Below are 115343 nucleotides of genomic sequence, written 5' to 3' on the forward strand. Positions count from 1 at the left end.
AGCGGGAATGTATATATAGCGGATTATGGTAACCAGCGAATTCGGAAAGTAGATCCGACAGGGGAAATCAGCACGTTGGCGGGTAACGGTATTAGCGGCTATTCAGGAGACGGAGTAGCGGCGACCTCGACCCAATTGAAAAACCCGTATGGAGTGGCCGTAGACGGCAGCGGGAATGTATATATAGCGGATTATGGTAACCAGCGAATTCGGAAAGTAGATCCGACAGGGGAAATCAGCACGTTGGCGGGTAACGGTATTAGTGGATATTCAGGAGACGGGGGAGCGGCGACGTTGGCCCAATTGAACAGCCCGACTGGAGTGGCCGTAGACAGTAGCGGGAATGTGTATATAGCGGATTCTGGCAACAATGGAATTCGGAAAGTAGATAAAGAGGGGAAAATCAGCACCTTTGCGGGCACGGGTACAGCCGGCTATTCAGGAGACGGGGGAGCGGCGACGTCAGCAAAGTTTTTCTTCCCGATTGGAGTAACTGTAGACAGTAGCGGAAATGTATATATAGCAGATTATGGTAACCAGCGAATTCGGAAAGTAGATCCAGCGGGGAAGATCAGCACGTTGGCGGGCACGGGTACTGCTGGCTATACAGGAGACGGGGTAGCAGCGACGTCGGCCCAATTGAACTACCCGCGTGGAGTGGCTGTAGACAGCATCGAGAATGTGTATGTAGCGGATTATTCGAACTATATGGTCCGGAAGCTGGCGGCTCCAATGCCAGCGCAAACAGTCAGCGCGTCCGCATCCACGCCTACTCCCGGAGCCGGTGTGGATGATGCGATCACGCTGACCGTGAAGGACGAGCTGGGGACTACGGATACGACGTTCAGCGGAGCGCATGATGTGACGATATCCGGCTACGTGCAAGCGCCGAACGGTTCGTATGGCAGCTTTAACGGGACGGACTTGACCGCGTCACCGAACACGGTCAGTGTTACGTTTGCGAACGGGGGAGCCACGGCGAATCTGAAGCTGAACAAGGCTGCGGAGCAACCTATCGGCTTGAGCGTGGCAGACGTGGCAACGCCGGGGGCGAATACGCTGAGTATCACGCCAGTAGCGGGAAGTACGGCTACGATGGTGTTGACCACCGATGTTACGGCACCAGCCAGTAACGGAGGTATGTTCGCGCAGCAGCCGGTCGTGACGCTTACGGATGCTTACGGCAATACGAGCGTGAGCGACAATAGCACCATCGTGACGGTATCGAAGAAGGATACGGGAACGTGGACGCTGACGGGAACAGCGACGGCAACAGCGAGCGCGGGTGTTGTAACCTTTACCGACCTTGGCGCAACGAATGCTACGCAGGCGACGGGAGCGCAGCTCGCCTTCGATGCGAGCGGAATGGCACAAATTGCGAGCCAGTCTGTAATACTCCCCTGGCCTGGAGTAGCTGAACCGAGAGTGGAGTCTGCTACAACGGGAGACAGTCACGTACGCTTGACTTGGAGCGAAGTGTATGGATCCGTCAGCTACGCCGTGTATCAGAGGACAGCTTCCGGCACTTATGGAGATGCAGTCGCTACAGTGACCGGATTAACGTATGATGCCACCGGATTAACCAATGGGACAACCTATTATTTTGTCGTGAAAGCAGTGAATCCATCCGGAATAAGCGCAGCTTCTGATGAAGTGAGCGCAACACCGCAAGTCCCGGCGCCTGGAGTACCGGTACTGGGGCCAGCTACACCGGGAGATGCTCGAATAAGTCTAACGTGGGATGCGGTGATCGGTTCCACAGGGTACAAAATATTCAAAAGCACAACCCCCGGTGCTTATAGATCAGAGGAAGCTTCGGTAACAGGTTCGGTATACGGCTATGATGTAATGGGGTTAACGAACGGCACAACGTACTATTTTGTCATCCAAGCGACGAACCCGGGAGGGGACAGCACTTCTTCCAATGAAGTGAGCGCAACGCCGCGAACGGTTCCATCGGCTCCAACGGGCGTAGCCGCAATAGCTGGCGATAGACAAGCAGCGGTAAGCTTCACTCCCCCGGCCAATGGCGGAAGCAACATCACTTACTACGAGGTTACAGCTATGCCAGGAAATATTACCGTAACAGGAGCGGGCAGCCCAATCGCGGTAACCGGGCTATCCAATGGAGTGACGTATACGTTTACGGTGCAAGCTGTCAATAGTGCGGGCAGAAGCGTAGCTTCCGACACCTCTAATGCCGTGACGCCATCGACACCTACTCCGGCACCCGATCGGTTACCGACGCCATCGACACCTACTCTGGCACCCGATCGGTTACCGACACCATCGATACCTACTCCGGCACCTGATTCAGCACCGACACCAGGTTCTCCAGAGCCTACGGTTGATGTATTTAACAGTAACATTGTTAATGAAACCAATTTAGTAAAGACGATTGAATCCAAAGTAGCGGAAGCGAAGGAAGCAAACGCTACAATTGATTTTACTGACACGCAAGGGCACTGGGCTAAAAAAACAATCGATATCTTCGTCCAATTGAAACTGATTAATGGCTATGACGATGGTACGGTTAGGCCAAACAATCCGATCACCCGCGCGGAGTTTACCGCGATGCTGAATCGCGTGTTTAATATCCAAGCGGGCAACAATACGAATGTTGTTTTGAAGGACATCGATCATCACTGGGCAAAAGAAGCGGTTGAGAACCTAGTCGCGGCAGGGGTAATTCATGGCTACACGGACGGTACGTTCAAGCCGAATCAGACGATTACACGAGAAGAAATGGTGGTCATGCTGTCTCGTATCGTAGACCTAAATAACGTGACGAAAGATACCATAAAAGGCAACTTCAATGATTTGAATGGTGCTTATGCAGCTAGCGAGATTATAGCAGCAGCGCAAGCAGGTATTGTTAGCGGTAAAGGGAATGGAATATTCGATCCCAAGAACAATGCCACACGTGCAGAAGCCTTGCAGATCATCTTGAATATGTTGGAGCTTAATCCACAGTTGAAGACGTTGTTGGGTTCGTTTAGCTAGTATAGTGTCGATTCTCTGAATGAAACTCGCCGTTTTAAGCCTATATTTCAATTACGAAGGACGCCCGATTAGGGCGTTCTTCATTTCGCTGTATAGATGATACGGTGAACCATACTACAAGTAACGGCGAAAAATTCTAAGCAGCCACTCGTTCCCAATACTCACTTTTCAGCTTATTTTTTCACTGTGCCAGTCATTAAAGAAAATATTATTTGATGCCCCCCGAAAAAATAGGGTAATTGCAATCTGCCTTTACGTAATGTAAAATTATTTGATGGAAAAAACATGGAAGGAGTGGGAGTATGAGGTGGAAACAGAAGACTTACATTCAGTCGACTTGCGTAATTTCATATTTCCATTCCATTAGAACACTAAAGCATTTATTGCTTTAGTGTTTTTATTTTATGGGGGTGTAAGAATTGTCAAGGTACAAAAGAATTCTCGTTAAGCTAAGTGGTGGAGCAGTAGCAGGAAACTCTGAATTTGGTTTTGAGCCAGAGATGTTAGATCATATTGCAGATGAAATTATGTCAGTTGTAAACTTGGGCGTTGAAGTATCGTTGGTTATAGGTGGGGGCAACATTTTCAGAGGTAATATGGCGGAAAGCTGGGGGATAGAAAGGGCAGAAGCTGATAATATTGGGACACTTGCGACTGTAGTAAATAGTTTAATGCTTCGTGGAGTTCTTAAGGCCAAGACCCAAAAGGAAGTACGAGTAATGACGGCAATACCTATTACTTCAGTTGCAGAACCATACATTCGTCTAAGAGCAGTCCACCATCTAGAAAAAGGCTATATTGTAATTTTTGCAGGGGGGAATGGTCAACCTTACGTTACAACAGACTATCCTTCAGTACAAAGAGCCATCGAGGTTAATTGTGATGCTTTATTAGTTGCAAAGCAAGGTGTTGATGGTGTTCTTAATGCAGACCCTAAATTGGATAAAGATGCAAGGAAATTTCGCTCACTTCATTACAACGATGTATTAAAACAAAACTTAAAGGTAATGGATCAATCAGCTTTCATTTTAGCAAGAGACTACAATCTGCCCATGCATGTGTTTAACTTCGATAAACCAGGATCGATGAAGGAAATTTGTGAAGGTAAGAATAACGGTACGATAATTAGTGGCGAATCAGTCTTAGAGTTGGAATGAAGTATGTTAGAAATGCTACTCCCCTTTATGTAGCGGAATGATAGTTCCATAAAGGAAAAGGTATGAACACAAACCTACTCCACCCAAGGAGTGGGTTTGTGTTTATATTGATATGTATATTTTGTGGTCAGACTGAACGTTGTGTTTAGTTATATTACGGAAGGGTCGTACCACAAGTAGGGTAAAATGGATGATAGTACTTCAACTTTAATTAGTTTACATTAATATATAGTTTATAAATCAGAATAAGATACAAAATTTGGAGGCTTTTACTATGAAAAATAACACAAAAATATTATTGACGGTTCTGATTACCATGGGAATCCTTATTCTCCTGTACATGACTACTACTCATTCAAATACAGAATCGGAAACACCAAATGAGTCCATTAATACTTCTTTACCCACATTAACAGTAATTAGCAATGAAGACCTTGCTGGCACTTCAACTATGAAACAATTTGATATGCCGGATGGATATGGTTATGTAAAGGTGAAGTTTAAAAGCACAGGTTCTAAGCCATTTACTTTCACCATTAACCTAGGATCTGCAGCAGGAACAATGAAGATGTCCGGAACTATTCCAGCGGATGGAAAGGAGCATAACTTCTTTAACGACAAGGTCTGGTCAACTGGAGACTACTTTGTAAACATTTCTTCCTCACAAGGTATGTCTGGTACGTTGAGTATAGATCTGGGAGCTGATATAAATAAAATAAAGAGTTTATGAATTTTTAAACTAACGATATAAGCTAAGCATTTATGAAGGAACAAGAAAACAAATTGGTGTTGTTGATGTAACTGAGAAAGTTGAGGATAACGAGAAGATTTGTATTTAGTTGTTATTTGAAAACCAGAAGATTTTTATTATGAAATTACAGATCACCTCACTACGGACGTTTCTAATTTTAGTAGTGGAACATATAAAAAAAGATCCAGTCACCTAAATTGACTGGACCCTCAATAACAAACTAAATCTCAAGCTCAACATTACCCTTCTCGCTTAATTCAAACGGACCTGGTGTAACATCTGCATCGGGTCTCTTTGTTCCGAAAAAGTCGGAGTCAAAGCGATATGGAGTGCTGTCGGGTTCCTCGTACTTCATATCGGCGTGATATGTCTTTCCGAGCAGGTCGGTGGTAATCGCCATGGCAGAGGTGCCCCGAAGCAATTCGGGCTCATTGATCTGAATATGCACCTTGCCTAGCGAAGGATCAACCTTAATGTTTATAGCCTTCTGTGTGTGTATCTTCGCATCGGATTCGTGACGACTTGGAACGGCATGGTTGAGATATACATTTCCACCCATAGCTACTGGTAGAACGGCGTTTCCTATAAAGAAATCCTTCGCGGCATCGCCAAGCTTCATAAGCTCTTCTTTGGTGTATTCCCACCACTTTTTATCTTTGACATTCGGGTGTTTGTCATAGCCACCAAGTCCCACAGCATGCAGATAACAAATGGAATTGTCCGGCACACCATCCATGACCGTCTTCCCGTCCTCCCCAACGGCATCCCTTGGTTTAAGGGGGAGATGCTCAAAAAAGGTGATTGGAACAGGTTCCTTATCGGCGTCGGCATCGTTATCACCTAAAAAGATATTGTTGTAGTACCTGTCATCTCCTCCAGTGATATTGGAGTATCCCGCCATGGCCGTCTCATGAGGGAAGTGATATGGCGTGATACGCGTGATTTCGGATCGGACGACAAATCGGCCTGCAAATAAATTATGAGCAAATGCTCCGCCTTGGGCCATATTTCTGAAATTCATAGGTGAGAGGAACAGATTATGGTCGACCATATACGGGCCATGGCACACCTCAACGAAGAGGTCTTCTGAAATGTTATCAAAAAATACATTGCGGCTGATCCGAGTTCCTTGTGCCTGCCAGTCAAGCCAAAGCGCACGGTAACAGCTATAGATCGTATTTTCGTTAATTTGAGTGTCTAGTGCAGCATGCAGTTTAATTCCCGCGACTTCGGCACCATGTCTGAGCCGTTTGTGATGAATGTTGTAGATGCGGTTCTGGTATATGTGGCTGAAGGCTGCTCCCATATGACCGACAATACCTGCCTGCTCACAATCATGAATTACATTCCCTCGAACGATGTGACTGCCGATGTGATCTTTATGCCAGCCGGAGCGTAATGCGCGTAAAATAACTTCCTGCTCCCGTTGAGTCCCGCCTTTACTACGCTTTTCCAAAGAGTTGGAATGACCTGTGCCGATTTCGGTACCCAGGCTAATACCAACACATTTGGATTCACTGATTATATTGTTCTCAATAATCCAGCCCTTGCTCCAGTGGGGTCCAATCAAACCTTCCTGGTAGTCGGTAGGCGGTGCCCATTGAGGAGAGGCTTGACGAAGTGTAAACCCACTTACGGTGATATAATTGAGTCCTGGTTTCTCAGGCCAGAAGCAATAAGGACGTACATTAATTTCTACATTTTCCTTACGAGGGTCTTTTCCGCCAAAATTAGCCCAGATTTTTGTTGTTGTAGAGCCCACTTTCGCATACCATTTCAACAGTGAATCCTTGGGATACTTCGCATCAGGCCATAACTCAGGATTGTTAACGCTTTCAATACTATCGCATTCATACAATGATTTCCCATCCAAGTAGACGTCGCCAAGATGAATCGGGAAGGGCCCGTCAAACAACCAGTCTCCACTAAGCTCTACCTCAAAGGGATTACGAACGGAAAAGATAGAATTCAGCACTTCGGTACTCCAAACGTTCTCTCCTTCGGACTTCCAGTTAGTAATCCGTTCAGCTCCTGTAATGACGACTTCGCCGTCTCCTGCGGATCGATAGACGATTCGATGCTCTTCGGTTCCTCCGTTCGCCGGGTTAACCCACTCTCTGTATACTCCCGCATGAACGATAACTGTATCACCAGCCAGGGCATGAGCCGCGGCGCGTGATATGGTACGAAGGGGTTGATCCGCTGTTCCTTTTCCTTGATCACTCCCATGTATGGATACATGATATTCCATAACAGCTCTCCTTCTTCCTACCTTATATAACTCGTAAGCGTTCCTTACAAGCTGAAGGCAGACTCATTTTAAAATTATTGTTGTATCCCGTTATTATACTAGAAAATAAATGTAATGGGAGAGACAGGAAGATGGATGTTTTATGAACAGCTGCTCTGGTGACATTGATCTGATGGAGATGACCCTGAAAAAACAGAGAAGCCACTCCAACGTTTGAAGTGGCTTTTTTACTCGGCTATTATTTCGCACTCGGCTATTCATACCGGTGATCGGAGGCTATCTTCTGCTTAGTGTCTCCCAAATTCCATGAAGCCAGGAGTCGAACTCAGCATCTTTGTCGCCCTCGTAAGTATCATAGATATCCAGACGTGTCTTTTGCAATTTTTCCTTAAATTCCTCAAATGTGTGACCTTCGGGAAGGCTTTTTTTGATCCGCAGCAAAATTTTGTTGGTACCTTTAAACAGCTCGCCTTTGTTTTTGGCAGGCATCTGTACATCTTCATCCAACTGCTTAAGCTTGAGATATGCGGCTTCGCGCACTTGAAACACTTGATCATTTTTCAAAACATTCTGCAGCAACTTAATGGTAGGTTCTGTATCCCAGTTCCCCAATTCGTTCACCGCATTCAGTCTGTCTCTCCAGCTTGACGTCCGATTAGCCGCCCGTTTGAGCTCTTCAAAGTTTTCTGGTAGCTCGTTAACTGCTCCAATTTCATGGTTGTTCGTCAAAATTCAATCTCCTTAATCATCGCCATCTCGGCAAATGATGAATGTTATTTATGTGATCACTATTATAGCACGAACCTGACTAAACTACTCCTATGAAGCTGATGGGCTAGCCTAAAACCACTTTCACCCAATTCATAAAGATGTACCAACCCATCTATTCTCCTTGCCAATCTTTTTCCCCTGGTTAGAGTCTACCATGTACACCCAACCAATCAGTCCACATAAAACAAAACCAAATGCGTGTAGAGCTCCGTAAATAGGAATAAAGTCGAGTATGGTTAAGGAGTACATATTTTTCAGTAACGGATAGAAGATGGAAATGACAACAACCGTGTAAAAGGCTAGGCTAGAAAGGCCTAAGAAGAAGGATACCTTCATATTAAAAGCATTTTTCCTCAAGTAAGCCAGGAGATAAGCAGTATAAACCACAATATTACATGCGAATAAAGCGACACCAACGTACTCGATCGGCTTGGAGAAAATCATACCAAAAGCAATCAATAGCGGTCCGATAATATCGATGGCAACGACCCAGGGATACCAGCTTTTTTTTGCCATAATCCGTCCCAGTGCACCAATGAAAATCGGAACGATCGCAGATGAGAAATGAAAGTGAACCGAGCTTAACGCGTGTGTCGCCACATTAGCATTGAAGAGCTCCACTTGATATTGATATAACGTAAACCACATGCCCCCGATAAAAAAGTAAACAAGTCCCGCACCAATCGCTATTTCCGCTGCTTTTCCTTTAGCAATCACAATCGTGGTCAAGCCATAGACACCAAGCAGTAGTGTGAACAGTAGCCAGCCTAGGGAGAGCATGCCTGGTATTGCCGTGCCTTCGAATCCCCACATCTTATTGCTCATGACGGAAAATAGGGTAAGAAGCGCTGCCGGATATTGAAACCATTGCATAAGAACATAAACCACTCGTTGCTGTGTATTCTTTGCATCATATCTCAAAAGCAAAATGACAAGAGGTACGATGAGGAATGCCGCGAACAATAAAAACTTTTCAACAAGTTCGAAGTGAAAGTAATCCAAATAAAATATAAGAATCGTCATGATTCCACCGGGAATCACAGGTACGAAAATGGATTTCATCGGTTGCTTGAGAGAGCGATTCATGGCGGTTCCTTTCTAACTATATTTGTTGTATAAACGGCCTGCATTCAGTTATGTAGCATCCTTTAGGATAGATAGGCAATGCTTATTTAAGTTTAACACATTTAATTTTCAAAATATGGCCTATTTGATCTACACTGGTATTTATTTAGTAGATGGAATTTCACTATGCCTAGCCTATAAAGCGAGCCCCTAGACAACATGGTGAAGCGCACCCCCCCCCAAGTATTGGCAATTTTTTTGAGAAACCCCTTATAACTGAAAAAGTAATTGGAAAAATGTTGTTCTTGGATTTCTTTCCCGATGTACTGCTGTGTATGAGATCGTGGTATCTTATATCCGTCAAAAGAATTAAACGGTTCAACGAAAAGGGGAGATTCCCGTCGAACAGCAATTTTTGAATACAATCGCGACCGAATTTAAGAACAACCAGAAGGTACTGAATGCAATTGGAGACGAGACTCGGCAGGCGATCTTAATGGCTTTGATTCAAGGGCCGCAGAAAACGGGAATGCGTGTGGGTGAGATCAGATTACAAACACACCTCTCCCGGCCTGCTGTATCGCACCATCTGAAAATACTGAAAGAAGCGCAGATTATCAGCGTTCACAAAGAAGGAACTCGTAACTTTTATCGGCTGGACGCCGGAAGCAAGCTGAAGTCGTTGAAAAACTTGGCGAGTGAAATTGATAAGCTATTTGAACAATGTGAGGAGCCAGCCACGGAATCACGATCCCGAACCAATGAAAGGGACGATCTTTGATGAAACGTACAATGCAAGCATCAAACGGAGTCGAGATTCCGCAACTCGGATTCGGCTTATATAAGATTAAGCAGGGGGAATCTTTCGAAAAAACGGTTGAAGAGGCGATTCGATACGGGTATCGCCATTTCGATACAGCGAAAATTTATGGGAATGAAGCAGCGCTAGGGCGAGTCGTACAAAAAAGTGACATTCCTCGAGAGGAGTTCTTTATTACCTCAAAAGTATGGACGACAGATCTCGGATATCATGCGACGAGAAAATCATTCGAGCAAACTTGCCAAAGACTGAACGTAACCTATCTTGATATGTATTTAATTCATTTTGCCGGTGCCCATTATGTAGACGCCTGGAAAGCGATGGAAGAGTTATACGATGAAGGCCGGATCAAAATCATAGGTGTAGCTAATTTCGAGATAGAACATCTGGAGCATCTGAAGAAACATGCCCGGATTTTGCCGATGGTGAATCAAATCGAAACACACCCGGAGTTCCAGCAGCGCGAATTACATGATTATATGGTAAAAAATCAGATTCTGCACGAGGCATGGGGCCCACTAGGACAGGGGAGCAAAGAACTGCTGGAGCACCCCGAACTGCTTGCAATCGCTAGTCATCATAAGAAATCAGTGGCACAAGTCATTTTGCGCTGGCATATGGAGCGGGGCATTATTGCGATCCCGAAATCATCAAATCCTCTAAGAATACGAGAGAACAGTGATCTATTCGACTTTGAGTTGAATGCAGAGGAAATGGAACATATTCGCCGCTTGGATACGGGAAAAAGATACTCCGTAAGCCCGACAGGTCTTATGGTCCATCCGATTTACATCAAACTTATGAAGCTATTCAGTCGTCCATAATAACGTATAACGAAAGGGCCATCCGACAAAGGATGGCCCTAAACGTGCTGTTACAGACAACCAGAGAAATGTACCACTAACACAGATAATATCGGAGCCGTAAAGCTCTTGAAAAGAAAAACACCCTAAGTTTGTATTTTTACCGATTTTTGAATCTAAAAATGGCGGAGACAACTCCATGTAACACTGCACCTAAGAAACAAAACAATAGTACAACTAGTTTGTTGTCTATCTCATTGTTGAGGAAAATAATAATAGAAGCAAATGAAATACATATTGCCAAGGCATAAGTAATAACTAAGCCTAAGTAGAATTGTACTCCTCTTGTTTGCATCTTTAATTTATCAAATACAACAGAACAAATGTATCCTAATACAAAATATAAAGGAAAGCTGTATAAGAAAAACAATAAGTAAGTGTCACTAAATGATGAATAGGACGAATTAGGAAGTCTTTTCTCTAGCGGTACATAAGAGCAGATGGCCAAAAGTAAATTAAATAATAGAGCTGAAATTAGATTAATAAGTGCTCTTTTCATTTGTATATACCTCCTGATAACAAAACAAACTTTTCTTGAGGGTCCTCAATTTGAAATATATTATGGAATGCCAGAGTATACGCAGGATGTGATATGGATATCGGTCAATTAAAGAATGATTTCCTAAGGTACGTCGTTGAGCAAGGCGAAAGGGCCTTTCGACAAAGGATGACCCTAAACTTGTTACTCCAGATAGCACGGAGAATCGTATCACAGAATACCTAATCAACATAGCCAAACTTTGGTTCAGGCCTAGTAATACAAATCAATTGTACTTGCCGCCAATCAGTGTTACGCTGAGAATCGACAACCTCAGGCTTATTCGAATTTACGTTTTGCAACAATCCCACAAAATAATCACACTATTTTAGATACCAAGAAAGGTAACACCATGATCAAAGTCCAAAATCTATCCTTTTCTTTTCCACAAAAAGAACTCTACAAAGACATTTCATTTACCCTCGAAGAGGGCCAACACTGCGCTTTTATCGGCACAAGTGGTAGTGGCAAAAGTACGTTGATTGAAATCCTGATGGACCCGGAAAAGCATCTGTTCGAGGGAAAGCTGGAGATCGATCCTGATTGCACCATCGGGTATATGAGTCAGTTCTCACAGGTAGACCCAACGACAGAAATGACCGTTTTTGAATATATCGGAGAAGAGTTTATCAAGCTTCAGGATGAAATCACAGCGATGTATGCGGAAATGGCCAACACATCGGATATGGATTCGTTGCTGGAAAAAGTCCAATTGGCTTTGGACGCACTGGAGGCCATGGGTGGAGATGATTATGAAAACATCATTCATAAACAGTTGAACCTGGCCAACCTCTTGAAGCTAAAGGATGCAAGCATATCGTCCTTAAGCGGCGGGGAATTCAAGCTTATTCAAGTGATGAAGGAAATGCTACACAGTCCGGATCTGATGATCATGGATGAGCCGGATGTATTTCTGGATTTCGAAAATCTCAATGCGCTTAAAAAATTGATTAATTCCCATAAAGGCATGCTACTGGTCGTTACGCATAACCGTTATCTGTTGAATCATTGTTTCAACAAAATCATCCATCTTGAAAACATGGAACTCCAGGAATTCGATGGACGATATATCGAGTACAACTTCTCCTTGCTTCAGACGAAGATTGAACTGCAGGAAATCGCAGTTGCTGAAGCGGAAGAGATCGAAAGATACGACGGTGTTATCGAAAATCTCAGAGCAATCGCAACGATTAATTCGGAAGCTTCCAGAGGAAGAGCATTAAAAGCGAGAGTGAAATTTCAAGAACGCTTGGAAGCGCGTAGAATCAAAGCGCCGTTTGTGGATATTAAGCAGCCGAATATTCAGTTTGGTCTGGATCATCAAGTCGAAGACAGCATCGCTATCAAGGTCAATAACTATAGTGTTTCCTTTGACGAGCTAGTTCTGCAAGATGTGAACTTCGAGATCAAATCGACAGATAAAGTGGCCATCATCGGCCCCAATGGTACCGGAAAAACAACGTTGCTCCGGGATATTTTCAAAAATAATCAGCCATCTATTGAAATCAATGACGATATCAACGTGGCTTATCTATCACAGCTTCAAGGCGAAACGCTCAAAGATTCGAATACGATCCTCCACGAATTCATCGATGCCGGGTTCGAAACGTATGATGAGATCCGGGCCTATCTTGTGAACTACGGCTTTGAAGGCGAAATCCTGGATCAAAAGATCGAATCACTGTCCGGCGGCGAAAAAAACATGCTTCAACTGGCTAAAGCTGCCGGGGTGCAAGCTGACCTGTTGCTTCTTGACGAACCGACAAGCCATCTGGATATCTATTCGCAGATTGCACTGGAGAGAGCCATCGAAGAATATCAAGGCGCGATTCTTATGGTTTCGCATGATTTCTATTCGGTCGTCAACGGTATGGATTATGTACTCATCATTGAGAATAAGACGATCAGAAAAATGAGTATGCGCAAGTTCAGACAGATGATTTACGCCAGCCATTTCAATAAAGACTATTTGCAAAATGAACAAAATAAAAAGGCTGTTGAAATGCAGATTGAATTGGCTTTGAAAAATACCGATTTTGAACGTGCAAAAGGCTTGGTTGATGAGCTGGAAGGCATCATTAAGCAGCTATAATCATCAAATAACGTCGCTCCATTCTATAAATCCACTACCCGATGAGGTTGTGGATTTTTTGCTTATTGAGGGCTTTTTGTTATTGCTAAAAGCTATGACCAGTCATGCTTTTTTCATATTACGGGTAATCATTTTGATCGTGCTATACTCAGGAAACTAAAAGTTAGAAGGAGATTTTTCTATGATACCATTTCGTAACGATCATGTTGGAAGCTTCCTACGTCCTGCGAACTTGAGTCAGGCACGTGAACAATATAAAGCTGGCACGATTACATATGGGGAACTAAGGGATGTCGAGGATCAAGAGATTATCCGATTGATTGAGAAACAAAAAGAAAATGGCGTACTCGCTATTACGGATGGTGAATTCCGCAGAAGCTGGTGGCATTTTGATTTTCTGGGCGGCTTGGATGGCGTAGAGCTGTATGAGGAAATTGATGGACCTCAGTTCCATAACATGCAGACTCGCAAGGGTGGAATTCGGGTTGTAGACAAAGTCGATTTTTCTAAGCATCCCTTTGTGGAGCACTTTAAATTCGTGAAAAAACATGCAGGTGACGCTGTCGCAAAACAAACCATTCCAAGTCCGAATATGCTTCTTTATCGATTGGAAAACGGCGCCAACAGCTATACGGATCGGGAGCGATTCCTTCAGGATACGATTGCGGCCTATCAAAAGGCCATTCAAGCCTTCTATGATGCAGGATGTCGTTATCTGCAATTAGACGATACAGCTTGGGCAGACCTATTTTCAGAGGCTGGTCATGATAAACTGCGCGCTAAAGGTTTGGAACCGGCGGAAGAGTTGAAAACGATGCAGCGTATGATTAATGAAACCTTGGCTCATAAACCGGCAGATTTAGTTGTGACGATGCATATTTGTCGGGGGAACTATAAATCCAACTATTTCTCAACGGGTGGTTACGATTATGCTTCTGAAGTTATTTTTGGAGGCTTAAATGTAGATGGGTTATTTTTAGAATTTGACGATGAGCGCTCAGGTAGTTTCGAGCCATTAAAATATGTGAATCGAACAGATTTGAAAATCGTGCTTGGTTTAATCACATCGAAAAACGGCGAATTAGAAAATAAAGAACAGATCAAAGCCAGGATTGCAGAAGCGGCAACCTTTGTTCCTCTTGATCAGCTTTGTTTGAGCCCGCAATGCGGCTTTTCTTCCACCGAAGAAGGCAATATTTTAACAGAAGAACAACAATGGCGCAAACTTCGTTACGTTAAGGAAATTGCAGAGGAAGTATGGAGTTAACGGAGGGATTTCATATGACTATTCAAGCAGATCAAGAGACAGTTACCGTTGAAGCCTTTATTAACGGTCAACATGTAAAATCCCTTTCGCAGTTAGCAAAAGAGAATCCGGCTAATCCAACTGAAATCGTAGGATATTTTCCTGTCACGACCAAAGAACAAGCGGTCATCGCTATTGAAGCCGCGTCAGGCGCTTTCAAAACATGGAAGCAGACCTCCATTGACGAACGCATAATTCGGATGCGCAAGGCAATAGAGAAAATTAGAGCGGCGGAGAATGATATTGTTCATTTGCTGTCCAGAGAGCATGGCAAACCGCTGTATGATGCACACGGTGAAATTTTTGTTTCGCTGATGTGGATGGAGTTTGCTTGTAATGAAGCTACATCCGTTCTGGCGGAAGAGATCCAGGAGCATGACCATGGTAAAACCATTATATCCAACGATCCAATTGGTGTTGTGGCAGCGATTAGTCCATGGAACTACCCGATTGCTCTATCTACGATCAAGATCGCTCCTGCATTACTTGCGGGCAACACGATCGTGCTTAAACCGAGTCCATATGCACCACTGGCGGCGGCGAGGGTGGCAGAGATCATTGCGAGTGAGTTCCCGGCTGGTGTAATCAATGTTGTATACGGTGATGCAGATGTGGGCGTTGAACTGACGAGTCATCCTCTTGTGACGAAAATCGCCTTTACAGGTGGAACTGCAACAGCGAAGCATATTATCAAAGCCGCTTCCGAAACAATTAAAGATATGACGCTGGAGCTTGGCGGGAATGACGCGGCAATCTTCTTGGAAAGCTTTGATGTTCAAGACGAACGAGCCATGCGCCGGATTGTCATCTCTAACTTTTTGACAACAGGCCAAATCTGTATGATTGCCAAACGCGTATATGTACACCGTTCGATTTATAATGAATTTGTGGAAAAATATATAGAGGCAGCCAATCGCTGGATTCGAATTGGTGATCCTTTTGATCCAAACACGACCGTGGGGCCCGTTAATAACCTGAAGCAGAGAGAGTACGTGCATGGTTTGGTTGAAGATGCGCAGAAACGCGGGGCCAAGGCCATCCCTCTCGGCCAAATCCTCGATCAAAAGCGGTTTGAACAAGGCTACTACCTGCAACCTACACTTGTTTTGGATTGCGATGTTCATGATCCGATTGTCGTGGAGGAACAGTTTGGTCCGACGGTTCCAGTTCTGCCATTTGACGATGAAGAGCAGGTCATTAAACTGCACAATGAGAGCATATATGGACTTACGAGTTCTGTGTGGGGAAAAGAAGAGGATGCCATCTCTTTGGCACGTCAACTCGAAGCTGGAACAACCATGATCAATACAGCTGCTGTGCAGGGGCTTGATGTTCGGTTCCCTTTTGGTGGCTTCAAGCAATCGGGTATTGGCCGTGAATACGGCGCAGAGGGTATTCTCACGTATACGGAAAGGCATGTGATCAACGTTCCGAAGATGCTGGATCTTCCATATATACCCGAATAGATTTTAATCGAATAGCACACCACTTTGACATCGTGCAGGGAATAAATATGATGTGAAATTAGAATTAAAAATTAAATTTAGGCTCTCCATGAATTGCGCTTTGTTTACTGATTGTCAAATCAGTAGACAGGGTGCTTTTTTGCTTTGATATAAGATTCGCAACCCATAATTTATAGCTTAAAATGCACCACATATCTAATGGACACAATTCAGTACGAATCATGTCCAAAGGGCAAATATACCTATGGTCAGAATTTGGTTAGACCCCTAATTTATAATGGTCAGGTATGCCATATATATTTGATGGGATTTTTCATCAATTTCCTGTTGTAAGGAGAAGAGCGGGTAAGGGGAGAGAAAAAGTTTCCGGGTTCCGCCCAAAATTTATGAAATGGAGGAGATTCTCGTATTGAAGCAAAGACGCAATGTAGGTAAACCGTTATTGTCCTTATTTCTGGCAATTATGCTTGTTTTGCAGACAGTGATGTTCTCCACTGCTGCATATGCGGAGAGTGTACCTAACGATACTGGAATGGAAGCAGTTAGCGGATCTGACTCGCAGAGTATGGACAAACCGTCTTCGGTATCTGAGGCAGTGTACGATGTACCAGACAATTCCATAATGATGGCAGCAGCTGTCCCAATGGACAAAACAGCAGTATTTATGGAATCTAATGTATCCTTCCCACTGGAGTTGAAGCAAGGGAATGTGGTTATTGATCTGAACGGTATTATTCAGGGACGAAAACCATTTACGCTCAAATCGGAAGGGCTCAAGGTACCTGTCAATGGGGATGATTCCAATCCAACGAATGCAGATCCTGAGAAATACATTCAAAAGGGTGACTGGATTGAGCTGAAAAGAGAGGATTACTTCAAGGAAGTCGTGCTTCCGACAGCGACGAGACCCCTGTATGCACAGACCGACTCAGGCACCAAACAGCTGGGTACGACCTACTTTACTCCAAATAGCATTCGAGTTGTCTTCGACGGTGATGATAACTTTTTCAATGGTGTAGGACGAGGTATTACTTTCAGTTTCGAAACGACAGCTGATGCAGATGTAACAGGATTGAATTACGGTGATAAAAAGCCTGTTAACATCTTTGGTAGTACATATCAGCTAGAGAATCCAAATGTTACAGCAGAGTATGGTATCACGTTAACCTCGCCTGGAATGATCAGGTGGGATCAGTATAGTTATCGTGGAATTCAACCGGCTCAATTTGTTGAAGGCGCGATTACTTGGCAGTCAACCGTATCCGCGTCCGACCAGTTTGATAAAACGATCAAATTGCCATTAGACGGGAAGACATTTTATACCAATCCCTCAGCATATAATACGGGATCTGGAAATTCACGCGGTATTTATGTGGAGGGTTCCTTCAAAGTTAACGATCAGAACGTATCCCCAGTCGTTGGGGCAGACGGATCGCTGACTTACATTTTCCCATCAGGAACAGGTCCAGAGCCAAAAGTGGAATATAAAACCTGGATTCCCAAGGATTCGTATTATTTCGAGTATCGGAACCCACCAAGCAATCTGGGGCGTAGCCACCGGGATATGAATGGTAAAGTGGAACTGAGACAAGACAATAGCATGCTTGTACAGGCTGGGCTGGAGATGACCTTTGCTCCCGACTGGATTCAATCCAGTGCCTCATACGATCATGCGAGTGAGACCATTACCTGGAAAGTCACGGTTAACCAATATAACAAAAGAGGGTTAAAGGACTTTACGATTACCAATGGTTTACCCGCCGGGCTGAACTTTTTATCGGCTGAATGGCAAGAGGATGGCACCGAATCTGGATTAACACCCATTACACCAGATGCAAACGGCGTGTATTCTTTTGGAAATATTAACGGTAAAGTGGATTTATTTATTAAAAGCAAAGTAATAAGTGGTTCCAGTTTCAGAATCGATCCTCGTGCCAACTGGAATCTGGATACACCGGCTGATATACAGAACAACGATGTGAAGGCGGGTACGAGGCCCACAGCTGTAACGGATGAGGCCATCGTTAACATCGGCGCGCATAATTTCACAAAGTCAGGCGCTGTATCTATAGAGGATTATAACCAAGGTAGCATCACGTGGACGGTTAACCTTGCTCCACAATATGCTCTGCCGAATGCGGCAGTATATGATGTCTTGGTACATGGCGGTAATTTGGACGTCTTGGACAATGCCGTAGATGTAAGTGGTGAAGTGAGTGTAGAAACCATTGCGAAGATCAAAGCAAATGTAACTTCCGCGCAGCTTTGGAAGCAGTATAAGGCAGGAACGCTGAAGACGAGTGCAGACAATCTGACGATGAAGGCGATCCCTTTAACGGTGGATGGTAAAGTGGTGGCGGACTTGATTAAGGTGACTGGATATACGGAAAATTCCGCATCTTTCAGCTTCCGTGCACTGGAGACCAACCCGGACATCCTTTTTAGACAGGACATCAACGTAGGGAAAACAAGTTCGAATCGTGCTTTGCTCATTGATGGCGAAAGCGTAAGACAAGCGCAAAACAGCGCCAATCTTCACCTTCGAATGCTGAACAAGGATATGCTCTTTGCTTCGAGACCATTGAAAGTAGATGGCACACTTGAAAATGTTAGCCCAAATAACGTTAACAGTTACATTAGAAACGATAGTAATGATGCATGGACGATTTCTGCTTATGACCGGACAACCAAGACAGTCACCTTCCGTCTAGGAGTAAACATGCCTGGATATAACACAGAGGAAATGGCTAAAGATGGCGGTAATCGAGTCATTAGCAATATGAAGTTAGTGGATACATTGCCTGAAGGCTGGGAGTTTGTTCCTTTTTCTGAGGGTAAAGATTATGAGCTTTGGAAAGGATTTTCCGACAACGGTGCAGGTACAGAATACGGTACGAGAAACGATGCCAAAACGATTATTGAACCAGGCACTGATGCTCATGTCGTAAGCTCCTTCACCCATAATGGCAACGTAGGAACGTTCACTTTTTCTAAATTGGAAAGTCCTTATGTTATCTTGGTGAAGGCAAGACCTTCTAACGAAGCTTTAGAGGAATATTTGAACGAATACACGACGAGTGGCACGGACAAGCAGGTGTTATATAACAAAGCTGACCTCCATATGTCTTGGGGTGGAGTAGAAAAGATTGTCTCTGAACAGCGTAAGATTATCGTACCGATCCAGACTTTGGGCAAGTCGGTAACTAAACCTGTTCCAGGTGTGTTGGAATGGACAGTAAACTATACTCCGCCGTTTAACATGAAGCAGGGCGTTTATCTGGAGGATACCCTGGGTGCAGGCATGAACCTACGTTATGAAGTTAACGGAAAGCTTGTGTTGACATCACCTAGTATGGCAGTCTATCCTGCTAAGCTAACAGCTAGTGGTACTCTGGAACGAGGTGAATCTCTCGACCTGAGCGACCCTAATAGCGAAGTTCAAGTAGAGGTTGCACCAGGTGCAGAAGGGACTACCGTTCTCAAATTCAAAATGAACAACCCGAATAAGTTTTACCAGTTTGTATACCAAACTGAAGTTGATCCTTCGAAAGCGAAAGCCGGAGATAAAATGGGCAACGAGGTGAAACTGAAGGGCGATGACAGTCTGAGTGCTGTCAGTGCCAGAAGTGAAAGTACACTGGACAGTTCAGACGTAGCAGGTAGTTCAAGCTCGAATGCTTTACTGCCTCTGAGAAAAGTAGATCCCAATGGAAATCCGCTTAAGGACGTAGAATTTACACTCTATAAAAAAGACAACGGAGCTACAGTTACCAAAGGGAAAACCGATAGTTTAGGGAAACTTAATCTGCTATTCCCTGACCCAGGCTACTATGAGCTGAAGGAAACGTATATTGACACAAATACCTGGTTGCCAACGACAAGGGTTTATCAAGTATATGTAGGAAATACACCAGGGAAACCACTCTGGGTAGACGGAGTAAAAGTAACCTCGGATCAACCGCTGATTGTGCCTACACCTGCCCAAGGCAAGCTGACCATTACCAACAAGGTAGAAGGCAACGGTAGTGATCCGAACAAAGGATTTGTATACACCGTGACCTTCGCTGGTGAAGGTAAGGACGGAGACTATATCTATAAGAAATCGGATAATACGTCTGGAACGCTCAAAAATGGAGACAAGATCGTCCTCAAGCACGGGGAATCCGTATTGCTTCCTGCTTTGCCTGCGAATCTGGTCTATACCGTGACCGAGGACGATTATACGACCGCTGATGGCTATACAACTACACCTGATACGAGAGAACTGTCCGGCTCCATTGTGAACAAAGGTGATCATAAAGCGGACTTCATCAACGAACGAATCGTCAACAAGCTGACCATCAGTAATACGGTCATGGGCAACGGTGGCGATAAGACGAAGGAATTCGAGTATACCATCCACTTTGAGGATACAGGCAAAGATGAAAGTTACTCCTACATGAAGTCGGATAATAGTACAGGCACGATCAAGTCAGGCGACACTTTCCGCCTCAAGGACGGAGAGACACTGGATATTTCAGGCCTGCCTAAACATCTGAAATACACAGTTAGCCAAAAAGATTACACAACCGATGAATACATGACTACTCCTGAGGAACGGTATTATTCCGAAGTGATGAAAGGCATGGATGAAGAAGCTCCATTCACGAACGTGCGCGTCTTGAAGGGCGGACTACTCATCAGCAACACAGTGAAAGGCAAAGACGAAGATAAGAGCAAGCCGTTTAAGTACACAGTCACCTTCACAGGTGAGGGATCAGATGAGTCCTACGCCTACGAGAAGTCAGATGGCAGCAAGGGCATGATCAAGAACGGCGATAGCTTCGAGCTTACCGATGGCCAGACACTTATTGTGCAAGGACTGCCGTCATCTCTCGAGTATACGGTAACGCAGGACGATTATACGAAAGATGGTTATGTGACAGACCCTGAACGTTTTGTTCGCACGGGTGTGATTCCGGAGAAAAAAGCGGCGGAGGCTAAATTTAAGAATACTCGCCCTTATCTGGAAGGTGTACTGCGTGACAACAATACAGGAGAAGTCATTCCGAATGCATCCATCACAGTGACCGATCTGAAGACAGGCGAAGAGCTTCAGATTGAGACAAATGAGAAGGGTGAATATGCGGTCCCAGCCGTAGCCGATACGGACTACACGATCACATATACGAAGTTGTACCGAGTAGGCGGGAGAGATGTACCTGTTAAGTTTACGCAAAAAGCAAATGTAAACAGCAGTGTTACAGACGAGACCATTCCAGCGGATATCACGGCTGTAGGTATCATTATGCTCAAACAAATGGACGGAACAACAGAGCTATTTAACAGCTTGCATACCAGCCATATGTATATCTACCTGAAAGACAGAGACGGTAATTATATTACGGAAAATGGTCACCCTAAGGCTTTTCCAATGGCTTCGAACGGAACTTTCTCCGTGGAAGGGTTAAGCGAACAGAAGTATACCATGGAAGTTCGTTATCAAGTGGAGACTGGTGAGGAGTTACTCCTCAAAGTGACGCAACTCGACGTGAAAGCTAACGGAGAGCTGAATATTTCTGAGGAATTAGTTGACCCTTACGGTACGGTCTATGATGAAACTACAGGAACTGCGAGCACGGGCAAGAAAATTGAGGGAGCCATAGTTACACTGTATTATGCGGATACACAGCGGAATAGAGATAAAGGCCGCATTCCGGGTACAAAAGTAACCCTACCAGCGGTTCCGAATTTCCCGCCGCACGACAACAAGAGTCCAGAGCAGGATAGCGATGTCAATGGATTCTATGCGTACATGGTATTTCCTGAAGCAGATTACTATCTGGTCGTAACGAAGGATGGATACGAAACGCACACTAGCGGTACGATTTCTGTAGATTTTGACATTGTCAAATACGACGTGCCAATGAAGCCGATCCGTTCAGGTGGTGGCTCCGGCGGCAACAGCGGAGGCAACAATGGCAACAGTGGAACCAATAACGGTACTCCAGGAACGAACACCGGCAACAGTGGAACCGACCCTGGTATCCCAGGAATCAACAACGGTACTCCAGGAACGAACAATGGGAACGGTGGGACCGATAATGGTATTCCAGGAACCAACAACGGTACTCCAGGAACGAACAATGGGAACAGTGGAACAGATAATGGTGTTCCAGGAACCGATAACAGTATCCCAGGAACTGACACTGGCAACAGCGGAACCAATAACGGTACTCCGGGAACGAACACCGGCAACAGTGGAACCAATAACGGTACTCCAGGAACAAACACTGGCAACACCGGAACCAATAATGGCAACAGTGGAGCGAGCAAAGGTGACCATGTTACGGATGACGTTAGCAACGAGTTGGACGATGCTCCGAAAACAGGAGACAACAGTATATCGCCAATGTTCTATATGATTTTGGCACTGATGTCCTTGATCACGATCGCTTTCTGTCTGCTCGGTAACAAGAAGAAAAAGCACATTTAATGACCGGAAAGGCGGTAAGAACATGAACAAAACCAAAAAAATTCTTATCGCCATTTCCTCCTTTGTGTTGGTATTTTCCCTCATCGGTGTTTCGAGAACGCTGCTGCGAGATTATGCTGAGCAACAGAAAATAGATGAGTTGGCGAACATGTGGGAGAAAGGGTCGAATAAAAACGGAGGGGATGCAATCCCCTCTTTTTTGTTCAATAAGAAGAAAAATCCAGTTATGCTCCCTGAATTTCGAGCCCTTTACGAACGGAACTCGGACATTGTGGGCTGGCTAAAGATTGGCGGCACTCGAATTGAGTACCCGGTTATGCAAAATCCACAGGATGTGGAGTATTATCTCAATCATGATTTCGATAAGAGGGAAACCCAAGGTGGCCTTCCTTTTTTGGACAGGCATAGCCAGATCAGGGGTTCAGATATTTTGCTGATTCATGGACATCATATGAAAAGTGGCTGGATGTTTAAAGATCTAATGAAATACAAAAGTGAAAGCTTTTATAAAGAGCACGTTACATTCGAGTTTAGCACGCTTTACGAAAAGGAAGAGTACGAGATTGTTGCTGTGATTCTATCCAAAGTGTATCGTAAATCAGATGACGTGTTTAAATACTATCAAATTGGGGATGTACAGACATCCACCGAGTTTGATTCATATGTTCAAAATATCAAAAAACTCGCTCTTTACGACACAGGTGTAAACGCTCAGTATGGTGATAAGCTTGTTGTACTGTCCACATGTGAATATTCGACTGAGAATGGCCGGCTAGCGGTAGTTGCTAGAAAGCGTTAAGGTCGATGACAAAACACGAAATTTTTGGGTTTCATCTCGCGTGCTCTCTTTTAGAGCACGCGATTTTTTTGTTTTATCCCCTAGCTCTTAATAAAGTTCCAGGAATGAGTTTAAACGTAGGTGGATTAGAGAAAAGAAAAGTCTTCTTTATAATGGTGATGAGGGCTATTTACGAATAAACAAGTGAATATCAGATTCTGGAGAGGGAGTTGTAATGTGACGATAGAGAATCATGCGAATATTTTGACTACTAGAGTAGAATCTATTCTTTATTATGCCAAACCGTTCTTAACCAATGAACATAGAGCAGGCTGGATCGGCGGCAATGCACCCGATTTTTTTGACGACCAATCAGAGCTCATCCATGAAGGTAACCAAAAATATGCTTTTTATCTGAGCCTTAACCACCCCTTCAAACCCGATAGCATGATTTCGATCTTTATCCCTGAAAATCGTGAAACCTATCTGGAAAATAACATCTATCCTGATTGCTCAGTCAAGGTGATTGAACATCCTGTTTCGACGGAAAGCACCCAGGAATCCTTTACTCACAAGGATCTGATAAAACACTCTATCTTATTCGGAGAACGAAGCAAGGACGAAGACTCAATGGAGCAGCCCTTTTTGATTAAGGCGGGCGGTAATCCGAGACTGATTCAGGATGAAGACTATTATTTCGCAAAACTCAAGAAAGAGTCACTGTCGTTCTTCTTCCAAGTTGATGAAGATGGTTATCCCGATACATTGATTCGAGAGGATGGCGATTATCCATTTGGTTTCGGTTCGCTATACATTTTCGCTAAAATAGGTACAGAAATACAGCATCCCGTAGCAGGTTTCTGTCAGTTTTCTTAAGTGAAATAGACGAATTTCTTAAGCGCAATAGACGAAAATCGCAAGTCATGAAGTCCTCGGTCGTCCTGTCCTCTGCAGCGGTTATTTGGGGAGAGGGGAATTGGATACCTCGTTGCTTCGAGATATGTAAGTCTTGAGAATGCCTATAAACGCTACTGACATAACGTTGTCAGTGGCGTTTTTTTATAATCAGATCAGTACAGCAAAGAAGAGAGGCAAGGAACAAGATTTAGGGAGAAATAATGAAGAAGACGAGGAAGGATGATCTATTGTGAATTTTGCTTCTGTACGCATGATTACTGAAGATGTAGATAGCCTGGTGGCGTTCTATGAGCACGTCCTTAGGGTATCGGCGGAGCGCTCTGCACCTGTATTTGCAGAGTTTGTTTTACCATCATGTACGCTTGCTATCGGGCACACCCAGACCACAGCATTATTTGGAGTCGACGCTGCAAATGCATCCAGGGCCATGAATCATCCGGTCATTTTGGAGTTTCATGTTGCTGATATCGAAGCGGAATATGAGCGCCTGAGAACATTCATTCATGATTGGGTGCAACAACCAACCACAATGCCGTGGGGAAACCGCTCGATGCTATTCCGTGATCCGGAGGGCAACTTGGTAAACTTTTTTGAACCGATAAGCAAAGAAGCGATCCAAAGATTTAATAAGAGACATTGACCCGTAAATATACGCATAAAAATCAGCTCACGTCTTGCTACGGTTTCAATAAACCAGTATACAGGGCGTTTTTTTCCTGTTTTTAGAGGGGAAAAGCAACTGATAACTACTGGCGGCAATTCAGCTCCTAAGTATTTCCTTCTTGTGGTAATATAAGTGAGTCAGTACATATTCTGCGCTTAGCGAATGAAAAGATCAGCTTGAGTACGAGACATCTATGGATAGGGAGTGATTTGGAGTGAGTCAGTTTCTTCAGATGGGGGCAAATACAACTTTAAGTTCAGCAAAAGGGAGTATCAAGATTAGCCACGAGATTTCGAATTCTATCGATGTTTCATTAACGGCCTTCCTTTTAACGGATTCTGACAAGGTACAAGGCGATAGCGGGATCATTTTTTACAATCAACCAACAAGTTCCACAGGTGTAGCCACTCTTTTACCATCCGAGCAAGTGGGCAATACAAAAGTACATAGAATTAATTTTGATATGGATAAAGTACCTGAAGGGATAACCAAAATAGCGATAACACTGACAGAGGATCAGAACACTGGATTTTCGAATGTGAAAAATCTGACAGCCGAAATATGTACTGACAGTACAATTATTCAGTTATCACCCTCTGTTTTCACAAACGAAAATGGAATCGTAGTTCTGGAATTATATCTAAGGAATGGGCAAACCAAGGCAAAATCAATCTGGCGCGGATTTAATTCCGGGCTTGAAGGATTATGTAAAAACTATGGTGTTGAGGTTGAAGCGGACGAGCCGAGCAAGCCTGCCGAACCTCAGAATACTTCCGATCAATCATCAAAAACCCCTGATTCAACAAGTGTTGCTGCTGCTGATCATAAAAATACGCAACCATCCAAGTCATCATTAAACCTTCAAAAGGTGACGGGTAAGATTAACCTCGAAAAAGGGCAAAAGTCAGTACTCATTGATAAAACACCAGAAATTACAGCTACAGTATCATGGGAGACTGGAACGGATTATGATATCTACGCTTTGGTCTACAATAAGGATGGGAAGCAGATTGATGTAGCTATGTTCGGTGCAAAGGGCGTACCTCCTCTTCAAAGCTTTGGTAACGGGGCCGTGGAACATATGGGCGATGTGGGAAGAAGCAACCAAGCCATTAAGACAGAGGTTATCAAATTAAGATTAAGAGATGATATTCTTGCCGTTGTTCCTGTCGTTTATTCAGCTCAGTCCAATGGCACCGGTTCTTTTTACCGCTATAAGGTTTCGATGAGCATTGATAATCATGAGGGGACCTCTGTTACGATCTCGGCCAATCATGCCAATAATAATGATAAGATTTATACCTGTGTTCCCGGAATACTTTATAACACGCCAGACGGCGTAATAATCAGTCCATTGGAGCTATACAGTAAACCGAATTCGGAGTTCAGGCCCAAGCTCAAGATGGGCTCTTCCAAAATGGTAGAAGTGATCATGGATAAAGGGCCGATGAATGACTATAAGTAGTAACTGGTCAGTCGAATAGAAGAAATCATTAAGCATCTACTGGTAAAAGTGATTTTAAAGCGATTTTTGATAGGATTGAAGCAGCAACGTCCCGCTTACGGTTTTAATAAACCAGTAGGTGACAGTATCACAAATGAGGGAAAAATCAGATTGATCGCAGGCACATTTAATGATGCAGTGCTTGCGGTAAACAGTGCCAAACTGTACATCGATCCTAGCGAATCAAAGATGGCGGGTGTTTCTTCTCACAATGATCGTTTTGCTGAAAAGAACGACGATTTGCGCCAGAAGAACAAAAACAGTAAAGGGGATACCTGTACAATAGGAGAAAGTGCAAGGATCGAAACAGAAAGCATGACATAGCACAACATAGTTGAACAGTTCAGACGTAAAAGCCGAATGCACCTTTGGCGGGCATTCGGCTTTTTGGTGTGCTCAGGCACAGAATAAGGACAGCTGCTTCCTCTATCCTCTGCGATCAATTCACCCCGAAGCAAAAAAATTAGATGTGAAGGTTCTCAGGGCGCTAGACGTTCTTGATCTGCAAGTTTTTGCGATAGGAACGCGGGGTTATGCCGGTCTCTCTTTTAAACATGTTGCAGAACTGAGCATCGTTCACGAATCCAGCGTCGGCAGAGACATCCGAGATGGACATCTGTGTGCCGGCAAGCAGATGCTTCGCGTAGTCCAGGCGTTTGATCAAAATATATCGAGAAGGGGAGGCTCCGTATTTCTCTTTGAACAGATGCCGGAAGCGATCATAGCTATATCCGGACATGTCGGCTAACATCTCGATGGAGAGGCGTTGTGTGAAGTGTTCATTCATATAAGCAAGCACATGCTGGAGCCGATCTCCCGAGAACAGAGGATACATGCTGTTACCTCCGCGATGAAGCAAGTGCAGTAGCATGTGGTGCAAACGGTCGTTCAGGTAGTCCTGAGCTTTTTCACCTCGCCGTGTATATTCCGTGTTCAACTGCAGCATGTAGTTATGGATGCTATACTCCCTATCATCTTGATGCATGCCTTGCAGCTCGGCAATTTCAGACATATCCGTCTGAAATCCAACGAAAAGCACCTCAGCGTCACCGCGGTGATCCTCATCATGCTGTTGATGTGGCGGGATGAGCGCATAGGTTCCAGCTTGAAAATGGTAGTTATGCTCTCCAATCATGGATGTCCCGTTCCCTTTAAAATAATAAACCAACTCATAACATTCATGGTGATGAGGGATGATATGTGTGAACCGGGCATGTTCGGCTCTGACAACATATAGAACTTGATCCATTATTGTTTTCCCCCTAATTTCGACAATTAGCCGAATCGTACAAAAAAGCGACCGAAATCATATAAATATAATGGCTTGATTTTGTTATGATCATACTCATAAACGAATGTTAAACAGAAGTGATAGTTTATACGTTCGGTTATAGCTGTAAAGAAAACGCATTACAATTCAGAATTAGGCTGTAAATCACCTGATTTATAAAGCTGGGCTGTAAGCACTACAGATTATCCATGATTTTAACAACAAACAGGGGTGTGAGTAAAGAAGATGAAGAAGAATGCGTTGGTGATTTGTATGGTAGCGTTGTTGTTGCTTCTGTCTGCATGTGGGGGTACGAAGGGAACAACAGGTGAAACGGGTCCAGCAGGAACGGACAATGGCGGCGAGCAGACCGATCAATTGAAAGTCGTATTGCTGATTCCAGGCACACTGGGAGATAAATCCTTCTTCGACGCTGCTAATCATGGTCTGGAGTTAGTTAAGTCCGAACTGGGTGCTAAGACCAAGGTCATTGAAATGGGTACAGACAAAACGAAGTGGGAACCAACATTTAACGATATTTCTGCTGAGGACTGGGACATCGTCATTTCTGGTGGCTCTGAAATTACAGAAATGTTTAATGCGGCTGCGGAGCAGCATGCTGACAAAACGTTCATCAACTATGATACGGATATCGAAGACGCCCCGGCTAATGTATATAATATGTCCTATTCTACAAATGAAGTATCTTTCCTGGCAGGAGCGGTTGCGGCGCTCGCGACCAAGTCGGACATGCCAAACGCGAACAAGGACAACCTGATCGGCTTCCTGGGTGGTATGGATATTCCGGGAATCAATGCTTTTCTCGTGGGTTACATCGAGGGAGCCAAATACGTAGATCCGAATATTAAGGTCGCTGTATCCTATGCAGGAGATTTCGTTAATCCAGCCAAAGGAAAAGAGCTTTCGCTTATTCAATATAACTCGGGAGTTGACGTGATTTTCAACGTTGCAGGTGGAACTGGGCTGGGCATTTTTGATGCAGCTAAGGAAAAATCCAAGTACGCCATCGGCGTGGACTCTGACCAGGCTGCGTTGCTCAAAGAGACAGACCCTGCCAAAGCTAACCTTATCATTACCTCTGCGATCAAAAAGATCGACACTTCGATTTTGGAAGCCGTGACCCGGGCGAAAGAGGGCAAGCTGGAGACAGGAAAGCGCCAGGTGATGGGCTTCGTAGAGAACGGTGTTGGCATTGCGGAGAATGACATCTATACAAGTGTATTCCCTGTTGATCTGCAAGCGAAGGTAGAAGAGATCAAGAAAAAACTCGAAAATAAAGAGATTAAGGTATCCAATGCAATGGGCATGGAGACATCGGAGATTGAAGCGATCCGTAATAGCGTGAAGCCATAAGTATAAGCTTTCGTTTCCTAGATAGGATCATCGGAGAGAAATAATCGAGTTAAATGTTGTACAGCTGGAGATGTAGTCATGATTATTGATGCATTTTCGGCTGTATATTTTTTGTGCAAACTGCTAGTAGAGAGGAGCAACCTTCATGTCCGGCGCACTGTTGGAAATGCGTAATATTTCAAAGGTTTACCCCAATGGGGTGGTCGCTAACAAGAATGTTCAGTTCTCCTTGCAGGAGGGAGAAATTCATGCCATAGCCGGGGAGAACGGGGCAGGCAAGTCTACATTGATGAAGATGATGTTTGGCATGGAAGAGCCGAGCGAAGGCGAGATTTTGTTAAAAGGAAAACAGATCAAGCTTGGCAACCCGCAGGATGCTATTGCGCTTGGAATCGGTATGGTGCATCAACACTTCATGCTCGTTCCTTCCTTCACCGTGGCTGAGAATATGGTGCTCGGCATGGAGCCGAGACGCGGTGTTGGCATTCATTATGCAGAAGCTGTCCGTATGACGGAGGAAACGGCGCGCAAGTACAATCTGTCCGTGAATCCAAGAGCCAAGGTTGAGGATTTGAGTGTAGGGATGAAGCAAAAGGTAGAGATTTTGAAAGCTCTGCTACGCGGTGCAGAAATACTCATTCTGGATGAGCCTACAGCTGTACTAACTCCACAGGAGACAGAAGAATTGTTCCGAGAGTTGAAACTGCTGAAAGAGAAAGGACATACGATTGTGTTTATCTCGCACAAGCTGAAAGAAGTGAAAGCGATCTGCGATAGAATTACCATTTTGCGTGGCGGACGTACAGAGGGTGTGTTTAACATTGCAGATGTTACAGAACAGGAAATATCACGGCTAATGGTTGGACGGGATGTTGTGCTCAAGTATGACAAGACGCAGAAGAGTTATGGTAAGCCTGTACTGTCTGTGCAGAACTTAGGGGCAATTGATCCCGAGGGCAAGGCACTGTTGTCGGATATCAGCTTTCATGTTCGAGCAGGGGAAATCGTCGGAATCGCTGGTGTGGAAGGCAACGGGCAAAGTCAACTTGTTGAAGCACTGACCGGAAGTTTAGGGAACCGCTATGCAGGCGGCAAGGTCGAAATGAAGGGAAGGGATATTCGTTCACTCGGTATCCAAGAGATTCGTGGTCTGGGTGTCTCCTACATTCCGGAAGACCGGATGCGTCAGGGGTCAGCTGGTGAGGCGAGTATTGCAGACAATCTGATCTCTACCCGTTATCGTTCGAAATCGCTGAATAGAGGGCCACTTCTTAGCAAGTCCTCCATTCAAAAGCTGGCAAGTTCTCTGGTGGAGGAGTTCAAGGTCCGGTGCTCAGGCCCATCACAGCCAATCGGTATGTTGTCAGGGGGGAATATGCAAAAGGTGGTCGTTGCCCGTGAATGCTCGACCGACCCGGATCTGCTCATTGCAGAGCAGCCTACGCGGGGGGTGGACATTGGAGCGGCGCAGTTTATCCATCAGAAGTTGCTGGAGCTACGGGATGCGGGCTCTGCGATTGTGCTTGTGTCGGCTGATCTGAATGAAATTCTGGAAATGAGTGACACACTGCTTGTGTTATATGACGGCAAGATTGCCGCCCGGTTGGACTCGCCGTCAAGTGTCAGCGAAGAGGAGCTGGGTCTCTACATGCTTGGGATTCGTGAGCAACAGGAGCAGTATGAGGAGGAGGCTTCCCCATGATCCGATTAAAATATTTTGAAGTATACCGCACGGCAGCAGTCATTCTTATTTCTTTAGCTATTGCATTTATTATTATCTCTCTGGTGAGCAGCCAGCCTGTAGAGACCATTCGCGTCTTCCTGTTTGAGCCGCTGTCCACCTTAAGCCGAATGGGCAATGTTGTGGAAATGGCAATCCCGCTCATGTTTACAGGGCTGTCGGTGTCACTCCTGTTTAAGACGAACATGTTTAATTTGGGTGCTGAAGGTATCTTCTATATCTCGGGCATTGTTGCAGCTATTCTGGCTATTCATCTAAGTATGAATGGTATATTGCACCCGATTGTGGCGATTGGAGCGGGTTCGATTGTGGGTGCACTGCTCTCAGCTATTCCCGGTTATCTAAAGGCTAAATGGAATGCCAATGAACTGGTCACATCACTGATGTTTAATAGCATCTTTTTTGGAATTGGCTTGTATCTGTTGAACTATCACCTGCGGGATGCCAAAGCGTTCTCGAATGTATCTTATAAATTTGCGGAAACTGCACAACTGGATAAAATATTGCCAGGCACACGGCTGCATACCGGACTGATCATTGTGCTGGTGTTGATTGTTCTTGCTCACTATTTCATGTATCGCACGAAGTGGGGATATGAGCTGCGCATGACGGGAGCCAACCGCGAATTTGCTGGGTACTCCGGTATGAAGACAGCAAAAGTCATCATTCTGGTGCATTTAATTGCAGGTTTTATCGCCGGTATGGGTGGATCGGTCGAGGTGCTGGGCATGTATAATCGCTTCCAATGGACGGCATTGCCGGGATATGGACTGGATGGTGCACTTGTGGCGATGCTTGCAAAGAACAATCCTCTTTCCGTCATTGGTGCTGCACTCTTCCTGGCCTATATTCGTATCGGTGCGGATCTGATGGCGCGTTTGTCAGATGTGCCTTCCGAGATGATCTCCATTATTCAAGCAGTCATTATTTTGCTGATCTCTGCGGAGCAGTTCTTGAAGTTCTGGAAGAATCGGATGCTGCTGAAGGAGGCCAAACTGCATGAATAGCTTGCTGAACATCATTTTAACGACGGATTTTGCCTTCTCTGTATTACGGGTTACTACTCCGATTTTGTTCGCGGCTTTAGGTGCATTGATCTCCAATCGAGCGGGGATCATCAATATCGGTATGGAGGGCATTATGCTAGTATCTGCGCTTGCTGGAGTTGTGGTCAGTTCCTACACAGCTAGCGCCTGGATTGGATTGCTCGGTGCTGTCCTCTCGGGTACGGCAATTGCCGGAATGCTTGCTTTTTTCACCCTGAAGTTCAAGACACATATTATTCTGGGCGGCGTTGCCATTAATATGTTTGCATCAGGGGGGACGGTATTTTTACTGTACTTGCTTAGTGGAGACAAAGGTTCATCCACGTCTTTGCCGAGCAAGGTGCTACCTAGTATAGACATTCCGCTGTTGCAACAAATTCCGGTGCTTGGCCCGATTCTGTCAGGGCATCATATTTTGACGTATGCTTCCATTCTAGCCGTTATTGCCGTCTATTATTTATTAAAACGTACGCCACTAGGTCTGCAAATTCGTTCCGTCGGCGAGAATCCGCATGCGGCACAGTCGGTTGGTGTCAGTGTCGTGAAGATTCAGTATATGGCTTTGCTACTAAGTGGATTCTTCGCCAGTTTGGGCGGGGCCTACATGTCGATGGGATATTTGTCTCTGTTCACCAGAGATATGATTGCTGGACGGGGCTGGATTGCCATCGCAGCGGAGTCCATGGGACGCAGTACAACGGTAGGTACAGCCTTGACTTCACTGCTCTTCGGTGGAGCGGAGGCGCTGGCCAATGCACTGCAAGTGCTCAAGATACCAGCTGAGCTGATCGGTACATTGCCTTATGTGGCTACTGTGATCGGACTAATTGTTTATGCGATTGCTGAGACACGCAAGAAGAGACGTAAACTCGCACAAAAAACGAACTGAGGAGATAACGATGACGAAACCTATTATTATTGACTGTGACCCAGGACACGACGATGCAATTGCCATTTTGCTGGCGCTGGCTCACCCTGAGCAGCTGGAGATTAAGGGCATCACAACGGTGGGTGGTAACCAGACCTTAGAGAAGATTACGAATAATGCACTCAAAATTCTCAGTTTTGTCGGGGCTAACGTCCCGGTAGCGAAAGGTGCGAAAGGGCCGTTGTTGGGTGCCTTGGTGACCGGAGAGGAAGCTCATGGCGAATCGGGAATGGATGGCCCTGTACTGCCGCCAAGTCGTTTTCGTGCCATCGAGGTAGGTGCTGTAGAGTTTATACGTCATCAGTTGCTGTCTTCGGATGAGCCGATCACCCTTGTGCCAATTGGACCGTTGACCAATATTGCTACCCTGATTCGGGCGTATCCTGAACTGAAATCACGGATTGCTGGCATTTCCATGATGGGTGGAGGCATTGCCTATGGAAATGTGACACGTACAGCAGAGTTTAACATCTACGTTGATCCGGAAGCAGCCCAAATTGTATTTGAATCAGGGATTCCGATCACGATGAGTGGACTGGATGTGACGGATAAAGCGGCTATTTTTGACGAAGAGATTGAAGCTTTGAAAATACGCGGCCCTGTATCAGTTATGGTTGGAGAACTACTGGACTTCTACTCGATTTACGGCAAAAAGATGGGTTACCATGGCAATGCCCTGCATGATCCGTGTGCCATTGCATGGCTGCTACAGCCCGAGTTGTTCCACAGCAAAATGCTGGATGTGACGATTGAAACACAGGGAACATACACACGCGGAATGACCGTGGGCGACTTGCGCACGAAGACAGATCGTGAGCCTAACGTGAATGTGCTGCTGGATGTTAACCGTGATGCGTTCATTCGTCTCATCTATGATGCACTTGCTATTCTGGACGCTCGTGTACAGCAATCTCCACAAGGGGATTCGTAATATGGCAGGGTGGACTGACCTGCGGGAGACGGTGCGACTTGAACTGCTTCAACGTGGTGAGGAAGGCTGTGACACTCAGGGATTTATGCAAAAGTGGGGCGAGGCCGCTGATGATGAGAGCAAGCTGTTGCAACTCTACCAAGAACTGATGGAACTCCAGGTGTCCGCTGATTTTCCTTTTGCAGAACCCTCGGGTCTCGAAGATATTCGTGCCTTGCGCCCAGAGGGGCCACGTGAGCTTCAAGCCGACTGGAGTGAGCAAGTATGGCGGGATAAATTCTACGGGGCTTGGCTCGGGCGGAGTGTCGGATGTGCACTAGGGAAGCCACTGGAGCACCCGGATTATCTCTACGGTAAGGATGGACGCCCAGGCTGGGAAAATATTGAGCTTTGGTTCAAGGGAGCTGATGCCTGGCCGATTCGAGGGTATACTCCTGAACATTCCCGTGCGGAGAACGAGTATGGCTTGAGTTTGACAGAACTGGGGCCTTTAAGTGTCCGAGAGAAAATTCGGTTTATGGAGAGCGATGATGATATTCGTTACACGATACTAGGCTTGCTGTTGCTGGAGGAAAAAGGCCTGGACTGGGATTCGTGGGATATCGGAAAACTGTGGCATCACCGTCTCACATACAGTCAGGTATGTACAGCGGAGACACAAGCATACATGAACTTTGCCCAGGAGACTTCGCACCTGAAGTCGGATAAACCTGCGGATTGGACACTACGCCAGGAACGTGTACGTATGCATCTCAATCCATACCGCGAGTGGATCGGAGCTGCAATCCGCGCTGACGGATTGGCATATGGTGTAGCCGGACGACCTGAACTGGCAGCCGAACTTGGCTGGAGAGATGCCTCTTTTTCTCATGCCAAGAATGGTATTTATGGTGAGATGTTGAATGCAGCGATGATCGCTGCGGCGTTTGTGGAAAATAATAGCGAGCGCATTGTGGAAATCGGACTCAGCGAGATTCCACACACAAGCCGACTGGCCGCCGATGTGCTTCAAGGCATGGAGATCGGACTCTCGGCTCGCAGTGAGCGGGAACTGGTAAGCCGGATCTGGGATACGTTCAGTCATTATGATGCGGTGCATACCAATAACAATGCTGCACTGGTAGCAGCATCGCTGGTGTATGCTGGCAATGATTTTGAGAAGGCGGTTGTCACGTCTGTTTATGGTGGGCTCGACACCGATTGTAATGGAGCTACGGTTGGCTCGATCATGGGTGCGCGCCTTGGTGCGGCACAGTTGCCCGAATCATGGACAGCTCCACTAAACGACACGCTGTACGCCGATCTGGTTGGATTCGATCCGGTGTTGATCTCTTCCTGTGCTGAACGCAGCTATCAGGTGTTTTTGAAGCTTCGCAATCAAGCGCGTAACTAAGGCAACGATGATTTATCCCATCATAAAATAGAACTCGAATGACCTCACTTAAAACTGTGTAGCCTTAGGATGTTTCCTAAGGCTTTTTTGTTGTTCAGTATTTGTTTAGAGTCAGGGGTTATACTAAATCTCGCTAATCATCTTTGATATAGAAAGTAGGTCATAAACAATAATAGATTCAGTAGATTGCTTTGTTGAGTCACGTTTGTAGATCAGACACAAGAATTCCCTATAGCACGTTAACTGGGTTGCATATATGAAAGGGGATTCAGAATTATCTACAGCAAAGAAACCAGTTACATTTTAATTTTATATGGAGGCAAAAAGGATATGACCAAAGGCATCAACAAAATCATTTCTATTGTGCTTACGGTATGCTTAATCCTGGGAGGGAGTAGCCTATCTGCATTATTAGGTTCCGTAGCCTATGCAGATAACGCTCCAACCACAGCAGAGGCGAACTACAAACAATACCGTGTGAAGTTAACGGCCGATCCGGTCACAGATACAGCACCTGCTGGTTTCGGTACAGCTGCCTCAGATGGACGGATCTGGACAGACAAGAGTGTTACGGCAGAGAATGATGGTACATTCAACATCCAGTTATCTGCACTAGCACAAGAATATATGACATCTAGCTCGACCAATCCAGGTGTCGGGGGCAATAGTAACGCAAACGGCTCAGCGGCAGATGTGACTTTTATTATGGATATGAGTTCTTCAATGGGTAGCCGCAGTGGTAGAGAAATTGCTGCAAAAGCGGGGGATCCAGGAATCTATTATCGCGTCGAAGCCATGGCTAATGCTGCAAATGAAGCCATTCGTACAGTTATGAACGCGAATCCCAACAACCGTGTTGCGGTATATTGGTTCGGCGGGTCCGCTTCCTCCAGTCATCTGGGTACGTTTATGGAACTGGGACATTACGAGTTTAGTTCGGGTCACGGAACGGAAGATTATCTGAAATATACCGATAGCAACCAAACGGTCACTCTGAATAGTAATTTAACCAGGGATGGCAGTGCCGTTGGAGCACAAACCGCAGTTCCTCTGGGAGGAGGAACGCCAACGCAGGATGGCATCATGTACGGGGTCTCGAAGACAATGGGGAAAGTGGGAACGAAGGGATCAGGCCCAAAGCGGCAGCCATACTTATTCCTTTTATCTGACGGGGCAGCAATTCATGCCAAAAAAGCATGGTTTTCTTCGCCAAAAGGCAAATCATTTGAGACTGACTTTGCCAATGCGGTAACGGATGCTACAACGATTGCTAATTACAATCAGAGTGGAACGGATGGTAGCAAGTATGTGCCAGCTACAGCCGGTACTAGTTTGGCAAATACAGGTGATCCGGAAATTGCTGCGTTAACCATTCTTACCGGTGCATATATGAAGGATCTTATGGATCGTAAATACACCGAATACAATGGGGGAGAAGCCACTCAGGCCAAAGTGTATACTGTAGGGTTGGGTTCCACAACGGCGATCAATGGACCGTATAACGGTAACGAACCTGTGTATGCGTGGGCAGGACTTGACCCGAAACGAGTCAACGAGAATAAGGAAGATAGTAGTTATAATTATGGTACCGCCAAGAACACATATGACAAATTGAGGGCATATGCATCTCAGGCGCCTAATGGATTTAACTATGCAAATTCATTTGTATACAGTAGTTATTACACATTTGCCCCAACGTATGACATTGTGAAATCAGCTTTCTCTGGTTTAACCAATGATGTTGAGGCTACCACAACGATACTTCCGCTTCTCAACATACCGGAAACCACGGATCTGGGGAACGGTTCGGAAACGGCGGATATCGCCAGTGCTATCGTTGTTGCAGATGAAATCAGCAATGATTTTGCTGTGGATCTGTCCACGTTAAAAATCGGGGATGCTGTTGCGACAGCGGACACAAGTACGACCATAAACGGTGGTACAGCGTATGCATTCGCGGGGTATGGAAGTAAGGCGGTCATTAAAACAGTCGCAGGCGTTAGCAGTCTTACATGGTATATTGACGCAGATGATATGCAATCGCATATTTACCGCTTCAAAAACCGGACAAGTCCGCAGCCTGGAGATTATAGCGCGCCAGCAGGCGGTTCTTTTAAAATCAGCTATAAAGTAAAACCGACATTTCAGGTAGCACCTGATCAGGTGGGGGACATATCCCGTTACGTCAATTCCGGTAGTGCGAGTGATGGAGCCAAGACGGCAGCGTACTTCCTCCCACCTGCGGACAGTCCCTATTATCAGGCTTTAACAAGTAAGCAGACCATTTCCAAAACGGGTGGAATTGGCGCAACGTATGTAACCGAGGAATCACTGAATAATGGCAAGGCCATCATGAGACTTGGAAACAACGGGAAGCTTGATTTGCAGATGGGGATTATGAAGACAGGCCCGGTAACCGTTCCAATTAACGGGAATATAGTTTATAAAGTGACCATTTATAACTATACAAATACAGCTATTACAGGGCTCAGCGTCACTAGCGATGGCCAAACCCAAACAGGGATTGATGTTCCGGCCAATGACAGCAAGGTGCTTACTTTTACGAAAACTGCACCTGGTACGCCACAGACGTTGGATAGCGATACTGCTGTCATTTCGGGAATTAACCTTGTATCCAATACGGTATCTACAGATGTAACCAATGTGACCACAGCTGTAATCAACACGCATGTTATTGGAGCTGTTGGGGGTACATCTGTAGGCGATGCCACCTATAACATTGGTGATTCTGCAACAATCACAGCTACTCCAAATCAGGGCTATACATTCGTAGGATGGTATGACAACCAATTAGGAACAGGGACTCCTGTAAGTGCGGATGCAGCTTATCAGTTCAATGTCCAGACGAATCAGGATTACTATGCAAAGTTCACATCGCTACCAGTAGCTCATGACGATACTTATAGCGTTGTGAAAGGAGAAACACTCAGTGTTCCAGTGGAAGAGGGCATATTGCTTAACGATACAGATGGCGATGGGCGCACACTTACCGCTGTAAGTATCAGTTCAATCAGTGATGAAGGCAAGGGTACACTGAATGTATATTCAAATGGATCCTTCACCTTCGTGGCGGAAGCAGAAGCATCGGGTAGTGTGACGTTCACCTACAAAGCTAGTAATGGTTCTGCCCTATCGAATGAAGCGACGGTAACGATTAACATTACACCACCTGCGCATAAGCCAACCGCGAAAAACGACAGCTACAACGTTAATAGCGGGGACACGCTGGACGTTCCGGCGGAGACGGGCTTGCTCTCTAACGATACCGATGATGAGCTTCATCCGCTCACAGTGGACCATGTCAGTTCGCTTACCGAATCGGGCAAAGGTACACTGCATGTGAACCCGGACGGATCGTTCACCTTCGTTGCGGAGGCAAATGCTTCTGGTAATGTAACGTTTACTTACCAGGCTTATGATGGAACGGCTTATTCAAACACAGCTACGGTTACAATCACTATTAAAGTGCCGATCACGACTCATGTCATTGGTAATGTTGGGGGCACAACAGACGGTGACGGTGTCTACGCGCTTGGTGAAACGGCAACGGTTACGGCAATTCCAGCTTCCGGTTATGCCTTTGCAGGATGGTATGACAACGAGGAAGGTACAGGTACACCTGTAAGTACCGATAAAGTTTATCCCTTGACGGTTTCCTCAGCTGGAGACTATTATGCAAAATTCAGTAAGCTGTCTACAGCTGAGAATGACAGCTATCAGGTAGTGAAGGGCCGTACGCTGAACGTTCCTGCGGCAACCGGCATTCTATCGAATGATAACGTTGTAGGGAACGGTACACTTACTGCCGTGAACATCAGCTCCCTGAGTGATACAAGCAAGGGCACACTGAATGTTAACACCGATGGGTCATTTACGTTCGTGCCAGCTGGAGAAATATCTGGCAGTGTGACGTTCACTTATCAGGCCTTTGATGGAGTAGGTAATTCCAACGAAGCCACGGTGACAATCACATGTATCAACCCTAGTATTGATGGAACAATCAGAGATAAAGAGACCCAGAATCCGGTATCTGGTGCTACCGTAATTTTGCGTGACCTTGCAGGTAAAGAGAAGGGGCGTATTACGACCGATGCTAATGGGAAGTACAATTTTGAAGACGTCGTCATCAATAATTATATTTTGGAAGTTGTACGTGATGGATATAGCCCAGCGCATAGAGAAGTCTCTGTGTCTACAGCAAATGTTAATGGAAACGGACATATCACCGAAGATTTTGAACTTGTGGATTACGACATAACATTAACAGCCAACCCCTCATCCATACTTGGTAATGGTACGGCTACATCCGTATTTAAGACGGTGATAACCGATAAAGAGGGGCGTCCTCAGGCAGGCGTTGAGGTTTTATTTGAAGTACCGAATACAACGTACGGTCATTTTACTGGGAATACCAATACGATAAAGGTTCTGACGGATGCACAAGGCGTTGCAAAAACAACCTTTACTGCAGCGGTTCTTGGGGGTGCGGGATCGGTATCCATACCACTGACGGCAACAGTTGATGATAGCCAAAAGGGTATCCAGGTTAGCGACACAATCTATATTACAATTACTCCTGGGGTTATTACAGGTGTTGTCACAGACCAGGCAGGACATCCGCTAGCAGGTTCCACGATCAAAGTAAGTAAAGATTTTAACGGAGATGGCATTGCTGATTTTCATGCCGTTGCCATTACAGGAGTTGACGGGGCATACACCATTGCTATACCGCAGGGGAATGTGACGTATGATGTATCGATTACAAAGCTGGTTGAATTCAGCGGTCAGAAGAAATCTGTCACGTTTAATCAGAATGTCCCCGTAAACGGAAGTGTGGATGGCCATTCCTTTGATGCGAATAAAACGGTATCAGGTGTTGTACTGGTTGGTAAAACACAAGGTGCATCCGCAATGCTCGATGGGACTGTGGGCGGTGGATACAACGTATTGATCAATGATGGCAATGGCGATCATACAGGTCAAGTTAACCAGAACGGAACTTTTAATATCGACAGTGTACTCAAGGGCAACTATACGGCAAAAGTCATCTATAACATTCCGCTTCCAGGAGGCGGGACACAACCTATTGTTGTTGGTCATATAAATACCGAGATTAATTCGGACGGACAGATCAGCATCAGTGAAGTGCTTATTGACCCGTACGGTACAATTACGGATTCCGTGACAGGTCAGCCGATAACCGGTGCTGTTGTTACACTTCATTACAGTAACGGAACGGTTGTTAACTTGCCACCGGTGAATAGCTTCCCACCAGCGGATAATGCCAACCCGCAGACAAGTGATGCGACAGGGCAGTATGCCTTTATGGTATTTCCGCATACGGACTATTATTTAACTGCGAAGAAGGCAGGATATAAAGATTTCGATAGCAGAGCTGTTGATCCAAGCCAACCGCTGATTCATGTGGGTACGGATATTGTGCTGTATAACTTTAGCATGATACCTCTGCCACCATCTGGAGGAACAGGAACAGGAACAGGAACGAGTCCGGGTGCACCCAACTCACCGACAACTTCTACTCCACCAGCAACTGTTCCAACAACTACGATGCCTACGGAATCTATCGATCTCGCTACAGCGATCCTAGTTGACAAAATGAAGGGTGGGGAAGGAGATACCCTTACCTTCACCGTGATCTATGCCAATAAAACCTCGGTCGATGCCGATGGTGTGTATATCAAAGCTAAGATCCCTTCAGGGCTAAGTTTGGTTGATGCGAACGGCGGTACTTTGACAGATCAGGAACTCAATTGGAATGTTGGTAAGCTGGCGGGAGGAACGCAAGGTAAGCTAACGTTCAAACTAAAGGTTAACGAAATGAGCGAAGGCGAAGATTTCGGGACCATAACGGCTAGTATAGGCACGGATCACAAGCTTACGCTTACGAATACACAAGATGATGCATCCTTGATCAAGGTGATGTTGTATTCTAACCGTTATGAACATAAGCATGCCCGTTACATTATGGGATATCCAGATGGCAACGTTAAACCTGGACGACTCATTACCCGTGCAGAGATTGCTGCCATCTTTGCCCGGACACTGCAATTGCAAGATGAGGTTCACCACGTTCAGTTATTTAGCGATGTTGCTACAAGTTACTGGGGAGCCGATTATATCGAAGCAGTTGTAAACAAAGAGATATTTAAAGGTTATGCGGATAACACGTTCAAGCCGGATCAACCTATCACACGGGCAGAACTGGCAACAGCCATTGCTCGTTATCTGGGAGTTGCAAGAGAGCTGAAGATGAACAATATATTGAGAATCAGCTCGTTCACCGATATTGAGGTAAGCTGGGCGGAGCAGTCTATCGATGAGGTTTACCGTTTTGGCTTCCTATCAGGTTACCAAAATGGCTCTTTCCAACCAAACAGTCAGCTTACCCGAGAGGAAGCTGTCAAAATGATCAATGGGATGCTGTACAGAGGCCCACTGACCGGGGCCCAAGCTTCTTATCCAGATAATCTTTTGGGCAGATGGTCATTCGGACATCTTGAGGAAGCGACAAGAACGCATACGTATAAAATCAATCCAGATGGCTCCGAAACCATGTTAAAATACATTCCGGAAGATCTGTGGTAAATTTCGCTTCAATAACATGGTCAAGCAGATGAAGTGTATCTTTTAGGAATGCTTCATTACAGGGAAAAACGAAAAGAAGCCGAGGAAGGGTGAATCCCTTCTTCGGCTTTTTTACATAACATCGTAATGATTGATCATAGCCCTGTAGCCCCGAGTATCAATCCTCTTAGCGACCGCCCGTATTGGAAGCCCAGACAGGAATCCCGCTATTCGGATAATTTGCGTTGGTCAAGGTAGTGTTGTAGAGTACCAAGTTACCATCATTTTGCATGATAAGAGTATCACCCGCTGTATCAACTGGCAGCGTGTTGCCATGGTGGCCGGGAATCCACGCTTCCTTATTCATAGACCAGACAGCTACTAGTTTGGATGTATCAGGTACCAGAACTTTATCCCATCCTGGGCTCCACACATAATCATATCTGAATGTGACAGGATTATAAACGTAGCGATAAGCGTACTGATAAACGTCTTTATACACCCATCCATACCCGTAAATTATAGGTTTACCATACTGTTGATTAAATTGGAAAGTTTGAGCCATGCTATTGCTTGTTCCACTGGCCCAGATCGAAGAACCATTCTGGTAGATTACAAAATTTCCGTCATTTTGCCAGATCGCTGAAAACCTACCATCCTGCGAGGTGAGGTAGTCCCCCTTTTGCATGTTCTGGCCGACCAGCAGTTTATCTCCAAGGTAGCCTGCGGAAGCCGTTGTAGGTACAGCAAAGGCTAGGATCAACAAACACGCGATCAAAATGCGGAACGATTTAGGGAAAAATAGCTTTTTCATTGGACACTCTCCTATATTCCTTAGAATGGTTGATGCAAATTGCGTAGTACAACAAACGCTTACGGGTATTGCCGTAATGCAACATAGCGTTCGGTCAGAAGTGGTGAAAGAGCAATCAACACATCCCCCAGTGGTAATTCATGGGACAGCCATATGTACAGTGCTCTCAGGGTCACCTCCTTTAATGGAAATCAAAGCGCTATAATAGATGGTTTATATCGTTATGAGCTTAAACATGATTTGTAGAAGTTGCAGGAAGGCGTAGTGGTAGTGAAAGAGGATGATTCATTCATGTAACAGAGTCGGAAAGTGATTACAAAGTGAATATATAACATTTTATTCCTCTAAAGCAAGAAAAAAATATAAAATACAACATTTTCAATATAAAGCGTTCTATCTTTTTTATAAAGTTTTTTTACATAAATTTAATAGAATCAACCACTTTTATGAATTGAACTGTGGTAAAATATCTCAGGATATGAAATTGGAGAGGGGTTTTGTTTACTCATGTCTTGGAAAAAAGTGTTGGGGAAAAGCACTATTCGTGTGGCTGCTGCTACATTATTACTCACTCAGCTGTTCGGCGCGGCTGGTTCCGTTTCTGCCGCAGGCAAAGATGTAGAAGTACATTTGATAGGAATCAATGATTTCCACGGCCAACTGGATACAACATCTATGGTTGGTGATAAGAAGGCAGGTTCGGCTCCGATTCTAGCAACCTATCTCAAAGAAGCTCAAGCCAAGTATGAGCATTCCTTGCTGTTCCATAACGGCGATTCGGTTGGTGCATCTGCTCCAGTCTCATCCCTTGATCGTGATGAGCCGACGATGGAATGGATGAATATGATGGAATTTGATGTGGGTTCCCTAGGTAACCATGAATTTGACCAAGGGATTGCCGCATTGAAGGCTCAAATTTTTGGCGGTCTGGATCCAAAAGAAGGTAAAGTAACTCATGCCGGCGCAAAATTTGATTATGTGAATGCAAATGTGATTGAAAACGCTACTGGTAAACCTCTGATTAAACCATATGTGATTAAAGAAGTAGGCGGCGTAAAAATCGGATTCATCGGACTCGTGACAAAATCAACGCCGAACAAAGTATCTCCAGCAGGTACAGCAGGTGTACGTTTCCTGAGCGCTGAAGAAGAGGTTGAAGCCGTTAATAAATATGCAAAAGAATTGCAAGGCCAAGGCGTAGAAACGATCATCGTCCTGGCACATGACCCAGCATCGACCAAAGAAGGGGTAACAACTGGAGAAGCGGCTGATCTGGCAAAAGCTTTGCCTGCAGATTCTCCTGTTGATGTCATTGTTGCGGGTGACAATCACGCTCTGGCGAACGGTGTCGTGAATGGCAAACTGATCGTGCAAGCGTACTCTTATGGTACGGCATTTGAAGATATCAAACTTATGATTGACCCTGTTACGGGGGATGTAACTGAAAAATCAGCTACGGTGACAACCACTTTCCAAGAAGGTGTAAAAGAAGATCCTGAAACACTAGCGATTATTAAAAAGTCTCTGGACAAGCACCCTGAGCTGACGAAGCCAGTAGGTACAACAGATGGTACAGTTTTGCGTACAGATGCTTACAATAACGAAGCTCCGCTGGGCAACCTGATTGCAGATGCGATGCGTCAAGCAGACTTTGGCGATAAAGCAAGCAAAGCTGACTTTGCGTTCATGAATCCAGGTGGTATCCGTGCAGACCTGCCCAAAGGGGATGTGATCTTTGCAGATCTGGCTAAAATCCAGCCTTTCGGCAATACACTCGTAAAGCTGGAGCTGACAGGTGAGCAAGTAAAAACGTTGCTGCAACAGCAATGGGGCACCAATGCTGACGGCACACCAAATACAAAAACTTTGCAAATTGCTGGTTTGAAATACACAGCAGACTTCAGCAAGCCGGTTGCTGAACGTGTGACGGCTCTTACACTAGAAGACGGCACACCGGTTGATCCTAAAAAATCATACACCGCTGTGGTGAACAATTTCATGGCTGCAGGTGGAGATAACTATAAAGTGCTGCTGGATGCGAAATCATCCTTGGCTGGCCCAATTGATCTGGATGTGTTCTACAAATACATCACAGATACATTCAAGGGCGGCGATATTCAAGCTAAAAAAGAAGCCCGCATTACAAACATTGGTGTCGCTACAGAGCCAGCAGAAACTCCAGCACCAGTGAACAATGAACCTATTTCTCGTGCTGAATTTGTCACTACGCTCGTGGATATGCTGAAGCTTAACGCGGTATCTACAGCACCTGAATTCAAAGATGTTGCTGCGAATGCTGCATATGCAGATGCTATTGCAGAAGCTTCTAAAGCCGGATTTATTCAAGGCTATGGCGGTAACTTCTATCCTGAGCGCGATATTACTCGGGAAGAGGCAGCAACCATTTTGGCAAAATTGGTGAACAGCCCGGCATCCGAAGCGAAGGCAGCAACGATCATCGCTGGCTTCGAGGATGGAAAATCCGTTTCTGCTTACGCAGTAAAGCCACTGGCGAAGTTGATTGATAAAGGTATTTTCAGTGCAACAGACAAAAAAATGCTGGAGCCTAAGCAAGGCCTTTCGATGAATGATGCTAAAGCAATCATTGAAAAAGCAGCTGCGGCGAAAGCTTCTTAATTCTAACTTGTAAAGCACTGATGGCTCTTACGGATCAGGAAGTTTTTATCATGTGACGAGCTTTCTACATGGCTACAACAGCTGCAAACCACTCGCTAATCCAGCGGGTGGTTTTTTTTGTAAGGCAAATACACTTTTTCAACCTTGTCCACGTCTATCCCTCACCAAAATCGCTCTATTGCATCTAATAAACTATCAACAATAAGGAGGTTTTGAGAATGGGAAATCGTAGACCTACAGGTGGTTATGATCCGGTTCGAATTTATAACTCTACTTCGTATAATGCGTTTGGGGCTGTCGAGTATGCATCTATCTTTTGCAGTAATGATCAATACAGTGTGCAGCGTGATGAGACATGGCAAGCTTCTGGACGTGGAGTTTGTCTGGTCACTCGCATCACTGCAACGGTTAGAACACCAAGTGGCGATATCGCAGCTGAACCATACACGTCATCAGGAACATCCTACAGCCAATTCGCTATCATCCAGGTTGGTCCGAACCAGTTCCGTGTAACACGTGTCGTAAGTGCGGCTAGACGTCGCCGGAAATGTTGACGATATCGGCAATAGGTTGAACAAAGAGAAGGGTGTTTTACAAACGTGCAGTAAATGGATTCTCACAGTTATAAGACAAGAAGCGGCTCTCCCAATAAATCTATGGAGAGTCGCTTCTTGCGTCGTAAAGATTGGAATTAATGCTTCTGATACCACAAGATTCGGCGATACATCGAAGAGTCTTTCAAGCGCCGAAAAGGGCGAAGGTCAGGGCGATAATTGCCTTCAATAATCCAGATTCGGCCTTTCTTATCGATGCCGATATCAAAACCGATTTGTCTCAGATCAGGGTAGTGCACTTCGAGGCTCTTGGCAGCCAGCAGAGCAGTATGCTCCACTTGAAGGAGCAGTTTCCGTCCACCAACACGTGCTAATTGCAGTGCTTTGAACACAGACATGGTACGGTTGGTCACATTGGTCACCAGATATCCGCGTGAAGCGATCTTGGCGTAGGAACCGGTTACCTTCCAAGCGGACGAGTTTGCTTTTTGACGTTGAACCATGATACGAAGATCGAACGGCCTTTGTTGAATGCGAGCTAAATATATACGTTGCTGGATGATATACTCACGATCCATGTTGATTTGATTAAGCCAATCCTGTAAATCACTCTTGTTTTGCATCGTAATGATATTATTCTCGTTTTGGATTTGGTAGGTACCCGTTTTCAGACACCGGATGAACACAATATCTCTCCCATAACGTCCGTCGCAGGGTTTCAGCACGACACTTGAATGTTGTAACAACATATCGTGCAGTGATTCTTTTCCTAACAACTTTGTTTCCGGAAGTCGCCTGGCGAGTAAAGGTACACTGTTAAATGCACGATATTGCAGCCATTTATCCCGTTGAAATAACATTAACATCACAGCCTTTAGTCAGGGTCTACACAAGGTCTACGAATCTCCTTTCATCATAGTCGAAACTTATCTCTGGCATAAGCCGCCATTCGTCTAAAATTGTGACTCTCCGCCCTTATCAGCTACTACAAAAATCCTTTATAAAGCTATACGTGTTGTCATAGATGGATATAAAAAGCTGTGCTACACTTTATCGCATGAGTTAGTGAATTATTTCACAATAAAATCATGAGGAGAAAAGATCTCAGTGGAACTGACAAAAAAGAGATGGATTATTCTGATTGCAAGCTGTTTTATCAACCTATGTATTGGCTCCATTTATGCATGGAGTGTGTTTGCTGCCCCAATGGCAGCTTATCTAAGTGGTCTCACAGGACGTACATTGACACCAGGGGATTTGGCCATTGCGTTTACAATCTGCAATTCAGTCGGACCCATTACGATGATATCGGGTGGATGGATTAATGACAGGTTCGGACCCAAGAAGGTCATTCTGGTTGGAGGGATCCTATTTGGGGGCGGAATGATTTTATCCAGCTTTGCCACATCTGTAGGTTTTCTGGTATTTGCTTATGGGATTGTGCTTGGTTTGGGAACGGGAATGGTTTACGGTTGCACGATCAGCAACTCCATCAAATTTTTTCCGGACAAACGCGGATTGGTTGGGGGCGTAACAACGGCTGCTTATGGTTTAAGTTCGGTGATTATACCTCCGGTCGCCAATGTTTTGATCAGCAACTCGGGGGTAACCTCTGCATTCATGATAATAGGGATTGCCTTTCTCCTTATTATTTGCGTAGCTTCGTTCTTTATTGAGAAATGTCCGGCTGATTTTACTCCGTCAGGATGGACACCGAGTGCTGTCCAACTTGCCCGTTCTCCGCGAGAAGATAAGAATTGGAAAGGCATGCTTGCCAGCCCGATCTTCTACGTGATGATCTTGCTGTTGATCAGCGGAGCTTTTGCTGGACTGATGTGCACCTCTCAAGCTTCACCTATCGCTCAGAAAATGGTTGGTTTGTCCGCTGCTGCGGCAACAACAGTTGTATCGATCCTGGCGCTGTTTAATACAGGTGGCCGGATTCTGGCCGGGTATATCTCAGACAAAATTGGCCGAATCAATACACTTGCCATTACGTCTCTCTTATCTGTCGCTGGCCTGATTATGCTTTATTTTTCAGGAGAGAACAATGTAGGTACATTTTATATGGGAATTTCCATGATTGGTTTAAGCTTTGGTTCCTTAATGGGGGTATTCCCAGGCTTCACGGCAGATCAGTTTGGGGCCAAAAACAACAGTGTGAATTACGGGATTATGTTTATCGGATTTGCACTGGCCGGCTATTTCGGACCCTCAATTATGAGGAATGTGTATAGTGCAGACGGCAGTTATCAGAGAGCCTTTGTTATTGCAGCAGTCTGTGGTCTGACCGGATTTATTCTGACCTTCGTATATAAGTGGGCTGTCAAATATCAGAATAAAAGTGTGAATAACAACCATAAAGTGACAGTCTGAGATGAAAGTATCTCAATAGCATGTTTGATCATGGTGGAAAGTCATTTCAACAGGCTGATGATTAAGTCATATAAATCATTCGATATAACCCGAACCGCCCGTTTAATAAACGGGCGGTTCTTTATTATTTATAAGGTACCAGAATGATTAATATGTCAGAGGGATATAGTCTGTTACGACTAACATATGTACATAAAAATGTAAAACTTTTTTACCATTAGATTACAAAAATTCTCGTTTACGACCCACCTTTTCGATGGTATACTCTCCTATATTCAAGGAAGATATTAACACTAATATACACCAAGTTTTCATGAAAATATGTCGAATTGGGGCTCATTTCGGATGATTATAGCAAAAGAAAAGGACGAAACGATCATCCTCATTCCTTCGCTGGAACCAGATGATAGACTTTTATCCTATGTACGTCAGTTGCGAGACTATGGTTTTACGAAATTGGTCATTGTAGATGATGGTTCTGGTGAGAAATACCAGCACATTTTCAAGGAATTAGAAGATAATGGATGCTTCTTGTTGCGGCACGCGCAGAATCAGGGGAAAGGTGAGGCGCTGAAGACCGGATTTCGTTACATAGCACAGCATTATGGGCAGGCTCACTATGTTGTTACTGCGGATTCAGATGGGCAACACGCTGCCGAGGATGTCTATCGGATTGCTCAGGAAGCCAAACGTCGTCCGAATGACTTACTGCTCGGCGTTCGGGATTTCAGTGAGGGCGATATTCCACCTAAATCTTTGTTTGGTAATCGAATGACGTCGTTTATTTTTGCGCTGTTATATGGAAAAAAACTGTCCGATACCCAGACGGGACTTCGTGCCTTCGGTACAGGGTTATTGTCATTTATGCTGGATGTACGGGGCAAGCGATTTGAATATGAACTGCAGATGCTGATCTCCTGTATTCAGTCAGGTATTGCCATTCATACGGTGCCCATTCAGGTCATCTATGAGAATGGCAATGCGGGTACACATTTCAAAGCCATTCAGGATAGTGCCCGCGTTATGGGTGTGCTGTTCTCAAATTTCTTTCGTTTTATATCATCGTCGGTTGCCAGTTCTGTCGTTGATTTGGGAATTGCTTGGTTTTTGATCGATTTCCTGCGTCCCATGATGGGAGATCAGCATTATTTAAGAATTTTGCTCGCGACTGTTATTGCCCGTGTCATCTCTATTGTTGTGAATTATGTTCTGAATCGATATTTTGTGTTCCGCAAGGAGGGCAGCAGGGGTAGCCTGTGGCGTTACTTAACATTGTGTGGCTTGGTGATTTTGTTGTCGAGTACAGGCGTGTATTTATTCCATACCCTATTCCTCGTGGATGAGAAGGCAGCAAAATTCGTCTGTGATGCCATCCTGTTCCTGCTAAGTTTCCAACTGCAGCGGAGGTGGGTATTTGCAGCAAGGAGGAAGCAGCTGTAGTGCAAAACGAGAAAAGGCAAAATGTATTTTTTATCATCACCATGATTCTCATGACCATCTATTTGATCTGGCGTATGTTCTTTACGCTGCCATGGGGAGAAGGGGTGCTGAATGTCATATTTGGCATGTTGCTCATTATAGCGGAGATGGTTACTGTAGGGACGACTTTTGAGTTGTTTTTTCAAAAGATGCAAAAGAAACGGGCACAGCTCGATTTTCCGGTGATCCCGGATGAATATTATCCGCACGTCGATGTATTTATCGCCACCCATAATGAACCCGTTGACCTTTTGTATAAAACGGTAAATGCCTGTACGTTTATGGATTACCCGGACAAGTCCAAGGTACATATCTATCTGTGCGATGATGGGGCCAGACCTGCGGTTGAAGAGCTGGCGAAGCAGTTCGGCGTAGGATATCTGGGTTTCCCCGGCAACAAAGATGCCAAATCCGGTAATCTGAACAATGCGTTGAGCAAGACATCTTCTCCGCTAATTGCGACCTTTGATGCAGATATGATTCCGCAGCATACGTTTCTGATGAAAACCGTACCCTATTTCATGCTCTCCACGTTTATCGAAGAAAATGGAGAATGGCGCCTTCGCCGTGAAGAGGAGATGGACCCAACCTTTAAGCTGGGGCTGGTGCAGACCCCGCAAAGCTTTTACAACCCGGATCTGTTCCAGTTCAACCTTTATGCGGAGCAGGGTATTCCGAACGAGCAGGACTTTTTCTCGCGTGAGGTTAACATTCTGCGCAATGCGTCCAATGCCGTTGCCTATACGGGCAGTAATACGGTGATTGCCCGACAAGGTATGGTGGATATCGGTGGATTTCCGCTGAACACCATTACGGAGGATTTTGAGACGAGCATTCGGTTACAGCAGGAAGGATATATTACGTATGCTACTCAGGAGGTACAGGCAGCAGGGCAGACCACGACCACAATTCCAAGCATGATCAAGCAGCGGATACGATGGGCGAGGGGTATCATTCAGAGTTTGCAAAATACGCGTGCACCGCTCTCCAGAAAGCTGCCTTTCTGGACTAGAGTGACCTATGTGAGCAGTTTTTTATACTGGTGGTCTTTTTTCAATCGGCTGATCTTTATCCTGTCTCCAATTCTGTTTGCTTTATTTGATTTCCAGATTGTAAATACGACGTTCTGGCAGATTCTGATCTTCTGGTTGCCATCGTATTTCTTTTACAGCCTGTCGATGCGTTATCTGTCCAGTAATATACGGAATCAGCGCTGGAGTCAGGTCATTGATACGATCTTCATGCCGTATCTGATCTGGCCGGTGATTCTGGAGACGGTAGGCATCCGTGAACGCAAGTTCAAGGTGACGAATAAAAATCGTTCAACCGGACGTGAGTGGATCGCATCAATGAAGTATGCACTGCCGCATATTATTCTGCTGATCCTGTCCATCGCTGCGATTATCCGGTATGTGAATGGCAAGTACGGCATTGCTTTGTTTTTCAGCAGTATTATCATCTTCTGGCTCGTTCACAATATGATTGCCTTGTTCTATGCACTCTTCTTTATGATCGGACGCCGAGCATACCGGGAGAATGAGCGGATCAGGGCACAAGAGGACGTTATTATCCGTTATCCGGACAGCACACTGCGTTACGAGGCCAAAACCGTGGATCTCTCGGAAAATGGCATTGCATTTTATGTGCCGTACCCGATTTATCTACCAGAGCAGAAGACCATCTCTTTGGTCGTCAAATCGAGTCGATATGAGGCCAATCTTGATGCGGTTATCGTATATGTCAAAGCAGATGGCGAGGGCTGGCGTTATTCCGCAACGGTTAAGCCGCTCAGTGAGACAGATAAACGGCAATACATGCAGCTCATCTATGACCGGAAGCACTCGCTGCCGGAGCAAATGAACCTATGGGATACTGCATATGACGACATGCTGCGTAATGTGAAAAAACGGATTGTGCAGCCCAAATCAGATCAGCGGAAGATGCCAAGGCTTTCCCTTCATCTTCCCGTAACGTTTACGAATCATGCGAGTTGTACACTGCTCAGCTTTAATTATCGTTTCTTCTCTGCCACGAATCTGCAAGGTAAGATAGCAGAAGGGTCAGAGGTTACTTTTTACACCGAAAGCAATATTGAAGTGGTCTTAAAACATACGGGAAAAACAACGGCAAACAAACGTGAAGTGCTTCTCTCCGTAGAGAATATCGATGAGATCTTGGGGCGTGGTTTGATTGATCAGTTGCTGAGTGATTTGATTCATCCACAAGCTGAGCGGTTCACCAAAGAGGGTTAGGAGAGATAGACATGCTGTTTTTGCTTCAACTTGTGATGGGCATTTTACTCATAATATCGATGATCGGTTATATGCAGTTTGTCCGTAAGGTGATGTCCATCCGGTGGGAGTTCATTCCGATATTTGTGTTCTCGGCTATCGCGTGTATCGTCTATTTTGCCGGATTAGCAGGGCAGCTCTTCACGGGTAGCATTGTTGTGCTGGTCACAGGCTTACTGTTATTTAGAGGCAGAGTGATACAAGCTTTGTACCAGAGTAAACGGGGCACATGGTCTTTTTCATTTTCGTTATTTCAATTGAGTTTTCTGAGCGTGGTTTTCGTATTTTTGCTCATTCTGTTCCACACGGAGCTGACTCACTACGATAATTTCTCACATTGGGCGATTGTAGTGAAGGAGATGCTGAGCACCAATGCGTTTCCAACACCGAATTCGGACCTGATTGAGTTTAAAAATTATCCGCTCGGCACGTCGTCGTTTATCTACTACATCTGCCGATTTATGGGACATGCTGAGCCGATCATGTTGCTGGCGCAGGGGCTGCTGATCTTTTCTTGTTTTTATGCCATGTTTGGCATCGTGTCAGAGAAAAAAAGGTTTCTATTATATGCTTTTCTTGGGTTAGGTTTATCGACATTGTCCTTTTTCAACCTGACGATTCGCATCACCAACCTGTTGGTGGACTTCCTGCTTCCAATCTATGCACTCGCCATTGTGGCAGCGATATACCAGTATCGTCAGGATCTTAAGCGAGCTTGCATCATTATTCTGCCGCTGGCGGGTCTGCTGACGATAATCAAAAGCACAGGCATCATTTTTGCTGCCGTGGGGCTGATCTTTCTCGTATACATCTGGCTTACGAATAAGCAACGTGCGAGCTGGAAGATTGGACTCGCTGTGCTCGGTACCATTGCAGGGGCATTACTGCCGTATTTCAGCTGGAGCTGGCGTATGGCAACGGTATTCCACGGTGTGAATAACAAGTTCGAGGGAGCTGCCGCAGCCTTAAAGTCGGGTAAAACAGCAGAACAAAAGTGGGAAATTCTTGTGCTTTTCCTGAAATCCAGCGTGGACATTACCTCCAGACCTGTGCTGGGTATTGTTATTTTTGAAGTTGCTGCGATTGCTGCTTCGATTGTGGCCTATGTGGTGCTCAAGAAGAAATGGAACCTATGGAAAGTGCTGATTGCACTGAATGTGGTCGTTGTACTGTACTATGCCGGTATTCTGGCACTATATCTGTTCTCCATGCCTGTGGATGAGGCTGTTCGACTGGCTGGGTTCGAGCGTTACGCATCAAGTATCGTGGTGTTGTTCGCTGGTGGACTGGTACTCTGTGCAGCTGTGGACATTGAGCGTACGTTCCATTACCGCATCGGTGAAGTTCCCGATTATCAATCATTCAAGACGGTACAGACGAAGAAGCATTATCAACAGGGAATCATCGCCTGTATGGCACTCGCGGCAACAACCCTCTTGTCCGAATATAATGGTATGATCTCGATCACCAAAACGTATGACAAGACCCTGCCCTACGAAGTTCATAAGGTGACAGGGGATCGGTGGTATACGGGCGGCAAGGAAGATCGAAATAAGTATCTGTTCTATGGCTCTGACCGGGATCAGCAGGTCACCAGTTATTACATGCAATACGTAGGCAGATACTTCTTATATGCTCCCAATGTGGACGGTATCGTGCTGTTCTACGAAGATAACATGGACAATCTGTTAAGTAACTATGACTACCTTGTGGTGATTGAGACGGATCTTAATGCGAAAATGCTACTGAAAAAGCACTACGGCGTTGATATGCAAAAAGGGATCTATAAGATCACCCGATCCGGTGATAAGATTATGCTGACTTTAACCTCAGTTTAAATGAAGCCTACCACGCAGTGATCCAAGACACGCGTCCTTCAAAAAAAGAAGTGGCTTCCGTCTTATCCTCACGCTGCGGTAGTAACAAGGACAGACTAAACAAAAGCTCCACTCCCATGAAACCGGTGAGTGGAGCTTTTTAATATGCTTGATGTAGAACTTCTGCTTAGGCAGTATTACCCTCGGGTTTAAGCTTGCGTATAAAGGCTTCGATATTATCGATCAGCAGTTTGTTGTATGGCGAAACGGTCCGGGTAATGGTCTCTTTCACCGAATGGACAAATGAGCTCGGGTTGGTCATGTCAGCCCTTTCAAATCGGTTCGGGATGGGCAGGTTACCCGCAGCGCGGGCCGCATCCTCATGGTATTCTTTGATCCATGCTTGATTCTTAGATGCCTGTTTCGCAAAGTTCTGTAGAATGCTGCTCCAGTCTTTGTTGTTTACGATGGCGTCCTGCAACTTATCATAGGTCTGGGGCTGGAATTTACGCATCATATAATGAAGATCAACGTAATCCTCTGGCGCACCGACCGGTCGTTGCGGTGGTGTATCATACTGAATTTGTTTCGTTTCAGGGTTAATCGTTCTGGTTGTGGAGATGGCTCCAATCTGGCGAATCGTATTCATGAACTCGGTAGCCTGATCACCCTTCATGTAGTTGTTCGCTATGTATTGTGCTTGTGTCAGACCGAGTTCGAGTAGAGCGGATCGACCATCCCCTTCCGTCACGTCCGTAATCAGATTGGATTGAATAATACCATACACCGTTTCTTTGACCTCAGAAGATTGGCCCTTGAGCAGGCGTTCCAGTGACTCGTTAATCTGAACGGTGCCGAAGTAAACGGCTGAATGGTTCACGATATCCAAGGAGGCGAGCTGTCTGGAAGCGTTACTGATCTCCACGGTATCTGTGTCATGAGACAAATCGAACTTCCCTGTAATCATCGTTGGCTGATTCGCTTGTCCTGTGCGTTGTTGTGAATGAGTGTAGGCATTGAGGTCAAACGGCGTCGTGCTTTGAACCTTCATTCGTAAACACCCCTATTCTGCAAAAGAATAAATGCTCTAATTTCCATATCAGACATGTCTCTCCTTTTTATCGGAATAATATTCCATATTTTTAATATAAATGGACAAAAAAGAGCAACGAACGGGTGTCTTCCACCGCTCGTTGCTCTCCTTGATTCAATCAGCCGCCATAAATACTGTAGGCGAAGTGATACACAATATCGGTCGTGTTTACACTTGGATGACTCGTTACTCTGGCCACCACAGCACACAGATCATAATAATGGGTAAAGCTTATGGCTCCCGGCAAGTACTGACTGAGGCTACCGGCGGAAGGAGGCAGGGACAACGTTGCCGTGAACTGCCCACTGCTGTTGGTCATGACTTTGGCACTGCGATAACGATTGTTGCTGCTTTCAGACCAGGCATCATTCGCCCAGATGACCTCGACTTCCGCATTAGCAACGGCATAGTTATCGGAAGTAGCCGCAACCCCTGTCACCGTGAAGCTTGATCCGGTGATTCGGTAGTAGCGTCCATATGAGTAGGAGGGGTAATCATTGGGGCCGCCGTTTGAGTTGTAGCCCGTAATGACAATTTTGTCTGCACGTAATACGGGTTGCAAATGCAGTGAATAGTTGGTATCGGAATACGTGTTGGTCGTATAAACCTTCAAATAATAAGTGCCCGTACCTAACGACACATTACCGTTCGTGGTTGGCATCAAGGCCATTCGGTTGTTACTTAAAGCCCCGTACAATTCAGCTTTGTAACCATTCGCCGTTGAAGCCTGATCCAGCGTGATGCGCATCGCATCATAGTTTCTGCTCTCAGGAACGGTGATTTTGTACCAATCCTGATCGATCTCCGAATTCAATGAACGGGTTGCGAGTGTAGAGCCGCCAACAGCAACGGTAAGCGGATAGGCACGCAGCGCATTCTCGTCTGTCTCGAAGGCATCATATGTCGAGCTTGTGGAGACCGTCAGGGTAAACGGCTCGTTGATGCTGGCACCAACCTTGCCGTAGGCTTCAATTAAGTAGGCTTTGGCGCCGGAAGTGATATTTTTCGTGCCTACATTTTCAGATAACGTTCTGGACCCATTCCCGTAATTGTTCAAGTATGTCCCGTAGATGGAGTAATCAATAGGATTCGGATTCACTTCCCCGGTGGACATATCGAATTCATAGAGATATAGATCGTAATCAAGCTGCGCAGATGCGGGGTTATCCATCTGTACTTGCAGAATGTGCCCGGGCTGTACATAGATCGGGTATAAATAGCTGGAGGTACCTTGCTCCTGGATGTAGCCAGTGTATGTAGTGGTCTCAGCTGCGGCCGATGTGTTATCTGTATCCTCCGATTGCGGAGTAATCAGCAGACTTTGTTGCTTATGTGTTTTGGAAGTGGCAGAAGCTTCATTCAGGTTCATGTTTTCCTTGAGCCGATGTTCCTTCAATGGAGAAGAATCCAACTCAGTAGGGGCTTTGGTCAGCTCAGTGACGATCTCTTTTTCCGGCTGTATGACCTGTTCCGTAATGCGTGCATCCGGTAGTTCCTTTCCCTCAATATCACTGTTAGCCGAAGCGCTGAAACTAAAAGCAAATGTAAGAACCAAATTCATGACGATAAGCATGGAGAGTGTCTTTTTCAAAGTAGTAAACTCCTCTCTTATTATAATTATTTGCTACAATTCTATAATATACCAATAATGTAGGTTTGTTAAGTGTTGAATATTACAGTTCTGTGGCTATCCGCTTTATCGACAAACCAAGGTTTCTATGATAGGCTGGAAGCATCCCAAGGGCATTCTACTTTTCCAAGTAGAGTGCCTTGCTGTATATTGTGGGAGTTTACATTTAATGGTTGTAAAATGAAGCCATGTGGAGGTGGTGATGCTATGTTTCTCTCTTTAGCCCCCGTAGGGGAATGTTGGATGATGGAAAGTGAACGTGTACAGAAAATCATAGAATACAGAGGAGCGAACATAGCATGACTACTCATATACAAGCGGAGACCCGCGTCAAATTAAAGCCATCCCGACTTCGGGATTTGCGCCAATCTGGCCGCCTGCCAGGTGTTGTTTTTGGCAGAAATACAGAGAATGAGATGATTCATATCCCGGCAGTACATTTCCAAAAATGGTTGAACCAAGGTGCGTCCGGATTCATCGAACTGCAATTCGAAGAAAAGCCTTCACTTACCGTATTGCTGGAAGATCTGCAGCGTGATCCGGTTACACGAGATTTGATTCACGTCGATTTTCAGCAGGTGCAGAACGATGAGGTGCTACGTACCAAAATTCCGGTCAAGTTCAACGGAACCCCAGCGGATGCGAAGTACGGTGGTGTTGTGCAGATTCAGTTAGCCGCTATTGAAGTGGAGGCGCTGCCTCGTCATTTGCCAACCGTGGTCGAGTTTGATATTAGTGCAATGAAAATTGGTCAAACCCTGCATGTTGAGGATGCCGAGTTCGCACCGGAAGTAACGGTGATCTCGGAGGGCAACGAGTCACTTCTCTCTGTCATTAAACCTTAATGATGTCTTGGTGTTTTAAAAGTGTTTGAAAAGCTGCATGGGCTAAATGTCCATGCAGCTTATTTTGGTAGGGCCCAAAATAAATTATTTCTCATCCATGGAAGGTGATACAGGAAATAAGATACAATACTATATATAGGAATTCACGAACAAGGTGGTGAATATATGAAGGAATTGCATAGTCCAGTGAACCGGAAGACCTATTATGTATCGATGATTTTAATGATCCTTCTAATGGCAGCCGGCTTAGTAGTATCTACCGCAGAACTTCAGGGCATTACCATCGGATATGTCATTCATTTGTTATGTGTGGTGACGATACCTGTATGTCTGCTCATTTACCCCAGATATGAAACGTTTGCATTTCGATTGAGCATTATTTTACTTGGGTTTGTCTATTTCTACACGCTAGCTTTGATCTACCCTCAGACGTGGACGACTTACATTATGATCTGTTTGCTTCCGGCACTCGCGATCTTGTTCTATGACTTCAAGTTGTTTTACATTTCGCTCAGCTTGAATACAGTCATGCTGGTGATTGTGACGACGTATATTCACAAGCAAGATAACGTTTACAAATATATACATATAGATCTAGCTGGCAATCTGATTAACATCATTGCGAGTCAACTGCTCCTGTTTCTCATTTTCTATTTAACCTTTGATCGGATTCGAAAGCAGGAACTATATCTGGAACAGGTACAACAATCTGAACGTCTCAAAATGATTGCACATCTAACGGCAGCGGTTGCGCACGAAATCCGTAATCCGGTAACGGTGGTACGGGGATTCCTGCAGTTGTATCAACAAAATCAGGCCTTCGACGCTGCAGATCGATCCAAGTTTGCGCTGATGATCGATGAGCTGAATACGGTGGAACAAGTAACCTCTCAATTTTTGTCCATTGCGAAACCGAACCGAGAAATATTGGTTGATGAGAAGGTAGATGTGCAAGAGATGCTTGAGGGGGTAGCTAGCTTATTGGGCTCCTACGCCATGTTATCGAATAAACATATCAATATCGAGATTGAAGAGGGCTGCACGATCCTCATGAATGCCGTTGAGTTTAAGCAGGTGATCATTAATCTGATCAAGAACGCTCTCGAAGCCTCGGATACGGGAGCCATGGTTCACGTAACAGCAAGACTTGTGAAGCAGAAGGTGGAGATCAAGATTGTGGATCAGGGGTGCGGGATGACGGAGGAGGAGGTGAAAGCTTTGGGTACGCCGTTTTACTCGCTGAAAACGAATGGTACGGGACTCGGGCTGATGATCTGCTTCAACATCGTGGAGAAGGTTAACGGCACGATCAAATATGTGAGTGAAAAGGGAGTGGGTACGACGGTGATCCTGACGTTTCCGGTAACAGACCGCATCTAAAGGGCACGGAGAGTAGTAGATTCCCTGTTAAGAGGAATAAATAAAAGAAGAGTATGAGATAAGAAGATTTAAAAAGTGAGTTAAGAAAGGCTGCCGAGTGGCAGCCTTTTTCCTGTTCTTACTCTTAGTCAACTCTGATTCAGGAAAACGAAGGGTAACGCTCGCCGGCTGCAAACCCTTTTGGCGAGATGTGTTCGATCTCAGCCAGTTCTTCCGGTGTGATCGTGACCTGCAATGAACCAAGGTTCTCCTGCAACCGATCTAGACGTTTCGTACCAGGTATAGGTACAATTTGCTCCCCTTGCGCTAGCAGCCAGGCTAAAGCCAGCTGAGGCGTAGTGCAGTTTTTTCGTGCGGCAAGCTGCTCAATCAGTCGAACGACTTCCAGATTTTTATTGAAATTATCGCCTTGAAAACGAGGGAAGAAACGGCGGTAATCATCCGCAGGCAGATCATCAAACGTCTGAATCTGTCCAGTCAGGAATCCGCGCCCCAAGGGGCTATAGGGTACAAAACCGATACCCAGTTCATCCAGCACAGGCAGTACCTCATCCTCTATTTCGCGGCTCCATAGCGAGTATTCTGTTTCTACTGCTGTGATGGGATGAATGGCATGTGCCCGCCGGATCTGATCCGCCGTTGCTTCTGAAAGACCAAGGAAGCGGACTTTACCCTCCTGCACAAGTTGAGCCATAGCACCGACGGTCTCTTCAATGGGGATGTCCGGATCAACGCGATGCTGATAGTACAGGTCGATGTAATCTGTGCCCAGTTGAAGCAGGCTGGAATCGATTGATTTTTTGACATACGCTGGGTGTCCGAGTACTTTCATGGTTGGAGATACGATGCCAAATTTAGTCGCCAAAATGGCTTGATCACGACGGCCTTTCAGAGCTCGACCCACCAGTTGCTCGTTACCTCCGAACAGTCCTTGTTGCATGAAATGTTCCCCATATATATCAGCTGTGTCGAAAAAGTTAACTCCTTGATCCAGTGCGCCATGGATCGTGCGTATAGAATCCTCGTTGTCAGGCATCATCATGGTACCCAGTCCCAGCGCGGATACCTCAAGTCCAAGTGAACCTAACTTCCTTTTCACCACTCCATGAGTAAACTCCATCATATTGTCCCTCTTTTCCGCAAATTAGAGAATATAGACCTTTCATTGTTACGCTAAGGTATGATCCTATTTTAATTCGCAGTTACTACCCCAACCACAGCATGCTTATGCTAGTAACGGCAGTACCAGGATGAGGTATTATTTCAGTTGTCTTGTATAGAACTACGGTAGTAAATGAAGTGTAGATCAATCGGTTTGTGAAAGAAGAGGGACAAGCGAGTTTAAGATTCCTGTTCCTTGACTGGAGAATAGATGCACAGATGCAGATCTGGATGGTCGAGGGTGAAGGATAGAGATTTAATATCGTATACATTTACTTGATCCTGGCCTGGAGGTTGGTAGAACACGCGCGTAACCCGCTTTGCCTCTACTCGGTGCAACTCCCATAACGATGCAAATTCAGGGCTTTCTTTGGAAAGATCTTCTACAAACCGGGGGAACCACGGATCATGTGCATATTTATCATAAGAGGTGCGGAATATGGCAACGGAATGTGCCGCCATCTCCTCCCAATTGATGATGCGAGCGCGCATTTCAGGATCTGTAAACAGGCTGGACATCATATTGCGTTGCGCTGGAGTACGTGAAGTGTAGTCCAACAGGTATTTGTCGACAGATATGTTCCAGGCAAGCAGCTCGGCACGATCATTCGTGATGAACGCCGGAAATGCCATCTGATTTACAATATCCCGCCAAGGTTGAGAGAGTTCCGAGGTAATTGGCGGCGCCATCTCAGGTTCATTGCCATTCCATAGGCCGAGCAGATGGGTGTGCTCGTCGGGAGACAACTGGAGTGCCCGACCGATACTCTCGATAACTTCTCGGGAAACGGCTACCTCTCGCCCCTGTTCCAGAAACGTATAATAGGTTGCGCTAACCCCTGCCAGTATGGCAACCTCTTCTCGGCGCAACCCAGGTGTTCGGCGTTGCCCATGAGTCTTGGCGAATCCTGCTTGCTCTGGTTGAAGCCGTGCGCGTCGTGATTTCAGATAATCTCCCAAGGTTTTGGCACGCATGCTGTTCAAGTCCACAGGTGACAGATGGGCTGGTTGTGATAGGCCGTTCATATCAACCATGACGAAATCACCTCCTGAGTTTTTTTATCCTAAATTGTATTGCTTGTGATAAACGTAAATCTTTACGGAACTTACCGTATCCGTACGATATATGTTACTCCGTGTTCCATCTATTATATCACTACTGTATCCATTGCTACTGGCTCACGGCGTTTTCTGTGTTTACAGAATAAAGTAAGCATAAGGGCTAGAATGTGAGAAAAATATGAGTGAGAGCATGGGGATGTTTATTCAATCTCCATCTCCTTCACAGTCTCGCCTTCCACCAGCTCAGGCTGATAGTAGGTTTGATTGGGGAGGTCTTTCTTCCCCTGCAGCTTGCGGATGACCCAATCGGCAGCGTCACGTCCCATCTGCTCTTGAGGATGCGTGAGTGTGGCGAGTCTGATGTTTGCATTTTTGGCGATATAGGAATTGTCCTGACCAATAATGGACAACTCATCCGGGATTGAAATGCCGAGCTGGCGGCAAGCATGCACTACCTCCAATCCAACTTCGTCGTTGTAACAAACAATTGCGGTGAGTGCATCCCTATTTTCTTGCAGATAGGCTGTCACGTTCGCAGACAGATCAGCCTTTGATGCAGTGTCAAACGAGAGCACATGCTCGGGATGGAACCTCAGTTTTGCTTCTCCTAGTGCCTTGATGTATCCCTTCATCCGGTACTTGCCCTGTAGATCATCCATTTTGGCAATGATCCCAATCTGGGTATGGCCTTTGGAGATTAATTCCTTAGTCGCCAGATAACTGGACTGCACATCATCCAGACAGAAGAAAGGCACTTCTAATTCCTCATAAAACGCATTGATCATTGCAAACGGCACATCCTGCTCCTTAAAGGACAGATAGTACGCAATATTTGGGTTGTACAGATTGCTTTTCGTCGGTTCAACAATCAGACCATCTACGCCGTAAGAGAGCATCATCTCAAGTGCCTTTTTCTCTTGTGCCACATCATTATTTGTACTGGCGAGCAGCAACGAGTAGTTGTCCTCATTCAGACGACGTTCGATACCGCGAATAATGGATGGGAAAATATAATCCGAGATATAGGTGGTGATGACCCCAATCGTCTTTTTGGAAGTGTTACCACCTGCTCGCGATCGGTACAGATTGCTGACATAGGTGCCCGAACCTTTTTCGCTGCGTAAAAATCCCTCGTTGGATAATTCCAAAATGGCCTTACGAACGGTCTGACGGCTCACGTTATAACTCTCCTGCAAGGCCGATTCGGTGGGAATCTGCTCGCCGATGCTGTACGTTCCCGACAGGATATGGCTCTTTATATCATCAATAATGACTTGGTATTTAGGTTTCAATTCGTCCACTTCTTTCGTTGTAACTTCTATATAAATTGAATTATAGGTTCTTGCAATGTACTTCGGTGACAGAATAACCTTGTATTAATATTATTTCGATCAATAAGTTATTCAATCATCGCTTAAGTTGTACGTACATATTCTAGCATGAATCGCTTTAGTTTCAAGATAAACCGTACATTTCTCGGAATGATACGTACAACTGGCAATCTATTTGTCGAATTGAACCCTACATATATACTAGGAAAATGAATAAAAATTCGTTGGTATTATTGGATTTTTGGCAAAATAGTTCTTTGTGAGTATAACTTTGATATCTCATTGACAAATGTACGTACAAAAAATATACTAAGGCTGTCAGAACAGGAAAGCGCATTCTTGGAATGCTGGAATAGAATTATAGCCATAAGCGGAAGTGGAGCTGCACTAATTGTGCGTGCACCTGAATAGATGCCATTCCTCGGACGTAGATGGCAACGAGAGAGGGGAAATGCGGAAGTGACGAGTCATGTGGATGTGAAAGAAGCTATTGCCAAGGGCGCAACCTCACTAGGGATTGAGCTTGGATCAACACGCATTAAAGCAGTATTGATTGATGAGCATTTTGAGACGATTGCCTCCGGCAGTTATGAATGGGAGAACCTGCTGAAAGACGGCTATTGGACGTACAATCAGGAGGATATCATCACGGGTTTGCAGATAGCTTACCGCGAGTTGAAGCAGGATGTGCAGCAGAAGTATGGTGTACCGCTGACGACCGTAGGTTCAATCGGCTTCTCGGCAATGATGCATGGATACATCGCGCTGGATCAAGCGGGGGAAATGCTCGTACCGTTCCGTACGTGGCGTAACTCAACGACGGGTGCGGCTGCACGCGAGCTGACAGAACTGTTGCAATTCAACATCCCTGAACGCTGGAGCATTGCCCATCTGTATCAGGCAATTCTGAACGGAGAGCAGCATGTGCCTCAGATTGATTACCTGACCACATTGGCGGGTTACATCCACTGGTTGCTGACAGGGAATAAAGCGATTGGGATCGGTGATGCATCAGGTATGTTCCCGATTGACGAGACAACGCATAATTATCATCCGGCAATGATCAACCAGTTCAATGAGCACATCACTGGCAAAGGTTACCCGTGGAAGGTTGAGGATTTGCTTCCTAAAGTGTACCTCGCAGGAGAACATGCAGGTGCATTGACGGAAGCCGGAGCGAAGCTGCTTGACCCGTCAGGAGAGCTGGCAGCGGGCATTCCACTGTGCGCACCTGAAGGTGATGCAGGAACTGGTATGGTGGCCACAAACAGTGTGCGCAAACGGACGGGGAATATCTCGGTGGGCACGTCGGTCTTTGCGATGATCGTTCTGGAGAAAGAATTGTCCAGCGTGTATCCTGAGATTGATATGGTGACTACGCCAGATGGAAGTCCAGTCGGCATGGTACATGCGAACAACTGCTCCAGTGATCTGAACGCATGGATCGGATTGTTCCGCGAGTTTGCTCAAGCGATGGGCATCGAGGCCGATTCCGGCAAGTTGTTCAGCGTATTGTTTAACAAGGCACTTGAAGCCGACCCGGATGGGGGCGGACTGCTCAGCTACGGGTACTACTCCGGTGAAAATATTACAGGACTGGAGCACGGACGTCCGTTGTTCGTGCGCTCTCCAGAAAGCAAGTTTAATCTGGCGAATTTCATGCGCACGCATCTGTTCAGTGCCTTCGGCGCGCTCAAGCTGGGCATGGATATTCTAACCGAGAAGGAGCAGGTAGCCATCGACAGCATTTTGGCACATGGCGGTCTGTTTAAGACACCTGTGGTGGGACAGCGGATCGTGGCAGCGGCGATGAATGTTCCGGTATCCGTAATGTCTACAGCTGGTGAAGGCGGCGCGTGGGGGATGGCTCTGTTGGCTTCGTACCTGATTAATCAGGGTGAGCAAGAAACGCTGGATGTTTTCCTGGAGCAAAAGGTGTTCAAGGATGTAGAAGGGGTCGAAGTGGCACCGGAAGCCGCCGATGTGAAGGGATTTGAAGCATTTATTGAACGCTACCGGAGCGGACTTGCCATTGAGCACGCCGCTGTAGAGCATCTGGTAGAGAACGGAGGAAACTAAACATGTTGGAGCAGTTAAAACAAGAGGTATTCGAGGCCAATCTGGAGCTGCCGAAGCACGGACTGGTGAAGTTCACTTGGGGTAATGTCAGCGCGATCGATCGGGAAAGCGGTCTGTTCGTCATTAAACCAAGCGGGGTCGATTACGAAAAAATGAAAGCCAGCGACATGGTTGTCGTCGATCTCGACGGTAACGTGGTAGAAGGGGAGATGAGACCTTCCTCGGACACCGCTACGCATGCGGTTCTATACAAACACTACAAGGAAATTGGCGGCATCGTGCACACGCACTCCACATGGGCAACCATCTGGGCGCAAGCAGGCCTGGACGTGCCTGTCATGGGAACGACTCACGCCGATACGTTCTACGGAGCCGTGCCATGTGCACGTTTCCTGAACCAGGATGAGATTGATCGCGGATACGAAGCGGAGACAGGCCGTGTAATCATTGAAACGTTCGAACAACGTGGGCTGGATGTGATGGCGATTCCGGCAGTCCTTCTGCATGGACACGCACCGTTTACATGGGGCAAAGACGCCAAGTCGGCTGTGGTGAACAGCGTTGTGCTGGAGGAAGTGTGCAAAATGAACCTGTACGCGCGCCAGCTGAACAACTTTGCCAAAGAACTTCCGCAAGGCATTCTGGATAAACACTACCTGCGCAAACACGGCAAGGACGCATACTACGGCCAGAAATAATTCTTAATCTTATCGACGAAAGATGGGTACTGCAATCGCAGTGACCCGGTGTAACTACTTTGCTCAACCCGAAGTTGAATAAGCCTTTTTACACCACTAACGAAGAATGCAGAACCAATCTGTAGAAGCGGAGCTAAAAGCTTTCGGCACGAAAGCTACATCGGAAGGATATGCTTGGCGTTTATCATCGGATTTCCCCCCTTAAGAGGGGAAGGAGAAGAAATCCGAGGATAACCAGCGATCGGAAGATGGTACTGCAATCGGAGTGTCCAGGTGTAAACCCATCTTATCCAACTATAAACTAATGAAATGAGGATGATTCCATGTCAGCAACAGCAGCAAAAGAATTTTGGTTCGTTGTCGGTTCACAACATTTGTACGGTGAAGAAGCACTCGGTGAAGTTAAAGCAAACGCACAGAAAATTACGGATGCCCTGAACGCTAGCGGCGTACTTCCTTACCCGCTTGTACTGCAAGATCTGGCTGTAACCGCAGACAAAATCACCAGCATCATGAAAGAAGTGAACTACCGCGACGAAGTAGCGGGTGTAATCACTTGGATGCATACGTTCTCTCCAGCAAAAATGTGGATTCGCGGTACAAAATTGCTGCAAAAGCCACTTCTTCACCTCGCAACGCAATATAATGAGAGCATTCCATGGGCAACCATCGACATGGACTTCATGAACCTGAACCAAGCGGCACACGGTGACCGTGAGTACGGCTTCATCAATGCTCGTCTGAGAAAACAAAATAAAATTGTTGTGGGTTACTGGGAGCGTCCGGAAGTGCAACAGCAGGTTGCGGACTGGATGGACGTAGCGGTGGCGTACAACGAGAGCTTTAACATCAAAGTTGCTCGTTTCGGCGATAACATGCGTAACGTAGGAGTAACCGAAGGTGATAAAGTCGAGGCTCAAATCCAGTTTGGCTGGACAGTAGACTACTACGGCATTGGCGACCTTGTAGAGTACGTGAACGCAGTAACTGAGCAAGAGATTGATGAATTAATCACACAATATGCGGATCTGTATGAATTCGATTATGGTACCAACAGCAAAGAAGCATGGGAAGCTAGTGTACGTGTGCAAGCAAGCTATGAAATTGCGATCAAAAAGTTCCTGGATAACGGTGGTTACACGGCCTTCACAACGAACTTTGAAGACCTGCACGGCATGAAGCAACTCCCGGGTCTGGCAGTACAACGTCTGATGGCTCAAGGCTACGGATTTGCGGGTGAAGGCGATTGGAAAACAGCCGCACTGGATCGTTTGCTCAAAATTATGGCTCACAACGAAAACACAGGCTTCATGGAAGATTACACGTATGAGATGGCATCTGGCCAAGAAGCCATTCTGCAATCGCACATGCTTGAGGTTGATCCGACACTGGCGAGCACTAAACCAAGAATCATCGTATCTCCACTGGGGATTGGCGATCGTGAAGACCCCGCTCGTCTCGTATTTGACGGCAAAGCTGGCGAAGGTGTCGTCGTATCCATGGCCGACTTCGGTACGCACTATAAATTGCTGATCAACGAAGTGTCTGCCTTCGAACCAACGGTTCCGGCACCAAATCTGCCAGTAGCACGTGTACTGTGGACAGTAAAACCAAACTTCCAGGACGGAGTTAAAGCTTGGATTGAGAACGGTGGCGGACACCACACGGTGGTATCACTGAACCTGACTACAGATCAGATCATCACGTATGCGAAGCTGGTGAACTTGGAATACGTGGTAATTAAATAGTCATACTCACTCACAACATGGAATCATCATTTTATAGTTCATTGATTATTAACGTAATTCCAACTGCAACCAATGAATCTCAGTTGTACTCTGTTCATGTCTGAAGTATGATCAGAGTATCAGAGATCAAGTTTATAAGCATATTCAACGTTAAAGTGAGCATCTGCTTGCCGTATAAAAGTGTAATTACAGAGGCCGAGAACATATCTCGGCTCTTTGTTTTATTTTTCGATACATCATTCGATCCCAAGGAGGTTACCAAGATGACACATACATACGACAGTCTTATCGCGCAGCTAGAGGAATTAGGCATAGATCGTCACGGCACCTTGCTGATGCATTCTTCCATGAAGAGTATGGGGGAAGTAGAAGGCGGGGCAGATACCGTGCTGGATGCGCTGATTGAATATATGAAGGATGGATTGCTCGTTTTGCCTACGCATACGTGGTCTACCATTAACAAAAGCAATCCATTGTTCCACGTGGAAACGTCTTCCTGTTGTGTGGGCATTCTCCCGGAATTGTTCCGCAAACGTCCTAACGTTGTCCGTTCCTGGCATCCTACACACTCTGTAGCAGCATTAGGTAAGGACGCACGGGCGTTCACACAGGACGATCATCTCTTTGATACGCCATGTGCACGTGGTTCTGCATGGGGCAAGCTACTTGATCACAAAGCGACAATCCTGCTGGTGGGGGTGGACTTGAAGCGAAACACGTTTATTCATGGGATCGAGGAATGGGTGGATATTCCAGGCAGAATGACCGATGGACATGAGATGCTCTATACCGTTTTGCCAGATGGAACTAAAATTTCCGTGCCTTCACGCAGACATTGCGGATTATCTTGGTCAGAGCATTTCTGGAAGGTCGATGAGGTGCTGGTTCAAGCAGGTGCGATGCACAAAGGCAGCTTCGGGGATGCCGTCACAAGTGTCTGTGATGCCGCGAGAACAACCGAGGTGCTTACGGAGATGTTGAAGGAAAACCCGGATCTATTTTCGGACAATGAGCCGTTGGCAGATGTGAAATAAGTGGAGTTGAAGCGTTGATATCAGGTACGAAAAGGGAGTCTGATTTTTTATGGAAAGCAAGCGGTCTTCTAATCAATTGGATGGAAACCACCGACTAGCTGAGGCGAGAAACGAGCTTCAACTTCGTTTAATCGTTGCGGAGAAGCAGACTGTCGTTAAAGAACCTTTAATGGATCATGAGCAAGTTATGGACAGATTAAAAAGAAACATAGAAGCCGAACGGAAGTAAGGAAGTTCCCAGTAGGGAAGTTTTCTATTCAATAAAATAGATCACTTATCCCGTTACGGGCTGGATGACGCTCAGTTGAAAGCTGGGCGTTTTTTGACGTGGAGTCTTCAAAAAAACGTTCACAAAAATGCAAAAAATGATTGCGATTTCAATCAGAGGTTGGTCGGAATTCCAGTGAATGGGCTACTCAGCGTATCAGGGGTGTGGTACGATATGGGTAATTTAACCAGCGTAAAATCAAAGCATCGCAGATGTTGTATCTCATCATAGTTTTAGAATGTTCAGAAGCAAAATCAAAGTTCAACGTTTGGTAACGTATCAGAGTTATCCCTGATAACCATGGAATCAGTGTCACATCCAAGAAGGAGAAGATTCGTGAACCCATTAGTGTGGTATGATCTTTCGTTATTCGTGCTATTGTTTGGTGTGGGCGTGTATGTGTTTGCTACCGTTAGAATTACGAATTTACATAAGGTGTATTTTTTGTTTCACGGTTTGATGATGATGTGGCCTTTCTGTCAATTTGCGAGTACACTCACGGATGATCCGGGCCTGCAATTATTCTATGTTTTGCTGTCCTTTGTAGCGGTCTCGCTGCTGGGGAGTGGGTGGCTGCTGCTGACGCTATTTATTACGGGTTATGCGGAACGACTCAGCCAAAGGCGGCTGGTGTTGCTGTTTGTACCCGCTGTGATCGGAGCGATTGGGGTTGTTGCGAACCCTTGGCATGATTTTGTCATGCCTCTGGAGGGCGGTTATATCGAGCGTGCCTACGGCCCGTGGTTCTGGGTAGTCATGTTCATATTGGTGAGCTACTTCGTTACTTCTCTCGTCATTATGTTTCGTGCGGTATTTTCCTCCAAGACACCAGCCATGATTCAAAAACAGGTCAAAATCACCCTTTGGGGTATTTTTGTGCTGGCCATGTTCGCAACGCTGGATGCGGTCCTCAATGTGCTACTGAGCCGCTGGTTGCCGATTATTCCGGGCCTGACCTCTCTGGGAATCTTCGTGTCGGACTTGTTCTTCGTATATGTGATCAAAAGGTACAACGTGTTCAACCTGGTCTCCATCGCCCATGAGGACGTCATTAATACGATCCCGTATGGCATTCTGGTGCTGGATGAGAACGAAGTGATTGTGGAGGTGAACAAAGCCTCTCGTTTTTTCATAGAACAACATGTAGGGGATATCTGGGACATGGAGGGATTTCTCGCCGGTGTTTCAGTGGAGGGTGATGCTCGGACGTTTCTGAATAAGTATCTTTTGAAAAAAATGGAGCTGTGCCAGATCGAAGTGGTCGTAGAGAAAGACGGCCAGCTCTGCCACTATATTCTGCAATCTTCTCCGATTGTAGACTCGGCGCTTGCACCGCTAGGGCACCTGCTGACGTTCCAGGATGTCTCGCAGGAGCGCTTCTATGCCAAGGCGATGAACCAGCAGAATAAGATACTGCATGAGCGTAATGAGGCGCTGGATCTGATCCGTCAGGAGTTGTCCGAGGCCAATCGGAAGCTTGAAGAATTGGTGCTGACGGATAGTCTGACGCACTGTTATAACCGTCGTTACCTGACGCAACATCTGAATCATGAAGTACTCACGAACCTGCAATATAAAATGCCGTTTTCCCTCATGCTGCTCGATATCGACCACTTCAAAGCCATCAATGACCACTATGGTCATGTTGTTGGGGACGAAGTGCTGGTGCGCACAGCGGAGGCACTTCGGCAGTCTGTGCGCAGTACTGACATTTTGACCCGCTATGGTGGAGAGGAATTTATGATCTACCTGCCGCATACGGAGCATGATCTAGCGATTGATATGGCGGAGCGTGTAAGACAGACCGTGGAGTCCAACCGTATTGCATTGAATTATGGGTTGGGGGAAATAGCAATTACAATTAGCGTCGGTATTCTATCGATTGATGATTTTGCGTATGAGGATGAAGATGTGCCGGAGGATGGCGAGCGCTATTTAATTCAGCTATTTGATGCAGTGGACAAGGCACTGTATCAGGCGAAGCAAAAAGGCCGGAACCGGGTGGAGTATGGGGTGTTGGCGCGGGGCGTGGTGTGAGAAGGGTAATGTGTAAAAAAGAGTGGAGACAATGGCTCCACTCTTGGAAAGAATATGTATGATATACGTGCACAAATTAACGTTCATCTGAGCGTTTTTTTGCATTTTCAATGGAGATCAAAATTTCCTTGTTAATTCTGGTTAAAGATTCGATTTGTTCCGCATGTTGACCGCTAACTAAAGTCATATGTTCATTCAAGGCTCTTTTGTAGGAAGAGTCTTCTTCAAATTTAAAGATTTCCTCGGCAGGAACCTGAAAGCCATTCATGATCTTCTCGAGCGTCTCCAAGGAAATGTTGCGATCTCCTCGTTCAACTCCGCCAATATAACTATAATGAAGACCCGCGGCTTCAGCCAGTTGCTCCTGAGTCCAGCCTTTGGCCTTTCTTAATTCACGAATTCGATTACCAACAGCTTCTGGTAAACTCATTTGATCACCTCTACTTAAGGTTAGAAGAGGATATAAAGTCATGACAGACTAACGGATGTGAAATTAAATGAGTTATAATAGTACTTATTAGTACATTTTATATTGATCTTCTTTTTATTTATCTATACAATAATTTCAGAATAGCTAAAGGAGGCTTCCTTTTTTGCGATCATCTATCCTGAAATCCCTCAAACCGGACATTATCGTTGAGATGCTCGATATGGCTGTGGCTTTTGAAAATTGGAACAAGGTGCTGGAGACGGCGGGTGTGTTGTACCAGTGCGCGCAGTGTATATATGAAGAACGAGTGGAGTGTCAGGAGAAAGGTGGGTCCAAACTTTATACTCATACGGAACGTCCATTGGTTTATTACATGGGATGGAGTCATATGATGCGAGGTATGGCTTATCAGAAGCAGGGCAGATCGATCAGGCGCGAGCTTGTATCCGGCAGTATGCAACATTGGGGTGTATGGAAGGAATGGATGAGGCAGAGCTACAAGTTGTGCAGGAGTTCAAACGTAAAGCTGAAATCCATCGCTATGCACTTGAGATTGAAGCCGGGCAGGTTGAGTTGCTGGAAGGGTACGTGAACCTGTTGCTAGAGTATCCGGAGGAACGTCTGTCAGGGTTGAAGGTGATCACAGAGGCCGCGGTGCGGCATGGGTGGCGGATTGATTTAATCATACAGATGATTGAGGAGAAGGTTGATGGGTCAGGAGTGGATATGGATTCGTTAAACAACGATGATATGTACTATTATTGTTACCAAAGGGCTTTATATGAACAGTGGATGGGAAGGCCGCAGGAGGCGGTGGAGTTTATTTTGAAGGCGATGTGTGTAGCGGACAGACTGGGGATGGAAAGGCATATTATCAAGTGTACAGCGGTTTTGGAATCATTGCGGGAAATGGCGACGGAGGAGCAGATTGAGCGGTATCGGATGTTTTTAACAGGGATAAAATAGGGAGTCGTTGCGTTTACTGAAAATGGTAGGATGTGCTTGGATGTGGGTATATGCATATAGGACTATAGCACCGATGAGTGGTATATCAGATGTCGGGTTATAGGTAAATTCAGGATGTTAGCCGGATGGTTTTACATATTACACTTCTGCTAACATAGGATAATCCTATTTCAAATGAGCGGAGAAAGCGTATGAGTACAATCAAAGTGACCCCTGAACAATTACATCACGTATCGAATCAAGTGGATCAGGCGAGACAACAGTTGGAGCATATCCAGGATAACCTTTCAAGGCAGATCATGTTTCTTCAGGCCGTATGGCTGGGTGTGACGCAGGAGCGTTTTTATGGTGATTTTGCACGGTCACGTCCTGTATTACAGAAAGCACTGGAGAGCATGTTGTATACTTCGAAAGAATTAACGGATATTGCTACGAGGTTTGAGCAGGCAGATGCCGAGAAGGGCAGTCTGGGTGGTGTTATTGGTGCTGTGCGTGCGGTATCGATGGTGAAGAGCTCGGGGAGTGATGCGGGTTCGGAGGATAAAGGCTACCGGATGGCACAAGTGAATATGTACGGCAGGCTGATGTGGATGCCAGTGAACGAGAATGGTGTTCCAGATCAAGCTTCTTTGCAGGCGTATCAGAAGGATCAAGGACATGTGGATATCAATCGGATGCAAGCAGGTCATGCAGAAGATCCGGGGGAAGATCTTGATGCCTTGCAGATTGAAGCCTTTGAAAATGGAGTTCATCCCTTCACAGGCGAGCCAGTGAATGATCGATATGCACAGATGATGGTAACTTCTCTGAAGTTCAGTCAGATTTTTATGGCTTTTCAGATGGTTCGCGGAAGTATGCCTGGGCGCAAAGGCCCGTTTCGCTTGCCTTCTTCTCATCCGGCGGTGGCGAAGTTGAAGAAGAATTTGGAGGATCATAAGGCTAGGAAAGAGAACAAGTCTGATGCAAGATCAACTGGGGGAAATAGTGTAGATTTAAAAGTAAGTCCGAAAGTAATAGAACATTCTTCTAAAGGTGACTTCACTGTTAACCCGAAGAATGGAAAGATATCTAAGATGAGAGGTGGAGGACATGGACAGTCCAATATTGATTTTCTTAGAACTAACGGATTTGAATATAATATTGAAAAAACATATCCTAATGGCGTAAGAGTAGGTAATGTGCCTGAGCATAAAACTCCAGCAAAAAGAGAAGGGAGTAATCAGGCTTGGTTTCCAAAAAACTGGTCAGAGTCAGATATTGTTGAGGCAGGAAAGAGTGTCGTAGATATACCACAAAATGCATCTAAGCCAGATGGTGTAGTTATTTATGGTGAATACAAAGGTGTTAGAGTAGGAGTTATAAAGACGAATGGAGAGATTGGAACTATCTTTCCTGATGCTGAAAAACAACCATAATCATAGGAGGAATTTATAGATGTTCAAAGAAGCCAAGGAAGTAATACGGAAAAGAGCAGATCTTCATATGAATGATCCCGCAATAGAGCATTACAGAGAGGAATTAATTAATCTCTTAAGTCAAAATGAAAACGAAACAATCGCATTTCTAAAAAAGTGTAGTAAAGAAGAAATTCTTTGGATCAGTGAGGTGTTCGAAGAAATTTCTTATAATCTTCAAAGTGTTGAATATATTAACACGCTCAAGGATATTAACAAAAAATACCCCGAATTAAAATTGACTAATGTTATTAACACAGCTGTTTCTTACATGGATTAGAGGACGAGGGACGGATGAGAAACGATATGTATAACAGATTCGAACTTCATACAAAATGGGTTGATACTAGCGGTCAAGAAGGTGAGCAACTTCGATTGCAGGATGTTGATTTTCGAGAATTTGATATTTCTAATATTTATTTAGAACAGTCATTTATAGCTAGTTGTACTTTTGAGGGTCTGAGTCTTAACAATATAGATTTTCATGCCTCTGTTTTAAGTTCGTCATTATATAAAAATAGCAACTTGATCCATTGTGATTTTTACAAATCAGACTTGTCATATGCAGAATTCTCCAACTCTAATTTGGATACAGTTCGATTTTCAAGAGGAGATCTATGGGAAACACTATTTAATAATGCGACAATTAAAAACTGTAATTTCTCAACCTGCAACCTCTCTTTAACTGATTTTAGCTATGCTTCATTAACAGATGTAGACATAAGTGAAGCGAGGCTTGAAGGGGTTTTGTTTTATGGAGTAACGCTAAGAAACATCAAAGGAATAGAAGAGGCCAATTTCCACAGTATTAATATTGGCTCAGCCGATAAACCTCAAATTCTCAAAGGGCAGGAAGCAAGGGACTGGCTTCGCATGAAGGCCGAAGAAAGAAAGTAATCTATCAGGTTTTAAATTTCTCTGGAATCATGAAAAGAGGCAATAAAATAACATGGGAACAACAGCTTTTTTTCTAACGGAGCGTGAAAAGTATTCACCAGAGAAGTTTTTATCTGACACTATAATTGCTGTGTTTCAATCAGATCATAGGCTAATTTTTGATAATCATAAAAATATTGAAAATGGGAGATTTTCTTCAACAACCTTGAATGTTCTAAGTCATTCGTACAATAGTGGAGAGAATAACCACCAATTTATTCTATATGTAAAGGCAAAAGAAAATAAAAGTGTTTTATTTCATGATTATGAGGATCTAAATCTAGACCCTAAACAGGATCTCATTCGGGTAGGTACAATAGAAGAGGTATTTGGTGCAGAAGAGGTAATTTTTCAATTTGTTTATGAATATTTGAAGCTTAACCAATCGGACTACTTTTGGGTAGCAGATTACGATTGGGTCTACACTTGGGAAGATATTAATAAACTACACTCCATGTCCTATGATTCCGACTGGTGTTACAAAAATCCTAAGATGATGGGATAAGAAACGAAATGTACAAAGAACTTGATAATCTTTTATCCGCCGAGACAACAGTTGATTCCTGGTACGATGACGGTTGTGTTATAGCGATAGAAATTCTGGGGGATTTTAATCCAGATGATTGGGACTTTTTATCTAGAGCAGCATGGAGCAAACCCCTCAACTGGCAGAAGAAGCTTGCGTACTGCTTGGATAGTACTCAACAGATACATGGATTTGAATTATTGATATCTTTACTGACTGTTGGGGATAGAGAGTTATTTGAAATATGTATAGACACACTAAGGAGCTACACATCTCCTGAGTATAAACAAAGATTAATACATGAACCTCTGTTACTAGAGCGTGTGGCTACTGCACTGTCTGGGGCAGGTATTGCGGAACGAAGGGTACTGGAGGATTTTCTCAGAGGCTTATTAATCTCACCGGATTCGGAGGGGTACACCTGAGTAAACGGATTATGGACATTTACTGTATAGATTATGATAGCCAGATGGACAACGGTAATCCTGTGGCTTTGGAGCAGTGGTACGGTAGGCTGCTTAACAAAAAAGTAGATGATCTAAACTTAGAAGATGTAAGCCGAATGCTGGGTCAGCGTGTGTTTTTGGAACTGGGCATAGAAAAGGCGATGGAAATTTTGTCCGAGGATCCTCTTGCTGGGGAGATGTATGACGGTCATTTGCTAGAGCTCTTGTATGGTATCGAACTGGATGAATTTCAGAATTTGGAACAGTTGGAAATATTGATCCAGCATATTCATGCTAGTCTTTCACAATTCGGATGGACTCATCAAGAGGAAAAAGAAGAGTACGCTGACTTAGTGCAACGGTTTATAGCAAAATTTTGAGAAGAGATTACTATCTGGGCTGTCAGAAATAAGGTCAGTATTTTTACATCAGACAAACCCCGAGGGGATGAAAAAATGTACGAATACCATGGATGGGCAACGATAAGAGAAAGCGCGTCGTTTGAAGAAGATGAGGATCAATATGATGAAGCTATTCAGGAGTTACAGAAGTACATTGAGAAGTTGAATTGGCCTTCAAGTGTACTAGATCTGAGGGCTGTTAATGGTGACTATCAGCTTTGGATTGCTGGCCTTGATAACCACAAACCTGAAACCAAATACAATCCGATTGAAGTGTTCAGAAAAGCAGGTGAAATAGCTCCGGGTTCCTACGGCATTCTTTACGTAAGAGATAGTGATGATACGGCATCATCTAATCAGTTCAAGGTGTATACGTTAATACGAGGTGAGATTGCAGAGCAAGAAGATCCATTTCTTTCCCCTTTTGTGCCTAAATTAGAGGATGAGTGCTAATAAAAAGACAGGGCAGTATTACTTTTGGAAAGGAGAGTTTGCTTGTGGATGCATGGCTGAGCAATGAGAACCGCGCATATGTTGGTCTGGAGCCTGTTGAATCGCACTGGGATAGGGTAGACATCAAGAAGGGCTACTATGTTTATTTTGATGGAGACGTTATTCGTAAACGAATATCGAGCCTGCCGGAGAGTTATGTGGAAGAGGACGTGTATATTGAGGTGCGAGATCGGCAATTTGTTGTGCCTAAGACGAGCAGAGGCAAGGAGAAAAATTTGACCTACACAACGGTATCCGGCTTCAAGGCAGAAGGTGTTACGTTCTCCGCCGGAATCAGTCCGTATGATGGCAAGAGTTACGTTACAGCTTATAATAAACGTAACAGCGTGAGTCTACCGATTTCGGACTGTTCCCACATGACATCCAAAGCAGAGATCATCTCCTGGCTGGAGCATTTTCCGGGCACCGTGCCGGATGACTATGGCCGCAAGCTGGATCGATTAAAAAATATGCCAAACCAACGTTATCAGGCGGTGCCAGGTGATATTTTCAGAGTAGAGCTGGATCTGCATACCGATGGGTATGTGCTTGTGATTGGCAACCTTCGTCAGATGGAAAAGGATCATTTATTTTCCGAGCAAAGCATCTGGAGATCGGTCATGACCATGCCGCTGTTTGTGAGGCCCTTCTTATGGAAGACAACGGAGCGTTCCCCTTCGCTAGAGGACATTTTGGCGGCCCCGATGTCGGAGACAACGAGGATTGTGATGGATGACTTCTTTTTTCGTGGAGGATATGAGTTTGTGTATCATAAACCATTGGAGGAAGAGGATATCCTGTTTCCTATAGGGTACGGACCGACAACCAGCGTTACGAATGAGCGTGTAGTCCGTTTGAGTTGGGGCTTGGGCACGTTACATAAACCTGAGGAGCAAACGCCATTTAGGCTGGAACGGAATTTCATGAATCACGGAGCCTGCTCGGGTCTGACCACCGAATGCTTTGGCCCGCCATCTGAGCGTATGCATGAGAAGGACCTGGCCCATCCGCAGTATGCGAAGGAGCGTAAACAGGCGTTGGCGGAATTCGGATTATCGGAGGACATTACATATGATGAATTTTGCCAGAAGACGGGGGCTATGACGCGCTTGCAGTATATCGATTATGTAAAAAGAAAGTATCGCATCCCTACAGATGGAGAGAATTAATCCTGCGCATCTCATATAAAAAACATCCCAAATCCGCTCTCATTCGAGAGACGGATTTTTTTGCGTTCAACCCACCAAAAATATCTTGTCAAAACGTAATCATTACGATAAGATAATATTCATTGTTTAAATAGTAATTGTTACGATTAATATTGAGGTTGATATTTATATGAAGAGAGAGGGGCATGACCTTGTTTACGAAAAAGAAGCCTTTGCTGGCGCTAATCTCCTTGGCCCTAAGTGCGGTGGTGTTACTTACCGCTTGCGGAGCATCCACATCTAGTCCGGCGGCGCAAGGCGATACCAATACCCAAGCGAATAAGAATGTTCACTTCCTGTATAACTTCTCGACCAGTTCACTTGATCCGCATGTGGATTCAAGTTATGTGCCGCTGCGTGCGGGCGTTACAGAAACGCTACTTCGTCTGGATGAGGACAATCTGACCGTTGCGCCGTGGCTGGCCGAGAACTGGGAGAGTAAAGATGGTAAGCACTGGACGATTAACTTGCGCGACAATGTGACTTTCCAGAACGGCAAACCGATGACGGGGGAAGCCGTTAAAGCATCTCTGGAGCGGGCGTTGAAAGAGAACGTAGCCATCCAAAATACTTTGAAGGTGGATACAATCAAAGCCGAGGGGAACAAACTGGAGATCACAACGACCGAGCCGTTCCCGGAGTTTGCATCCGAGCTGGTGAATCCAAACACGGCGATTATTGACGTTAGTGAGCCGGATATTGTGAACAAACCTGTCGGTACAGGCCCGTTCAAGCTGACTTCCTTCACGGCAGGCAGCAAGCTGGAGCTGAGCCGCTACGATGCTTACTGGGACGGGGCTTCGCCGCTGGATTCCGTGACATTTTCGTTCAATGAAGATGCTAACGCACGTTCGCTTGCACTGAAGTCCGGTCAAGTAGACATTGTCTACCGCCCGGAAGTGGAAAGTCTGGAATCCCTCAAAGCCATCGATGGGTTGAAAGTCGAATCCACATCCACGTTCCGCGTGCACCAGTTGACGATGAATATGCAGCGGGAGAGCATCAAGGATGTGAATGTCCGCCGTGCGCTGGATGCGCTGATTGACCGGAAAGGCATTGTTGATACAATCCTGCTTGGCTACGGCGAGCCTGCCATTGGCCCATTCCTGCCATCGCTGCCATTTGCACCTAAATATACACATGCAGTAACGGAGACTGGCCCGGATGTGGCTGTAAAATATCTTGGAGATGCTGGCTACACCCAGCAAAACGGTGTAATGACCAAAGACGGCAAACCATTGAAGCTGACGCTGCTCACCTATTCGTCACGCGCCGATCTGCCACTCATTGCACAAGTGTTCCAGTCGGATGCGAAAAAGATCGGAATCGATGTGCAGATTCGTCAGATTGATGCACCGGAAGAATACATGGCTTCCAACCGGGATTGGGACATCGCTACATACAGTAATCTGACCGCTCCGCGCGGTGATGCGGGTTATTATCTGAATGCGACATACCATCCGAAGGGTGCGCTGAACTTCAGTGGATCGGAAGACCCGGCGCTGACCAAGATCATCGACGAGCTCAATCTTACGGTTGAACCGAAGAAACGCGCAGAGCTGGCAGAGAAAGCAGCCAATTATGTACACGATAACGTGCTGAACTCTTTTGTACTGCATCCAGCAACGATTGTGGCCTACAACAGCAAAAAGGTGAAGAACTGGGTTACCACGCGCAGTGAATACTACATGATTACAAACAAGCTGGATGTGATGTAATGTTTCGCATTTTGCTTCGCAAGTTTCTGGAGGTTTTTGTATTTCTGCTCTTCATTATGTTCGTGAGTTTCCTGTTCATCCGACTTGCTCCCGGCGATCCGGTATTAACCATCCTGAATGTTGAGGAATTATCGGTGAGTAAAGAACAAGTCGAAGCACTGCGCGAGGAGATGGGCTTTAATGACTCGCTTCCCGTGCAGTTTGGCCGATGGCTGCTTGATTTTGTACGGATGGACTTTGGTGTGTCCTATTCAACAGGTCAGCCGGTAATGCAGACACTGATGCGCGCACTCCCGGCAACAGCCGAGCTTACAATCGGGTCACTGCTGGTCATGCTATTCGTGGCTATCCCGCTGGGCTCCCTGTCTGCACTATATCGGGGCAGCTGGATTGATCAGGGGAGCCGTATCTTGTCTATTCTGGGTGCAGCTGTGCCCAGCTTCTGGCTGGGACTCATCCTGATTGACCTGTTCGGCGTGCGATTCGGCAGTCTGCCCACGATGGGACGGGACGGATTCAACTCACTTATTCTGCCATCACTGACGCTGGGACTTGCCATCTCCAGCGTTTATGTGCGTCTTTTACGTTCCAGCTTGCTGGACTCTCTGAGCCAGGAGTTTGTGCGATCTGCCCGGGCCAGAGGGCTTTCGGAGGGGCGGATCTTCTTCCTGCATGCATTCAGACACAGTCTGCCCCCGGTGATCACCGTATTTGGAGTTAGTCTGGGCAGTCTGATTGGCGGCGTTGTGGTAATTGAAGTGCTATTTGCTTATCCGGGGATCGGCAAGCTGGTTGTGGATGCCATTCGCCAGCGCGATTATCCATTGATTCAGGGATATATCCTGATTATGGCGGTTGTCGTGTTCCTGGTGAATACGGCGGTAGATCTGTCTTACCGTTATTTAAATCCAGAGATGAAATTGAAGGAAAGGGAGGCCCACCGATGAAAACGATGCCCCTGCGCATGCCGTCAACCAAAACCAAAAAGCACAGCTGGCAGGCTATCATCGGCATGCTGTTTGCACTGCTCGTTATCGCGGCCTCCCTGTATGCCTTTCTATACCTTAAACATGATCACACCCTCACCGACCTGCGCAGCAGGTTGCAAGGGATGAGCGCGCTTCATCCGCTTGGCACCGATCATCTGGGCCGTGATGTGCTGACACGTCTGCTTCTCGGGGGCGGTCAGACGCTCGGTTACAGCCTGCTGGCACTCGGCGCAGCACTGATTATCGGCATTCCGTTTGGCCTGATCGCAGGTTACAAACGCGGCTGGATCGACAAGCTGTTCATGCGTATCGCGGATGCGTTTCTGGCTTTTCCGGACACCATCGTGGCGATTGTACTGAGCGGTCTGCTTGGTGCAGGCATCGGCAATCTGGTGCTGGCGATTGTTATCGTGAAATGGGTGAGTTACGCGCGTCTGGTTCGAAGCACTGTCCTATCCGAGTCACAAAAGGATTACATCCGTGTAGCCCGAACCAACGGTCTGTCCGATGCACGAATCATGACCAAACATCTGCTACCGCATATTGCGGGTCATGTGCTGGTACTGGCTAGTCTGGATCTCGGCAAAATCATCCTGCTGATCTCATCCTTATCCTACATCGGACTAGGCGCACAGCCGCCGACACCTGAATGGGGAGCGATGCTGAATGACTCGCGTCCTTATTTCCAATCCAGACCTGAGCTAATGGTCTTTCCGGGCCTGGCAATTGTCTCGGTTGTGCTACTGGCGAATATGCTGGGAGACTACTTGCGAGATCAGTTTGATGTGAAAAAGGAGGTGCAGTCATGATTCTCTCTATGGAGGAGCTGAGTATCTTCAGCCGGGAGCGGACGATTGTGGACAGTGTATCCCTTGCCGTCCGCGAAGGGGAATTCATGGCGCTCGTGGGACAGAGCGGCAGCGGCAAAAGCCTGCTCTCGCAGGCGATCGGACAGCTACTGCCGACCAACCTGCGTGCATCTGGGCGTGTTCTGTTCGAAGGTAGCAATCTGCTCGAACGGAAGCCGAAGGAGATGCGTGCGCTGCGTGGACGCGATATCTCGTATATTTTTCAGGACTATCAGGGAGCGTTCACACCTTTTCGCAGCATTGGCGGACACTTTGATGAATATCAGAAGGTGCATGGAGAGAAGTCTGCTGTTATCCGCAAAAAGCGTGCCGCAGAAGCGCTGGAGTCCGTTGGACTGAGCCCGGAGCTGCTTCGCCGTTATCCGTTTCAGCTGAGCGGGGGTCAGCTACAGCGAGCATCTATTGCTACGTCGCTCATGCTTTCGCCGCGGCTACTCATTGCCGATGAAGCAACGACCGCGCTGGATAGCATGTCCGCGCATCGCGTACTGGAACTGCTCGCACGCAAGCAAGCCGAGACGGGCTGTGCGATCCTGTTCATTACGCATGATTGGCGGCATGTGCGCCGATATGCGAACCGTTTGTCTGTCATGAAAGAAGGGCAGATCGTGGAATCAGGCGGCAAACACCGTATTCTGGATCATCCCCAGCATGAATATACACGCCAATTGATTGAAGCAGCGCCTGTGTTGAGTCATGAATTGAAGTCTGGTTTGAAGGAGGTGGGCGCGGAGTGAGAAGCACAGTAAATGACAAGAGTGACCAATTAAGCCCATCAGATCCGTTTGATACGGCTTCATCACCCAATCCATCATCAGATCGCCAAGTCGTGTTACGTGTGGAACAGCTCACCCGCACCTATGCTGGTGCGGAACGTCCTGCCGTCAGCGATATCTCGTTCACCCTGAATCGCGGCGAGTGTCTGGGCCTTGTCGGAGAGAGCGGCTGTGGCAAAAGCACACTAGCCCGCTGCCTACTTCGTATTGAGGATGCAGATCATGGCTCGATCCAGCTTGGCGGGCAGGATATTGCCCGGCTGGATGGACGCCGTTTGCGTCCGCACCGTCGCAAGATTCAGATTGTTTTCCAGAACCCTTCGGCTGCACTGAATCCGAAACTTACCATTGGATCATCCTTGATCGACCCCTATGAGCAACTAGGCCGGGATGCCAAGCTCACACACTTCACCTATACATCGAAGGAAGCCTACATCCGCCAGCTGCTAGAGGCGGTGGAACTTCCAAGCGAACTGGCGAACCGCTACCCTCATGAGCTGAGTGGCGGCCAGCGGCAACGCGTGACCATTGCAAGGGCCATCGGCATTGAGCCCGATGTCGTTGTCCTGGATGAGCCAACGGCCAGTCTCGATGTCATTTCACAGGGAGCCATCCTGCAACTGCTCACGGATTTACGGACATCGCTTGGCCTGTCCTACGTGTTCATCTCACATGATCTGGCGGCGGTGCACCGAATGAGCCAGCGAATTATCGTGATGCAATCCGGGCAGATCGTAGACCGATTTGGCGCGGATGCGTTGTTCGCCGAGGAACGCCACCCGTATACGAAGGAACTGATTTCGATATTCTGAGGTCACAGTACGTAGAAGCATGTGAACTGACTTCTTTCTATAATAAGAGCCGTTATGCGAAGGTTATGATGCATGCGGCTCTTTATGCACTCTTTTTCACAGCGAATCATAAACTTTAAAAATAGGCCTTATGCCTAGCGAATGCAAAGTTCCTTCTTTGCTTTGAACAAATAAATCTTTCAGGCCTATAACCGGGCTAACGAACCGCGGCAAACTAGCGTATACTGAGGGAATAGCAAATATCTTGAAATTGCATATTTAAATTGCTCCATATTATTGATACACTAGTTCAAGGTTATATTCATTCAGACAAGGCGTGAACCCTCGAAGAGTGGGCTTGCAGCCAATGCCAAATCGATAACGCTTACATCCTTTTGGCAAATATAGGATATAAGGACGGTAGACATGAGCCAGGGACAAACGAGTACAGATGTAATCTTGATCGGTGCCGGAATTATGAGTGCAACTTTGGGAACTTTGCTGAAAGAATTGGCACCAGACTGGAATATTAAGGTTTTTGAGAAGCTTGCCACGGCAGGAGAAGAAAGCTCGAATGAGTGGAATAATGCCGGAACCGGGCATGCTGCGCTGTGCGAACTTAACTATACTGTTGAACGACCAGACAAAACCGTAGATATTAGTAAAGCCATTAAGGTGAATGAGCAATTCCAGGTTTCCAAGCAATTTTGGTCCTATCTGGTGAACAGTCGTCTGATTCGGAATCCGAGGGACTTCATTATGCCGATTCCTCACCTCAGTTACGTGCATGGCGAGAGTAATGTGCAGTTTCTGAAAAGACGGTATGACACATTGTCAAACCATCCGCTGTTCGCAGGCATGGATTTCTCGGACAACCGGGAGGAGCTGGCGAAGTGGATGCCGCTGATGATGAAAGACCGTACAAGCAGCGAGCCGGTTGCGGCGACCAAAATTGACTCCGGTACGGACGTTAACTTTGGTGCTTTAACGCGCATGCTATTGAAACATCTGCAGGAACAAAAGGTGGAAGTCCACTATAAACATAGCGTGAAGAACATTAAACGCAAGAGTGATAAGTCATGGGAATTGACTGTGAAAAATCTGACGAGTGGAGCCGTTGAACGCCATCGGGCAAAATTTGTCTTCATTGGTGCGGGCGGCGGAAGTCTGCACCTGCTCCAGAAGTCCGGTATTCCGGAAGGCAAACATATCGGGGGCTTCCCGGTAAGCGGGATCTTCATGGTATGCAAAAATCCAAAAGTCGTAGAACAGCATCATGCCAAAGTATATGGCAAAGCTTCCGTAGGCGCTCCACCGATGTCCGTGCCGCATCTGGATACACGTTACATCGACAACCAGAAGTCACTGCTGTTTGGGCCATTCGCCGGTTTCTCGCCGAAGTTCTTGAAGACCGGATCAAACGCCGATCTCATTGCTTCGGTAAAACTGCATAACCTCTTAACGATGCTTGCGGCGGGTGTGAAGGAGCTCTCACTCACCAAATACCTTATTCAACAGCTCATGTTAACGAAAGAACAGCGCATGAAGGAACTGCGTGATTTCGTGCCGAGCGCGAAGAGTGAGGATTGGGATATGGTGCTGGCAGGTCAGCGTGTTCAGGTCATCAAGGACACGGTTCAGGGGGGCAAAGGCACGCTGCAGTTCGGAACCGAAGTCGTGACTGCGGCAGATGGCTCCATTGCAGCACTGCTAGGCGCTTCGCCGGGTGCTTCGACAGCGGTTCAAGTTATGCTGGAGATTCTGGAGCGTTGTTTCCCGCAGCATATGAAGGAATGGGAACCAAAGATCAAAGAGATGATCCCGTCTTATGGCATCTCACTTGCAGAGAATCTCGATTTATTACGCGAGGTGAATCTGTCTACCGCGAAATCGCTGGGATTGTCGGATGAGAAGCAAGCATTGCATGTGTAATGGATTTAGTGCGTCATGAAGCAAGAAAATGAATCAAGAAATTTAATGAAGTAGACAATAAAAAAATAAAAGTAAAAAAGCTGAGTCCGGATCAAGTCCAGGCTCAGCTTTTTGTGGTTTAGTTTTCCCGAAAAGTAAATTAAAACGAATCCATATCCGTCTGATCGGGAATAAAAAAGGAAACCTTCGTTCCTTGCCCAGGAGAGCTGACGATCGTCAAACCCTGCCCATAGAGCTGATTCAAGCGCCGATGGGTATTGGTCAACCCAATGCCTCCAGGCTTTAACGGATTCGGTTTAGGCCATGCGAGCGCTCGTTCAATCTGTTCCGGATGCATGCCTGAGCCGTTATCTTCGATCTCGATCAGCGTGCCGGCAGTTTGGGTAACGATGCGAATCCATACCGTCCCACCGTCTACTTGGCTGAGGACACCATGGCGAACGGCATTTTCAATCAGCGGCTGGATTGTGAGCGGAGGAAGAATCACATCAATGTCTTCTGGAATGTCCCAGACTACGGTGAGCCGTTCCGCGAACCGTTCCTTCTCGATGTAGAGATAGGCTTTCGAAAGGTCTATCTCATGGGTGATCTCTACCATTTTCTCTGAATTTACAAAATGGAAGCTGGTCTGCAAATATTCGATAAAAGCATCCCCCAGACGCTGCATTCGATCCGTATCGATCTCGCTGAGCATCATTATGGAATTGAGTGTGTTAAACAGGAAGTGAGGCTGGATCTGTGCCTGCAAATAAGCGGCTTCCATCCGCAATCTCTCATCAATGGAATGTTTCAACACAATTAATGAACCAATGCGATGTCTCAACTCTACAGCGTCAACAGGCTTGGTCACATAATCGGTAGCACCTGCCATGAATCCGGCATAAATATCAGCAGGTTCGTTTCTGGCCGTTAACAACAGAATAGGAAGCTCCGATACGGAATAACGTTTACGCACGCTCTCTGTCAGTTCATAACCGGACATATGAGGCATCATCACATCCGCAATTAATAAATCCCATGACTGTGTATTCAGAAGTTCAAGTGCTTCTAACGCTGAAGTGGCAGGTTGTATATCATAGGGTTCATTCGACAGCATCGAGATGAGCACGCGTAAGTTGACCGGATCATCATCGACAGCAAGGATACGAGCAGTCGTCTTCCCAGGTATGACGGGGTTCACAGGATGCTGATTTTCATCTAGGCTCACAGCAACTTCACTCAAATGCTGGACATCCCATCGTGACTGCTCCGTCTGATCGGTCTGGTCGGTTAAGGCCGATGTATCTCCTCGCGGCAGCGAAACTTGGAAAACAGATCCGTGTCCAAGCACGGACTGCACAGTAAGTTCACCACCATGAAGTTCTGTTAGCTGTTTGCTGATGCTTAACCCGAGCCCAATCCCCCCACTCAAACGTGCTTGAGCAGTACCTTGCTCGTAAGCTTCAAATATTCGTTCTTGTAGCTCCTCGCTGATTCCCGTGCCCGTATCCGAAACTTGCATAATGACGCTATTTTCATCCGCTCTGACCGATACCGTAATAGTGCCCTCATCCGTGAATTTGAGCGCATTATGCAGCAGATTGTACAGGACCTGAACAAGCCGTCTCTCATCCGCCTGAACAAGCGGTAATCCTTCGGGAGTATCCACAATGATCTGGACTCGCTTGCCTTCAGCCATAAAACGGAACATACCAATGACGCCGGATATGACAGAGGCGAGGGATAATGGTTTTTTCTGCAATGTGATGCGTTTTTCTCTCAGACGTATGACATCCAGAAGGTCATCAATTAGTTGCGACATCTGTCTCCCGATATTGACAAGCAGTTTCATGTCCTCTGTATGCTGTCCTCTGGATTGACGCTGTTCGCGTACCGCAATACTTTCGGCAATGTTAATAATCCCATGCAGGGGAGTCCGCAGTTCATGCGCTGTGTTCACTAGGAATTGATCTTTCTGCTGATCCTCGACTTTGAGCTGTTCATACAGTTTTTCAATTTCAGTGGCATTGCGGAAATATTTCCTGAACCAGTAGGCTGCGAAGCCAAATATGGCTGCAATGACATCAATCGGATAATACACATTGGTGATTTCGTTATGTGAGTTCACAATTCCCCACAGCACACTGGACAAGCTGCTCATTGCTGCAAAGAGCAAAAAGCTTGCGTCGCTTTGTTTGGCTGCGGCCATTTTGAAGAACAGGAACACAGACCAGCCAATGGCGAACAAATACAGGAAATCAGGAATTTGAGTATGAAGTGCTTGGTACACAAGCGTTACGGGAGCAATGAGCAAAAATAATAGATATCCTCCTACAACGCTGGCATATGCAAGAAAGAGCTTGCGCCCATGATTCGGATTCGCAAAGCTTCTGGCTAGCATGAGAAGGAAAAGCGCGAATGAAGCATATGAAATAGCCTTGGCTTTTACCATCCAAGTGAAGTTTAATGGAAACCAGTTTAATAACAGGCCATCATGGTCAGAGACAACCGTTAAGGCTGTGGCCAGTATTAACAAAGAAAACGTGAGCAACGCCCGCTGCTTCCGGATAAACAGAAACATCACAAAAGCATACAGGCTGTGCAGAAGCAGTATGGCAAACGTGATTTTCTGCAAATCAATCGATAACCCCCGCTCACTTCCAATGGCTGCGGGAGAACCCAAATACAGAGAACGTGTAATTCCTCCACTGAATGGGTCGTCGAAATTGGCTGTCTGCACAAGTAGAGTGAGTTCACTCGTCTTGTCTAGTGCATAGGAAGTTACGAATGCAGTCCTTTCTGGTTTATAGCTTTGGGCATTGCTGGCAGGTTGACCAAACTTGGCAACTACCGTTCCGTTGATCTCGATGATAGATGAGGTTTGAATTTTCTGAGCCCAGAGGGATATTTTCTTCACCGAAGGGTCTAGCAGTATGCGAAGCTGGTACGTTCCATATCCGAACGACGATGCAGGTTGTGATTGTAACGCATTACGCCAATCGCCCGGGACGTGGACCCAGGTGGAAGGCATGTCCGCCCCCATGTCCGAATCCGTATTTGTATCCTCTCCACCAGAAATCAATGTATGGGGTGTGAAACCCCATTCTCCATCCAGAGAGATCGGGGAAGTGTCAGCAAGATCCCAACCGCGAAGATCCAGCACGCCTCGAACAGGTTCTGGATGATCCGGTATTGCAAAAGAGACAGACCATATCCAGCGAAAGCTAAGTAAAATGGTTAAAAATACAAGGGACAATACAACATAGCTAGGTATTTTCATATTCGTTATTGGTTTCATGGCAGATTTTAATTTCGACACGTTTCGTCTAACTCCTGCATCGTCGTGTTCGATCAGAGTGCTTTTTTATTTGGAATTTTAGACGTATTAACAAATTGATAGCGTTCGCAATCCAAAGTTTATGGTAAAATTATTGATTAATGGATCATCAAGCGAGTCGGAGGGCTGTGCATATGAGAGTGATTTTGGTAGATGATGAAAATCTCGCTCTGAGCAGGTTAAATAAATTGTTAGTCGAGAGAGAGGATTGCGAGGTCATTGGTACTTTTTTGAAGGCGGAAGAAGCGATAGAACAAATTAAGCAACATCTGCCTGACCTCGTTTTTATGGACATTGAAATGCCGGGGATGAATGGAATCGTAGCAACTGAACGAATTCATGAGGTATCTCCCAGAACGGAAGTTATTTTCACAACTGCCTATAACGAACATGCCCTAACGGCTTATGGCCTTGAAGTGTTGGATTATATTATGAAACCCGTAACACGGAATCGTTTGGATAAAACGATGAAGATGTATCAGCGCAGAGCTGTACCTGCACCAATGGAAGTGATCGAAGACACAACAGAGCAAGGAATGTTAATCCGCTGCTTGGGAATGCTTCAGGTGCAGTTGCATCCGAATGAAGCACCCAAACATCTGAAGTTTAGAACGACCAAAATTAGAGAACTATTCGCGTATTTGCTCCATCATCGCAATAAACCGATCAAGCGTGACACCTTGCTTGAGCTGTTATGGCCGGAGCTCGATGAGAGGAGAGGCATAACGAACCTGCACAGTGGCATTCATCGCTTACGTGGAATGCTGAACGAATTCGTGGGTGAGGACCGGATTTCGGTACGTTATCAACAATTCGGTTATATATTGGAGACGGGTGAACTCCGGATTGATGCGGAAGAGTGGGAGAGCCGTCTTAACCGATTACCTTCATTATCGCACTCTACAGTTGCCGAGTATCGGTATGTTTCGGATCAATATGAGGGCAAGTATTTCGGTGAGGATGATTACGCATGGGCGGAGCTGGAACGTCAACGATTGCATGCGCTCTGGCAGAATCATGCGCTGAAGCTTGCGCAATACTACATTGAATCGGGACACCCCAATGAAGCCCTGATGTTGTACCACCAGATACAGCAATTTGATCCGATGATGGAGGGGGTCAGCCTTTCTCTCATGAAGTTGTATGATCGATTAGGCAACAAAGACCCGGTGGCTGCTCAATATCATCAGTTGGCATCAGCATTACAACAAGAGGCAGGAGTAGCTCCTGGTCCCGAAGTGGAGTCATGGTATAAGGAATGGAAAACAAGGAATGTGTGAGCATCTGCTCACTGGGATATTTGGCGTATGGAAAAATAAACGTGTGGTACCTTGTGACAGCCTCATGAATGAGGCTGTTTTTTTTATACCAATAACACTGCCAAGAGCATTTGTTACTTATTGTTACTCGTTGCAGGGGTACTACAGAAACCACTCCCTAGCCTGTTCGTTAAAAAATGGGGTCACCTCGGGATACTCGTTCAGATCAATATTTTGCTGGCGTATGATCTTCTGTAGAAAGATGGTATCTGTGAATAATTTGCTGATGATGAAACTGCATTCCTTAGGGTTATCTTGGAAAGCGTCTGTGAGCACCCGAATCTCGTTAAAATCAAAGAACAGGATATATGAAGCGTAATTTTGAAGCAGTACAGTAAAACAGTAATCACGATATGATCTGAAGTTCTCCGAAGCACTCTCGGTAACATCTCGAAGGGAATCCGTATTGGCAGTGGTATCGGTATGCGCATCAGCATCAGCGTTTGTATCAAACGTCACATCCATCATGACATCAGCGAGCAAATCTCTAATGATCTGGCAAAACGCCGCAGGATCATCCTTGTATAGCTTGAGCATTCCATCGACGTCGTTAATGAGTTGAATGGCGGGCTCCAAACTTTTAATAGAAGGTATGATTAACTTAGGGGAACGGCCCTCAATGACCTGTAACAGCTCCAGAGTTAACGCTTTGCAGGCTTGAATCTCTTCTGCTGAGATCACGATGTGTTCCGCGAATTCGTCGCGATGTGTGGTGTAGTGATTATAATGAGCAATGAAATAATCCTTGAGTGGAATCCCCGTTTTGGTATGAATCAAACGTTGTTGATCAAATGAACAGGCATATAAAGTCTCATCATTCACCGGATGAGCGTAGAGATAGATAAAGAAGAAAAAGTCGCGTAGCGAATGCTTCTGCGCAGCGTTTAAACAAGTTATGTCATGCAGATGGGACAGCTGGAGGAAGCTATATTTTTTCATCACATCATTCATCTCGCTGTAGGTGTTGTGTGTGTTGATGGACAGCGTGCTATTGATCGTGAACAGCAGGTAGTACAGAATCATCTCATCATATACATTAAGTTGCTCAAATGTTTCAGCTAATACGGGCTTCCAGTCTGGCTTGGACCCATAGTAGGGGTCTTTCGGGCGTAATCGGACGATCCAGCCTGAGAAGGTTTCCTCGGGGTGATCAGCAAAGAATAACGCTGCACTGTCATCCTCATATTGATCAAATGCCATCATCATATCACCGTCTACGGGTTCCAAGGGGAGAGAGAACTTCATACGATTATAATCATTATATAAAGTGTGGAGTTTCATTTTCAGATAACCTCATTTCAAATGTAAGTATTGAACCCTATTCGACACCTATTCGGGCACTCCTTCCATATAAATCATGTCGTAATACTTTCGCCCTGCTCATGAATGCCAAAATCTGAGATGATGAGTTCACCAAAGGCTCGGGTGACGAACTTCGGAACTTCGAACTCTTGGCCTTCAGGCTATGGCGATCCTTCCTTCTACACATCATTGGAGATTCTAGGGTCGCCGCTCTCCTGAAGATTTCAAATCAGAGAGGAGGCGTCCAGGCTATCATATTCCTTCCTTCTAAACCTAACCACCAAATGTTATATAGGGATATGGCTTTCCTGGACTCTTTGATCATGAACGATAAAAATGTAGATTACAGCAATATAAAAATGAACAGTATCTATGTGCGCAGAGCCGGCAAACTTATGATTCAACCGAGCGAACAGCGACAGCATCCATTGCCCAAAAAAGTTCTGGCGACAGCACTCAAAAATATAGAATCTCTCGGTTTCACCTTCTCGAATGAGCTGATGCAGGCACTGCGAACGCTGTCCGAGGAACAATTTTCAGCATTGATTGGGCAACTGGTGAGAGACCTCAAAGTGATGGTCGGTGCCCACGTGCAGTACAAACCGATGTATGCGGGATTCCCGGAGCAGGTGATGGAAGAGGATGAAGCGGAGCTGTACTTGAACGCCGTTTTTCATTACCTGACGCATCTTACGCTTGACGATTTCGAGCCTTCGGCTATGGCTGCAGGCGTGCGGTCTCCTCTAGTGGAGCAAACGAAGTTGAAAATCATTGATCTGGGGAGCAAGCAATCGTTCCAGAAGCTGATCCGTCAGTTAATCGAAGCGAAGGGCTCCATCTCGGATACGGACAAGAAAGATATCAAACAAGCGTTGAAACACGCTGATCCGAGTGAGGTCGAAACCATACTGCCTGCGGAGATTCCGTTTAAGGAAAATATAGGCTTTGTCGTTGCGGTGCTATTGAAATATGAACTGGCAAGCATGGAACGTATCGGGCCTTATTTTAAAACGGCAAGCGATGTGCTCCGACTGGCAGTATCCTGGTCGGAGGGGGACGTCAGTCTGGCGACCGCCACGCCTTTTCGTAAATTCAAACGCCGTGAGCGCCGCCTGCTCCTCAGCTTGCTGGAGCAATGCGGCTCCATCACAGAGGATATGCTGCGCTACAGGGATCGCTGGATTCGGCTGGGGGAAATTCTGCATCCATCCGAATACAAGCTGCGGTATCCGCGTAGCCAGACCGCCTTTGATATTCTGCGAAATCACAAGCCGTTCTCAACCTTTAACGGCAGCGTGGAGCTCGCGTTCCAGTATCGGAATATCTGGAGCCTGATCGACTTGCTGTCCCAGCGTCCGGGTGAATTCGCGCGGAAGCTGGATCATATGCTGCGGATCACAGAAGATGAAGAATATGTGTTACTCGCTTTTGGAGAGGTGGCTGCTCAGGTGTCCACGCCGGTGTTATTGCAGGTGAGACAGCATTTCGCACAGCGGAATGAAGCGTCAAAAATGCGGGTGTTTTTTCCGAAAGGCAATGTGGCCAAGGCGGTTGGCATCCCGAATGAGCTGCCGGAGCTGAATGAAGCAGTCTGTCAGGAAGTGGTGCAATTATGCGAGCAGGCTCTAATCGCACGATTCGCTGAATTCCCTTCGCTCGGGAAGACGTATGTCGATGAGCGGCTGCAGCATTATCTGGTGCCTTTTTCACAGCGTTCCGCGAGCAAAGCCTTACGAACGATTGTGAGAGGAAGCCGTATTCCTATGGGGGAGGGCGACACGATTCGTTTCTTCAGCTGGTGGAAAGAGGGCGAGGTCGATGGCACGCCTACAGGGCGTGTGGATATTGACCTGTCTGCGATTATGTATGACAAGGACTGGAACTATGTTGAACATATCTCATATACGAATCTGAAGTCTGTGAAATATAAGGCTGTCCATAGCGGGGACATTGTGACTGCACCTTATGGGGCGAGTGAGTTTATTGATCTGCATATCCCTTCGATTGTGAATTATGGCGGAAGGTATGTGGTGACCACACTTCACTCCTTCACCAGCCATCCATACTGTAACTTGCCGGAGTGTTTTGCAGGCTGGATGATGCGCAAGAAACCCGGCTCGGGCGAAATTTATGAACCATCCACGGTGGAGAACAAGATCGATATTACGGCTGATACGCAGATTGCAATTCCCGTCATTCTGGATCTGGTCGACCGTACAATCATCTGGACGGATCTGGCGCTGACAAGGTACCCGGACTATTACAACAATGTGGAAGGCAATCGGGGAGGCATCGTGCTGATGGGGAAAGCGATGACTTCATTACGCAAACCTCACCTGTATGACTTGTTCATGCTGCATGCCAAGGCAAGAGGTGAACTGGTGGATACGAAGGAGCAGGCCGATACCATCTATGCGGTCGATGAAGGTGTGACACCGTATGATATTGAGCAGATTATGGCGGAGTATCTGGCTTGATCGCAGACCCGGCATGGGCTGGAGTGAAATGAAATGAAATGGTACTTTAATAAGATGTGTTGTGTTGGAAGTCCATGAGTATGTATGTGCGAGCACAACTGGTGAAGAAGAACATGAGAACCATGTTAAGCGGAAAAAAAGGATACTCAGCCCTTATTTTTACTATCGCTATGGTACAAAGGCACAATTTGAACAGGCGAGACAGCGATACGTTGCGAGTCTAAGTGAAGTGCAGAAACAGCAGTATGACGAGGCGGTCATCAAGTTTCAAGAAGATGTAAACAGTCCGATCAAGCGTGGAAAAGATTGGGCATATTTGACGGTGGTTAAGAAGGACGGCTGTTTAACCGATAGACATAGCCTGTTTTAAAGTTTAATTATGATGAAGCAAGACCCGCTTCCTATACATGGACATGGACACAGTCTGATTTTCTAAAATGAGAGGATTTGAAATATGACACTCACACCTTTGATTCTAGCTATAGTTGCTGTATTTAGTTATTTATTTATTCATTTTTTCTCGAAAGTTATTAATCCTCAGGCTTCAGCAAAAAATATTATTTGGGCTAGTGTCAGTTTTGCAATTATTGTTGTTCTGTTATTTGTTATGTTGCTGCTTATTCTAACGCAACACAAATAAAACTATGAATATAGTTTATTTGATGGAGATGTAACGAGCCTATGACGCGCTATATGCGCGTTTTTGGCGTTTCGGCAGTGTCAGTATATCTGTGGAACGTTTTAATTTTGACTGTGCTAATGCTTCCACGCATTCGCTTCCTTCACCACTTCTGTACCGCCTGCGGACATGAACTCCTGTACAAACTCATCAAATTCACGGAGTGGTCGCTCACCTGTAATAAATGAAATGTAGGCTTTGTTCTTCAACCGGATCAATGAATCGCTGTATTTAGCCAGAGCGGGGGTAGCGACCTCCAGTACGTTATAAATGCCGTTCTGATCGAGGTGTAGCGTTGAAGCCCATTGTTCGCGTTCTCCCGTCTCTTTCAGCGGAACCGTCATGCCGATATTGGCGCCAATCGTATTCTGATACCCGAACATGGTGTCATACGGCGGCATAATAACGATGTTCCGTGGCTCGGTAGGTGTCCAGACCCAATGTTTATTTTGCACGCCGTAGACCATACTTGCTGCTTTATCTGAATCAGGGTTTGCACTCACCTCATCCAAAATACGCAGGATCATCTCCAGCTTGCCCGGCTCCTTGACCGCATCCGCTCCGATCGCGTTGAAGCTCATTAACATGTCATTGCCTTTCGAACCGCGTTGTCCATGAGGCCCAATGAAGGGTTGGCCTAATGTAACCTGAGCTTCAGGGAACTTGGCCGTTAATTCTTTTACATTAAATGTTGCTTGGACTGGACTTTTTACCACTTTACCGCCACGTTCAATATGCCAATCCTCATAATCGCCATCCTGAATCCAGTGGTAGTAGTTCCCCATCGAGGTCATCCCGATTTTACCGTTAATAAACGCATGGGACAGATGTTTGTAACCACCTTTATTCTCGCCAGTAACAAACTCGGGATCGATTACACCGTCCTTGTACCACTTCCGCAGGTAGGTCAGTGCCTCCTTCATTTCGGGCTGTAACGCACCAATAACTTTTTTCCCGTCCTTCGTACCGAAATACAGCTGGTCTGCAAAAACAATCTGACCGAAGGCTCCGAATACCACATTCATGCCTTCGCTGGATAAACCATAGGTGTCCTGGATGCCATTGCCGTCTGGATCATCAAAGGTCAATGCATAGATAACCTTCTCGAATTCCGCCAGCGTCTGCGGAACGGACAAACCCAGCTTGTGAAGCCAATCCTGTCGATATACCACCGGTGTACGATAGATGTTCGTTGGATTGATGACAGGGATGCCGTAATACTTGCCGTCTATAACTCCTGCATTTTCATAGGCCGGGGCTTGTTCATGGATGATACGCATGAGATTCGGAGCATACTGCTTCAGCATCTCTACCGGGATCTCGGCTAGCACTCCTTGCTGCTGGTATTTCAATAGATCCTGCGGCTGACGGATACGAAATAGGTCGGGAATGTTACCTTGGGCCAGCTTCATATCGAGAAGCGACTCGTATTTGTTGTTTTCCATATTCCAGATGTCCAGATTTACGCCAAATTGCTCTTCTACCTGTTTCAATATTTCGGCATCTTGCGGAACGGGCAGATTTTGATGCAACGTCCACGAGATGTGATATTTGGCTTTGCCCGAAGGAGTGGATGACGTGCCGGCGGGCTCTGATTCGACCACGGCACTGGGTCCGTTCAGCAGATTACAGCCGCCAACAATAACGCCCATCAACGTCAGCAGTGCCGTAGTCAGAAACACCCGATAGCGATAAGGAACTTTCGCTCCTGCCTTCTGTTCCTTCACTTTCATCCGATCCATCCTCCTCATCCTTATGATCTGGCCTCGGATATTGCTGCCGAAGAGAGATTGCGCACATAATTGCCTGGCGTACAGCCGTACATTTCTTTGAATCGTTTAATGAAATATGCGGTTGTACCGTAACCAACCGAGCTTGCAACACGGTCAATGGTCATGTTGTTGTTTTCAATCAACAGTCTGGCCTGTTCCATCCGCCTTGATGTGACATAGTCGGTGTAGGTGACACCCATTTCTTCTTTAAAAAGCTTGCTCAGATACTTGGGACTAAGGAATACTTTGCTTCCAACAGCCTCAAGTGAGAGGTCGTCCGAAAGATTGGCTTCAATATATTGCTTTGCTAGTTCGATGGTGGAGACAGCTCGATCACTGTTACGATTCTCGGTTTCTTCTATAAATGTGGTGATCGATGCTGTCAGCCAGTTACGGTATGCCAATATATCATGCAGATTTGTATATTCGTGATACAGATCAGGGTGTCCGAACTGCAACGGGTGCTTATAACGCACGTTTTTGGCTGCATCCGAGTAGATAAACACCATATTTGACAGGATAAAATGGCAATAATCCGCAGGGAACTGTCCTTCCCGCATATGTTCAACCACTTGTTCGATAGTGCCTACAGCCTCATCTAGTTGCCTGCTCTGAAGCTTGTCTCTGAACTTGGCCAGCAAAGTCTGCGGAATCTCGTTCAGGCTGTGCTCGCGCTGAAGCAGAGAATGGTCTTTCAGAATGTGCAGCTCTGGCAAAAGATAAGCATATTTCATCAAGGCTTGCGCTTCGTTGAAGCTCAGATGAATATTACGGAGATCCTTGACCCAACAGCCTGTAGACAGCTGAATGTCTGGTTGCAACTGCTGACGTGTCTCTGCGAGCAGCAGCTCGGCGAACTTGTCCAGTAATGCTTCTGAAGCCACATCGGTACATAGAATGACGGCAAGTCGCTTATCCGGCAGTTCTTCGGCAATGAGACGGCTATCTTGCAGGGACAAGCATTCCAGCCCGTGCATCAGTTTGGCAATGGTCTCAGGCTGTTTGGATGAGCCACTTGGAGCAATCCCTGCACCGGTATTCATCAGCATACAGCAGTATTCCTTGTATTGTCTTGCGATACCTAGAGCGGCACGTTCCTCTTTCCATGGCCTGTGTTCCGGATTACCTTGCAAAAGGTTAAGCACAGCTTTGTGCCTTACAGCCGCACTGTTCGCATGTACAGTCTCTTCAAGATGATTTACTTGCTCTTTGAGATGAAGAAAGGCGTTGTCGATCAGGCGAAATTCATTGGTAACTGGATGAGATGCGGTCCCCGAAAGATCTTTAATGCGGCCTACCAGTCGTTTGATCGGACTGTAATTAGCACGTACAAACACAGCGGATAAAATCAACCCGATCAACAGTGCAATGAGACAGATCCCAAGAATAAGTTTCTGGATCATGATGGACTGTTCATAGTAATAGCTGGATGGCGTGGCACTGTAGATCATCCAGTGAGTTGATGGTAGCGTTTGATAGGAAACCACATAAGGCGCACCCCCAATCTTTTCGTCGAAGCTGCCTTTGGTGTGGCCTAGCTCAAGAGCCTTTTTGAGACTTGCCGCGTACATATCAGACTGCTCGGAACTTTGTTCTTGCAATCGACTCACTGCATTCCCGGCAGCATTGACGATGACGGTATGTTGATATTGGGAAGGCATCATATTCTCGATGATGGTATTTACAGCCTCTTCTTTTACATCTATGGCGATAATGACATCACTGGTTTCCCCTGTTGAGCGAAAAGGATAGCTGTGCGCATACGTAAACAAACCATTGGTATTCTCGTTTGTCTGACTGGAGAAAATATCCTTTGGAATATGACGTGCCGGCGTCCATAGACTGTTATGTTTACTGGTACGCATCTCCTGAAGCCAGTCCGCATAATACACAGACCCTTCGCTCTGATCTGCGTTATAGCGAAGTCCATAGAGGGAGGAGAGCATAACGTTACGTGCAGGATAATAGAGATGAACGCCTTGCACAATATCGGTATTGGCGGCAACCTTGGCTTTGAGCAGTTCTTGCAGGTCAACCACCTGATTTAATCCGTTTCGATCCTCCTGATCGGCAAAGAGACGAATGTTGGCTGATTTATTAAGAGAAAGGTCAACATACATCTGCTGCACCCGCTTGAGTACGGTTCCTTCAATAGTACGTGCTGTATTTTCAAGAATCAGCTGATTCTTATTTCTTAATTCTTCATTGTAACTGCGTGAGAAATAGATATAGAAAAATGAGCAGATCAGCAGCACAATAACGATGACGATTGAACCATAAGACAGGGCTAGTCCCGCCCATGCAGAGCTCCACTTTTTCATCAAACATTCCTCCCGGCCCAAATTATACACTACCCGAATTCAGTAAGGTTCACGATTTATATTAACTTCATGTAAAATGTTGAGGATTTATGATATTGCGTCGAAATTGATACAATGACGAAATTGTTTTATTGCTGGTTTTGCGGCCCCAATGCTACATTGAGACCGTACCGAGACCAACTATTAAACGATGGGAGTCGACAAATTTGAAAACGAAAGTGATCAAACGCAACAAGAAGAGATTGTTCGCCGCAGCGATGGGAGTCGTTCTTTTATCCAACACCTTTGCCGCAAGCAACGTGCTCGCTGCATCGGATGAGACAACCATTCCATTGCCACCTCAACCAGAGTGGGGATATTTTGTAGACAAATACAAAAATAACACGGGTGCAGGCATGACTCTTGATGGCAATCCGGCAATAGGTACTCTCTCGGAGTTTCTTAAACTATGGACACCGGGATCTGCTTGGGATAACGGTACCAAGCTGAATGAACAGGTATTGAACTACAATATTGATTACGTGGAAAACCTTTCTAAAACGCGTACCGCAAAAGATGAAGAGGAAGCTTATTATACCGATCGAAGAAACCAGACATATGGAGCAGTTGAAGGGCTTGGTGCATTAACAGACGTATATCGTGAGATGTCCGGAACGGTCACTTCTATTACGTATATTCCGCAAGAAGCACTGACAACGAAGTTTACAGATACGAATGATTCCAACAAAGGAGGAAACTCCGATTCTGAGCTTGGGAAAATGGTGGATTTGGTTGGCAAAGTGCGGGGGGACTATGCCTCAACACAACAAGCCAAGAAATTCTACCAATATATGAGACCTTTCCGTTGGAAAGATGATTTATCCATTATTGTACCTACACTTAAAGCTGTGAGAAGCAGCACTCCAGAATCTGATGGCGGATTCCCAAGTGGGCACACCAATGCCTCTTACCTTGCAGCAATTGCACTGGCTTATTCTGTTCCTGAGCGCTTTCAGGAATTAATGACACGTGCATCTGAAATGGGAGATGACCGGATTGTGGCCGGCATGCACTCCCCGCTTGATGTTATGGGAGGTCGTGTACTGGCGACGGCATTTGCAGCTTCGGCTTTGAATGATCCAGACAATCAACAGTTGAAACAAGATGCGTACAAGCAGGCACATGATGTCCTGTTGAAACAAAATGGAACAGCAGAAGATCGTTTCACGGATTATCAAAAAAATAAAGAAGAATACACTCAACGTTTAACATATGGATTTCCGCAGATCGGTTCAACGAACGAACCTGTTGCTGTCCCTAAAGGCGCAGAAGTACTGCTTGAAACCAGACAGCCTTACTTGTCCGATCAGCAACGTCGTGCAGTACTGGCGACAACAGCTATTGCTTCCGGTTATCCGGTATTGGATGATCCAGAAGGCTGGGGACGTCTTAACTTGTTTGCTGCTGCAGATGGATACGGCGCGTTCAATCATGACGTGAAAGTAATGATGGATGCGGCTAAAGGCGGATTCAATGCACAGGATGTGTGGAGAAACGATATTTCCGGTACAGGTAAATTGACTAAAGATGGCAGCGGTACCCTGAAATTAAGAGGCAACAACACGTATTCCGGTGGTACAGAGATCAACGGAGGTACATTGGAAGGCGATACGGCTTCGGCATTTGGTACAGGTAACGTTACAAACAACAGCGGTACAGTGACCGAAAGTGTATACGGAAAATGGAACATTGAAGGAAACTTCACTCAAGGATCAACAGGGGTGCTGGAGCTGAATGTAGCGACAGCTTCAGATGTACTTGATGTGAAGGGTGCGATTCAGGCAGCTGGAGAGTTGGATGTGAATTTTGGTAACGGTTATGTACCGGGTGCGGGAACGTTCACACTAGTTACTCATGGTACGAACCAAAGAACGGGTCAATTCTCCTCGGTTAAAGTCCAAGGATTACCGTCAAAATACAGCACACAAGTTGTATATGAAAGCAATCGTATTGCTTTAGTTATCACAGATACAACCAACACAGGTACTACACCGGGAAATGGTGGCGGCGGTTCTTCGACTGCACCTTCAACAGGCACACAGCCTAGCCCAGGTACAACGACACCATCAACAGGAACGCAGCCTAACCCTGGCACAACGACGCCATCGACGGGAACACAGCCTAATCCAGGCACAACGACAAGTCCGTTCAATTCCGGAGTTGTTAACCCGGAAAGTTTACTGAAAACAGTAAGCGATGCTATTGCGGCAACCCAAAATCAACAATTCGCCGTTCGTGATATCACGAGTCACTGGGCTAACGAAAATATTAACATTGCCCTGAAACTGCGTGTCGTTAACGGTTATGAGAATGGATCGTTTAAGCCGAATGCTCCTGTAACACGGGCTGAATTCACAGCAATGATTGCACGTGCTTTTGGACTTAGTGAAAATAAAGCAGCAAATAGCTTCAAAGATGCAGGTTCTAACTGGGCTGCTGGATATATCGGAGCTCTGGCAGATAAGGGTGTAATCGGTGGATACACAGATGGCTCCTTCAAGCCGAATGCAACGATCTCTCGTGCCGAGATGATTGCTATCATTTCCCGTGTTATCAATCTGAACGCGCTGGCTACGGATGCTCCAACTAAATTCAGTGATGTAAAAGCCGGAAACTGGGCTGCTGAAGCGATTGAACTTGCTTCATCCGCCAAGCTGGTTAATGGATTGACGGCTTCCGAGTTCGCGCCTAACGGCAAATCAACTCGCGCTGAAGCAGTAACGATCATCATCCGTGCGCTGGAAAGTGACAGCACAATCAAATCATTGATTGCAGGTCTGTAAAATTAGAATCTCATAACAACTCATTGTATCTGAGTAGATCAAGATGGCCGGAGCGGTTCGTACACACGAGCCGCTTCGTTTTTTTTTGTTGTGAATGATGCTGTAGACATCTATGTCATCTGAGTTTGTAGTAAAATATGGATGATTACCTGTACGAATCTAACTTACGTAAAGGGCGGGGAGAAGATGAGTCGACTGACTAATAGCGGATTCTACAAAATCAGGTTTTGGATCACACCGGAAGAATGGGGTGAGATCCTGGAACTGTTTAAGGAGCGAGGAGCTTCATTTATTTCAACGAATTATGCCAAGACCCCATATGACAAACAACAGGTGCTTCAGGCATATAAGCAATTTTATGATTACTATGCAGCTACTGAGAAGGCAACAGATTACTTCCCGCACTTTGTATATTCGATCGTACTTACTGTGGATCAGGGAATGGCTGGGTTTTTCGTCAGAAATGAAGGTATCAGTTTTCCCTATCGTGAACAATGGGCGGTGGATGAGCTGCCTAGCATTATGATTTCGCTCCCCAAAGATATCCGAATTCAAGCCGAAAGTGGAGAAGGAACAGATTATACGTATGAGGATATCAGGGAACATCGGCCTTTCACTTATAAGTTGTACGAAGAACTGGTGAGTGAGATTAAAAACAGAACACAACTGCTGCGGTTTTCGGTACTCGAACCAGATGGTTTACAGGTGCGAAAACCTTCGGTGCGTATTAGCAAGAAGGCTGCCGAGCAGATCAGGAGTGGCTGGATTTTTAATCAATACGAGCTTGTAATGGACACCAAATAAGAAAGAGAAGTATTCAAACAAGATAGGGACGAGAGGCTTACCATTGTGTAAATATGTAATATAATGGTATTATAATAATGAAATTGTAAGAAAATTATATCACAAGGTGTTTTGGGAAAGGGGGTTAATACGCAACGAAGTATTGCAACTATGAGGTACACATCAAACGATGTGGCACTTCAAAATACACCGAAGAAGGTTGAGCATACATTTAAATGTAAGCGCTTCATATTTGGGGGATAGATCAGGAGGGATATTTACATGACTCAACGTTTGGTAAAAAAATGGACGAGTATGCTGCTGTTCATCGCCATGGTTGCTTCCGTTTTTGCTTTTCCTGCTTCAAAGAGCCATGCAGCCACCATTCAGGTGACAGACAATGGTTCCCGAATCGAGGTAAATACCGGGTCGGGACTTGTGTATGTGGTCAATAAAACGAATGGAGATATCATCTCGGCCAAGATGAACGGAACGGAGCTGAACAGCAATAGAGGATCACACATTGGTTCAGGTTTAGGGTCATCCGCGAATGTGACGTGGAATAGATCACCTTCGGGTTCAACGGTATTAATCACCGTTTCTACCAGTACATTAACCCATTATTATGCTTCGCGCGGCGGCGAAAACATCATCTATATGGCCACCCATATTACGGCACAGCCGTCTATTGGGGAACTGCGTTATATTTTCCGCGGCAATGGGAGTGTGCTGACCGGTGTGCCAGTGAACTCGAATAACCGGGGTAATACGGGGGCGATTGAAAGTCAGGATGTATTCGGATTTGCGAATGGACAGTCAGCCTCCAAATATTATGGTAATGATCAGGCGAAAGACCTGTCTGTCCGAGGGGTAACGGGTAACGGAGTAGGTGTATTCATGGCGTACGGCAACCGAGAGAAGAGCTCAGGCGGGCCTTTCTTCCGTGATATTCAGTTCCAAAGCGGCTCTGAAACCGAAGTCTATAATTATATGAACTCGGGACATGCCCAGACGGAGAACTGGCGTCTCGGCCTGCATGGTCCCTATGCACTTATTTTTACAACTGGAGGAACACCTGCGGTACCTGATTTCAGCTGGATGTCGGGATTAAATCTGCAAGGATGGGTGACCAGCCGAGGTAATGTGGTGTTGAATGGACTTTCTGGCATGGAGGCAGGTTATGCCTATACGATTGGGTTCGCGAACAGCAACGCTCAGTATTGGGCAAATGCCTCTTCGAGCGGTGCCGCTACCAAGTACGGCATGATTCCGGGAACGTATACCATGACGGTATATAAAGGTGAGCTTGCTGTGTACACGGAAAATGTAAACGTTACCGCAGGGCAAACCACAACCGTAAATACCCGCACCATTACCAATGATCCGAGTAAAGCCTCCAGTATCTGGCGGATTGGGAACTGGGACGGGACACCACGGGAATTCTTGAACGGTCAGACGATTCCGATTCGTCATCCTTCGGACAGCCGAAACCCAAGCTGGGGGCCGGTGACGTATACTCCAGGCAGTGCAACGAATCGTTTTCCGGCTATTCAATTCCGGGGCCAGAACTCGCCTACAACGGTGAATTTTAACTTGAATGCAGCACAAGCATCTTCCTCACATGTGCTGAACATCGGTATTACGGCTGCATACATTAATGGGCGACCAAGTGTAACTATTAATGGACGCACATTAAGTAATCCAGCCCCTTCCGCTCAGCCTAATTCACGCAGTTTCACCATCGGCACGTACCGGGGCAACAATACCACCTTTAGCTGGAATATTCCCGCGTCACACTTTGTTAACGGTGCAAATACGATCAGCATTACACCGATCAGCGGCTCCAGCGACTTGGGGAATTGGTTAAGTGCAGGTTGGGTGTACGATTGTGTGGAACTGCTGAATTAACGAAGAAAGCTATAGCTTGAGTGGCCTGACTGAATGGATAACATGAGGTTGGGCTGCTTTTTTATGATTTTCAGGTTAAAATGTGCTTCTTACTCGGTCGGGTTCCCTCTTCGCTGGAGAAGCGGTTCCGTATAGTGGTATAATTTTCAATACATAATGATGAGAAGAAGGAACGGAGGCACGATGATGAACGAAGAGTTACTGGAACAACTGGAAACTTGGCATGAGCAAGACGAGTACGAGAAGATTGTAGAAGCCGTGCAGGAGATTCCTGCGGAAGAGAGAGACTACGAGCTAGTGAATCACTTGGGCAGGGCCTTAAACAATCTGGAGCGATATGAAGAAGCCGTGCAACAATTCCTGACCGTGGCCGAAGAGGGAGCAAATGACCCGCTCTGGCAGTATCGGATTGGACTGGCTTATTACTATCTGGAACAATATGATAAGGCGGAGCAAGCTTTCGAACGCTCCGACGAGCTGGAGCCCGGAGATGAGGATACACTGGAGTTTCTGGAATGGATTCGAAACCGGGACGATGAAGATGAGTACGAAGAAAATGATGAGGACGTTACGGGTGAAGAGAATGAAGATCGCACGTTGGAAAAGACAGCTGCCGAAGAGTCACCTGCGGTAATCTCATCTATATCTGTAGTTCATGTTGATCCACCCGTCCCGGTATCGGGTGAGTTCTGGAATGACAGCGAGCTGGCTCTGGAGCAGTATGTGTCCGATCCACCAAGTGATGGCTTGATCGAATCGGTGGAGGAGCAGTTGGTATTCCGCTTGCCTGTCTCTTATATTGAGATGATGAAGGAACATAACGGTGGCATTCCGTATAACCGCTTCTTCCCGGTGACGAATGAAGGTTCGGGAGAGACCGGGTATGTCGAGATTGAGGGGATATTAGGTATCGGCCGTGAAAAGCGCCATTCCCTATGCGGTGGAGAAGGCAGCTGGACCGTAATTGAACGTGATGGTTATCCCGAGATTGGTGTGGTTATTGCCAAAGCCCCTTCTGAAGCAGGCGTTGTTATGTTGGACTACCGTTCTTTCGGGAATGATGGTGAGCCAGAGGTCGTGTACGTAGATAAAGAACAGCGTGTAATTACTCCCCTCGCACCGAACTTTGAGACGTTTATTCAAGGGTTAATGCGACCAGAGGTTTAATGCTTTTTATGCAATAATGTTATATAGAAGATAAGCCGCAGGGGCTTGACCCTTGCGGCTTATCTTTTGTAATGAAGAATAGCTCGACATAAATCTGCGCTGCACTTTTAAACTACTATGCTGGGAATCCGCCGCCTGGAGGTGGCCATGCGCCATAGAAACGGCGGAGCAATACAATTTCGCCCAGATGATATGAGTTGTGTGAAGCGATATTACGTAATAATCCGCCCTTTGTTTCTCCTGGGAAATAGAGCAGTGGATCATTCAACTGGGCCGTTTCTGCGATGGATACCGCTTGATCAATACCGCTCAGGAATGCCTGAATATCCTCTTTCCACGTTGCTTCATCCTGTGGGGCTGTCTCCACTGGCCAGCTTTCGCTTACGCTTGCTGGCATCTGCGGCTTGCGCCCTTCCACATGCTCCAGCATGAAATTCTGCCAGTAGTGCATATGTTTGACCAATTGGTAGATGGTATAAGGCATGGCCTCGTGTGTACGTCCTGCAAGTTCGACATCAATATCCGGTAGTGCTTTGGCGATACGAATATGTCCGCGCTCTCCGACCAGGGATTTCACCAGAGCTTGTCCAAAACTTTGATTAACATCTGACATGTGCAATCTTCCTCTCTGAAGAACAGGTCTCTGACCTGCCACTTTATATATTATACAATTAAATTGTGAGAAATTAAAATCGGTTAAACACTCCATCTTTTTTTTAGGTTACCTAGGATCAAAGATCATGTATTCCCCAAATTTTAATTATTCCTAATGTTTCTTTCGTATGTTAGTATATTTAACATCAGAAGCGCGAGTCCCAGCAGTGTGGGCTTGTGAACGTTGCGATAGTAGGTGGAAAAGGGATGCGCAATTGGTTCAAAAACGAGAATGTGCAAATGGTTGCCGTTGCCGTGGCTACGTCCGTAGGTGCTCAGTTCAAAATTAATCCCTTTCGGGAAGATTATTTCCGGATTGGCCTCGGGGTCAGCATTCTTTTATTTTTGCTGATGATTATGCCCCATTTATCTTATATAAAAACAGGGATTCTGACGGGTCTCGCGAGCATAGCTTTTCAATCTGCTGACCTGATTCGCCATGTACACACCTTATCCATGCTGGAAAGCATGCGGGATAACCTGGGAGCGGGTTTGTATTATGTGGTCTTTGCCTATGGGCTGAGTAAAATCAAGCGCCGTTTTCATGAGATTCCTCCGCTGCTGCTCGGCGGCATCATCACAGGTATTGATTTTTCCTCCAACCTGGCCGAGTTATTCGTGCGAGGTGTGCTAAGCGGGACGAATATTTTTTATATGCGTGAATGGTTGTATCTGCTGATTGTGGGCGGTCTGCGAAGTTACTTTGTCATCGGGCTGTATAACAGTTTTGCGGTCAGACAGATCAGGCTCCTGCATGCAGAACAGGAAAAGCGGATCGAACAGATGTTAAGTGTGAATTCGGGACTGTACGGTGAGGTTTTTTACCTAAAAAAAGCGATGAATACCATTGAAGGTATTACGGCTAACAGTTATGAGCTATATCGCGATCTGCGTGAGCAGGACATGAACGAATACAGCCAGCGAACACTGGGCATTGCTCAACAGATTCATGAAGTGAAAAAGGATTCCCAGCGCATATTGGCCGGATTGTTGAAGCTGTATGATAACGAGAAGACGGTCAATATGAGTCTGTCGGAAGTAGTGCATTTTGCAGGTAAAGCCAATCGGAAATACAGTGAGATGCTGAACAAACAGGTCAAGATCGAGATTGAACAACAGTGTGAAGGGGAGTCTCCGTACTACGTCCCACTACTTACGGTCATGAATAACTTGCTGGCTAATGCGGTTGAGGCGATTGAGCAGGAGGGCATGATTCGAGTAAGGGTTTTTGAACAGGATGCGGATGTACATTTTGTAGTGACGGATTCGGGAAAAGGTGTACCTGATGCGAAGCGCGGGGTTATTTTTGAACCCGGTTATACGACCAAGTTTAATGAAGTTGGCATTGCTGCCACAGGGATCGGCCTGTCCCATGTACGTGATATCGTTCAGTCGCTGGAAGGACAGATTCAGGTAGAAGATGCTCCGTCCGGACGGGGTACTGTGTTCACAGTCATGATCCCCAGAGTCAATCTAATGAAGGAGGCCGATGCCCATGACACTTTCGATCGTGATCGTGGATGATGATGTGGTGAGCCGCAGCATGCTGCAGGATATCATTGAGAATTGCGGAACCTTAGAGCTGTCAGGCATGGCCGAGGGCGGTCTGGAAGGAGAGCGTGTGATTCTGGATCTCAAGCCCGATGTCGTATTGATTGACCTGTTGATGCCAGATCAAGACGGGATTGAAACCGTGGCGAACCTGAAGCAGAGCGGCTATAGCGGGAAATTTATTATGATCTCACAGGTGGTCAACAAAGAGATGGTGGGAGCGGCCTACCAGAAGGGGATTGAGTTCTTCATTCACAAACCGATCAACTGGGTGGAAGTAGAGCATGTACTCAATAAAGTGAATGAGCAATGGAAGTATGAGCGTTATGTACAGGAGATCAAACAGTCCATGGCTCGGCTGAATCTGGTAGAGGCTCCTACCCCGGCTCCTGCTCAGACCCGAACAGTGCGAGACACGGCGCGAAGCATATTAATGGACCTGGGCATCATTGGTGAGAGTGGGAGCAAAGATATTGTAGCTTTGATGGAGTACGCTATTGAGCAAAAGCAGGCTTCCGAGCTACCGCCGCTGAAGGAATCCTATGAAGCTGTGGCTCAAAAGTACAAGCTAACGCCCAAGGAAGTGGAGAAGGAGTGCAAGGCAATGGAGCAGCGCATCCGCAGAACAGTTCTGACGGCACTGACAAATCTCGCCTCCATTGGACTTACAGATTACAGCAATCCTAAATTTGAGCATTATGCGCCGCTTTATTTTGATTTTCAGGACGTGCGTATGAAGATGAGGGCGATGGAAGAGGAGCAGGCAAGCGATAACAAGAGCAAGGTGAACATCAAGAAATTCCTGCAAGTGTTTTACATGGAGACGGTAGAGAAAATAAATAGCTAAAACAGCAAGTGAATGAAATCAATATCAAAGCGCAGGAATTTGTAATTTTAATTGTAAGATTCTCGAGGCCCTTTTCGAGAGTCTTTTTTTATTTTGTGTTATATAAAGTTACATAATTTATGGTTGTTTGTGCCGTTTATATAGATTTTTGTACTATTAAATAGTTTAAAACAAATGTATGTTAATTTATTTTTCATGAATTGTTAATAAAATGTGTAGGATTGCGTAAGTTCTCGTAGGTGTAGAAATACAATACGTACATAAATACAAATGATCGATTCGGTCGATCCCAAATCTAATCAGGAAAAGGGGTTTTTCCATGAAAAAGGTAGCATCCATCGTTATGGCTTCAGTTCTTGCTCTGGCACTTAGTGCCTGCGGCGCAGCAAAATCAGGAGAAGACAGCAATACCCAATCAGCAAGTGGATCGGGAGCAGCAAAATATACGTTTGGTACGGATGCGACCTACCCTCCGTTTGAGTTTCAAAAGGATGGAAAATACGTTGGGATCGACATTGACCTGATGAATGCCATTGCGGCAGAAGAAGGCTTTGAGGTGGAGATTAAGCCGATGGATTTTAAAGGTATCATTCCAGCCATTACAGCGAATCAGCTGGATGGAGCGATTGCAGGGATCAGTATCACGGATGAGCGTAAAAAGGTTGTGGATTTCTCAGAACCATACTATCAAGCCGGACTGTCCTTAATTGTGAATGAAGCTAACAACGATATTAAGAGTCCGCAAGATTTGAAAGGTAAAACGATTGCGATCAAAAAAGGAACGTCAGGTGCTAATCTCGCTGATGAATATGCGAAAACGTATGGTGCAACTGTGAAATATTTTGATGATAGCCCATCCATGTATCAGGAAGTAGCGAATAAAAACGCGGATGCGACACTCGAAGATTTCCCGGTTGTATCTTATAAAATCGCCATTGACCCTAATTCCAAGCTAAAAATCGTTGGTGACCGCTTGAACGGCGACTTCTACGGGATTGCTGTAGCCAAAGGCGACACTGAATTGCAGAAAAAGATTAATGATGGCTTGAAAAAATTGCAAGCGAACGGCGAATACGACAAGATCGTGGAAAAATATTTGGGAACAGTAGCGAAGTAGAAAGGAACGGTGGTACGGATGGATTCCTCCTGGCAAGTCATACTGGACGCACTGCCTCTTCTGTTAGAGGGAACAGTCGTTACGTTGAAAATTGTTGTGATCTCGCTCATCTTTGCGATGGTGATCGGTCTAGTCTCCGGCCTGATGAGCACTTCCCTAAATTGGTTGTTGCGGCTGGTGGCTTCGCTTTACGTGGATATCATCCGTGGCACACCTCTTCTCGTACAGGTATACTTCATTTACTTCGGTCTGCCGGTGTTCCTGGATATGCGTATTCCAGCCATGACGGCAGGAATTATTGCGGTTAGCTTGAACGCTGGTGCATACATCTCGGAAATCTTCCGGGCAGGCATCGAGTCCATCGGCAAAGGGCAACATGAGGCCGCAAGATCACTGGGTCTAAGCCGGTTTAAGACTATGTGGCTTGTGATCCTGCCGCAGGCAACACGCCGTATGATTCCTACTTTTGTGAACCAGTCCATCATTACCATTAAAGATACGTCACTCTTATCAGCCATAGGTATCGCTGAGTTGACACAAACGGGGGAGATTATTATCTCTTCCAACTTCCGGGCTTTTGAAATCTGGGGTGTTGTCGGCATATTTTATCTGATCATCATTGTGCTGTTATCCCGGGCTTCCCGATTCATTGAGAGGAGGTATGCAATCTGATGATTACGGTAGAGAACTTGAGGAAACAGTTTGGTGCGAACGAGGTGCTGAAGGATATCTCCACAACGATTCGGGAGCAGGAAGTGGTATGTGTAATCGGCCCTTCGGGGTCCGGCAAAAGTACGTTCTTGCGTTGCCTCAATCTTCTGGAGGAAGTCACGTCAGGCAAAGTAATTATTGGCGAAGTGGAAGTCACTTCACCCAAGACCAACATCGACGAGCTGCGCACCAATGTCGGCATGGTATTTCAGCAGTTCAATCTGTTCCCGCATCTGACCGTGCTGGAGAACATCATGCTGGCGCCTAAACATATCCGGAAACTGAGTAAAGCCGAAAATGAGAAAAAAGCAATGGAACTGCTTGGCAAGGTAGGGCTGTCTCAGAAAAAGGATGCCTATCCCGAGCAACTGTCCGGCGGACAGCAGCAACGTGTAGCCATTGCGCGCGCACTCGCGATGAATCCGAGTGTGATGTTGTTTGATGAACCGACCTCTGCTCTTGACCCCGAGATGGTCGGGGAAGTGTTGCAAGTTATGAAAAACCTTGCGCATGAAGGGATCACAATGATTGTGGTGACACATGAGATGGGCTTTGCCCGTGAGGTCGCGGACCGAGTGATCTTCATGGACGGCGGTTATATTGTCGAAGAAGGCACGCCGGAGGAACTTTTTCAGAATACGCGTCATGAACGAACCAAGGCATTCCTAGGTAAGGTGCTGTAACGCGCAGAATAGAAGCCCGATAAGGCTACCTTTTTTCCTACGGTAATCAAAAATAAATGAACATATCCCTTACGGGCAAACCATAGACTTGAGCACATCTGATATGATGAACTTGAACAGGGTTGCTTGCAGGGGATTTTTGCTGTTGTGCGTAATACATATAAAAAAACTCTATATAAGTTGGAGTGTCCATGTAAACATATAGATAGATTCATCAGTAGCGTCAGTACATATCACCACCAGGGAGGGCATGGGGTTATGGAGCGAATAACTCAGATGGATAAAGTGATCTTCCGAGCACATCTGTTACAAGCCATCGAAGAGATTAGGGAGCGGGACCAACAGGAGTATGAGGAGATTGGCTTGCTCATTGAGCCATCTCCCGAACTGGACAAATCGCTGAACGGTGCAGACGAGATGATGCGGCTGGTGGTGCTTGCTCCGCAGAATGTAGAGCATCGGCAATTTACAGTAGATGAGGCTGTGGATCTCTTGTGCTGGCATGTTCCGCTGGTTCCTCTATGGATTGATGTTTCGTTGGTCAGAGTCGAGCGGAAGCGGGCCATAGTCAGACTGATCTGCAGTCTGCGTCTGCGCAAACCCACACAGCTTCTTCATGCGGAAACAGGGCATGCTCCATTCCGGGTGGTAGTGCCCGATTAGTGAAATTTTAAGTGAGATTTTAATTATGAATTTAACAGGAGGGTTCCTATGAGTAATAGCACCAATGAAGAATTAGAGGTCATTGCCATTTCAGATGTACAGCATGTAAAAATACACGGCAGAACTACGGCGGGGCGGTCACCGGTGACTTTGTTTTGGACAGGCAGTGCAGTCGAATTTAACATACGGGGTGCGGAATTTTGGGTAGAAATCGAGTCGTCCTATGATCTGCTTGAGCCTTGGATCAGTATTGTTATTAATGGTGTTCCGGTAAGTCGTCAGATGTTAATCAGAGGCAGAGCCTGGATCTGTGTATTTCGTGGCATGAATCCTAATATGGTCAAAAATGTGCGTATCATCAAGGATGTACAGGCGATGAGTGGTGACCCGAACAACAGTCTGCAGTTTCATGCGGTGAAGGCTGATGGCACGTTCCTGCCTGTGAGAGAGAAGCCTCTTAAAATCGAGTTTATCGGAGACAGCATCACCTCGGGAGAAGGAGCCATTGGGGCGAAGACAGAAGAGGACTGGATACCGATGTGGTTCAGTGCACTGCACAATTATACGTTCATGACGGCTGAAGCATTAGGTGCAGAGTATCGTGTCATCTCTCAGAGCGGATGGGGCGTGCTGAGCAGTTGGGACAACAACCCGAATGGCAATATTCCGGAGTATTATGAACAGGTCTGCGGTCTGCTGAAGGGGGAGCGAAATGAGCACCTTGGCGCGTTAGAGCCACATGATTTCAACTCATGGCAGCCTGATGTTATTGTAGTCAATCTGGGTAGCAATGACGACGGCGCATTCCAGTCTCCAGCTTGGACAGATCCACTGACCGGACAAGTGTACAAGCAACGCCTCAACGAAGATGGGACGTATCACGAGGCGGACTTGGCCAAGTTCGAGAAGGCGGTAGAGCAGTTCCTGATCAAGCTGCGAAAAAACAACCCGCAAGCGCATATCATATGGGCTTATGGCATGCTTGGAGCTTCTTTACTGCCCGCGATCTACCGTGCAGTGGATGCCTATCACAAGCAAACAAGAGATCCTGCTGTTTCGATCCTGCAGCTTCCGAATACGACCGAGGAAACGATGGGTGCAAGGACACACCCTGGCGATCAATCACATCGCCGGGCGGCTGACGTTTTAACAGAATACATTGGGCGAATTCTATAATATACAAGTTGAACTACATTTTTTACACGGAATACTCCGTTTTTGTGCAAATGAACAGTTCAACTTGTGTAGGTTCTCCGATGGCAGCTTCTATGATGTTTCTGTGCCGTGGAATAACGAAAGACCGTACAGCGGGTTGCTGTACGGTCTTCGTTGAGTTTTTATGGAGTCTGGTCGTTTAATTCTGGTGAACCCTCTGTTACAAGACTACGCTGTACTTCATAACGGATGGATATGATTTGTCCAAGCGTCTGGGTACGAATGGTTTTCAGCAGGGTCGGCACGGTGCCCTTTGGAAATAAGGGAATACCTTCACCCAGTACTTTCGGGATAATAGCGACCTCAATCTCATCCAGGACTTGTTGCTCCATCACCGCCTGAACAAGTTGTCCTCCACCTACAACCCACACATCTCCCTCAGAGGTCTGTTTTAACCGGGAAATCAGCGTTTCCACATTCTCGGTTGTGAATTGTACATGCGGTGCAGGTGGCTGTTCTGAGCGAGAAAGTACATAGGCCGGACGATCTGCATAAGGGAAATCCTCGGATAAAGTAAGCACTTCCTCATACGTAGAACGCCCCATAATTACACTCCCGATGGTCTGATAGAATGCGGCATAGCCGTTATCTCCTCCGTCACCTTGCACATCAAACAGCCAATCGACCGAACCATCCAGTCGGGCAATATATCCATCCAGACTCATTGCAATGTAGAGAATTGTTTTCGAATTAGATGTAGCCATATTTCATCGCTCCTTCCTTTGATACCTATAAGATACAACATAACTATGACAATAATTGACGTAGTTTAAATGCTTATTTAAAGTACAGCCAAGGAGGGAGCTTGGAAGCCTGGATAATCAATGAACTACCGCACCGTTTATCCCTGTAGCGGGCTATGTTTCATTTCATAGATTTTCTGTAGTATACGCAGGTTTTCTTCCTTCGCCGCATCGGACTCGGCATGTACATAACCTTCGACAAGTCTGTACCCGAATACGATCAGAATCATCTCATGCACGCAGTGGCTAGCGAGTGGGGGAGCCTCGGCATATTCTGCAAAGCCCTTGTAATACGCAGGAACACAGCGCTGATAATATTCCACCATATGCTCAATATCGCACTCATCGGCAACCAGGCTTGCGATATCCTCTCCAAAGTATCCCCACCCCGAGGTATCCCAATCAATGAGCGCGATGTTCCCATCGGCATAGATCAGATTGGTTACCCAGAAATCCCGATGGTTTAACACAAGGGGCAACTGTTCGATACGAGCGAATATTTCGTCCGAGTGTTCATCCATATCGATCAACATTTGCCGGATATGGGGTGGGAACTCGCAGTCTTCAGAACGGATGTAATCATAAACGACAGGCCATGAGCGATAGTGCAGATACGTATTTTTCATGAGATCGGCATGGCTCAAGTTGGTCAGACTCTTCAGCGCTGACGGTTGTTCTGCGTACAGTTTACCTTGATAACGCCCTAATTCCAGTGCAGCCTGTTCATACATTTCAATAGACAGATCCAGACCGGACACACCATCGATATATTCCAGCCACAGTTGAAATTCATTTTCTTCAGCATTCATCTCCGCGTAATAACATGTGGGCCAGCGGAAGGTTTCCGAGAATGTCGTTCCGAGGTCAGAGATGTACAGATCATATTCCCGGCGCCAGGAACCGGGATCGTTATAACGTTCCCATTGTTTCTGAACCTTCAGTACAAGTTGGTAAGGCAACTTTTGGCCATCTTCGGTTTCGGCTGTTCCCGTTACCAGATTGACGTTGCCCACAGTTCCGCCATGCAGAGTTGTTGTATGATATTCCGCTTTCAGAATATTCATCTTAAAATATTGGTTTAAAACATGAGTTAAGGTTTGCATCTTTATTTTCATCATCTTCGTCTTATTCATTTCTTCCGACCTCCGCTTTTGTTGGTTTGTTTACTCTGAATCCTGTTGATTTTGTTTTTTGCTCTTTTTTCGATGAGGTAGTTAGTTTTGTGTTGTACATACTTGTTCTCTGACTGCTGGGAAATATAATTCTCCCAACGTTCATGCTGTAATGAACCGTCCGCGAGTGCTGAGAGAACTGCACATCCAGGCTCGGTCTTATGGCGGCAATCGGTAAAGCGGCACTGAGCGAATAATGCTTCGACATCGGCAAAGCTTGCATGAATACCTTCGTCAGCATCGAAAAGCCCAAGCTCACGCATGCCAGGAGTATCAATAACCATTGCGCCCGAAGGCAACATGAAGAGTTGACGATGTGTTGTGGTATGGCGTCCACGGCTGTCGTCCTCCCGTATGGCCTGCACTTTCATGACGTCATTTTCAATTAATGCATTGAGCAGAGAGGATTTACCCACGCCAGACATGCCGAGAAATACAACGGTTTGACCTGGTGCTAGATATGTGTCCAGTTCGTTCAGCCCCAAGCGAGTGTGACTGCTGATCACGTGAACAGGTACATCGGAGATCCTTTGTTTAACTTCCGTGAGCATGGCATGATCTTCTGTAACGAGGTCTGCCTTGGTCAAAATGATGACCGGTTTACCACCGCTTTGTCTGGCTTGTGTCAGGTAACGCAGAATGCGATTCACATTGAAATCTTGGTTTAGCGAAGTGAGGATAAATACAACATCGAAATTGGTGGCGACAACCTGCTCCAATATCGTTTTGGCATAGCCTGCAGCATGGCCTGCATAGTCTGCACGCGAGAATTTGGACCTTCGGGGCAGCACCTTAACAATCAGGGAACCACCGATATTGTTGTAGCGCAGCAGGACAAAATCCCCCACACAAGGAAAGTCAGTTGGCATATCCGCCTGATAATAAAATGAACCTTTTAGTACAGCGGTGACTTCACCACGCTCTGTCATGACGGTGAATTGCTCCCGCCGCAGTTCCGTTATTCTGCCAGGTAACAATCCATCTGGAACATCTTCTGTTTCGATATATCCGTAGTTTTTTAAAGTCATCATTGGTATAAGGTTAGCTCCTTTATGTTGTTTTTGGACGCAAAAATGCCGCAAACAAGCAGCCTCTTACGAAGCTGCTGTTCTGCGGCATCAGGACGCAAAAAAGATACGACCTTCATCGTATCTGCAAACAGCAATATTCACGAAAGGTTACTTTGGATGGCATAACAAAAAACACGGGCGACATCCCGCTTTTTTTCAGATATGCCAGCTATTCGGTTTTAATACTGAACCACCATATCCATATAAGTAGCAGCCATTTAAAACCTCTCCCTTCGTGTAAGGAACTTGCTTATCGCTAAGCTGTCTTTACCATAACCTGTAATGGAAAATAATTCAATGTTATTTGTATGCAGATTTCAATCCGCAATGACATGATCCGTGACATGTTTTAATTCAAAATGCTTGGAACCCCGAAAGGCTGCAATCCTGTCTCTCAAGATAATCTCTCCTGTCTGTGCTCTGGTTGAATCAGCATGGATTAGCCGTAGTAACTTCGTATGTTATGAACGTCTGTAAATGACGAAGCGCCCTTCACTGGCAGATTCGCTGCCGATCCAACCGACAGGCATTCCCTGATTTTTATAGACATTAAACATGGATTCAAAATAAGGATGTGGCTCCTTGCATAACAATCGAGCTCGTGCAATCTGAAATAGATCGCCGCTGATGATATCAGCGAGATGGTTGAGTTGATCAGGCTTCAGGCACAGTTCATCGACCATTCCCTCTAATTTATTTTTCATTATGCCGTAGAAGTCTTGCTCTTCTTCATACAGAATGAACGCTTGGGCAAGAGATCTCTGTTCCTCACCGGAAGCGGGCGGAATATCTCCTGAGGCATCTGCGGTGATGTCTAATAAAAAATAAAAAGGCGGCTCTACATCCTCATCCTGGTAAAATATCAAGGCTTCCTCTAGATTCGTAAACGGATTTGGTGCCTCAGAAGCTGCTCCATCTACTGCAACGCCATCGGCAAAGGGAAGATACGGCCTCTTTAATATATCGCCGTGTTCAATGTAATCCAGAACCTCACGTACATCTAGAGAGAAAATTTCTTTACTGGTCATCGCTCGTCTCAGCTCCCGACATTTAGTGGTAGATGCTTTATAAT

Annotated in this window: 86 protein-coding genes and 1 pseudogene; 65 read left to right on the top strand and 22 right to left on the bottom strand. The window is 46.0% G+C overall.

Features of this window, described 5'->3' with window-relative positions; all coding sequences use genetic code 11:
- The 3 genes from ABIE27_RS04475 to ABIE27_RS04485 all read left to right on the top strand — a co-directional run.
- A partial coding sequence (locus ABIE27_RS04475) for an S-layer homology domain-containing protein (RefSeq protein ID WP_429349987.1) occupies window positions 1-3003 on the top strand: 3003 nt, incomplete at its 5' end.
- A 419-nt stretch (window positions 3004-3422) separates the two neighbouring features.
- Window positions 3423-4160 carry a UMP kinase gene (gene pyrH / locus ABIE27_RS04480; RefSeq protein WP_123063816.1) on the top strand — a complete coding sequence of 246 codons (738 nt, stop codon included), beginning with the start codon at window positions 3423-3425 and terminating at the stop codon, window positions 4158-4160.
- Window positions 4161-4434: 274 nt separating this feature from the next.
- Window positions 4435-4890 (top strand): hypothetical protein, encoded by a 456-nt coding sequence (locus ABIE27_RS04485; RefSeq protein WP_123063817.1) that lies wholly within the window; start codon window positions 4435-4437, stop codon window positions 4888-4890.
- Window positions 4891-5131: 241 nt separating this feature from the next.
- Here ABIE27_RS04485 and ABIE27_RS04490 read toward each other — a convergent pair whose 3' ends face one another.
- The 3 genes from ABIE27_RS04490 to ABIE27_RS04500 all read right to left on the bottom strand — a co-directional run bounded on the left by ABIE27_RS04490 (window position 5132) and on the right by ABIE27_RS04500 (window position 9019).
- Window positions 5132-7162, bottom strand: coding sequence for a right-handed parallel beta-helix repeat-containing protein (locus ABIE27_RS04490; RefSeq protein WP_429349988.1), 2031 nt, complete (start codon window positions 7160-7162; stop codon window positions 5132-5134).
- A gap of 276 nt (window positions 7163-7438) precedes the next feature.
- Window positions 7439-7891: a HEAT repeat domain-containing protein gene (locus ABIE27_RS04495; protein ID WP_123063819.1), complete on the bottom strand. Its 453-nt coding sequence runs from the start codon at window positions 7889-7891 to the stop codon at window positions 7439-7441.
- Window positions 7892-8023: 132 nt separating this feature from the next.
- Window positions 8024-9019: a YndJ family transporter gene (locus ABIE27_RS04500; RefSeq protein ID WP_123063820.1), complete on the bottom strand. Its 996-nt coding sequence runs from the start codon at window positions 9017-9019 to the stop codon at window positions 8024-8026.
- A 373-nt stretch (window positions 9020-9392) separates the two neighbouring features.
- Here ABIE27_RS04500 and ABIE27_RS04505 point away from each other — a divergent pair, with 373 nt between their 5' ends.
- The gene (locus ABIE27_RS04505; protein ID WP_240036789.1) at window positions 9393-9779 is read left to right on the top strand and encodes an ArsR/SmtB family transcription factor; all 387 of its coding nucleotides are present in this window, start codon (window positions 9393-9395) and stop codon (window positions 9777-9779) included.
- Window positions 9779-10642: an aldo/keto reductase gene (locus ABIE27_RS04510; protein ID WP_123063822.1), complete on the top strand. Its 864-nt coding sequence runs from the start codon at window positions 9779-9781 to the stop codon at window positions 10640-10642. Before ABIE27_RS04505 ends, ABIE27_RS04510 begins: the two co-directional genes overlap by 1 nt.
- Before the next feature lie 139 nt (window positions 10643-10781).
- Here the strand turns inward: ABIE27_RS04510 and ABIE27_RS04515 are convergent, their stop codons facing one another.
- Complete coding sequence (locus tag ABIE27_RS04515; RefSeq protein WP_123063823.1) at window positions 10782-11180, bottom strand: hypothetical protein; 399 nt, start codon at window positions 11178-11180, stop codon at window positions 10782-10784.
- 391 nt (window positions 11181-11571) lie between these two features.
- Here ABIE27_RS04515 and ABIE27_RS04520 point away from each other — a divergent pair, with 391 nt between their 5' ends.
- From ABIE27_RS04520 to ABIE27_RS04560, 9 genes and pseudogenes are all read left to right on the top strand, one after another.
- Window positions 11572-13311 carry an ABC-F family ATP-binding cassette domain-containing protein gene (locus tag ABIE27_RS04520; RefSeq protein ID WP_123063824.1) on the top strand — a complete coding sequence of 580 codons (1740 nt, stop codon included), beginning with the start codon at window positions 11572-11574 and terminating at the stop codon, window positions 13309-13311.
- A gap of 181 nt (window positions 13312-13492) precedes the next feature.
- On the top strand, window positions 13493-14578 hold the full coding sequence (locus tag ABIE27_RS04525; RefSeq protein WP_429349989.1) for a 5-methyltetrahydropteroyltriglutamate--homocysteine S-methyltransferase: 1086 nt from the start codon (window positions 13493-13495) through the stop codon (window positions 14576-14578).
- Window positions 14579-14592: 14 nt separating this feature from the next.
- Window positions 14593-16083 carry an aldehyde dehydrogenase family protein gene (locus ABIE27_RS04530; protein WP_123063826.1) on the top strand — a complete coding sequence of 497 codons (1491 nt, stop codon included), beginning with the start codon at window positions 14593-14595 and terminating at the stop codon, window positions 16081-16083.
- 409 nt (window positions 16084-16492) lie between these two features.
- The gene (locus ABIE27_RS04535; RefSeq protein ID WP_429349990.1) at window positions 16493-22558 is read left to right on the top strand and encodes a DUF7601 domain-containing protein; all 6066 of its coding nucleotides are present in this window, start codon (window positions 16493-16495) and stop codon (window positions 22556-22558) included.
- A gap of 22 nt (window positions 22559-22580) precedes the next feature.
- Entirely contained in the window at window positions 22581-23357 is a 777-nt protein-coding gene (locus ABIE27_RS04540; protein WP_123063828.1) for a class B sortase, read from the top strand.
- A gap of 222 nt (window positions 23358-23579) precedes the next feature.
- Window positions 23580-24212 carry a hypothetical protein gene (locus ABIE27_RS04545; RefSeq protein ID WP_429350245.1) on the top strand — a complete coding sequence of 211 codons (633 nt, stop codon included), beginning with the start codon at window positions 23580-23582 and terminating at the stop codon, window positions 24210-24212.
- Between the two features lie 271 nt (window positions 24213-24483).
- Window positions 24484-24894, top strand: coding sequence for a VOC family protein (locus ABIE27_RS04550; protein ID WP_123063830.1), 411 nt, complete (start codon window positions 24484-24486; stop codon window positions 24892-24894).
- Between the two features lie 238 nt (window positions 24895-25132).
- A complete protein-coding gene (locus ABIE27_RS04555) occupies window positions 25133-26383 on the top strand; it encodes a TerD family protein (RefSeq protein WP_429349991.1) in 1251 nt (416 codons plus the stop codon).
- 114 nt (window positions 26384-26497) lie between these two features.
- Window positions 26498-26746, top strand: a pseudogene (locus ABIE27_RS04560) (hypothetical protein); the annotation flags it as partial.
- Window positions 26747-26909: 163 nt separating this feature from the next.
- Here ABIE27_RS04560 and ABIE27_RS04565 read toward each other — a convergent pair.
- Window positions 26910-27671, bottom strand: coding sequence for a helix-turn-helix domain-containing protein (locus ABIE27_RS04565; protein WP_429349992.1), 762 nt, complete (start codon window positions 27669-27671; stop codon window positions 26910-26912).
- A gap of 294 nt (window positions 27672-27965) precedes the next feature.
- Here ABIE27_RS04565 and ABIE27_RS04570 point away from each other — a divergent pair, with 294 nt between their 5' ends.
- The 7 genes from ABIE27_RS04570 to ABIE27_RS04600 all read left to right on the top strand — a co-directional run bounded on the left by ABIE27_RS04570 (window position 27966) and on the right by ABIE27_RS04600 (window position 41732).
- A complete protein-coding gene (locus tag ABIE27_RS04570; RefSeq protein WP_429349993.1) occupies window positions 27966-29066 on the top strand; it encodes a BMP family ABC transporter substrate-binding protein in 1101 nt (366 codons plus the stop codon).
- Between the two features lie 145 nt (window positions 29067-29211).
- A complete protein-coding gene (locus ABIE27_RS04575; protein ID WP_429349994.1) occupies window positions 29212-30768 on the top strand; it encodes an ABC transporter ATP-binding protein in 1557 nt (518 codons plus the stop codon).
- Window positions 30765-31814: an ABC transporter permease gene (locus ABIE27_RS04580; RefSeq protein WP_429349995.1), complete on the top strand. Its 1050-nt coding sequence runs from the start codon at window positions 30765-30767 to the stop codon at window positions 31812-31814. The genes ABIE27_RS04575 and ABIE27_RS04580 overlap by 4 nt, the downstream gene beginning before the upstream one ends.
- Complete coding sequence (locus ABIE27_RS04585; protein ID WP_429349996.1) at window positions 31807-32742, top strand: ABC transporter permease; 936 nt, start codon at window positions 31807-31809, stop codon at window positions 32740-32742. The genes ABIE27_RS04580 and ABIE27_RS04585 overlap by 8 nt, the downstream gene beginning before the upstream one ends.
- A 10-nt stretch (window positions 32743-32752) precedes the next feature.
- Window positions 32753-33712 carry a nucleoside hydrolase gene (locus ABIE27_RS04590; protein WP_429349997.1) on the top strand — a complete coding sequence of 320 codons (960 nt, stop codon included), beginning with the start codon at window positions 32753-32755 and terminating at the stop codon, window positions 33710-33712.
- 1 nt (window position 33713) lies between these two features.
- Window positions 33714-35105, top strand: coding sequence for an ADP-ribosylglycohydrolase family protein (locus ABIE27_RS04595; protein ID WP_429349998.1), 1392 nt, complete (start codon window positions 33714-33716; stop codon window positions 35103-35105).
- 330 nt (window positions 35106-35435) lie between these two features.
- A complete protein-coding gene (locus ABIE27_RS04600; RefSeq protein WP_429349999.1) occupies window positions 35436-41732 on the top strand; it encodes an Ig-like domain-containing protein in 6297 nt (2098 codons plus the stop codon).
- Between the two features lie 166 nt (window positions 41733-41898).
- On the opposite strand, the gene ABIE27_RS04605 is transcribed toward ABIE27_RS04600, so the two are convergent.
- On the bottom strand, window positions 41899-42525 hold the full coding sequence (locus ABIE27_RS04605; RefSeq protein WP_123063842.1) for a hypothetical protein: 627 nt from the start codon (window positions 42523-42525) through the stop codon (window positions 41899-41901).
- Between the two features lie 507 nt (window positions 42526-43032).
- Here ABIE27_RS04605 and ABIE27_RS04610 point away from each other — a divergent pair.
- A complete protein-coding gene (locus ABIE27_RS04610) occupies window positions 43033-45162 on the top strand; it encodes a 5'-nucleotidase C-terminal domain-containing protein (RefSeq protein ID WP_123063843.1) in 2130 nt (709 codons plus the stop codon).
- A gap of 218 nt (window positions 45163-45380) precedes the next feature.
- Window positions 45381-45716: a hypothetical protein gene (locus ABIE27_RS04615; protein WP_123063844.1), complete on the top strand. Its 336-nt coding sequence runs from the start codon at window positions 45381-45383 to the stop codon at window positions 45714-45716.
- A 137-nt stretch (window positions 45717-45853) separates the two neighbouring features.
- On the opposite strand, the gene ABIE27_RS04620 is transcribed toward ABIE27_RS04615, so the two are convergent.
- Window positions 45854-46576 (bottom strand): YheC/YheD family protein, encoded by a 723-nt coding sequence (locus tag ABIE27_RS04620; protein WP_429350000.1) that lies wholly within the window; start codon window positions 46574-46576, stop codon window positions 45854-45856.
- Window positions 46577-46823: 247 nt separating this feature from the next.
- Between ABIE27_RS04620 and ABIE27_RS04625 the strand changes: the two genes are divergently transcribed.
- The 4 genes from ABIE27_RS04625 (at window position 46824) to ABIE27_RS04640 (ending at window position 53700) form a co-directional block, all read left to right on the top strand.
- Window positions 46824-48092: an L-lactate MFS transporter gene (locus ABIE27_RS04625; protein ID WP_123063846.1), complete on the top strand. Its 1269-nt coding sequence runs from the start codon at window positions 46824-46826 to the stop codon at window positions 48090-48092.
- A gap of 345 nt (window positions 48093-48437) precedes the next feature.
- Window positions 48438-49532, top strand: coding sequence for a bifunctional glycosyltransferase family 2/GtrA family protein (locus ABIE27_RS04630; protein ID WP_161556893.1), 1095 nt, complete (start codon window positions 48438-48440; stop codon window positions 49530-49532).
- A complete protein-coding gene (locus ABIE27_RS04635) occupies window positions 49532-51823 on the top strand; it encodes a glycosyltransferase family 2 protein (RefSeq protein ID WP_429350001.1) in 2292 nt (763 codons plus the stop codon). The genes ABIE27_RS04630 and ABIE27_RS04635 overlap by 1 nt, the downstream gene beginning before the upstream one ends.
- 11 nt (window positions 51824-51834) lie before the next feature.
- Entirely contained in the window at window positions 51835-53700 is a 1866-nt protein-coding gene (locus tag ABIE27_RS04640) for a hypothetical protein (RefSeq protein ID WP_429350002.1), read from the top strand.
- Window positions 53701-53866: 166 nt separating this feature from the next.
- Here ABIE27_RS04640 and ABIE27_RS04645 read toward each other — a convergent pair whose 3' ends face one another.
- Together ABIE27_RS04645 and ABIE27_RS04650 are read right to left on the bottom strand one after the other, a co-directional pair.
- Window positions 53867-54730 carry a hypothetical protein gene (locus ABIE27_RS04645; protein ID WP_429350003.1) on the bottom strand — a complete coding sequence of 288 codons (864 nt, stop codon included), beginning with the start codon at window positions 54728-54730 and terminating at the stop codon, window positions 53867-53869.
- Window positions 54731-54890: 160 nt separating this feature from the next.
- Complete coding sequence (locus ABIE27_RS04650; protein WP_429350004.1) at window positions 54891-56363, bottom strand: hypothetical protein; 1473 nt, start codon at window positions 56361-56363, stop codon at window positions 54891-54893.
- A 338-nt stretch (window positions 56364-56701) separates the two neighbouring features.
- Between ABIE27_RS04650 and ABIE27_RS04655 the strand changes: the two genes are divergently transcribed.
- Window positions 56702-57247 carry a 50S ribosomal protein L25 gene (locus tag ABIE27_RS04655; protein WP_123063852.1) on the top strand — a complete coding sequence of 182 codons (546 nt, stop codon included), beginning with the start codon at window positions 56702-56704 and terminating at the stop codon, window positions 57245-57247.
- A 165-nt stretch (window positions 57248-57412) separates the two neighbouring features.
- Window positions 57413-58627, top strand: coding sequence for a sensor histidine kinase (locus tag ABIE27_RS04660; RefSeq protein ID WP_123063853.1), 1215 nt, complete (start codon window positions 57413-57415; stop codon window positions 58625-58627).
- 139 nt (window positions 58628-58766) lie between these two features.
- Here the strand turns inward: ABIE27_RS04660 and ABIE27_RS04665 are convergent, their stop codons facing one another.
- The 3 genes from ABIE27_RS04665 to ABIE27_RS04675 form a co-directional block, all read right to left on the bottom strand.
- A complete protein-coding gene (locus tag ABIE27_RS04665) occupies window positions 58767-59729 on the bottom strand; it encodes an aldo/keto reductase (protein WP_192895083.1) in 963 nt (320 codons plus the stop codon).
- Window positions 59730-59968: 239 nt separating this feature from the next.
- A complete protein-coding gene (locus ABIE27_RS04670) occupies window positions 59969-60823 on the bottom strand; it encodes a helix-turn-helix transcriptional regulator (RefSeq protein ID WP_429350005.1) in 855 nt (284 codons plus the stop codon).
- Window positions 60824-61050: 227 nt separating this feature from the next.
- Entirely contained in the window at window positions 61051-62142 is a 1092-nt protein-coding gene (locus ABIE27_RS04675) for a GntR family transcriptional regulator (protein ID WP_429350006.1), read from the bottom strand.
- 450 nt (window positions 62143-62592) lie between these two features.
- On the opposite strand from ABIE27_RS04675, the gene ABIE27_RS04680 reads away from it, so the two are divergent.
- The 6 genes from ABIE27_RS04680 (at window position 62593) to ABIE27_RS04705 (ending at window position 70045) form a co-directional block, all read left to right on the top strand.
- Window positions 62593-64260, top strand: coding sequence for a xylulokinase (locus tag ABIE27_RS04680; protein WP_429350007.1), 1668 nt, complete (start codon window positions 62593-62595; stop codon window positions 64258-64260).
- A gap of 2 nt (window positions 64261-64262) precedes the next feature.
- Window positions 64263-64958 carry an L-ribulose-5-phosphate 4-epimerase gene (locus ABIE27_RS04685; protein WP_090923505.1) on the top strand — a complete coding sequence of 232 codons (696 nt, stop codon included), beginning with the start codon at window positions 64263-64265 and terminating at the stop codon, window positions 64956-64958.
- A gap of 323 nt (window positions 64959-65281) precedes the next feature.
- A complete protein-coding gene (gene araA, locus ABIE27_RS04690) occupies window positions 65282-66706 on the top strand; it encodes an L-arabinose isomerase (RefSeq protein ID WP_123063856.1) in 1425 nt (474 codons plus the stop codon).
- A gap of 263 nt (window positions 66707-66969) precedes the next feature.
- Window positions 66970-67740, top strand: coding sequence for an AAC(3) family N-acetyltransferase (locus ABIE27_RS04695; protein ID WP_429350008.1), 771 nt, complete (start codon window positions 66970-66972; stop codon window positions 67738-67740).
- A 49-nt stretch (window positions 67741-67789) separates the two neighbouring features.
- On the top strand, window positions 67790-67969 hold the full coding sequence (locus ABIE27_RS04700) for a hypothetical protein (protein ID WP_429350009.1): 180 nt from the start codon (window positions 67790-67792) through the stop codon (window positions 67967-67969).
- 375 nt (window positions 67970-68344) lie between these two features.
- A complete protein-coding gene (locus ABIE27_RS04705) occupies window positions 68345-70045 on the top strand; it encodes a histidine kinase N-terminal 7TM domain-containing diguanylate cyclase (protein ID WP_123063859.1) in 1701 nt (566 codons plus the stop codon).
- Window positions 70046-70121: 76 nt separating this feature from the next.
- On the opposite strand, the gene ABIE27_RS04710 is transcribed toward ABIE27_RS04705, so the two are convergent.
- The gene (locus tag ABIE27_RS04710) at window positions 70122-70475 is read right to left on the bottom strand and encodes a helix-turn-helix domain-containing protein (RefSeq protein WP_123063860.1); all 354 of its coding nucleotides are present in this window, start codon (window positions 70473-70475) and stop codon (window positions 70122-70124) included.
- A gap of 163 nt (window positions 70476-70638) precedes the next feature.
- Here ABIE27_RS04710 and ABIE27_RS04715 point away from each other — a divergent pair, with 163 nt between their 5' ends.
- From ABIE27_RS04715 to ABIE27_RS04790, 16 genes are all read left to right on the top strand, one after another.
- The gene (locus ABIE27_RS04715; RefSeq protein WP_240036734.1) at window positions 70639-71067 is read left to right on the top strand and encodes a hypothetical protein; all 429 of its coding nucleotides are present in this window, start codon (window positions 70639-70641) and stop codon (window positions 71065-71067) included.
- Window positions 70980-71441 (top strand): hypothetical protein, encoded by a 462-nt coding sequence (locus ABIE27_RS04720; RefSeq protein ID WP_429350010.1) that lies wholly within the window; start codon window positions 70980-70982, stop codon window positions 71439-71441. The genes ABIE27_RS04715 and ABIE27_RS04720 overlap by 88 nt, the downstream gene beginning before the upstream one ends.
- A 191-nt stretch (window positions 71442-71632) precedes the next feature.
- The gene (locus ABIE27_RS04725; protein WP_429350011.1) at window positions 71633-72856 is read left to right on the top strand and encodes a WXG100 family type VII secretion target; all 1224 of its coding nucleotides are present in this window, start codon (window positions 71633-71635) and stop codon (window positions 72854-72856) included.
- A gap of 19 nt (window positions 72857-72875) precedes the next feature.
- Entirely contained in the window at window positions 72876-73175 is a 300-nt protein-coding gene (locus tag ABIE27_RS04730; protein WP_123063862.1) for a hypothetical protein, read from the top strand.
- Window positions 73176-73189: 14 nt separating this feature from the next.
- The gene (locus tag ABIE27_RS04735) at window positions 73190-73792 is read left to right on the top strand and encodes a pentapeptide repeat-containing protein (protein WP_123063863.1); all 603 of its coding nucleotides are present in this window, start codon (window positions 73190-73192) and stop codon (window positions 73790-73792) included.
- A 52-nt stretch (window positions 73793-73844) separates the two neighbouring features.
- Window positions 73845-74336 carry a hypothetical protein gene (locus ABIE27_RS04740; RefSeq protein ID WP_123063864.1) on the top strand — a complete coding sequence of 164 codons (492 nt, stop codon included), beginning with the start codon at window positions 73845-73847 and terminating at the stop codon, window positions 74334-74336.
- 8 nt (window positions 74337-74344) lie between these two features.
- Window positions 74345-74782, top strand: a complete 438-nt coding sequence (locus tag ABIE27_RS04745; RefSeq protein ID WP_123063865.1) for a hypothetical protein — start codon at window positions 74345-74347, stop codon at window positions 74780-74782.
- A gap of 11 nt (window positions 74783-74793) precedes the next feature.
- Entirely contained in the window at window positions 74794-75183 is a 390-nt protein-coding gene (locus tag ABIE27_RS04750; RefSeq protein ID WP_240036738.1) for a contact-dependent growth inhibition system immunity protein, read from the top strand.
- Between the two features lie 75 nt (window positions 75184-75258).
- Window positions 75259-75657, top strand: coding sequence for an Imm7 family immunity protein (locus ABIE27_RS04755; RefSeq protein ID WP_123063867.1), 399 nt, complete (start codon window positions 75259-75261; stop codon window positions 75655-75657).
- Window positions 75658-75701: 44 nt separating this feature from the next.
- Window positions 75702-76865: an immunity 26/phosphotriesterase HocA family protein gene (locus ABIE27_RS04760; protein WP_123063868.1), complete on the top strand. Its 1164-nt coding sequence runs from the start codon at window positions 75702-75704 to the stop codon at window positions 76863-76865.
- A gap of 185 nt (window positions 76866-77050) precedes the next feature.
- Window positions 77051-78622 carry a nickel ABC transporter substrate-binding protein gene (gene nikA, locus ABIE27_RS04765; protein ID WP_123063869.1) on the top strand — a complete coding sequence of 524 codons (1572 nt, stop codon included), beginning with the start codon at window positions 77051-77053 and terminating at the stop codon, window positions 78620-78622.
- Window positions 78622-79569: a nickel ABC transporter permease gene (gene nikB, locus ABIE27_RS04770; protein ID WP_123063870.1), complete on the top strand. Its 948-nt coding sequence runs from the start codon at window positions 78622-78624 to the stop codon at window positions 79567-79569. Before nikA ends, nikB begins: the two co-directional genes overlap by 1 nt.
- Window positions 79566-80420 (top strand): nickel transporter permease, encoded by an 855-nt coding sequence (gene nikC, locus ABIE27_RS04775; protein WP_123063871.1) that lies wholly within the window; start codon window positions 79566-79568, stop codon window positions 80418-80420. Before nikB ends, nikC begins: the two co-directional genes overlap by 4 nt.
- The gene (locus ABIE27_RS04780) at window positions 80417-81217 is read left to right on the top strand and encodes an ABC transporter ATP-binding protein (protein WP_429350012.1); all 801 of its coding nucleotides are present in this window, start codon (window positions 80417-80419) and stop codon (window positions 81215-81217) included. Before nikC ends, ABIE27_RS04780 begins: the two co-directional genes overlap by 4 nt.
- Window positions 81218-81309: 92 nt before the next feature.
- Window positions 81310-82068 (top strand): ABC transporter ATP-binding protein, encoded by a 759-nt coding sequence (locus tag ABIE27_RS04785; protein ID WP_429350246.1) that lies wholly within the window; start codon window positions 81310-81312, stop codon window positions 82066-82068.
- A gap of 405 nt (window positions 82069-82473) precedes the next feature.
- On the top strand, window positions 82474-83979 hold the full coding sequence (locus ABIE27_RS04790; RefSeq protein ID WP_123063873.1) for a malate:quinone oxidoreductase: 1506 nt from the start codon (window positions 82474-82476) through the stop codon (window positions 83977-83979).
- A gap of 139 nt (window positions 83980-84118) precedes the next feature.
- Here the strand turns inward: ABIE27_RS04790 and ABIE27_RS04795 are convergent, their stop codons facing one another.
- Window positions 84119-87277, bottom strand: a complete 3159-nt coding sequence (locus ABIE27_RS04795; RefSeq protein ID WP_345789265.1) for a hybrid sensor histidine kinase/response regulator — start codon at window positions 87275-87277, stop codon at window positions 84119-84121.
- A gap of 152 nt (window positions 87278-87429) precedes the next feature.
- Here ABIE27_RS04795 and ABIE27_RS04800 point away from each other — a divergent pair, with 152 nt between their 5' ends.
- A complete protein-coding gene (locus ABIE27_RS04800) occupies window positions 87430-88575 on the top strand; it encodes a response regulator (RefSeq protein WP_429350013.1) in 1146 nt (381 codons plus the stop codon).
- Between the two features lie 141 nt (window positions 88576-88716).
- Here the strand turns inward: ABIE27_RS04800 and ABIE27_RS04805 are convergent, their stop codons facing one another.
- A complete protein-coding gene (locus tag ABIE27_RS04805; RefSeq protein ID WP_429350014.1) occupies window positions 88717-89859 on the bottom strand; it encodes a hypothetical protein in 1143 nt (380 codons plus the stop codon).
- A gap of 380 nt (window positions 89860-90239) precedes the next feature.
- Here ABIE27_RS04805 and ABIE27_RS04810 point away from each other — a divergent pair, with 380 nt between their 5' ends.
- Window positions 90240-92393, top strand: a complete 2154-nt coding sequence (locus ABIE27_RS04810; protein ID WP_429350015.1) for a TerD family protein — start codon at window positions 90240-90242, stop codon at window positions 92391-92393.
- 61 nt (window positions 92394-92454) lie between these two features.
- Window positions 92455-92763: a hypothetical protein gene (locus tag ABIE27_RS04815; protein ID WP_151458063.1), complete on the top strand. Its 309-nt coding sequence runs from the start codon at window positions 92455-92457 to the stop codon at window positions 92761-92763.
- A 386-nt stretch (window positions 92764-93149) separates the two neighbouring features.
- Here ABIE27_RS04815 and ABIE27_RS04820 read toward each other — a convergent pair whose 3' ends face one another.
- The gene (locus ABIE27_RS04820) at window positions 93150-94805 is read right to left on the bottom strand and encodes an extracellular solute-binding protein (RefSeq protein WP_429350016.1); all 1656 of its coding nucleotides are present in this window, start codon (window positions 94803-94805) and stop codon (window positions 93150-93152) included.
- Between the two features lie 20 nt (window positions 94806-94825).
- Window positions 94826-97165 carry an AraC family transcriptional regulator gene (locus ABIE27_RS04825; RefSeq protein ID WP_123063878.1) on the bottom strand — a complete coding sequence of 780 codons (2340 nt, stop codon included), beginning with the start codon at window positions 97163-97165 and terminating at the stop codon, window positions 94826-94828.
- A gap of 221 nt (window positions 97166-97386) precedes the next feature.
- Here ABIE27_RS04825 and ABIE27_RS04830 point away from each other — a divergent pair, with 221 nt between their 5' ends.
- From ABIE27_RS04830 to ABIE27_RS04845, 4 genes are all read left to right on the top strand, one after another.
- Entirely contained in the window at window positions 97387-99987 is a 2601-nt protein-coding gene (locus ABIE27_RS04830; RefSeq protein WP_429350247.1) for an S-layer homology domain-containing protein, read from the top strand.
- Between the two features lie 186 nt (window positions 99988-100173).
- The gene (locus ABIE27_RS04835) at window positions 100174-100791 is read left to right on the top strand and encodes a hypothetical protein (RefSeq protein WP_429350017.1); all 618 of its coding nucleotides are present in this window, start codon (window positions 100174-100176) and stop codon (window positions 100789-100791) included.
- Between the two features lie 261 nt (window positions 100792-101052).
- Window positions 101053-102678, top strand: coding sequence for a rhamnogalacturonan lyase B N-terminal domain-containing protein (locus ABIE27_RS04840; RefSeq protein WP_123063881.1), 1626 nt, complete (start codon window positions 101053-101055; stop codon window positions 102676-102678).
- Between the two features lie 186 nt (window positions 102679-102864).
- Window positions 102865-103845, top strand: coding sequence for an SMI1/KNR4 family protein (locus ABIE27_RS04845; RefSeq protein ID WP_123063882.1), 981 nt, complete (start codon window positions 102865-102867; stop codon window positions 103843-103845).
- A 115-nt stretch (window positions 103846-103960) separates the two neighbouring features.
- On the opposite strand, the gene ABIE27_RS04850 is transcribed toward ABIE27_RS04845, so the two are convergent.
- Window positions 103961-104458: a DinB family protein gene (locus ABIE27_RS04850; RefSeq protein ID WP_123063883.1), complete on the bottom strand. Its 498-nt coding sequence runs from the start codon at window positions 104456-104458 to the stop codon at window positions 103961-103963.
- Window positions 104459-104706: 248 nt separating this feature from the next.
- Between ABIE27_RS04850 and ABIE27_RS04855 the strand changes: the two genes are divergently transcribed.
- The 7 genes from ABIE27_RS04855 (at window position 104707) to ABIE27_RS04885 (ending at window position 111247) form a co-directional block, all read left to right on the top strand.
- Window positions 104707-106023 (top strand): sensor histidine kinase, encoded by a 1317-nt coding sequence (locus ABIE27_RS04855; protein WP_123063884.1) that lies wholly within the window; start codon window positions 104707-104709, stop codon window positions 106021-106023.
- A complete protein-coding gene (locus ABIE27_RS04860) occupies window positions 105995-106897 on the top strand; it encodes a response regulator (RefSeq protein ID WP_123063885.1) in 903 nt (300 codons plus the stop codon). The genes ABIE27_RS04855 and ABIE27_RS04860 overlap by 29 nt, the downstream gene beginning before the upstream one ends.
- Window positions 106898-107216: 319 nt before the next feature.
- Complete coding sequence (locus tag ABIE27_RS04865) at window positions 107217-108014, top strand: transporter substrate-binding domain-containing protein (RefSeq protein WP_429350018.1); 798 nt, start codon at window positions 107217-107219, stop codon at window positions 108012-108014.
- An 18-nt stretch (window positions 108015-108032) separates the two neighbouring features.
- Window positions 108033-108686, top strand: coding sequence for an amino acid ABC transporter permease (locus ABIE27_RS04870; RefSeq protein WP_429350019.1), 654 nt, complete (start codon window positions 108033-108035; stop codon window positions 108684-108686).
- Window positions 108686-109408 (top strand): amino acid ABC transporter ATP-binding protein, encoded by a 723-nt coding sequence (locus ABIE27_RS04875; protein WP_123063888.1) that lies wholly within the window; start codon window positions 108686-108688, stop codon window positions 109406-109408. Before ABIE27_RS04870 ends, ABIE27_RS04875 begins: the two co-directional genes overlap by 1 nt.
- Before the next feature lie 258 nt (window positions 109409-109666).
- The gene (locus ABIE27_RS04880; protein WP_429350020.1) at window positions 109667-110071 is read left to right on the top strand and encodes a hypothetical protein; all 405 of its coding nucleotides are present in this window, start codon (window positions 109667-109669) and stop codon (window positions 110069-110071) included.
- A gap of 48 nt (window positions 110072-110119) precedes the next feature.
- Window positions 110120-111247 (top strand): SGNH/GDSL hydrolase family protein, encoded by a 1128-nt coding sequence (locus tag ABIE27_RS04885; RefSeq protein WP_123063890.1) that lies wholly within the window; start codon window positions 110120-110122, stop codon window positions 111245-111247.
- Between the two features lie 161 nt (window positions 111248-111408).
- Here the strand turns inward: ABIE27_RS04885 and ABIE27_RS04890 are convergent, their stop codons facing one another.
- From ABIE27_RS04890 to ABIE27_RS04905, 4 genes are all read right to left on the bottom strand, one after another.
- Window positions 111409-111990, bottom strand: coding sequence for a dihydrofolate reductase family protein (locus tag ABIE27_RS04890; RefSeq protein ID WP_429350021.1), 582 nt, complete (start codon window positions 111988-111990; stop codon window positions 111409-111411).
- A gap of 137 nt (window positions 111991-112127) precedes the next feature.
- On the bottom strand, window positions 112128-113144 hold the full coding sequence (locus ABIE27_RS04895) for an aminoglycoside phosphotransferase family protein (RefSeq protein WP_429350248.1): 1017 nt from the start codon (window positions 113142-113144) through the stop codon (window positions 112128-112130).
- Between the two features lie 14 nt (window positions 113145-113158).
- Window positions 113159-114232 (bottom strand): ribosome small subunit-dependent GTPase A, encoded by a 1074-nt coding sequence (gene rsgA, locus ABIE27_RS04900; protein WP_429350022.1) that lies wholly within the window; start codon window positions 114230-114232, stop codon window positions 113159-113161.
- Between the two features lie 500 nt (window positions 114233-114732).
- Window positions 114733-115299: a hypothetical protein gene (locus ABIE27_RS04905; RefSeq protein WP_429350023.1), complete on the bottom strand. Its 567-nt coding sequence runs from the start codon at window positions 115297-115299 to the stop codon at window positions 114733-114735.
- Window positions 115300-115343: the final 44 nt, after the last annotated feature.

Source organism: Paenibacillus sp. 4624, from assembly GCF_050435065.1.
Taxonomy (GTDB): domain Bacteria; phylum Bacillota; class Bacilli; order Paenibacillales; family Paenibacillaceae; genus Paenibacillus; species Paenibacillus amylolyticus_D.

Excerpts from the sequence above, each read along its gene's own strand:
- ABIE27_RS04485 (WP_123063817.1), top strand. The coding sequence starts at position 4,435 with ATGAAAAATAACACAAAAATATTATTGACGGTTCTGATTACCATGGGA.
- ABIE27_RS04490 (WP_429349988.1), bottom strand. The coding sequence starts at position 7,162 with ATGGAATATCATGTATCCATACATGGGAGTGATCAAGGAAAAGGAACA.
- ABIE27_RS04500 (WP_123063820.1), bottom strand. The coding sequence starts at position 9,019 with ATGAATCGCTCTCTCAAGCAACCGATGAAATCCATTTTCGTACCTGTG.
- ABIE27_RS04510 (WP_123063822.1), top strand. The coding sequence starts at position 9,779 with ATGAAACGTACAATGCAAGCATCAAACGGAGTCGAGATTCCGCAACTC.
- ABIE27_RS04515 (WP_123063823.1), bottom strand. The coding sequence starts at position 11,180 with ATGAAAAGAGCACTTATTAATCTAATTTCAGCTCTATTATTTAATTTA.
- ABIE27_RS04520 (WP_123063824.1), top strand. The coding sequence starts at position 11,572 with ATGATCAAAGTCCAAAATCTATCCTTTTCTTTTCCACAAAAAGAACTC.
- ABIE27_RS04525 (WP_429349989.1), top strand. The coding sequence starts at position 13,493 with ATGATACCATTTCGTAACGATCATGTTGGAAGCTTCCTACGTCCTGCG.
- ABIE27_RS04530 (WP_123063826.1), top strand. The coding sequence starts at position 14,593 with ATGACTATTCAAGCAGATCAAGAGACAGTTACCGTTGAAGCCTTTATT.
- ABIE27_RS04540 (WP_123063828.1), top strand. The coding sequence starts at position 22,581 with ATGAACAAAACCAAAAAAATTCTTATCGCCATTTCCTCCTTTGTGTTG.
- ABIE27_RS04565 (WP_429349992.1), bottom strand. The coding sequence starts at position 27,671 with ATGGATCAAGTTCTATATGTTGTCAGAGCCGAACATGCCCGGTTCACA.
- ABIE27_RS04570 (WP_429349993.1), top strand. The coding sequence starts at position 27,966 with ATGGTAGCGTTGTTGTTGCTTCTGTCTGCATGTGGGGGTACGAAGGGA.
- ABIE27_RS04575 (WP_429349994.1), top strand. The coding sequence starts at position 29,212 with ATGTCCGGCGCACTGTTGGAAATGCGTAATATTTCAAAGGTTTACCCC.
- ABIE27_RS04580 (WP_429349995.1), top strand. The coding sequence starts at position 30,765 with ATGATCCGATTAAAATATTTTGAAGTATACCGCACGGCAGCAGTCATT.
- ABIE27_RS04585 (WP_429349996.1), top strand. The coding sequence starts at position 31,807 with ATGAATAGCTTGCTGAACATCATTTTAACGACGGATTTTGCCTTCTCT.
- ABIE27_RS04590 (WP_429349997.1), top strand. The coding sequence starts at position 32,753 with ATGACGAAACCTATTATTATTGACTGTGACCCAGGACACGACGATGCA.
- ABIE27_RS04595 (WP_429349998.1), top strand. The coding sequence starts at position 33,714 with ATGGCAGGGTGGACTGACCTGCGGGAGACGGTGCGACTTGAACTGCTT.
- ABIE27_RS04600 (WP_429349999.1), top strand. The coding sequence starts at position 35,436 with ATGACCAAAGGCATCAACAAAATCATTTCTATTGTGCTTACGGTATGC.
- ABIE27_RS04605 (WP_123063842.1), bottom strand. The coding sequence starts at position 42,525 with ATGAAAAAGCTATTTTTCCCTAAATCGTTCCGCATTTTGATCGCGTGT.
- ABIE27_RS04610 (WP_123063843.1), top strand. The coding sequence starts at position 43,033 with ATGTCTTGGAAAAAAGTGTTGGGGAAAAGCACTATTCGTGTGGCTGCT.
- ABIE27_RS04615 (WP_123063844.1), top strand. The coding sequence starts at position 45,381 with ATGGGAAATCGTAGACCTACAGGTGGTTATGATCCGGTTCGAATTTAT.
- ABIE27_RS04620 (WP_429350000.1), bottom strand. The coding sequence starts at position 46,576 with ATGTTATTTCAACGGGATAAATGGCTGCAATATCGTGCATTTAACAGT.
- ABIE27_RS04630 (WP_161556893.1), top strand. The coding sequence starts at position 48,438 with ATGATTATAGCAAAAGAAAAGGACGAAACGATCATCCTCATTCCTTCG.
- ABIE27_RS04640 (WP_429350002.1), top strand. The coding sequence starts at position 51,835 with ATGCTGTTTTTGCTTCAACTTGTGATGGGCATTTTACTCATAATATCG.
- ABIE27_RS04645 (WP_429350003.1), bottom strand. The coding sequence starts at position 54,730 with ATGAAGGTTCAAAGCACGACGCCGTTTGACCTCAATGCCTACACTCAT.
- ABIE27_RS04655 (WP_123063852.1), top strand. The coding sequence starts at position 56,702 with ATGACTACTCATATACAAGCGGAGACCCGCGTCAAATTAAAGCCATCC.
- ABIE27_RS04660 (WP_123063853.1), top strand. The coding sequence starts at position 57,413 with ATGAAGGAATTGCATAGTCCAGTGAACCGGAAGACCTATTATGTATCG.
- ABIE27_RS04670 (WP_429350005.1), bottom strand. The coding sequence starts at position 60,823 with ATGGTTGATATGAACGGCCTATCACAACCAGCCCATCTGTCACCTGTG.
- ABIE27_RS04680 (WP_429350007.1), top strand. The coding sequence starts at position 62,593 with ATGCCATTCCTCGGACGTAGATGGCAACGAGAGAGGGGAAATGCGGAA.
- ABIE27_RS04685 (WP_090923505.1), top strand. The coding sequence starts at position 64,263 with ATGTTGGAGCAGTTAAAACAAGAGGTATTCGAGGCCAATCTGGAGCTG.
- araA (WP_123063856.1), top strand. The coding sequence starts at position 65,282 with ATGTCAGCAACAGCAGCAAAAGAATTTTGGTTCGTTGTCGGTTCACAA.
- ABIE27_RS04695 (WP_429350008.1), top strand. The coding sequence starts at position 66,970 with ATGACACATACATACGACAGTCTTATCGCGCAGCTAGAGGAATTAGGC.
- ABIE27_RS04700 (WP_429350009.1), top strand. The coding sequence starts at position 67,790 with ATGGAAAGCAAGCGGTCTTCTAATCAATTGGATGGAAACCACCGACTA.
- ABIE27_RS04710 (WP_123063860.1), bottom strand. The coding sequence starts at position 70,475 with ATGAGTTTACCAGAAGCTGTTGGTAATCGAATTCGTGAATTAAGAAAG.
- ABIE27_RS04725 (WP_429350011.1), top strand. The coding sequence starts at position 71,633 with ATGAGTACAATCAAAGTGACCCCTGAACAATTACATCACGTATCGAAT.
- ABIE27_RS04730 (WP_123063862.1), top strand. The coding sequence starts at position 72,876 with ATGTTCAAAGAAGCCAAGGAAGTAATACGGAAAAGAGCAGATCTTCAT.
- ABIE27_RS04735 (WP_123063863.1), top strand. The coding sequence starts at position 73,190 with ATGAGAAACGATATGTATAACAGATTCGAACTTCATACAAAATGGGTT.
- ABIE27_RS04740 (WP_123063864.1), top strand. The coding sequence starts at position 73,845 with ATGGGAACAACAGCTTTTTTTCTAACGGAGCGTGAAAAGTATTCACCA.
- ABIE27_RS04745 (WP_123063865.1), top strand. The coding sequence starts at position 74,345 with ATGTACAAAGAACTTGATAATCTTTTATCCGCCGAGACAACAGTTGAT.
- ABIE27_RS04750 (WP_240036738.1), top strand. The coding sequence starts at position 74,794 with ATGGACATTTACTGTATAGATTATGATAGCCAGATGGACAACGGTAAT.
- ABIE27_RS04755 (WP_123063867.1), top strand. The coding sequence starts at position 75,259 with ATGTACGAATACCATGGATGGGCAACGATAAGAGAAAGCGCGTCGTTT.
- nikA (WP_123063869.1), top strand. The coding sequence starts at position 77,051 with ATGACCTTGTTTACGAAAAAGAAGCCTTTGCTGGCGCTAATCTCCTTG.
- nikB (WP_123063870.1), top strand. The coding sequence starts at position 78,622 with ATGTTTCGCATTTTGCTTCGCAAGTTTCTGGAGGTTTTTGTATTTCTG.
- nikC (WP_123063871.1), top strand. The coding sequence starts at position 79,566 with ATGAAAACGATGCCCCTGCGCATGCCGTCAACCAAAACCAAAAAGCAC.
- ABIE27_RS04780 (WP_429350012.1), top strand. The coding sequence starts at position 80,417 with ATGATTCTCTCTATGGAGGAGCTGAGTATCTTCAGCCGGGAGCGGACG.
- ABIE27_RS04790 (WP_123063873.1), top strand. The coding sequence starts at position 82,474 with ATGAGCCAGGGACAAACGAGTACAGATGTAATCTTGATCGGTGCCGGA.
- ABIE27_RS04800 (WP_429350013.1), top strand. The coding sequence starts at position 87,430 with ATGAGAGTGATTTTGGTAGATGATGAAAATCTCGCTCTGAGCAGGTTA.
- ABIE27_RS04805 (WP_429350014.1), bottom strand. The coding sequence starts at position 89,859 with ATGAAGTTCTCTCTCCCCTTGGAACCCGTAGACGGTGATATGATGATG.
- ABIE27_RS04810 (WP_429350015.1), top strand. The coding sequence starts at position 90,240 with ATGAACGATAAAAATGTAGATTACAGCAATATAAAAATGAACAGTATC.
- ABIE27_RS04820 (WP_429350016.1), bottom strand. The coding sequence starts at position 94,805 with ATGAAAGTGAAGGAACAGAAGGCAGGAGCGAAAGTTCCTTATCGCTAT.
- ABIE27_RS04825 (WP_123063878.1), bottom strand. The coding sequence starts at position 97,165 with ATGAAAAAGTGGAGCTCTGCATGGGCGGGACTAGCCCTGTCTTATGGT.
- ABIE27_RS04835 (WP_429350017.1), top strand. The coding sequence starts at position 100,174 with ATGAGTCGACTGACTAATAGCGGATTCTACAAAATCAGGTTTTGGATC.
- ABIE27_RS04840 (WP_123063881.1), top strand. The coding sequence starts at position 101,053 with ATGACTCAACGTTTGGTAAAAAAATGGACGAGTATGCTGCTGTTCATC.
- ABIE27_RS04845 (WP_123063882.1), top strand. The coding sequence starts at position 102,865 with ATGAACGAAGAGTTACTGGAACAACTGGAAACTTGGCATGAGCAAGAC.
- ABIE27_RS04850 (WP_123063883.1), bottom strand. The coding sequence starts at position 104,458 with ATGTCAGATGTTAATCAAAGTTTTGGACAAGCTCTGGTGAAATCCCTG.
- ABIE27_RS04855 (WP_123063884.1), top strand. The coding sequence starts at position 104,707 with ATGCGCAATTGGTTCAAAAACGAGAATGTGCAAATGGTTGCCGTTGCC.
- ABIE27_RS04860 (WP_123063885.1), top strand. The coding sequence starts at position 105,995 with ATGACACTTTCGATCGTGATCGTGGATGATGATGTGGTGAGCCGCAGC.
- ABIE27_RS04865 (WP_429350018.1), top strand. The coding sequence starts at position 107,217 with ATGAAAAAGGTAGCATCCATCGTTATGGCTTCAGTTCTTGCTCTGGCA.
- ABIE27_RS04870 (WP_429350019.1), top strand. The coding sequence starts at position 108,033 with ATGGATTCCTCCTGGCAAGTCATACTGGACGCACTGCCTCTTCTGTTA.
- ABIE27_RS04875 (WP_123063888.1), top strand. The coding sequence starts at position 108,686 with ATGATTACGGTAGAGAACTTGAGGAAACAGTTTGGTGCGAACGAGGTG.
- ABIE27_RS04880 (WP_429350020.1), top strand. The coding sequence starts at position 109,667 with ATGGAGCGAATAACTCAGATGGATAAAGTGATCTTCCGAGCACATCTG.
- ABIE27_RS04885 (WP_123063890.1), top strand. The coding sequence starts at position 110,120 with ATGAGTAATAGCACCAATGAAGAATTAGAGGTCATTGCCATTTCAGAT.
- ABIE27_RS04890 (WP_429350021.1), bottom strand. The coding sequence starts at position 111,990 with ATGGCTACATCTAATTCGAAAACAATTCTCTACATTGCAATGAGTCTG.
- ABIE27_RS04895 (WP_429350248.1), bottom strand. The coding sequence starts at position 113,144 with ATGAAAATAAAGATGCAAACCTTAACTCATGTTTTAAACCAATATTTT.
- rsgA (WP_429350022.1), bottom strand. The coding sequence starts at position 114,232 with ATGATGACTTTAAAAAACTACGGATATATCGAAACAGAAGATGTTCCA.
- ABIE27_RS04905 (WP_429350023.1), bottom strand. The coding sequence starts at position 115,299 with ATGACCAGTAAAGAAATTTTCTCTCTAGATGTACGTGAGGTTCTGGAT.